The sequence below is a fragment of the Bradyrhizobium sp. KB893862 SZCCT0404 genome (assembly GCF_018130885.1).
GTDB lineage: Bacteria > Pseudomonadota > Alphaproteobacteria > Rhizobiales > Xanthobacteraceae > Bradyrhizobium > Bradyrhizobium stylosanthis.
This window is the reverse complement of the sequence record NZ_JAFCLT010000006.1, coordinates 461,374-563,847: the sequence shown is the minus strand read 5'-3', so window position 1 is coordinate 563,847 and position 102,474 is coordinate 461,374. Positions and strand designations below refer to the sequence as shown.

91 protein-coding genes are annotated in these 102,474 nt (G+C 65.4%); 29 read left to right on the top strand and 62 right to left on the bottom strand.

Annotation, left to right across the window (positions count from 1 at the left end):
- Positions 1–2,698, top strand: a 2,698-nt coding sequence (locus JQ617_RS25610; RefSeq protein WP_502754894.1) for a beta strand repeat-containing protein, incomplete at its 5' end; no start/stop codon positions are given.
- A 59-nt stretch (positions 2,699–2,757) separates the two neighbouring features.
- Here the strand turns inward: JQ617_RS25610 and JQ617_RS25605 are convergent.
- The 4 genes from JQ617_RS25605 to JQ617_RS25590 form a co-directional block, all read right to left on the bottom strand.
- A complete protein-coding gene (locus JQ617_RS25605; protein WP_249157478.1) occupies positions 2,758–3,774 on the bottom strand; it encodes a transglutaminase-like cysteine peptidase in 1,017 nt (338 codons plus the stop codon).
- Between the two features lie 325 nt (positions 3,775–4,099).
- Positions 4,100–5,347, bottom strand: a complete 1,248-nt coding sequence (locus JQ617_RS25600; RefSeq protein WP_212028699.1) for an HlyD family type I secretion periplasmic adaptor subunit — start codon at positions 5,345–5,347, stop codon at positions 4,100–4,102.
- Positions 5,337–7,565 (bottom strand): type I secretion system permease/ATPase, encoded by a 2,229-nt coding sequence (locus tag JQ617_RS25595; RefSeq protein ID WP_349630651.1) that lies wholly within the window; start codon positions 7,563–7,565, stop codon positions 5,337–5,339. The genes JQ617_RS25600 and JQ617_RS25595 overlap by 11 nt, the downstream gene beginning before the upstream one ends.
- Before the next feature lie 274 nt (positions 7,566–7,839).
- Positions 7,840–9,537 (bottom strand): TolC family outer membrane protein, encoded by a 1,698-nt coding sequence (locus tag JQ617_RS25590; protein ID WP_212028697.1) that lies wholly within the window; start codon positions 9,535–9,537, stop codon positions 7,840–7,842.
- Between the two features lie 748 nt (positions 9,538–10,285).
- On the opposite strand from JQ617_RS25590, the gene JQ617_RS25585 reads away from it, so the two are divergent.
- A complete protein-coding gene (locus JQ617_RS25585; RefSeq protein ID WP_212028696.1) occupies positions 10,286–10,447 on the top strand; it encodes a hypothetical protein in 162 nt (53 codons plus the stop codon).
- Positions 10,448–10,462: 15 nt separating this feature from the next.
- Here JQ617_RS25585 and JQ617_RS25580 read toward each other — a convergent pair whose 3' ends face one another.
- Both JQ617_RS25580 and JQ617_RS25575 read right to left on the bottom strand, forming a co-directional pair.
- Complete coding sequence (locus JQ617_RS25580) at positions 10,463–10,696, bottom strand: hypothetical protein (RefSeq protein ID WP_063694586.1); 234 nt, start codon at positions 10,694–10,696, stop codon at positions 10,463–10,465.
- 50 nt (positions 10,697–10,746) lie between these two features.
- On the bottom strand, positions 10,747–11,124 hold the full coding sequence (locus JQ617_RS25575) for a hypothetical protein (RefSeq protein WP_212028695.1): 378 nt from the start codon (positions 11,122–11,124) through the stop codon (positions 10,747–10,749).
- Between the two features lie 450 nt (positions 11,125–11,574).
- Here JQ617_RS25575 and JQ617_RS25570 point away from each other — a divergent pair, with 450 nt between their 5' ends.
- Together JQ617_RS25570 and JQ617_RS25565 are read left to right on the top strand one after the other, a co-directional pair.
- On the top strand, positions 11,575–11,973 hold the full coding sequence (locus tag JQ617_RS25570) for a hypothetical protein (protein WP_212028694.1): 399 nt from the start codon (positions 11,575–11,577) through the stop codon (positions 11,971–11,973).
- Positions 11,974–11,998: 25 nt separating this feature from the next.
- Positions 11,999–12,262, top strand: coding sequence for a hypothetical protein (locus tag JQ617_RS25565; RefSeq protein ID WP_145662675.1), 264 nt, complete (start codon positions 11,999–12,001; stop codon positions 12,260–12,262).
- A gap of 94 nt (positions 12,263–12,356) precedes the next feature.
- Here JQ617_RS25565 and JQ617_RS25560 read toward each other — a convergent pair whose 3' ends face one another.
- The 11 genes from JQ617_RS25560 to JQ617_RS25510 form a co-directional block, all read right to left on the bottom strand.
- Positions 12,357–12,644, bottom strand: a complete 288-nt coding sequence (locus tag JQ617_RS25560; protein WP_212028693.1) for a YciI family protein — start codon at positions 12,642–12,644, stop codon at positions 12,357–12,359.
- Between the two features lie 80 nt (positions 12,645–12,724).
- Positions 12,725–13,699, bottom strand: coding sequence for a sugar ABC transporter substrate-binding protein (locus JQ617_RS25555; RefSeq protein ID WP_063694582.1), 975 nt, complete (start codon positions 13,697–13,699; stop codon positions 12,725–12,727).
- A 43-nt stretch (positions 13,700–13,742) separates the two neighbouring features.
- Complete coding sequence (locus JQ617_RS25550) at positions 13,743–14,720, bottom strand: ABC transporter permease (protein WP_212028692.1); 978 nt, start codon at positions 14,718–14,720, stop codon at positions 13,743–13,745.
- Positions 14,717–15,667 carry an ABC transporter permease gene (locus JQ617_RS25545; RefSeq protein ID WP_212028691.1) on the bottom strand — a complete coding sequence of 317 codons (951 nt, stop codon included), beginning with the start codon at positions 15,665–15,667 and terminating at the stop codon, positions 14,717–14,719. Before JQ617_RS25545 ends, JQ617_RS25550 begins: the two co-directional genes overlap by 4 nt.
- On the bottom strand, positions 15,660–17,183 hold the full coding sequence (locus JQ617_RS25540; RefSeq protein ID WP_212028690.1) for a sugar ABC transporter ATP-binding protein: 1,524 nt from the start codon (positions 17,181–17,183) through the stop codon (positions 15,660–15,662). The genes JQ617_RS25545 and JQ617_RS25540 overlap by 8 nt, the downstream gene beginning before the upstream one ends.
- Complete coding sequence (locus JQ617_RS25535; protein ID WP_212028689.1) at positions 17,180–18,574, bottom strand: FAD-linked oxidase C-terminal domain-containing protein; 1,395 nt, start codon at positions 18,572–18,574, stop codon at positions 17,180–17,182. Before JQ617_RS25535 ends, JQ617_RS25540 begins: the two co-directional genes overlap by 4 nt.
- A 60-nt stretch (positions 18,575–18,634) precedes the next feature.
- The gene (locus JQ617_RS25530; RefSeq protein ID WP_212028688.1) at positions 18,635–19,519 is read right to left on the bottom strand and encodes an intradiol ring-cleavage dioxygenase; all 885 of its coding nucleotides are present in this window, start codon (positions 19,517–19,519) and stop codon (positions 18,635–18,637) included.
- Positions 19,520–19,533: 14 nt separating this feature from the next.
- A complete protein-coding gene (locus JQ617_RS25525) occupies positions 19,534–20,436 on the bottom strand; it encodes an NAD(P)-dependent oxidoreductase (RefSeq protein WP_212028687.1) in 903 nt (300 codons plus the stop codon).
- Positions 20,437–20,457: 21 nt separating this feature from the next.
- On the bottom strand, positions 20,458–21,822 hold the full coding sequence (locus tag JQ617_RS25520; protein ID WP_212028686.1) for an amidohydrolase family protein: 1,365 nt from the start codon (positions 21,820–21,822) through the stop codon (positions 20,458–20,460).
- Positions 21,823–21,826: 4 nt separating this feature from the next.
- Positions 21,827–22,906, bottom strand: a complete 1,080-nt coding sequence (locus JQ617_RS25515) for a maleylacetate reductase (RefSeq protein ID WP_212028685.1) — start codon at positions 22,904–22,906, stop codon at positions 21,827–21,829.
- On the bottom strand, positions 22,903–23,226 hold the full coding sequence (locus JQ617_RS25510) for a Dabb family protein (protein WP_212028684.1): 324 nt from the start codon (positions 23,224–23,226) through the stop codon (positions 22,903–22,905). The genes JQ617_RS25515 and JQ617_RS25510 overlap by 4 nt, the downstream gene beginning before the upstream one ends.
- Positions 23,227–23,333: 107 nt before the next feature.
- Between JQ617_RS25510 and JQ617_RS25505 the strand changes: the two genes are divergently transcribed.
- The 10 genes from JQ617_RS25505 (at position 23,334) to mdlC (ending at position 36,381) form a co-directional block, all read left to right on the top strand.
- Positions 23,334–24,257, top strand: a complete 924-nt coding sequence (locus JQ617_RS25505) for a LysR family transcriptional regulator (RefSeq protein ID WP_212028683.1) — start codon at positions 23,334–23,336, stop codon at positions 24,255–24,257.
- A 13-nt stretch (positions 24,258–24,270) separates the two neighbouring features.
- Positions 24,271–25,716: a xylulokinase gene (xylB, locus tag JQ617_RS25500; protein ID WP_212028682.1), complete on the top strand. Its 1,446-nt coding sequence runs from the start codon at positions 24,271–24,273 to the stop codon at positions 25,714–25,716.
- 130 nt (positions 25,717–25,846) lie between these two features.
- Positions 25,847–27,370: a sugar ABC transporter ATP-binding protein gene (locus JQ617_RS25495; protein ID WP_212028681.1), complete on the top strand. Its 1,524-nt coding sequence runs from the start codon at positions 25,847–25,849 to the stop codon at positions 27,368–27,370.
- Complete coding sequence (locus JQ617_RS25490) at positions 27,363–28,403, top strand: ABC transporter permease subunit (protein ID WP_212028680.1); 1,041 nt, start codon at positions 27,363–27,365, stop codon at positions 28,401–28,403. Before JQ617_RS25495 ends, JQ617_RS25490 begins: the two co-directional genes overlap by 8 nt.
- 107 nt (positions 28,404–28,510) lie before the next feature.
- Complete coding sequence (locus JQ617_RS25485) at positions 28,511–29,458, top strand: ABC transporter substrate-binding protein (protein WP_212028679.1); 948 nt, start codon at positions 28,511–28,513, stop codon at positions 29,456–29,458.
- A 170-nt stretch (positions 29,459–29,628) separates the two neighbouring features.
- Positions 29,629–30,096: a MarR family winged helix-turn-helix transcriptional regulator gene (locus JQ617_RS25480; RefSeq protein ID WP_212028678.1), complete on the top strand. Its 468-nt coding sequence runs from the start codon at positions 29,629–29,631 to the stop codon at positions 30,094–30,096.
- Positions 30,097–30,142: 46 nt separating this feature from the next.
- The gene (locus tag JQ617_RS25475; protein WP_212028677.1) at positions 30,143–31,852 is read left to right on the top strand and encodes an FAD-dependent oxidoreductase; all 1,710 of its coding nucleotides are present in this window, start codon (positions 30,143–30,145) and stop codon (positions 31,850–31,852) included.
- 72 nt (positions 31,853–31,924) lie between these two features.
- Positions 31,925–33,247 (top strand): MFS transporter, encoded by a 1,323-nt coding sequence (locus JQ617_RS25470; protein WP_212028676.1) that lies wholly within the window; start codon positions 31,925–31,927, stop codon positions 33,245–33,247.
- Positions 33,248–33,281: 34 nt separating this feature from the next.
- Complete coding sequence (locus tag JQ617_RS25465) at positions 33,282–34,730, top strand: aldehyde dehydrogenase (protein WP_212028675.1); 1,449 nt, start codon at positions 33,282–33,284, stop codon at positions 34,728–34,730.
- A gap of 37 nt (positions 34,731–34,767) precedes the next feature.
- Positions 34,768–36,381, top strand: coding sequence for a benzoylformate decarboxylase (mdlC, locus tag JQ617_RS25460; RefSeq protein WP_212028674.1), 1,614 nt, complete (start codon positions 34,768–34,770; stop codon positions 36,379–36,381).
- A gap of 24 nt (positions 36,382–36,405) precedes the next feature.
- On the opposite strand, the gene JQ617_RS25455 is transcribed toward mdlC, so the two are convergent.
- From JQ617_RS25455 to dctP, 5 genes are read right to left on the bottom strand one after another with little or no spacing between them, the layout of a single operon-like run.
- Positions 36,406–37,929 carry a malonate--CoA ligase gene (locus JQ617_RS25455; protein WP_212028673.1) on the bottom strand — a complete coding sequence of 508 codons (1,524 nt, stop codon included), beginning with the start codon at positions 37,927–37,929 and terminating at the stop codon, positions 36,406–36,408.
- Complete coding sequence (locus tag JQ617_RS25450; protein ID WP_212028672.1) at positions 37,926–39,335, bottom strand: malonyl-CoA decarboxylase; 1,410 nt, start codon at positions 39,333–39,335, stop codon at positions 37,926–37,928. Before JQ617_RS25450 ends, JQ617_RS25455 begins: the two co-directional genes overlap by 4 nt.
- 17 nt (positions 39,336–39,352) lie before the next feature.
- Complete coding sequence (locus tag JQ617_RS25445) at positions 39,353–40,708, bottom strand: TRAP transporter large permease (RefSeq protein ID WP_212028671.1); 1,356 nt, start codon at positions 40,706–40,708, stop codon at positions 39,353–39,355.
- Positions 40,705–41,262, bottom strand: a complete 558-nt coding sequence (locus JQ617_RS25440) for a TRAP transporter small permease (RefSeq protein WP_502754893.1) — start codon at positions 41,260–41,262, stop codon at positions 40,705–40,707. Before JQ617_RS25440 ends, JQ617_RS25445 begins: the two co-directional genes overlap by 4 nt.
- A complete protein-coding gene (gene dctP, locus JQ617_RS25435) occupies positions 41,259–42,278 on the bottom strand; it encodes a TRAP transporter substrate-binding protein DctP (protein ID WP_212028670.1) in 1,020 nt (339 codons plus the stop codon). Before dctP ends, JQ617_RS25440 begins: the two co-directional genes overlap by 4 nt.
- A 123-nt stretch (positions 42,279–42,401) precedes the next feature.
- On the opposite strand from dctP, the gene JQ617_RS25430 reads away from it, so the two are divergent.
- Positions 42,402–43,085 (top strand): GntR family transcriptional regulator, encoded by a 684-nt coding sequence (locus JQ617_RS25430; RefSeq protein WP_212028669.1) that lies wholly within the window; start codon positions 42,402–42,404, stop codon positions 43,083–43,085.
- Positions 43,086–43,131: 46 nt separating this feature from the next.
- Here JQ617_RS25430 and JQ617_RS25425 read toward each other — a convergent pair whose 3' ends face one another.
- The 11 genes from JQ617_RS25425 to JQ617_RS40475 form a co-directional block, all read right to left on the bottom strand.
- Positions 43,132–46,260, bottom strand: a complete 3,129-nt coding sequence (locus JQ617_RS25425) for an efflux RND transporter permease subunit (protein ID WP_212028668.1) — start codon at positions 46,258–46,260, stop codon at positions 43,132–43,134.
- Entirely contained in the window at positions 46,257–47,495 is a 1,239-nt protein-coding gene (locus JQ617_RS25420; RefSeq protein ID WP_212028667.1) for an efflux RND transporter periplasmic adaptor subunit, read from the bottom strand. The genes JQ617_RS25425 and JQ617_RS25420 overlap by 4 nt, the downstream gene beginning before the upstream one ends.
- 67 nt (positions 47,496–47,562) lie before the next feature.
- Complete coding sequence (locus JQ617_RS25415) at positions 47,563–47,805, bottom strand: hypothetical protein (RefSeq protein WP_212028666.1); 243 nt, start codon at positions 47,803–47,805, stop codon at positions 47,563–47,565.
- 28 nt (positions 47,806–47,833) lie between these two features.
- Entirely contained in the window at positions 47,834–48,151 is a 318-nt protein-coding gene (locus JQ617_RS25410) for a twin-arginine translocation signal domain-containing protein (RefSeq protein ID WP_212028665.1), read from the bottom strand.
- Between the two features lie 17 nt (positions 48,152–48,168).
- Entirely contained in the window at positions 48,169–48,726 is a 558-nt protein-coding gene (locus JQ617_RS25405) for an HdeD family acid-resistance protein (RefSeq protein ID WP_212028664.1), read from the bottom strand.
- Between the two features lie 148 nt (positions 48,727–48,874).
- Complete coding sequence (locus JQ617_RS25400; RefSeq protein ID WP_212028663.1) at positions 48,875–49,360, bottom strand: DUF992 domain-containing protein; 486 nt, start codon at positions 49,358–49,360, stop codon at positions 48,875–48,877.
- A gap of 1 nt (position 49,361) precedes the next feature.
- Positions 49,362–49,958 carry a hypothetical protein gene (locus tag JQ617_RS25395; RefSeq protein ID WP_212028662.1) on the bottom strand — a complete coding sequence of 199 codons (597 nt, stop codon included), beginning with the start codon at positions 49,956–49,958 and terminating at the stop codon, positions 49,362–49,364.
- Complete coding sequence (locus JQ617_RS25390; RefSeq protein WP_212028661.1) at positions 49,955–51,085, bottom strand: AI-2E family transporter; 1,131 nt, start codon at positions 51,083–51,085, stop codon at positions 49,955–49,957. The genes JQ617_RS25395 and JQ617_RS25390 overlap by 4 nt, the downstream gene beginning before the upstream one ends.
- Positions 51,086–51,126: 41 nt before the next feature.
- Positions 51,127–51,366, bottom strand: a complete 240-nt coding sequence (locus JQ617_RS25385; protein ID WP_212028660.1) for a hypothetical protein — start codon at positions 51,364–51,366, stop codon at positions 51,127–51,129.
- 30 nt (positions 51,367–51,396) lie between these two features.
- Positions 51,397–52,836, bottom strand: a complete 1,440-nt coding sequence (locus JQ617_RS25380; protein WP_212028659.1) for a basic amino acid/polyamine antiporter — start codon at positions 52,834–52,836, stop codon at positions 51,397–51,399.
- 164 nt (positions 52,837–53,000) lie between these two features.
- The gene (locus tag JQ617_RS40475; protein WP_063694556.1) at positions 53,001–53,189 is read right to left on the bottom strand and encodes a DUF6894 family protein; all 189 of its coding nucleotides are present in this window, start codon (positions 53,187–53,189) and stop codon (positions 53,001–53,003) included.
- A gap of 243 nt (positions 53,190–53,432) precedes the next feature.
- Here JQ617_RS40475 and JQ617_RS25370 point away from each other — a divergent pair, with 243 nt between their 5' ends.
- Positions 53,433–54,143, top strand: a complete 711-nt coding sequence (locus tag JQ617_RS25370; RefSeq protein ID WP_212028737.1) for a Bax inhibitor-1/YccA family protein — start codon at positions 53,433–53,435, stop codon at positions 54,141–54,143.
- Positions 54,144–54,161: 18 nt separating this feature from the next.
- On the opposite strand, the gene JQ617_RS25365 is transcribed toward JQ617_RS25370, so the two are convergent.
- Entirely contained in the window at positions 54,162–54,665 is a 504-nt protein-coding gene (locus JQ617_RS25365; RefSeq protein ID WP_063694554.1) for a DUF1269 domain-containing protein, read from the bottom strand.
- Between the two features lie 214 nt (positions 54,666–54,879).
- Entirely contained in the window at positions 54,880–55,086 is a 207-nt protein-coding gene (locus JQ617_RS25360) for a DUF3551 domain-containing protein (protein ID WP_212028658.1), read from the bottom strand.
- A gap of 292 nt (positions 55,087–55,378) precedes the next feature.
- Here JQ617_RS25360 and JQ617_RS25355 point away from each other — a divergent pair, with 292 nt between their 5' ends.
- From JQ617_RS25355 to JQ617_RS25315, 9 genes are all read left to right on the top strand, one after another.
- Positions 55,379–56,470: an efflux RND transporter periplasmic adaptor subunit gene (locus JQ617_RS25355; protein ID WP_212028657.1), complete on the top strand. Its 1,092-nt coding sequence runs from the start codon at positions 55,379–55,381 to the stop codon at positions 56,468–56,470.
- Positions 56,467–59,529, top strand: coding sequence for an efflux RND transporter permease subunit (locus JQ617_RS25350; protein ID WP_212028656.1), 3,063 nt, complete (start codon positions 56,467–56,469; stop codon positions 59,527–59,529). The genes JQ617_RS25355 and JQ617_RS25350 overlap by 4 nt, the downstream gene beginning before the upstream one ends.
- Before the next feature lie 143 nt (positions 59,530–59,672).
- A complete protein-coding gene (locus tag JQ617_RS25345) occupies positions 59,673–61,106 on the top strand; it encodes a basic amino acid/polyamine antiporter (RefSeq protein ID WP_212028655.1) in 1,434 nt (477 codons plus the stop codon).
- 27 nt (positions 61,107–61,133) lie between these two features.
- A complete protein-coding gene (gene arcA / locus JQ617_RS25340) occupies positions 61,134–62,396 on the top strand; it encodes an arginine deiminase (protein WP_212028654.1) in 1,263 nt (420 codons plus the stop codon).
- A gap of 131 nt (positions 62,397–62,527) precedes the next feature.
- Entirely contained in the window at positions 62,528–63,349 is an 822-nt protein-coding gene (locus tag JQ617_RS25335; protein WP_212028653.1) for an outer membrane beta-barrel protein, read from the top strand.
- A 29-nt stretch (positions 63,350–63,378) separates the two neighbouring features.
- Positions 63,379–63,621 (top strand): hypothetical protein, encoded by a 243-nt coding sequence (locus tag JQ617_RS25330; protein ID WP_212028652.1) that lies wholly within the window; start codon positions 63,379–63,381, stop codon positions 63,619–63,621.
- Positions 63,622–63,933: 312 nt separating this feature from the next.
- A complete protein-coding gene (locus JQ617_RS25325; RefSeq protein WP_349630649.1) occupies positions 63,934–65,148 on the top strand; it encodes a sensor histidine kinase in 1,215 nt (404 codons plus the stop codon).
- Positions 65,149–65,205: 57 nt separating this feature from the next.
- Positions 65,206–65,835: a response regulator gene (locus JQ617_RS25320; RefSeq protein ID WP_063694549.1), complete on the top strand. Its 630-nt coding sequence runs from the start codon at positions 65,206–65,208 to the stop codon at positions 65,833–65,835.
- A gap of 155 nt (positions 65,836–65,990) precedes the next feature.
- Positions 65,991–66,626, top strand: a complete 636-nt coding sequence (locus JQ617_RS25315) for a response regulator (RefSeq protein ID WP_212028651.1) — start codon at positions 65,991–65,993, stop codon at positions 66,624–66,626.
- Positions 66,627–66,636: 10 nt separating this feature from the next.
- On the opposite strand, the gene JQ617_RS25310 is transcribed toward JQ617_RS25315, so the two are convergent.
- From JQ617_RS25310 to JQ617_RS25295, 4 genes are read right to left on the bottom strand one after another with little or no spacing between them, the layout of a single operon-like run.
- Entirely contained in the window at positions 66,637–67,254 is a 618-nt protein-coding gene (locus JQ617_RS25310) for a HupE/UreJ family protein (protein WP_212028650.1), read from the bottom strand.
- Positions 67,251–67,856, bottom strand: coding sequence for a HupE/UreJ family protein (locus tag JQ617_RS25305; RefSeq protein ID WP_212028649.1), 606 nt, complete (start codon positions 67,854–67,856; stop codon positions 67,251–67,253). The genes JQ617_RS25310 and JQ617_RS25305 overlap by 4 nt, the downstream gene beginning before the upstream one ends.
- Before the next feature lie 17 nt (positions 67,857–67,873).
- Positions 67,874–68,866 (bottom strand): HupE/UreJ family protein, encoded by a 993-nt coding sequence (locus JQ617_RS25300; RefSeq protein ID WP_212028648.1) that lies wholly within the window; start codon positions 68,864–68,866, stop codon positions 67,874–67,876.
- Positions 68,863–69,744, bottom strand: a complete 882-nt coding sequence (locus JQ617_RS25295; protein ID WP_212028647.1) for a peptidylprolyl isomerase — start codon at positions 69,742–69,744, stop codon at positions 68,863–68,865. Before JQ617_RS25295 ends, JQ617_RS25300 begins: the two co-directional genes overlap by 4 nt.
- Positions 69,745–70,047: 303 nt before the next feature.
- Between JQ617_RS25295 and JQ617_RS25290 the strand changes: the two genes are divergently transcribed.
- The 3 genes from JQ617_RS25290 to JQ617_RS25280 all read left to right on the top strand — a co-directional run bounded on the left by JQ617_RS25290 (position 70,048) and on the right by JQ617_RS25280 (position 73,231).
- Positions 70,048–72,078 (top strand): hypothetical protein, encoded by a 2,031-nt coding sequence (locus JQ617_RS25290; protein WP_212028646.1) that lies wholly within the window; start codon positions 70,048–70,050, stop codon positions 72,076–72,078.
- A gap of 86 nt (positions 72,079–72,164) precedes the next feature.
- Positions 72,165–72,506, top strand: a complete 342-nt coding sequence (locus JQ617_RS25285) for a hypothetical protein (protein WP_212028645.1) — start codon at positions 72,165–72,167, stop codon at positions 72,504–72,506.
- A 101-nt stretch (positions 72,507–72,607) separates the two neighbouring features.
- Complete coding sequence (locus tag JQ617_RS25280) at positions 72,608–73,231, top strand: putative 2OG-Fe(II) oxygenase (protein WP_145662590.1); 624 nt, start codon at positions 72,608–72,610, stop codon at positions 73,229–73,231.
- A 14-nt stretch (positions 73,232–73,245) separates the two neighbouring features.
- On the opposite strand, the gene JQ617_RS25275 is transcribed toward JQ617_RS25280, so the two are convergent.
- Together JQ617_RS25275 and JQ617_RS25270 are read right to left on the bottom strand one after the other, a co-directional pair.
- Complete coding sequence (locus tag JQ617_RS25275; protein ID WP_502754896.1) at positions 73,246–75,795, bottom strand: spermidine synthase; 2,550 nt, start codon at positions 75,793–75,795, stop codon at positions 73,246–73,248.
- A 252-nt stretch (positions 75,796–76,047) separates the two neighbouring features.
- Positions 76,048–78,225 (bottom strand): TonB-dependent receptor, encoded by a 2,178-nt coding sequence (locus JQ617_RS25270; protein WP_212028734.1) that lies wholly within the window; start codon positions 78,223–78,225, stop codon positions 76,048–76,050.
- A gap of 329 nt (positions 78,226–78,554) precedes the next feature.
- Between JQ617_RS25270 and JQ617_RS25265 the strand changes: the two genes are divergently transcribed.
- The gene (locus JQ617_RS25265) at positions 78,555–79,214 is read left to right on the top strand and encodes a hypothetical protein (RefSeq protein ID WP_212028644.1); all 660 of its coding nucleotides are present in this window, start codon (positions 78,555–78,557) and stop codon (positions 79,212–79,214) included.
- A 171-nt stretch (positions 79,215–79,385) separates the two neighbouring features.
- Here JQ617_RS25265 and JQ617_RS25260 read toward each other — a convergent pair whose 3' ends face one another.
- The 21 genes from JQ617_RS25260 to JQ617_RS25160 form a co-directional block, all read right to left on the bottom strand.
- Complete coding sequence (locus tag JQ617_RS25260) at positions 79,386–80,012, bottom strand: FMN-dependent NADH-azoreductase (RefSeq protein WP_212028643.1); 627 nt, start codon at positions 80,010–80,012, stop codon at positions 79,386–79,388.
- A 3-nt stretch (positions 80,013–80,015) separates the two neighbouring features.
- Positions 80,016–81,590: an isochorismatase family protein gene (locus JQ617_RS25255; protein ID WP_212028642.1), complete on the bottom strand. Its 1,575-nt coding sequence runs from the start codon at positions 81,588–81,590 to the stop codon at positions 80,016–80,018.
- A 20-nt stretch (positions 81,591–81,610) separates the two neighbouring features.
- Positions 81,611–82,459 (bottom strand): MBL fold metallo-hydrolase, encoded by an 849-nt coding sequence (locus tag JQ617_RS25250; protein WP_063694536.1) that lies wholly within the window; start codon positions 82,457–82,459, stop codon positions 81,611–81,613.
- Between the two features lie 31 nt (positions 82,460–82,490).
- Entirely contained in the window at positions 82,491–83,375 is an 885-nt protein-coding gene (locus JQ617_RS25245) for an amidohydrolase family protein (RefSeq protein ID WP_212028641.1), read from the bottom strand.
- The gene (locus tag JQ617_RS25240) at positions 83,372–84,493 is read right to left on the bottom strand and encodes a vWA domain-containing protein (protein WP_212028640.1); all 1,122 of its coding nucleotides are present in this window, start codon (positions 84,491–84,493) and stop codon (positions 83,372–83,374) included. The genes JQ617_RS25245 and JQ617_RS25240 overlap by 4 nt, the downstream gene beginning before the upstream one ends.
- Complete coding sequence (locus JQ617_RS25235) at positions 84,490–85,371, bottom strand: AAA family ATPase (protein WP_063694533.1); 882 nt, start codon at positions 85,369–85,371, stop codon at positions 84,490–84,492. Before JQ617_RS25235 ends, JQ617_RS25240 begins: the two co-directional genes overlap by 4 nt.
- Positions 85,372–85,381: 10 nt before the next feature.
- Positions 85,382–86,404 carry a xanthine dehydrogenase family protein molybdopterin-binding subunit gene (locus tag JQ617_RS25230; RefSeq protein ID WP_063694532.1) on the bottom strand — a complete coding sequence of 341 codons (1,023 nt, stop codon included), beginning with the start codon at positions 86,402–86,404 and terminating at the stop codon, positions 85,382–85,384.
- A gap of 1 nt (position 86,405) precedes the next feature.
- Positions 86,406–88,001: a xanthine dehydrogenase family protein molybdopterin-binding subunit gene (locus JQ617_RS25225; RefSeq protein ID WP_212028639.1), complete on the bottom strand. Its 1,596-nt coding sequence runs from the start codon at positions 87,999–88,001 to the stop codon at positions 86,406–86,408.
- Between the two features lie 12 nt (positions 88,002–88,013).
- The gene (locus JQ617_RS25220; protein WP_212028638.1) at positions 88,014–88,490 is read right to left on the bottom strand and encodes a (2Fe-2S)-binding protein; all 477 of its coding nucleotides are present in this window, start codon (positions 88,488–88,490) and stop codon (positions 88,014–88,016) included.
- A gap of 6 nt (positions 88,491–88,496) precedes the next feature.
- A complete protein-coding gene (locus JQ617_RS25215; protein ID WP_212028637.1) occupies positions 88,497–89,315 on the bottom strand; it encodes an FAD binding domain-containing protein in 819 nt (272 codons plus the stop codon).
- Complete coding sequence (locus JQ617_RS25210; protein WP_212028636.1) at positions 89,316–89,759, bottom strand: SRPBCC family protein; 444 nt, start codon at positions 89,757–89,759, stop codon at positions 89,316–89,318. It lies immediately after the preceding gene.
- Positions 89,760–89,761: 2 nt separating this feature from the next.
- Positions 89,762–90,199: an SRPBCC family protein gene (locus JQ617_RS25205; RefSeq protein WP_212028635.1), complete on the bottom strand. Its 438-nt coding sequence runs from the start codon at positions 90,197–90,199 to the stop codon at positions 89,762–89,764.
- A gap of 10 nt (positions 90,200–90,209) precedes the next feature.
- Complete coding sequence (locus JQ617_RS25200) at positions 90,210–93,107, bottom strand: flotillin family protein (RefSeq protein ID WP_212028634.1); 2,898 nt, start codon at positions 93,105–93,107, stop codon at positions 90,210–90,212.
- Between the two features lie 26 nt (positions 93,108–93,133).
- Positions 93,134–93,967 carry a phosphoenolpyruvate hydrolase family protein gene (locus JQ617_RS25195; protein WP_212028633.1) on the bottom strand — a complete coding sequence of 278 codons (834 nt, stop codon included), beginning with the start codon at positions 93,965–93,967 and terminating at the stop codon, positions 93,134–93,136.
- Positions 93,968–93,970: 3 nt separating this feature from the next.
- A complete protein-coding gene (locus JQ617_RS25190) occupies positions 93,971–96,181 on the bottom strand; it encodes an ABC transporter permease (protein ID WP_212028632.1) in 2,211 nt (736 codons plus the stop codon).
- Positions 96,174–96,956 carry an ABC transporter ATP-binding protein gene (locus JQ617_RS25185; RefSeq protein WP_025035423.1) on the bottom strand — a complete coding sequence of 261 codons (783 nt, stop codon included), beginning with the start codon at positions 96,954–96,956 and terminating at the stop codon, positions 96,174–96,176. Before JQ617_RS25185 ends, JQ617_RS25190 begins: the two co-directional genes overlap by 8 nt.
- A complete protein-coding gene (locus JQ617_RS25180) occupies positions 96,949–98,031 on the bottom strand; it encodes a branched-chain amino acid ABC transporter permease (protein ID WP_212028631.1) in 1,083 nt (360 codons plus the stop codon). Before JQ617_RS25180 ends, JQ617_RS25185 begins: the two co-directional genes overlap by 8 nt.
- A 1-nt stretch (position 98,032) precedes the next feature.
- Positions 98,033–99,043, bottom strand: coding sequence for a branched-chain amino acid ABC transporter permease (locus tag JQ617_RS25175; RefSeq protein WP_212028630.1), 1,011 nt, complete (start codon positions 99,041–99,043; stop codon positions 98,033–98,035).
- A 193-nt stretch (positions 99,044–99,236) separates the two neighbouring features.
- Entirely contained in the window at positions 99,237–100,064 is an 828-nt protein-coding gene (locus JQ617_RS25170) for an AraC family transcriptional regulator (RefSeq protein ID WP_212028629.1), read from the bottom strand.
- 117 nt (positions 100,065–100,181) lie between these two features.
- A complete protein-coding gene (locus JQ617_RS25165) occupies positions 100,182–101,432 on the bottom strand; it encodes an ABC transporter substrate-binding protein (RefSeq protein WP_212028628.1) in 1,251 nt (416 codons plus the stop codon).
- Between the two features lie 267 nt (positions 101,433–101,699).
- Entirely contained in the window at positions 101,700–102,458 is a 759-nt protein-coding gene (locus JQ617_RS25160; protein ID WP_212028627.1) for an SDR family NAD(P)-dependent oxidoreductase, read from the bottom strand.
- Positions 102,459–102,474: the final 16 nt, after the last annotated feature.

Sequence of the window (102,474 nt, the reverse complement as noted above, 5' to 3'; positions counted from 1 at the left end):
GCCGAATGCCGGCACGGTGACGGCGGCAACGGTTCTGGACGACGAGGCGCAGACGCTGTTCGTCGGCAACGACGTGCCTGCGGACGGTGTTGCGAACGTGAAGGTCGCGACGGGTGCCGCCGGTACCCTGTTCGCGGTGGGCGCCGACGGTCTGCAGTCGATCAGCTTCACCAACCCGGTCGGGCTGAAGGCGATCTACAAGGACGCCAACGGGCTCGGGGCCCAGGAGACGCTGACCTATGCGACCACGGTGGTCGCGGGCCACACCATCCTGACGGCGACGGGTGCGACCTCGAGCAACGTGGTGTTCAAGCTCGACGTGGCGCCTGACGGCTCCTACACGTTCACGGTGTCTGAGCCGCTGGTGCATCCGACCAGCAGCACGACGGAGGAGAACCTCGGCGTCACGGTCGGCTTCACGGTGAAGGACGGCGACGGCGACACGGCGACGGGCTCGCTGACGGTGAACGTCAACGACGACACGCCGAATGCCGGCACGGTGACGGCGGCAACGGTTCTGGACGACGAGGCGCAGACGCTGTTCGTCGGCAACGACGTGCCTGCGGACGGTGTTGCGAACGTGAAGGTCGCGACGGGTGCCGCCGGTACCCTGTTCGCGGTGGGCGCCGACGGTCTGCAGTCGATCAGCTTCACCAACCCGGTCGGGCTGAAGGCGATCTACAAGGACGCCAACGGGCTCGGGGCCCAGGAGACGCTGACCTATGCGACCACGGTGGTCGCGGGCCACACCATCCTGACGGCGACGGGTGCGACCTCGAGCAACGTGGTGTTCAAGCTCGACGTGGCGCCTGACGGCTCCTACACGTTCACGGTGTCCGAGCCGCTGGTGCATCCGACCAGCAGCACGACGGAGGAGAACCTCGGCGTCACGGTCGGCTTCACGGTGACGGATGGCGACGGCGACACGGCGACGGGCTCGCTGACGGTGAACGTCAACGACGACACGCCGTCGATTGGTGCCATCCAAGACGCGATTGCACCTTTCAGCAACAACACGCAGATTAACGGTACATGGCAGCCGCAGTTCGGCGCCGATGGCCCGAATGCAATCGCTCCCATTTCAGTCTCTATGGGGGCGAACCCGAGTGGCCTTACTTATGTCATCACGGATACGAATACGGCGGTGTCAGGCCACGAGCTCTTCAAGGTTGACGTGAAGAGTGGGACAACGACGCTGTACTCCTTCTATGAGTACACCGACTACAATTCCGCCACGAAAAGCGGGGAGATGTTTGCATTCACGGACCTTGCGCATACGAAGCAGTTCTTTGAACTGACTGTAGGCATCGATGGAACCTACAACTTCCATGTGGATACAAACACTCTGCAGCAAACGACGACTTTCAGTTTCGTTTCGCAGTTGCCGAACGGCGGCAACGGCGATTATCTGACGATCGTCAACGGCACCGGAACATTCCTCAGCGGCAACGATCCCGCCACGGTGCCTGCCGGCACCGTCCTTATTGACGGATGGAACAGCGGCAGCACGAGTCCAAACTCTCACGTCTTGCACAAGAACAACCCGGGCTTGGGCATTGACAACGGCAACCTGGACTCCGGCGAAACAGTCATGTTCAGGTTCGGTGATTTGCAAACCGGGGTGACTGTCGGCATCGGCAAGGGGAACAACTCGACGAACGAACATTTTCTGGTCACCGTCTGGGACGCGACTCATACCAATTCGGTCACCTGGGACTTGGTGCAGGCAGACGGCACGGCGGTTATTGTCGACCAGGCGCACTGGGGCGCTACCGGAACTGTATCCGGCGCGCTTTTCTCGACCTTCAGCGAGGTCGACGTCACGAATATCGCCAGCGGGGCTGCTGTCCCGGACCAAGACGACAAGGTCGTGCTGACGACTCTTTCGTATGGACAAAATACAACGATTGCCAGCACCACTCTGAACTTCGCGATCAGCATCACTGATGGTGACGGCGATACGTTCGCAAGCACTGACAATCTGACAGTGTCTCTGATCGGTACTAACGCCAGCCTGACAGGTACGGCCGCGCCCGAAGTAATCGCCGCGAGTGCCGCGAATGATACGATCACCGGCGGAACGGGACCAGGAGATACCGTTGACTACAGCAACGCGACCTCCGGGGTGACGGTCAACCTGACCGCAGAAACCGACACCGTTGCCGCCGCGGTGGGTGGTGGTGCCTCAGGTGACACCATCAAGGGCATCGAAAATGTCTTTGGATCGTCATTTGCGGATACTTTGACGGCTCAATCTTCCGGCAGTGTCCTCTATGCGGGCGCAGGTAGCGGAGCCGGCACGGATGTCTTGAATGGCGGCGCTGGCAATGACACTCTCGTTGCTGGCCTGGCAGGAACTGACACCATGTCGGGCGGCGCCGGCAATGACACGTTCGTGTTACACGGCAATGGCGGCGCCAATGTAACGATCTCAGACTTCAGTTTGGGCGATTCGATCGTCGTCGACGTTGCAAACCTGAACCTGACTATCAATACGGCCCAGGCTGTTACCTTCAACGCGGATGTGTCCGGTGCAAACGATCAGACGCACGACAGCGCGTTCGCAGGGTCCAACTTCTTCTTCAACAAGACCACCAATGAACTGTTTTATTCCGCCGACAACACAGCCGCTCACGCGGTCGATCTTGCCCATATCAGCACGGGCATACCAGCAGCGAACGCCGTTCACGTGGCGTAAGCGGCAGTAACGCATGACAAAACCGCCGGCGGGGACTCCGCCGGCGGTTTTTCTTCGCCTCAGAGAACCAGCGTCAGCGTGCTCAGCGAGCCGCCGCCACCTGCCTCCGCGGGCTCCGAGCCCGCCCATTCCGCGCCCGCCGCTGCCGGCGCGGCTTCGGCCGTAAGCGGCGCAGCCTTCGCATAAGGCTTGGCGAACAGATGCACGCCGTCGTGATTGATCGCGAAGAGCGGGGCGAAGTTGAGCTCGCCGTTGTCCTCCCGCAGGCCCGCCCAGCGGTTGTCCAGGACCAGCCAGCGGCCGTCGAGCCGGGCGGCGAGCACCGCGTGGTCCTGCCGGACCGTACGGTCGCGGACGAGGAGAAGGCGCATGTCGGCGTCCGGGAAACCCGCCTGGCGCAATGCGGCGTATTTGGCGATCGCATAGTCTTCGCAATCGCCTTTGCCGGTCGCAAAGCTCGCCAGCGGCGAACTCCAGCGGTCGAGCTCCCGATGCTGGACGAGATCGCTGACATAGCGGATCGCGGTATTCACGCCGAGATTGACTTCCTCGAGCTGAGCTCGCCCGGACTTGGCCTTGACGGCGCCGACGAGCCTGAGGAACTGCGCGGCGTGAGGCGGGCAGCTCGCAGGGGCGGATCCGCAGCGCTCGAGCACGGACTGCTCCTTGACGAGGTCTGCCTCGACGGCCCGCCATTTGCGCCAGATATCGTTGTCGGGCGCCCGGAATGCGAAGAGACCGAAGGGTTCATTGCCGAGCGGCGGCACGACGGCCGGAGAGACGGGCTCAGGCGCGGCATCCGTGGCGGTGGAGGAGGGCGGCGTCAGCGCTGCCAGACGCACGGCATTCGGCCCGCGTCCGCGCTCGCGGTCCAGCTTCGCCAGCACGGCGTTTATCGTGAAGAACGTCGCGGGAGCCTGGATGGTATCTGCTCCGGCCGGCGCGATCTCGGCCGGATCAGCCGGGCCGAGATCGGACGCAAACGCGACCGAGGTCGTAGCACCGGTGAGCGAAACCAGCATGGCTGCCGCAAACGTCAGAATGCCCTGCCGTCGCTGTGCAAAACGCGACTTCATTGACCGTCCCCATATTTCGGGACGTCGCCGGCGTCTTTGCGCGCCTGATCGTCATCCCGACCTGTTTATCGGGAGCCAGCGTGCGCGTGGGCGCGCTTAAGTCGGGTTAAAACAGGGGAGGCGTGGCCGGGAATGAGACGGTGCGATGAACCGCGGCTCTCCGGCGATGCTAAAGCTTGCGATCGCGCATTAAGGAGGCATTAAGCAAGCCGGGCGGGGCAGATCCAAAGCATGATCCGGACAAGCGCGAAGCGGCCTTCCGGCCAGATCATGCTCGGACGACAAGCCAAAGCGCGATGACGAGACGTCCCAGTCTGGTCCCGCTTCAGTGCTCGCGCAGCGCCTCATCCCGCAGGGTACGAGCCGGCTTCATGATGTAATCCAGAACGCTCTTCTTGCCGGTCAGGATCTCGACCGTCGTGATCATGCCCGGGATGATCGGAAGCGGGGTCTCCTCCGTACCGAGATGGTTCTTGTCGGTTCGAACCATCACGCGATAGTAGGTCTCCGGTCGCTGCGCGGCCTCGCCCTTGTCGTCGAGGATCGTGTCGGCGCTGATCCGCTCGACCTTGCCGGCGAGATGGCCGTAGACGGAGGAGTCGTAGGCGGAGATCTTGACGACGGCATCCTGGCCCGGGCGGATGAAGGCGATGTCCTGCGGCCTTATCTTGCCTTCGACCAGCAACGAATCGTCGAGCGGTACGATGTCCATGAGGTTCGCGCCGGGCTGAACGACGGCGCCGATCGTCGTGACGTTCAGCTTGTTGACGATGCCGCGAACCGGCGATCGCAGATCCGTCCTGCGCACCCTGTCCTGGGCGGACTTGATGTTCTCGTCCAGGACTGCAAGGTCGGCCCGCGCCTTGGCGAGGTCTTCGTCCGCCGCCGCCCGGAAGGTCGAAATCGTGGTCGCGATCTTCGCCTTGGCTTCGGCGATCTGCCCCTTGGCCTCTGCGGATTGACGCTCCAGACGAAGCATTTCGATCTCGGGAACGACCTTCTGATCGTAGAGCTTGCGGGTCAAAGCGAGCTCGCGATCGAGCAGGGCGGATGTCTGGGTCAGCCTGACGATCTGCTGATTGAGGACGTCGACGTCCTGCGAAACCTTGAGGGCGCGGGTCTTGAAGACGCTGCGTTCCGTTGCCACGGCGGCGGGAGCGACCACATCGATCTGGTCGGGAAAGACGATCTCGCTGCGGCCCCTGGCTTCGGCGTCGAGCCGCGCGAAGCGCGCGGCCATCGAGGCGCGGCGCTCCCGTATCTCGCCAAATTCGGAAGCGAATTTGGTATCGTCGATCCGCATCAGGGATTGCCCCTGCTGGACCACCGCTCCCTCCTGGACGAGGATGTCGCCGACGATCCCGCCTTCAAGGGATTGGACGACCTGAATCTGCCGCGAGGGGACGACCTTGCCGTTTCCGCGCTTGACCTCTTCGAGCACGGCGAAATGAGCCCAGATCAGGAATGTAGAGAGCAGGGCGAAGAACGCCCACAGCAGCATCCGGGAGGTCCGCGGCGTTCTCAATCGGACGGCCGCGCGAATATCATTGGCGTAAGCGAAATCAGCTGACATTGGACTTCTGCGCCGGCTGGACTTGTTGAACCACTCGGGGATTGACGGCAGGCTCGGCCGACTGAGCCTTGCCTTGCAACAGGCTCAAGACGTGATCGCGCGGCCCGTCGGCCACCAGCCGGCCGTTGTCGAACAGCAGCAGCCGATCGACCATGGTCAGCAGAGAGAGACGATGCGTGGAGATGACGATCGTCATCTGCGCATCGTCGAGCTTCTTCAGCCGCTCGAGGAACTCGGCCTCGCTGCGGACGTCGAAATGGGCGGTCGGCTCGTCCAGAAACAGGATCCGCGGCTTGCGGATCAAGACGCGCGCGAGGCCGATGGCTTGCTTCTGACCGCCCGAGAGGCTGCGTCCGCCCTCCGCGATGGGCATGTCGTAGCCCATAGGGTGGCCTGCGATGAAGCTCTCGACGCCGGCAAGGCGCGAGGCCGCGAGCACTTCCTCGTCGGTCGCCGCCGGATAGCCCAGGGTGATGTTGTCGCGCAGCTTGCCGAAGAACAGATCGGTGTCCTGCATGGCAAAGCCGATGCCGGCGCGCAGATCCGCGGGATCATATTGGCGAGAGTCGACGCTATCGACCAGGATGCGGCCATCCTGTGCCTCGTAGAAGGAGAGCAACAGGCGCCCGACGGTCGTCTTTCCCGAACCCACCCGACCGATGATGCCGACGCGCTCACCGCTCTGAATCTTGAAGGTGACCTTGTCCAGCGCCTTCCCAGGCGCATTGGGATAGGTGAAGGAGACATTTTCGAAGCTGATGGTGCCTTGTTCGATCTTCCTGGCGACATAGGTCCGTTCTGGCGAACGTTCCCGCTCCAGCGTCATGATCCGATCGATGGACTTGAGCGCCGAGAAGGTCTGAGTGCCGCGGGTGATCACGGACGCGATGCCCGCAATCGGCGCCAGAACCCGGCCGGCGAGCATATTGGCCGCGACCAGGGCGCCGACCGTCAGGGTGCCGTTCTGGATCAGAAAGACGCCGATTATGATCATCAGCAGGCTGGTCAACATCTGCACCGAGTTTGCCGCAGTCAGCGCCAGGGACGACCAGAAGTGTACGGCTTCGCCGGACCGGGCCGTCGCTGCAACCGAGCGCTCCCAGGCCGTCTGCATTCTTGCTTCACCGCCCGACGCGCGCACGGTTTCGAGGCCGGCGAGCGATTCCACCAGCACGCCATGACGCGCGGCCGACTCGGCTTGCAGTCGCTTCATCGCCCGGTTGAGCGGACGTTGCAGCAGGAAGCCAATTCCGATCATGACGGGCAGCATCAGGAGCGGCACCCAGGCGAGGGGGCCGGCGACCACGAAGAGAACGGCGACAAACAGCACGGCAAACAGCAGATCGGTCGCCGAGACCACGCTCCCGGAGGTGAAGAATTCGCGAACCGAATCGAAATCGCGAAGCTGGTTGGCGAGGATGCCGACCGACGTCGGTCGCTGCGCCATCTTCACGGACATGACGTGTTCGAAGATGTTGGCGGCAAGGACGACATCGATCGTCTTGCCCGTCACGTCGATCATCTTGCTCCTGACCATCCGCAGGACCAGATCAAAGACGATGGCGAGACCCATGCCGATCGAGAGAGCGACGAGTGAAGGGATGGCTCCGTTCGGAATGACCCGATCATAGACGCTCATCGTGAAGAGCGGCATGGCAAGGGCGAGAATGTTGATGAGCAGCGCCGCCAGCGCGATGTGGCCGTAGTTGCGCCAATGCGCCCTTACGACGGACCAGAACCAGTGTTGCCGCGGCAGACTGCCGGCGGCAACGGCTCGCGGGTCCAACTCGGCAGCGGCCCGGACGAAAAATGCGTAACCGGTATATCCCGCGGCGATCGCATCGAGGGTCAGCATCTGCGGCACATACGGCCGGTTGCTGGGGTCGATCACCTTGGCGGTACGCTTGGCCTCGTCGATGCTCAGCAGCACCAGCGTCGTTCCGTTCTTCATGATCAGCACGGCCGGAAGAACGAGAGGCGGGATGTCCAGCAGCTTGCGTTGGGTGGCTTCGGTCTCGAGGCCCGCGCGGCGCGCTGCGCGTTCGTAGAGCGAAACCGTCAGGCGCCCGTCGAGGATTGGCAAGCCGCCGAGCAAGCCGTCGCGTGTGACGGCTCTGCCGTGATGTCCGGCCAGGAAGATGAGCGAGTCCAGCAGCGGATCGCCTTGCTGCGCTTCGACTCTCTCGGCCCGGGCCGATACCGCGGGCCCCTCGCCGATGTTGTCCGGGCGTGCACTTTGGGCGGCCGAAGCCGTCTTTGTTCGACGAAACAACAAGCTGGTATGCCTTAAATGAAAAGCGATGACGCGAACTTTGCAAAGTCGTCGAAAGACTACGACAAATTGCCAGTTAATTCATTTAGTCATTTGGGCCGTCGAGATTAACGATTAACAATGGAGCGTCCGCAAGGCTATCCGTGCATTATCGGGGGTAGGCTGAAATCAAAAAGCCCGCACAAGTGCGGGCTTTTCGTTCGTCATCCGGTCGATGTTACTATTTTGTAATTGGCGAGAATGCGGTCAGCAGCCAATGGGGTTTCTCGGCCGCGGCATATGAGCTGCGCTGGCTGGTCGAGCTATCGAGCACGATCGGCCCGCCGGCGCCTTCGCGCTGCGCAAACCAAGCCGACACGCCGGCAACCTTGGCGGACCCAGCCTCAGGCTCCCCGGACCAGCGATCGCCGAATGCCGACGTGGCAGGCCCGGTCGCAGCGTAGGACAGCCGAACCGGCGCGGCCGTCGGTGCCGGTACCGCAACCCGCACCGGCTCCGAGCCGGTCTGCGGCAGGGTCCAGCGGATGGTCGGCACTTTGTAATCCGGCAGGCCGAACAGGTTGAGATCGGTCGGAGCTGCGTCGACAGGCGGAGGGGCCTTCAGATATTCGATCAGGGTTCCCGTCGCGGCGAGCAGCTGATAGTCCGCAAACACCACGACCGCCCGCGCCGAGGTCAGCGAAACCTGGGCGTTGAAGAACTGGTTCTGGGCATTCAGGAGGTCGATGAGTGAGCGCTGGCCGAGCTCATACTCCTTCTGGAAGGCGGCGATGGTCTTCCGGGCCGCCTCCAGCTCGCTGGTCAGCGCTGTAATGCGGGTCTGCGTGACCGTACGGGCGTTCCAGGCCTTGTCGATCGACTCATAGGCATCCCGCTGCAGGCGGGCGTGCCGTGCCGTCGCTTCCGTGAACCGTTCGGCCTTTTCCGAGCGATTCCAGGCGTCCTGGCCGCCGCGGAAGATGTCCCAGGACATCACCACCTTGCCGCTGTAGTCCTCATGGGTGACGGCGGGCGAGCCAGCGGCCGCAACATAGGGGAAGGAGTTGTCGTAATGCGTCGCCCGGCCTTCGAGATAGAATTTCGGGGCAAACAGGCCATCCGTGGACTTGAAGGCGTGCTTGGCGGCATCGACATCGGACTGGGCGGCGTTGATCGTGGAGTTGAACCGCAGCGTCACCGCGAGCGCTTCATCGCGGCTTGCCGGGAGCCCCCGCAACGTGCCCGGGAAGCGCACATTGTAAGGCTCTATGCCGACGACCTTGCGGTACTTCGCCCGTGCATCCTCGAGGCTGCGGCGAAATTCGGCCAGGGCCGCGCGAGCACTTTCGACGCGCTCCCTCGACTGCTCGAGGTCGCCTTCGCCGGCCCGGCCGCCCGAAAAGCGGGAGTTCACGTTCGAGAAGATCTTCTCGTGATTGGCGACGTTCTGCTGGGCCAGGGTCACCATGCGCATATAGCGCACGACGTCGATATAGGCCTCGGCAGCATCAAGGGCGATAAGCTCGGTTCGCTCCTTGACGCGCGCGGCAGCGGCGTTCACCCGCGCATTCTGGCGCCACACCTCGTGAATGGAGGTGAATCCATCAAACAGAAGCTGCCGGACAACGACCGATTCCTGGCTGCCGTTGCGCCACGGCCCGGATCCCGTCGTCGGCACCGCAATGCTCGGCGCAATAAAGCCGGGCGATTGGTCGAACTTCTCAGGCCCATAGCTGGCGTCGATACGCACTTGCGGTAACAGCGTACTCTGAGTCTGGCGGAGCTCGCTCTCGGTTGCCCGGCGGTTGGCTGAGGCCTCACCCACTCCCGGGTTGGTCTGCATCGCCTGACGCAAGGCATCGTTGATGGAAAACTGTTCAGCTCTCGCGGGGGCGACCGCCAAGATGATGGTTGCTAAGGCTAAATGCGCCGGCTTCATGGTCCCCACCATAAAAGTCTTTTAACAAATATTATCGCTCGGGAAGAATTAGCAAACTGCTACGGTCCCACCTATGACATTTCAGTCACAGCTTGCAGCAATCGATCCGACGTCCCTTGCGTGCGCAACACCGGATTCAGCCTAATTGGCGTAGCCAATTACCTCACTAGGGCTCGCTGCGTTGCACAAACTGTGCGTGTATTTTGTGCGTTAGCAATCTGATTTTGCTAGTTAATCCCGGCACCGCTGTGCTGCAACGTGGCGGTCGCTCAAGGCGTCGAGTTCATACGGGCGGGTCGGGGGAAAGGCAGGAGGAGGAAGCTTTGCCGCAGGGTGAATCGTTCCCTGCACATCCGCGGCGGAGAGCCCAAGGATGGACAGGGGACGTTCGGCCTTCGTCGATTCGGATACCGGGCGCCGGAACCGGGCTGACACGTCGGTCCGCGACCGGCTTGCCCCGATCGTCGGGCCCGGCGCTCCACCTGCCCCGGGAGCGGTCGGCGGCGGGGCATGGCCGACGCTCGTCCGGCGAACCGTCCAGGCCGAAGGCCGGGCCACTCTGACGAGGCCTCGGGCAAGCCCGCCTCCGGAATTAAAGAAGCCGCATTCGAGTTAATGACGGTTGGGCCAGGCAACGACCCGACGCAAACCTTGCTTAAGTTCTCAGACACATAGTGGATGCCTTTCAGTTTGAGATTGAAGGGCATCAATTGTGAATCAAGATCTTCGAACCGAGCTCGAAGGCCTCATGGAGGATATCCAGAAGCGCCAACGGCATATTGAGGACAGGGCTTTTCTCATCGACATCCTCGAGCGGGAGGGACACACCACGCTCGAGGAGCAGGCGCGCTCAGATTCGAGCGCAAGCAGCTGGCGTATCAAATGGAGCGGCAGACGAGCCTGCTTCTGAAGGCACGGAACTGAGCTAGCGCCAGTCATTGTCGGGCAATGTGCCCGGCGGAGGCTTGAGCTGCTCGAGCCCCTCGTCGATCGCCTTGATGTCTTCCTCCATCCGCTCGATGGCCCGGATCGGATCGATGCCGGATACGGTCCGGAGTTGCTCGAGCAGCCGGCGACGATGCTCCCGCAGCTCTTCGAGCCCCCGCCGGTCCTTCAATGCCACATGAGAGGCAACGATCAATTCGATGGATGATGGCAATGCAATACCCGTCGATCAAATGCGTCGATTAAAGCGCTCATTATAGAGTTTTATGTGAGCGTGAAAAGATCGTCGGCGTCCGCACTTTGACGGAGGGGCTCTGCTAGCCCAGCGATTCCTTGCGCTAATCCCCGAATATGAATCGCGAGCCGTCGCGTGCGTTCTTTACGCCCGGCATTACGCGCATTAACTTCGTCCCATATTTTGAATGTTTCACCTGCGTCGATATCAAGAAAAGCCATCCGCCAGGGCAATTGCAGACGATGTGCGATCGTTGCTCGGTCTTCGACCGGAAGATTCAAAGGTTCAAGGAACTCGTTGTTCAGCTGTCGGATTTCGATGACGGCCTGGTCGAGCGGATCATGTGGAAGATTGCCAAGCTGCGGAGCATGAAGGCCGCGCTTCACCCCGAAGACGGATAGCTGCATTCTTCCTTTATGATCATGCTCGGATAGCTGGCCGCTTGGCGTTCGGTCCGAAGCACGAAGATTCCAACAGCGCCGCCCGCTTGAAATCACAATGCGGACGGCGCTGCTCCAGCCCCGGGAGGGTGATGCAAAATCCCGGTTTTTCGAGTCTGCGGTTTTCGCCGGCCTGGGTCAAACCAAAGTGCAGAATTGGTGAATCGGGCCGAATGTAGTCCCTGGGCTCCTCATGGCATCGACCGTTCGGTTGATATTTCGGGAAAAAATAGAAGAAAGGCCTCATCTTAATGGTGATGAGCGCAGGCCTTCGAGCGAAATTCTGCCGAATTCCGATAGATTAATCGGGCGGCTATCGCACGGGTTCATGCTCCCGGCGCCCGCGAGGGACTTGGCAAGATCGGGAAAAATAGGCAATATCCAATTTTTCAGATTGCCCAATTTTTGGGATTGCCAATGCCAGCTTATCTCGTCCGCTCAATTGACAGTCATGAGATCGTCGGCCTTTTGTTCGCCGATCACCCCAAAAGTCTCGCCCGCTCAGTTCAGGAATGGACGGAGCGGGACGATTGCGAATACGTCGAATTGCCGGCCGGCGGCCTGGTATGGGCGGGGTCGGCGGTTCGAGTGCCTATGAGTACAGGCATCGAGAGAAGCACCGACTGGACCATCCCCGAATTGCCTTTCGCGACCGCGACGCTGTCCGAAACCTGGCTCGATGTGCTCTACGGCTACAAGCCTGAACTTCGCTGGACGAAGTTCAGAGCCAGGAAAGGGGCGCAATCAACGTCGGCCGAACTTCCGCAGCCGATGCATTCGGCTCAGGTCATTCCCCTACGAAGACCGCATGCCTAGCCAAAGCCAAGCGAGGAGACGGGTCATGACTGCAGAGAAGCTGCGGAGCCACGTCACCTACTTGAGCGAGCTGGTGCCGGACTCCGAGGGGCGCGATGTCTTCGTGGGCCTCACTTACTGGGAAACCATCTGGCTGATCGATTATCGGGAGCGCCGCGCGCGTCGTGAGCCGGGATGGAGCCGGGATCAAGCGGCTGCCCGCGAACTGGCTGCGAGGCACGATACGGCACACTTCGAGATCGTGACTGCACAGGCGGAACTGCGTTTCGACAACCCGACCATCCACTAGCCGGTTTGTGACGGCGAGTTGGCCGGCGACGGGGCAAGACGCCCTCGAAGGCGGTTGAGACGCCTTCTCAAGAATAGTCAGCTCGTGCGAAATCCTAACCCTGGCGGCGCAGGAAGCCCGTGATCGTGACCCTTTCCCAGATGCCGGCCGCGGCAAACGGATCGGCCTTGTTGAAGGCCTCGACTTCGGCGCGACCGGGCGCCTCGATCAGGAACAGGCTGCCGATCATTGTGGCGCCGTCGTCGGAGACGAGCGGCCCCGACATCACGATCTTGACGCCGAAGCGCGAGGTATCGCTCAGGAAGGACTTGTGGGCGTCGTAATTGGCGAGCCGGGTCGGCAGCGCGCCGGTGCGGTCGACGGCGTGAATGGCGAACAGCATGGTGGTCTCCGCTTCTTGGTTTCTTCTTGGCTTCGTTCTTGGGACGGCCGCGAGCGCGGCCGTCCGTGTTCGTCGTGTCCCTATTTGGCGCCGAGCTTGCCGGCGTCCTCGAAGGTCGGGCAGGTGCGCTGCTCCAGCGGCACGTCGAACGGCTGATAGTTGTCCTTGGTGATGACGGTCGGCTTCAGCACGATCTCGCTGATGACAGGCTGGTTGCGCAAGGAGCGGATCGCCATCATGGTGCCGAGGCAGCCCTGGGCAAATCCGTTGTAATCGCCGCTGGCGAGCAGCTTGCCGGACTTGATGGCGTCGATCGCCTCCTTGGTGCCGTTGATGCCGATCACCTGCGCCTTGCGGTTGGCGCCGTCGAGTGCCTCGATCGCGCCGACGGCCATGGCGTCGTTGGCGGCGAGCACGCCGTCGATCTGCGAATTCGACTGCATCAGGTTTTCCATCACCTGAAGCGCCTGCAGCCGCTGGTAGTTGCCGGGCTGCGAGGCCAGCAGCTTGGCGCCGGGCGTTTCCTTCAGCGCGTCGTTGAAGCCGCGCACGCGGTCGACGTTGGTCAGCGAACCCTTGACGCCCTCGATGATGACGATGTTGCCTTTGCCGCCCAGCGTCTTGAGCAGGAAGCGCGCGGTCTCCAGCCCCAGGCTGTAATCGTCGGCGCCGACGAAGGAGAGGAATTTGCCGCCGGCGGAGCGGTCGGTGATGTTGACGACGGGGATCTTGGCTTCGTTGATCTTCTCGACTCCAGGCACCATCGCCTTGTAGTCGACTGGCGTGAAGACGATCGCGCTCGGCTTCTTCACCACGACGTCCTCGATCTGGCTGAGCTGCTCGGGGATCGAGTCCGGCTTGGTCGGGATGTATTGCAGCGTTTTCGCGTTCAGCGCCTTCGCCATGTTGTCGGCGCCGACCCGCACCGTCTGGAAGAACGGGTTGGTCTGGTTCTTGGTGAAGACGGCGATGGTCTCGCCGTCGGCACGCACTTCGGTGGTGAACGCAGCCGCCATCAGCAGCGGCAGCGCCAGATAACCCAGCTTCTTCTTCATATTGCCTCCATCCCTCATTTTGCTTGTTGGACTTCTTGAGAACTCATTGCGCGCGGCGGCGGGTCTTCATGTCGAGCCAGACCGCGAGAATGACGATGATGCCTGTCACCAGCGGCTGCCAGTTGGCACTGACCGACAGCAGATTCATGCCGTTCAGCACCAGCGTCAGGATCAGCGCGCCGATGAAAGTGCCGAACACGGTGCCGACGCCGCCGAACAGCGACGTGCCGCCGATCAGCACGGCCGCAATCGCGGGCAGGGTCAAGCTTTCGCCGATGTCGGCCTCGGCCGAATTGAGCCGCGACAGGAAGATGATCGAGGCGAGCCCCGCCATGGTGCCGGACACCGTGTAGACCAGCAGCAGGCGCTTCGCGACCGGAATGCCCGAGAGCCGCGCCGCGACCGGGTTGGCGCCGATCGCATAGATCTCCTGGCCCCAGATCGTGCGCTGGGCGAACAGTGTCCCGATGCCGAGGAACACCAGCAGCAGGTAGACCGGGATGGGCAGGCCGAAAAGATAACCGCTGCCGATCTGGCGGAAGCCCGCGGGGAAGCCGTGCAGCGTCTCGCCCGCCATGTACCAGTAGGTGAGGCCGTTCAGCACCCAGAGCATGCCGTAGGTGGCGATGAAGGAGGGGATGCGCAGCGCCGTGACCATGACGCCGTTGAGCAGGCCGACGATGCCGCCGCAGGCAAGGCCGGTGAGGATGCCGAGCGCCGGCGAGCCGGTCTTGTGGATGATGGTACCGGCGATACAGGCCGACAGCGCGACGTTGGCGCCGACGGAGAGATCAAGGCCCGCGGTGAGCACCACCAGGGTCAAGCCTGAGGCGATGAAGAAGGTCAGGCTCGCCTGCCGGAGCACGTTGAGGATGTTGCCGAGGCTGAGGAAGGAATCGCTGAGCACGGCGAGCACCGCGCAGATCAGGAGTGCTGCGAGCAGGCGGTAAAACACCTGGATCGCATCCTGCGACAGGAACGAGCGGGGCGGCGCCATGACGTCCTTGCTGATATCGGTCATGCGCGGCTCCTGAGGCCGTCGAGGAACAGGGCAACGATGACGAGGACGCCAACGCTTGCGACCTGCACCGATGAGGGCAGCGAGATCAGGTTCAGCCCGTTGCGCAGCACACCCACAGAGAGGACGCCGAGCAGCGTGCCGAGCAGCCAGCCATTGCCGCGCTCGAACGAGGTGCCGCCGACGGCGACGGCGGCGATGGCATCGAACTCGAGGCCGAGGCCGGCGGTCGGGTGGCCGGAGTTCATCCGTGCGGTCATCAAAAGGCCCGCGATGCCGGCCATGGCGCCACCCAGCGCGTAGACCGCGATCAGCAGCTTGTTCGGCGAGAGACCGGCATAGCGCAGTGCCTCGCGATTGCCGCCGAGGGCGAAGATGTAAGTGCCGAAGCGGGTGTGATAGAGCAGGCCGTGGAAGGCCGCGTAGGTCACGAGCGCCATCACGATCGGCACGGGAATACCGAGCACCGTCGCCGAATACATGTCGCGGACGCTGTGGGGGATGCCGACCACGCTCTGGCCGTCGCTGACGATCAGCGAGAGGCCCTGCGCCATGCCGAGCGTGCCCAGCGTTGCGACGAAGGGCGGAATGCCGAGGATCGCGACCAGCCAGCCGTTGGCGATGCCGAAGGCCGCGCCGACGAGGAGCCCGGCACCGAGGCCCAGCAGCATCGAGTGGGTCGCGAGCGAGACGATGGCGACGCACAGCGAGGTCAGCGTCAGCACCGCGCCCATCGAGAGATCCAGCCCCTCCGTCATGATGATCAGGGTCATCGGCAGCGCCAGCATGGTCAGGATGGTGGACTGCACCAGCACGTTGGAGAGGTTGGCGACCGACAGGAAGCCGGGCGCGATCGCGCTGAACAGCGCGATCAGCAACACCAGCACGATGGCAACGCCGGGAATGCGCTGCAGTGGATTGGGCTCCGAGACGACCGCGGCTTCACGCATGATGCATCCCCAGTCGCACGATGTTCTCCTCGGTCAGTTCGTTGCGGGTCAGGTGTCCGGCGATACGGCCCTCGCGCATGACATAGGCGCGGTCACAGACATGGCAGATCTCGACCTGCTCGGACGAGATCATCAGAGCCGCCGCGCCTTCCGCGACGAGCCGGTCGATCAGGGCAAAGATCTCCGACTTGGCGCCGATGTCGATGCCGCGCGTCGGCTCGTCGAAGATGAACAGTTTCGAGCCGGCGGCTAGCCATTTGCCGATCACGACCTTCTGCTGGTTGCCGCCCGAAAGCAGGCCGACGGTCTGCCGTGCACTGGGCGTTGCAATGCGCAGCTGGCGAATGAGTGCATCGGAGGTCCGCTGCGCGCTGCGTTGGTCGAACAGCCCGCTGGGGAACAGCTTTCGCAGCGCGGATACCACGAGATTGTCGCTGACCGATCGCAGCAGCGCGAGGCCTTCGCTCTTGCGGCTCTCGGGGATCAGCGCGATGCCGCGGCGGGCGGCGAGATCAGGCTCGCCCGAGATGGTCTTGCCGTCGAAGATGATTTCGCCCGAGGTCACGGGATCGGCGCCGAAGATGGCGCGGGCGACCTCGCTGCGGCCGGAGCCGACGAGGCCGCACAGCCCGACGATCTCGCCCCGGCGCACCTCGATGTTGATGTCGGAGATGCCGGTCGATGCGGAGAGGCCCTTGACCTCGAGCAGCAGCTCGCCGGGCTTGTCGGCAAAATTGCGCGGATAGGTCATGTCGACGTTGCGGCCGACCATCATGCGGACGAGCTGGTCCGGCGTGACGTCGGCGGGTTTGACGCCGTCGATGCGGCGGCCATCGCGCAGCACGGTGATGCGGTCGCCGAGCGCGAATACCTCGGCCATGCGGTGCGAGATATAGACGATCGACACGCCGTCAGCCTTCAGCCGCGCGATCAGCGCGAACAGCAGTTCGGTCTCGCGGTCGGACAGCGCCGCGGTCGGCTCGTCCATGACGAGGATGCGGGCGTTCTGGCTGATCGCCTTGGCAATCTCGACCATCTGCTGCTGTGCGACGCCCAGTCTGTCGACGATGGTGGAGGGATCGATGTCGAAGCCGATCGTATCGAGCACGCGTTTCGCGTCCGCCAGAATCTTGCGACGGTCGATGGTGCCGGGGATGCGGCCCTTCGGCTCGCGGCCGAGGTAGATGTTCTGGGCGATGTCGAGATGGGGGACGAGCGAGAACTCCTGGAAGATCACGGCAATGCCGAGCTTCTGCGCATCTGCGGTGGAGGAGATCGCGACCTTGTTGCCTTGATGGTAGAACTCGCCGGCGTCGGCCCGGTAGGCGCCGCACAGCACCTTCATCAGGCTCGATTTGCCTGCGCCGTTCTCCCCGAGCAGCATGTGGACTTCGCCGGGGTAGACGGCAAAGGACACGTCATCCAGCGCCTTGACGCCGGGAAACTCCTTGCTGATGCCGCGCAGCTCCAGCAGCGGGACAGGCGAGGTGACTTCGATCGGGAGCGCGTCGCTCATTCCCTGGCTCCGCCTGAAAAGATCTTCCCGGGATTCATCAATCCATCAGGATCGAGCGCGATCTTGATCTGCCGCATCACGTCGACGGCCTCACCGAGCTCGTCGGTGAGATAATCGATCTTGCCGAGCCCGATGCCGTGCTCGCCGGTGCAGGTGCCGTCCATGGCGATGGCGCGGGCGACCATGCGGGCCTGCAGCGCCTTGGCGCCTTCGGTCTCCTCCGGCTTGGTGGGGTCAATCAGGATCAGCATGTGGAAATTGCCGTCGCCGACATGGCCGACGATGGGCGCGGTGAAGCCGTGCTCGTCGGCATCGCGGCGGGTCTCGGTCAGGCATTCCGCCAGCCGCGAGATCGGCACGCAGACGTCGGTGATGACCGCGCGCGCGCCGGGGCGTAGGCCGAGGCCCGCATAGAGCGTGTTGTCGCGGGCGTGCCAGAGCCGGCTGCGGTCTTCCGGTGCCTTGGCCCAGGCAAAACCATGACCGCCATGGTCGGCCGCGATGGCTTGCGCTGCCTCGGCCTGCTCGGCGACGGAGGATTCGGAGCCATGGAATTCGAAGAACAGGGTGGGCGCCTCGCGGTAGCCCAGCTTGGCGTAGGCATTGATGCCGCGCATCATGACGTCGTCGAGCAGCTCGATGCGAGCCACGGGGATCGCAGACTGGATCACGGAGATCGCGGTGTCGACGGCGTCGTGCAGCGTATCGAAGCTGCAGACCGCGGCCGAGATCGCCTGCGGCACGGGGTGCACTTTCAGCGTGACCTCGGTGATGACGCCGAGCGTGCCTTCCGCGCCGACGAACATGCGTGTCAAATCGTAGCCCGCGGCCGACTTCCGGGCGCGCTTTGCGGTGCGGATGATGCGGCCGTCGGCCAGCACCACCTCCAGCGCCATGACATTGTCCTTCATGGTGCCGTAGCGCACCGCCATGGTGCCGGAGGCGCGGGTGGAGGTCATGCCGCCGATCGAGGCGTCCGCACCGGGATCGATCGGAAAGAAAAGTCCGGTATTGCGCAGCTCCGCATTGAGCTGCTTGCGCGTGATGCCGGGCTGCACCACGACATCCATGTCGCTGTCGTGCACCGCCAGCACCTTGTTCATGCGTGCGAAGTCGAAGCAGACGCCGCCCGCGACCGCCGCGGCATTGCCTTCGAGCGAGGTTCCGGCGCCGAACGGGACGATCGGCATGCCCGCGCCCGCGCACAGCTTCACGATGTCGGCCACTTCCTGCGTCGTCTCGGGAAAGACGACGATATCGGGCGGCAGGCTCCGATAGTGCGACTCGCTCTGCCCATGCTGATCGAGCACACCGCGCGCAACGCTCGCGCGCGGGCCGATCATGCCGGTGAGGCGATCGGCCAAAATGCTCGTGCTGACCCGCGGTCCCATCCTTGCTCCCTGTCTACCCCGATCGCGGACTCTTGCCGGTCCGCTGCGTTGTCGTCCGGCTTAGGCGGCCCTTGCGCTGCTCGCAACCTGCTTCAGGCCGAAATCGTAGTTGAGATGAAAATACTCGTTCTCGACCATGCGACCATCCGGCGCACGGCCGGCGGGATGCCTGGTGAATTCGCGGATCAGGCTGTCCTTGACGCCGAACACCACGTCGCTGTCGAGATATTTGTCGCCGGCGACGAACACATGCGTCACCAATTGCTCGAAGCCGGGCGCGGAGATCATGAAGTGGACATGTGCGGGACGCCAGGGATGGCGTCCTTGTGCCTCCAGCATGTCGCCGACCGGGCCGTCATGCGGAATGGGGTAGGCGGCGGGCTTGATCGACCAGAAATGGAAGCGGCCGTTGGCGTCGGTATGGAAGCGCGCGCGCATCGCAAGGTTCCCGATCTCGTCGAGCTGCTGCACGTCGTAATAGCCGTCATCGTCGGAATGCCAGACGTCGACGATGGCGCCGGCCAGCGGCTTGCCGTCCACGGTCGAGACTGAGCCGGTGACCAGCATCGGGTCGCCTTCCATCGGGCCGGAGATATCGGCGCCGCTGTCCTTCTCCGGCGCGGCCTGCACGAAGAACGGGCCGAGCACCGTGGTCTCGGTCGCGCCCTCCGGCACCGGATGGTTGATGGCGTCGACCAGCATGGAGACGCCGAGCGTGTCCGACAACAGGATGAACTCCTGGCGCTTGTCGTCGCACATGTGCCCGGTGCGGGTCAGGAAATCGATGCCGTACTCCCATTCCTTCTGCGTCGGCCGCACCTCGCGGACGAAGGCGTGAAGGTGCCGCACCAGCGCCTCGCTGACTTGCTTGATGCGCGGATCGCTCGCACCCGCGATCCGCTCCAGCACCGCATCCGTGATCGTGTTCTCGTTGAAGTTACGCATGTGCATCTCCGCGATCAGAGTTTCGGTTCGTCGAGCCCGGACAACCGTTCCAGGTGCTTGACGGTCGCGATGAAGTCGGTGTCGCCGTCGCCCTGGGCGACCAGCGAGCCATAGGTCTCGCGCACTTGGGCTGCGAGCTGCAGCGGCACGCCGACGGCATGGCCGGCACCCAGGATGAGATCGAGGTCCTTGGCCATCTGCTTGCAGGAGAAGGTGGACTCGAAATCTCGTGCCCGCAGCGGCGCCGTCTTGTACTTCACCATCGGCGATGCCACCGCGCTGTCGTCGAGCACCTTCAAGATGTCCTGCCAGGCGATGCCGCCCTTGCGCGCCAGCGCCAGGCTCTCCGCCATCATCGCCGCCGACACCGCGATCATGAGATTGACCGAGAGCTTTGCGTAGCGGGCTTCTTCACTGGGCCCGAGATAGGTCTGCGCACGCGTGAAGGCGGCAAACAGCGGCTTTGCGCTCTCGAAGGCATCCTTTGGCCCCGAGACGAAGCAAGTCAGCGCGCCGGTGTGGACGATGCTGGCATTGCCGGAGACCGGTGAACGCAGATAGGCAACGCCGCGTGCCTGTGCGGCGGCCGCAACCTCCGTGGAAGCCTCGACGCTCACGGTGCTGGTTTCGATCAAGGCAGATCCGGCGGCCATCGCCGCGATCAGGCCGGCGGGGCCAAGCAGCGCGCCGCGCAAGGCGGCATCATCGGGCAGGGAGGTCACGACCGTGGTCTTGCCGCTCACGGCTTCGGCGGGCGAGGCGGCGATCGCAATGCCCTGAGCGCGCGCTTCGCCGATGCGCGCTGCGCTCTGGTCGAACGCCGTGACCGCATAGCCGGCCTTGGCGACGAGCACCGACATCGGCAGGCCCATCTTGCCGATCCCGACAAAAGCGATGCTTTTCGAAGCGTCTGTCATTGTTCTTGTCCGTTGACGCCGTCAGGCGGCGTGCCCCTGTCGTTCGATGTCCTGCACCAGCCGCCGGCCGGATTGGCTCAGCAGCTCTTTCTTCGTCTCCAGTCCTTCGACCAGGAGCTTGCCATTCCGCTTCTTCCAGGCTCCGCCGATCATGACGGCCTCGATATTGGCAAGGCTCGTCTGCATCACGACGGTCGCAACGGGGTCGTGGACCGGATGGAGATTGAGATCGGAGGCGTTGACGATGACGAGGTCGGCGAGCTTGCCCGGCGTGAGCGAGCCGATCTGGTGCTCGCGGCCGAGCATGCGGACGCCTTCGGTCGTGATCCAGCGCAGCGCCTCGCGCACGGGAATCGTGGTCGTCGCCGGAATGGTGCCGCTGGCTTTGCGCGACTCCGCATTGTCGAGCGCCCGCTGCATCGACAGCGCGACGCGCGCAGCAGAGAATAGATCGCCGGCCAGCACGGATTCCAGATCGATGCCGATGGTCGGCCGCACGCCGCGCTTGAGTAGCCGTCCGGTAATCGGAAAGCCGTGGCCCTGGATCATCTCGTTCTCGGGCGTGACCGAGAAGGACACGCCGAGATCGACCATGCGATCGAGCAGATCATCAGGCAGGTCGTTGCCATGGACGATGTTGATGCCGGCGCCGACGAGTCCTGCCTCGAGCAGCTTCTCCCAGCCTCCGGGCGTCTTGGCCGGACCGCCGCCCTGATGCATCGATGCGATCAGCTTGAGTTCGCGTGCCAGTCGGAAATCATGCATGGCGACGTCGAGCGTCGAATAATGCGGACCGAGGATCGCAAGACCGAGCGTGACGAGCCCGTCGCGGTCGGCGAGGGGACCTGCGAGCAGCCGTTCAACCTCGCGGCGCGGATGCGGCACTTCCGAGAAATGCGGCTCGCCCGGCTTCGGCTCCGGCTTTGGCGAGCCATGGAAGAACGCCGCGCGGATGCCGCTCTCGATCAGTCCGCGCACGGCGGCGTCGGTGTGATCGGGCGTCGGGTTGTTGTGGCACCAGTCGACCAGCGTGGTGACGCCGTGATTGATCTGGTTGAGCGCACCGACAAGCGTCGCGATATGAATGTCCTCGGGCCGGAACACGGTTGCGAGCCCGGCATGCATGCGGCGGAAATATTCCAGCAGCGTCCAGTTCGCGGCAAAGCCGCGCAAGCCCGTCTGCCACGTGTGCATATGCGCGTTGATCAGGCCGGGGATGACGATGCGGCCTTTGCCGTCGACGATCTCCGTGTCGGCCGCAACGTCGATCGATGGCCGCACATCGGCAATGCGGCTACCCTCGACCAGCACGTCGCCGGTCGCGAGGTCGCCGATCGCGTCATCCATGCTGATGACGGTGGCCGATTTGATCAGCGTGCGGCGCATCGCTTCACGCCGCCGCTTTGACGGCGCCGGGCGGCTCGCCGGCCCAGGCGCGCGCGATCAGGTCGCGGATGGCATCGCGCTCCAGCGGGCGCGGGTTCCAGTAAGCGTTGGTGACGGCGAGGTCGGCGGCCTTGTCGATGCCGCTCTCGGGCATGCCGATGTCGCGCAGCGCCAGCTTCGCCCCGAGCCGCTTGGCGAGGTCATAGAGACCCTGCGATGCGTCGTCTGAGTCGATCGCACGCGAGATGCGCGCCATCGCCTCGGGCACTGCCGGCGCATTGTAGGCCAGCGCATGCGAAAGCACGATCGTGTGGGTCTCCGCGTGCGGGAGATCAAAGGTGCCGCCGAGCGTGTGGCAGAGCTTGTGATGCAGCGCCATGCCGACGGTGCCGAGACAAACGCCGCACAGCCACGCGCCATAGAGCGCTTCGGTGCGGGCCTCGCGGTCGTCGCTCTTGGCCGCGATGGCGGGCAGGGCGCGGGCGAGCGCGCGGATGCCTTCTTCGGCCATCAGCGAGGTCACGGGATTGGTGTCGCGCGCATAGAGCGCCTCGACGGCGTGGGCGATGGCGTTGATGCCTGATGTCGCAGCCAGGCCCGCCGGCAGCGTCAGGGTCAGGTCGACATCGTAGATCACGGTCTCCGGCAATATCGCCGCGTCGCGCACCGTGGTCTTGAGCCCATTCTCGGTCTGGCCGACGATCGGCGTCATCTCCGAGCCGGCATAGGTGGTGGGGATGCAGAGCTGGTTGACCCCGGTGCGCAAGGCCAGCGCCTTGCCGAGGCCTGTGGTCGAGCCGCCGCCGAGTGAGACGACGCAGTCGGCCTCGCATGCCTTCATCGCGGCTAGCGCGCGCTCGGTGACGTCGACCGGCGTATGCATGGTCGCGCCCGGAAAGATGCCGGCATAAAGCGGGCCGAGCGCGGCGCCCAGGCTCTTGCCCTGCGCCTCCTGCTGCGGCGTCGTCAGCACCAGCGCGCGCTTGCCGCCGAGCCGTTCGACCTCGGCCTTTGCGCTCGCCAGGGTTCCGCTGCCGAACACGACGCGGCAGGGCAGGTTTTCAAAGGTGAACGAACCGATCATGCGCCGGTCTCTTTGATGGGATAATCGACCTGGAAGCGTCCGATCCGCAAGTCGCCAAGCGCCTCGCGCACGCGCAAATGTTCGGGGTGATTGGCGTAGGCGGCGAGCGCGGCCTGGCTGGTGAATTCGGAGAACAGCACCACGTCGCAGGCGTAATCCACCGCGCTGACGTCCATGCCGACCTCGATATGGGTCAGGCCGTCGATCCGGCCCTTGAGGCCCTCGAACAGGGTCTTGACCTTGACCCGGGCGGCCGAGCGCTCCTCGGGGGTCTCCCCGCGCAGCCGCCACATCACGATGTGCCTGATCGGGCCCGACATTTCCTGATTTCCTCGCCTGCCATTGTGCTTTGTTGGCGCCATTTTGCCTTGCAGAAATCGGAAATAAAGGTCAAACTTTGTAAGTCTCTTTTCCTCATTTCGCAAAAATGGACCGGCTGCTCCAACTCGAAGTCTTCTCCAAAACCGCCGAGCTCGGCAGCCTGTCCAAGGCCGCCGAAATCCTGCGGATGTCGAACGCGGCTGCCAGCCGCCATCTCAGCGCGCTGGAGGAGCGGCTTGCGGTCCGCCTGATCGAGCGCAACACGCGCCGGCAATGGCTGACCGAGGCAGGGCAGGAGTTGTTGCAGCGCTGCAGCACGCTGTTGAACGAGCTCGCCGAAGCCGAGGACGCCGTCTCCGATCGTGCGCTGTCGCCGAAGGGCATGCTGCGCGTGACGTCATCGCTGTCCTTCGCGATGATCTATCTCGCGCCGATGCTGCCGGCCTTCCGCGCGCTCTATCCTGATCTCAGCGTGCAGATCATCAGTGCCAACCGCTATCTGGATTTCATCGAGGCCGGCATCGACGTGGCGATCCGCACGCGCGAGCACGAGCCGGATTCCAACATCATCGTCCGCCGCATCGGCCAGATGCATCGCGTGCTCGCGGCGGCTCCCTCGTATCTGGAGAAGCACGGCCGGCCGGAGCATCCCGCCGATCTCGCCCGCCACAACATGCTGATCTACAACCTTGCCAACGATCCCTATTCGCTGCGGCTGAGCAAGGGCAGCGCGACGCAGACCGTCCGGATCGCGCCGACGCTCGACAGCAATGACGGCCAGATCATCTGCGGCGCGGCGCGCGCAGGGCTCGGCATCCTGATCCAGCCGCTTTACATCGTGCAGGGCGACATCGCGGCCGGCCGGCTGGTGCCCGTCCTGAGCGACTGGGAGCTGCCGCTGCTCACCATGAACATCGCCTATCAAAACCGCGTCAGGCTGCCCGCCAAGATCAGGGTCTTTTCCGACTTCCTGGTCACCCATATTCGCGAGCATTCGGAGCCGGGGATATGGATCGACGCGGCGAAGTGAGCGGGAGACAATCATGTATCTCGGCATCGATCTCGGCACCTCCGCGGTCAAGACCGTTCTCGTCGACGATGCCCAGCGCGTGATTGCCAGCGAGAGCCGGCCGCTCGCGACCGTCTCGCCGCAACCAGGTTATTACGAGCAGGACCCCGCGCAGTGGATCGATGCGGCCTTTGCCACGCTGGATGCCCTGAAGGCGTCGCATGGAAAAAAGCTGGCGGCGGTCGAAGGCATCGGACTGTCCGGCCAGATGCATGGCGCCACGCTGCTCGATGCGAGCTCGAGACCCTTGCGGCCCTGCATCCTCTGGAACGACGGACGCTCCGCCGCCGAGTGCCGTATCCTTGAGCAGCGCTGGCCCGCCCTGCGCGCGACCACGGGCAACAAGGCGATGCCGGGATTCACCGCGCCGAAGCTGCTCTGGGTCGCGACGCACGAACCGGATGTATTCGCAGCGACCAAACTCGTTCTGCTTCCAAAAGCCTATCTGCGCCTCGTCCTATCGGGCGAAGTCGTCGAAGATGTCTCGGATGCATCGGGATCGCTGTGGCTCGACGTTGCCCGCCGCGACTGGTCGGACGCAGCTTTGGCCGCGACCGGACTGTCGCGCGATCACATGCCGCGCCTGGTCGAGGGATGCGCGCCTGCAACAACGCTGCGCAGTGAGCTCGTGCGGCGCTGGGGCATGGCCAAACCGCCGATCATCGCCGGCGGTGCCGGTGACAATCCGGCGGGTGCCATCGGCATTGGTGCGATCCGGCCGGGAACCGCGTTCGTATCACTGGGAACCTCGGGTGCCCTGTTGGCGCCGACCGACAGGATTGCCGCCAACCCCGATCGCGTCGTGCACACGTTCTGTCATGCCATTCCCGGCATGTGGATCCAGGCCGGCGCGATCCTGTCGGCCGCCTCGTGCCTCGCCTGGGCCGCGCGCCTGTTCGGCGCCACCGAGGCCGAGCTGCTGGCGCCGCTGGGGTCGCGCCCGCGAGCGCCGTCTCCTGTGAGCTTCCTGCCTTATCTCGCCGGTGAACGGACGCCGCACGACGATCCCGTCGTGCGCGGCATGCTCGACGGTCTGAGTCATGGCACCGATCGCGCGGCGATCGTGCAGGCGGTGCTCGAGGGCGTTGCCTTTGCGCTGGCCGATTGCCGCGATGTGCTCGCGGACGCCGGCATCGCGATTGCGGAGGCCGACGTCATCGGCGGTGGTTCGCGGTCTCCGTTCTGGCTCTCGGTGCTGGCCAACGTATTGAGTGTTCCGGTTCACCGTTTTGCCGGTGGCGAAACCGGCGCGGCATTCGGTGCGGCGAGATTGGGGCGGCTTGCTGTCACGGGCGAGGCGATCCCCGCAATTTGCACGCGGCCGCAGCGCGTCGAGACGTTTGAACCCGACGCAGAACTGGTCGATGCGTATGCCGAGCGGCTTCCCGCCTGGCGCGAACTGTATCGGCGGCGCCACTAGCCTCGCCTTGATGCTGCATTCCCGTCTGTTCGGTATTGCCCTGGCTTGCGGCGTTTTGTTTAATGCGTGAGCCGCGCTGACAAACCGATTGAGACGCGGGTGGGGAACGCATTGTGCGCCGGGAGGCACGATGAACGATCCGATCCTTGAGATGCGCGGGGTCTCGAAGACCTTCTTCGGCATCAAGGCGCTGCGTACGGTCGATCTCACCGTCTATGCCGGCGAAATCCATGCCCTGATGGGCGAGAACGGCGCCGGCAAATCGACGCTGATGAAGATCCTGTCCGGCGCCTACCGGCCCGATCCCGGCGGCGAGATCCGCATCGAAGGACATCCGGTGCGGATCGAAGGCCCGCTCGGCGGCCGTGCGGCGGGCATCTCGATCATCTATCAGGAGCTTTCGTTGGCTCCCAATCTCAGTGTTGCCGAGAACATCTATCTGGGGCGTGAGATCTCGCGGGCCGGCTTGCTGGCGCGCAGCGCGATGCGCGAGGGCGTCGGCCCGATCCTGAAGCGGCTGGGAGCGGACTTCCTGCCATCGACGCTGGTGGCGCACCTGTCCATGGGCCAGCGGCAGCTGGTCGAGATCGCGCGGGCGCTGCATGCGAGATCAAAGATCCTGATCATGGACGAGCCGACCACCTCGCTGTCGGCCGCCGAAAGCGAACGGCTGTTCGCCCTGATCCGCCAGCTGCGCTCCGAGGGGCTTGCCATCATCTATATCTCGCATCGCATGGACGAGGTCTATGCGCTCGGCGACCGCGTCACCGTGCTGCGCGACGGACGGCTGGTCGGCTCGCTCGATAAGCCCGACATCCGCGCCGATACCATCGTCCGGCTGATGGTGGGGCGCGACGTCTCTTCCTTCTACAAGAAGGATCACGATCCCGACGCGGGACGCGGGCACCCGGTGCTCGCGGCGATCGACATGGCCGACGGTCACCGCGTCAAGGGCTGCTCGCTCACCGTGCATGCGGGCGAGGTGGTCGGGCTCGCCGGGCTGATCGGCGCGGGCCGCACCGAGCTTGCGCATCTCATCATCGGCGCGGCGACGAAAACCTCGGGCCGGCTCGAACTCGAGGGACGTCCGATCGACATTCGCACCCCCGGCGCGGCGCTCGAGGCCGGTATCGCCTATCTGACCGAGGACAGGAAGGCGCTCGGCCTGTTCCTCGACATGTCGTGTCTGGACAACATCAATCTTGCGGTGCTCGGGCGCGATGCCAAGCTCGGCTGGGTCCTGGATCGCGACAAGGGTCGCGAGCGCGCCGACCGGGCCTTCGCAGGCCTCAGCATCCGCGCCGCCAATGTCGGCGTTCCCGCCGGCGGTCTGTCCGGCGGCAACCAGCAGAAGGTGCTGCTGTCGCGGCTGCTTGCCATTGCGCCGAAGGTCCTCATCCTCGACGAGCCGACGCGCGGGGTCGACGTCGGTGCCAAATCCGAGATCTATTCGATCATCGACAATCTGGCCAAGGTCGGCACTGCGATCCTGGTCATCTCCTCCGATCTGCCCGAGATCATCGGCATCTGCGACCGCGTCATCGTGATGCGCGCCGGGCACATCGCCGGCGAGGTCGCACGCGGGCCGCATTCGCCGCTGACGCAGGAAGACATCATGGCGCTTGCCACGGGGATGGAGCATCTGGATGCCTGACAATGGTGCCTCGCAGGCCAAGCCCGCGCCCTCGACGACCAACGGCGCGGCTGCGGAGACCAAGCGCCAGCGGGTGAGGATGCTGATCAGCGCGCTCGGCATGCTGCCGGTGCTGCTGATCCTGTGCGTCGGCTTTCATTTTCTCTCCGAGGGCCGCTTCTTCACCGGACAGAATCTCGGCATCGTGCTGCAGCAGGCCGCGGTGAACACCGTGCTCGCCGCAGGCATGACCTTTGTTATCCTCACCGGCGGCATCGACCTCTCGGTCGGCTCGATCCTGGCGGCCTCGGCGATGGCCGGCCTGACGCTCTCCAAGCTGCCGGAGCTCGGGATGCTGTGGCTGCCGGCCTCCGTCCTGACCGGCCTTGGCTTCGGCATCGTCAACGGCGCGCTGATCGCGCTGCTGCGCCTGCCGCCCTTCATCGTCACGCTCGGCTCGCTCACCGCCGTGCGCGGCCTCGCGCGGCTGCTCGGCGCCGACACCACCGTGTTCAATCCGTCCATTCCCTATGCCTTCATCGGCAACGGCTCGCTGACGCTCATTCCGGGCGTCGCGTCGATCCCGTGGCTCTCGGTGATCGCCTTGCTCGTCATCTTCGTCTCGTGGCTGGTGCTGCGCCGGACCGTGCTCGGCGTGCACATCTATGCGGTGGGCGGCAATGAGAGCGCGGCGAGGCTCGCCGGCATCAAGGTCTGGGCCGTGCTGATCTTCGTGTACGGCATCTCCGGGCTCTTCGCCGGGCTCGGCGGCGCCATGCAGGCGGCGCGGCTCTATGCCGCCAACGGCCTGCAGCTCGGCCAGTCCTACGAGCTCGATGCCATCACCGCCGTGATCCTCGGCGGCACCTCGTTCGTCGGTGGCATCGGCTCGATCTGGGGCACGCTGATCGGCGCGTTGATCATCGCGGTGCTCTCGAACGGCCTGATCCTGATCGGTGTCTCCGACATCTGGCAATATGTGATCAAGGGTCTCGTGATCATCGGCGCCGTGGCGCTGGATCGCTACCGGCTGCAAGGCTCCGCCAGAACGTGAAGGCTCCGCCAGAACGTGAAGGTTCGGTCAGGACGTGAGGATACGAGATTCCGTTGCGGCAACTGGTCTGCCGTGCCGGGGATGAAGACAGACCAGGGAGGAAGCCAATGTTGAAGACGATCACGCTCGCCGGCGCCGCGACGGCGCTTGCCCTCAGCGCCGCGCCATGCTTCGCCAAGGAGCTCAAGTCGATCGGCGTCTCGCTGGGATCGATGGGCAACCCGTTCTTTGTCGCGCTGTCGAAGGGCGCCGAGTTCGAGGCGAAGAAGACCAATTCCAACGTGAAGATCACGACGGTCGGCTTCGAATACGATCTCGGCAAGCAGGTCACACAGATCGACAATTTCATCGCCGCCGGCGTCGACCTGATCCTGCTCAACCCCGGCGATCCCAAGGCGATCGGGCCGGCGATCAAGAAGGCGCAGGCCGCCGGCATCGTGGTCGTCGCGGTCGACACCGCGGCTGAAGGCGCCGACGCCACCGTGACCACGAACAACGTGCAGGCCGGCGAGATCTCCTGCCAGTACATCGTCGACAAGCTGGGAGGGAAGGGCGACGTTGTCATCGAGAACGGGCCGCAGGTCTCCGCCGTGATCGACCGCGTCGTCGGCTGCAAGAACGTTCTCTCGAAGAATCCCGGCATCAAGGTGCTGTCCAGCGACCAGGACGGCAAGGGCTCGCGCGAGGGCGGCCTGACCGTGGCGCAGGGTTATCTGACCCGCTTCCCCAAGATCGACGCCATCTTCGCGATCAACGATCCTCAGGCGATCGGCACCGACCTTGCCGCGCGCCAGCAGAACCGCACGGGCATCATCATCACGGCGGTCGATGGCGCACCCGACATCGAGGCCGCGCTGAAAGATCCGCAGTCGCCGCAGATCCAGGCGTCCGCTTCGCAGGATCCGTTCTTCATGGCGCGGCGCGCGGTGCAAGTCGGCGTCGGCATTCTCAACGGCCAGAAGCCGGCCTCCACCGTCGAGCTCCTGCCGTCCAAGCTCGTGACCAGAGACAACATCGCCGAGTACAAGGGCTGGACGTCGGATCGGTCCCAGTAAGCCTCCCTCGTCGGTATCGCTGGAAACCCGGATGTCGGGCGGTGTCTTGATCCACACCGCCCGTAGTCCCATAGCGCCGTTACATGCGGCGATCGGCTCTCCGAGCGCGCAAGGCCGTCTGTTGTGCTAGCTTCGCGAACTCTCGACGGGTCGAATCGGAAACACATCTCGTGAAAGCCAGAACATCGGGTACCGCGTGGCGGCATGCCAATATCGGCCGCCTGCTCAACAATGCCGTGCGGCGCTTCGAAGGCCGCGTGCTTGAGCTGATGAGCGAGCGGGGCCACGACGAGACGCGCATCGCCCATGTCAGCCTGACCCGCAATCTCGACGTCGAGGGGACGCGGCTCACCGAGCTCGCCCGCCGGGCCTCCATGAGCAAGCAGGCGATGGGCGAGCTGGTCGATCAATGCGCCGAGCTCGGCCTCGTCGATCGCATCGCCGATCCGACCGACCGGCGCGCGCGCATCGTGATGTTCACGCCGGCTGGGCGCAAATGGCTCGATGCGTTTCGCGACGCGGTCGATATCGCCGAGCAGGAGATGCGGGCCGAACTCGGCAAGGCCACGATGGACGCGATCCTGAAAGGGCTCGCGGTCTATGGCGAGCGGTTCGATACGCTCGAGGATGTCGATTAGTCAGGCTACTTGACGATATCGTCAGGCTACCTTACCATGCAGGATAATGCTGGTAGGGAGAAGCGTCTTGGAAACACGTCTGACGGCCTCGGTGCTCATCGTGGGCGGGGGGCCCTGCGGGCTGATGCTGGCCAACGAACTCGGCCGGCGCGGCGTGTCCGCGATCCTGGTCGACGAGAAGCCCGGCACCGCATTCAATCCGCAGGCCAACGCGACGCAGGCGCGTTCGATGGAGCATTATCGGCGGCTGGGTTTTGCCGACGAGATCAGGCGCGAAGGCCTGCCCGCGGACTATCCGACCGACGTTGCCTACTTCACCCGCTATTCCGGTTACGAGCTGGCGCGCTTTGCCTTGCCGTCGTCCTCACGCGCGGGCGAACTGATCAAGGGCATGTCGGGCTCCTGGAGTGCGGCGGAGCTGCCGCATCGCGTCTCGCAGAAATATGTCGAGGCGGTGCTGCGCCGCCACGCCGAACGGCTTCCCGGCATCAAGCTGAACTATGGCCACAGGCTGATCGGTTACGTCGAGAAGGACGACGGCATCGTTGGCGAGATCGAATGTCTCGATGACGGCAGCCGCTTCCAGGTGAGGGCCGACTTTCTGGTCGGCGCCGACGGGCCGCGCTCCATGGTCCGGCAATCGCTCGGCATCGCCTATGGCGGCGAGACCGGGACGCAGCGTGATTTCATGGGCGGCCGCATGCTGGCCGTCTATCTCCGCGCCCCGGAGTTTTACGCGAGCATCCCGCACGCCAGGGCGTGGATGTACAATTGCTTCAACGGTGACCGCCGCGCTTTCATGGCCTCGGTGAACGGCCGCGATGAATTCGCGTTTCACACGCAGCTTCGGCCGGGCGAGGACGAGAGCGCGATCACGACCAACGAGGCCAGGGCCGCATTCCAGCGTGCTTGCGGCGCAGCCATCGAATGCGAGGTGCTGTCGTTCCTGACCTGGACCGCAGGTCACGCGCTGGTCGCGAACGGGATGCAGCGGGGCAGGGTGTTCCTCGGCGGCGACGCCGCGCATCTGTTCACGCCGACCGGCGGGCTCGGCTACAACACCGCGATCGAGGACGCGGTCAATCTCGGCTGGAAGCTCGCCAGCGTCGTCAAGGGCACGAGCCCGGCGACGCTGCTCGACAGCTACGAGATCGAGCGTCGTCCGGTGGCGCTCCGCAACACCGACTATGCGCGCCGCTTTGCGGACTCGCTCGGACTCTTCGCGCCGGCGCCTGACCTCGAGGACGCCTCGGACGAGGGCGGTGAGGCGCGGCGGATCGCGGGCGTCTATCTCGAACAGCATGCCCGCGCCGAGTTCAACATCCCGGGCGTCACCTTCGGCGGACGTTACGACGGCTCGCCGATCATCGTCTCCGATGGCAGCCAGCCTCCGCCCGATGCCGCGAACGTCTATGTCCCGAGCGCCTGTCCCGGCGGCCGCGCGCCGCATGCGTGGCTGGATGACGGCGTGTCCTTGTACGATTTGTTCGGGTTCGAATGGACGCTGCTCCGGTTCGGCGAGATCGCCCCGACGCAAGCTGCGGTCGCTGACGCCATCCGCACGCTCGGGATCGATTTGAAGCTCGTGACGCTGCCGCAATCCTTGCGCGATCTCTACGAGGCGGACCTCGCGCTGATACGTCCCGATCAGATCGTGGCCTGGCGCGGTGCCGCCTCGCAGGCCGGAACGATCGGGCGCGTCCTTGCCTGCGCGCTCGGCCGTGATGCGAGCGATGCGGCGCGACTGGCGAGCTGATCGAGCTCCGCCGCATGCGGCCCGCGGCCATACGCCAATAACAAGACGACAATGACACCGGAGGAGGACAACGTGACGACTGGAGCATTCGAGGACTACGACGATCATGCCGCCGCCCTCAGCGCCGGGCAGACGGCGAGCAGCCGCCGGCGCATCCTGATCGCGGGCACCATCGGCACCGCGATCGAATGGTACGACTTCTTCATCTACGGCCTGATCGCGCCGCTGGTGTTCGACCAGCTGTTCTTTCCGAAGTTCGACCAGCTCACGGCGAGCATTGCGGTGTTCGCGACGTTCGCCGTCGGCTTCCTTGCGCGTCCACTCGGCGGACTGGTGTTCGGCCATTTCGGCGATCGCTTGGGGCGCAAATCGGTCCTGCTGTGCACATTGCTGCTGATGGGACTTGCGACCATGTCGATCGGCCTGTTGCCGACCTACGCCAGTGCGGGCGTGTTCGCGACCATCGCGCTGGTTGTGCTCCGTTTCCTCCAGGGCTTCGCGCTCGGCGGCGAATCCACCGCGGCGATCCTCATGGCGATCGAGAGCGCCCCCGGCCACCGGCGCGGCTTCTCGGCGGCGGTGATCCAGGCGGCAGGGCCCGTCGGCGTCGTGCTCGCCTCGTTCGCGGCGCTCGCGATCTCGCGCCTGCCGGAGGCGGATCTGCTCTCCTGGGGCTGGCGCGTTCCGTTCCTGATCAGCGCGGTGCTCGTCGCACTTGGCGTCTACATGCGCTGGCGCATCGAGGAGACCGCGACGTTCCGTGAGGCCGGCGAGTCCGATGCGGTGCCGGCCGTCGAGGCGGTGAGGGGACACTGGCGGCCGATCCTCATCGTGTTCTTCGCCGAGATGGCGCAGACCTCCTATTTCTACCTGACCGCCATCTTCACCATCTCCTTCGCGACGCGCCAGCTCGGTGTCCAGAAGGACGTGATCACGCAGGCCGTGCTGTTCGCCAATCTCGTCGGGCTCGTGGCCATGCCGCTGATCGGCGCCTGGTCCGACCGGATCGGACGCAAGCGCCTGTTCCTGGCGGGCGTCGTGCTCGCGGCCGCCTCGATGTTCGCGTTCTACGGCGTGGTGGCGAGCCGCGACACGCTGCTGATCATGGGTGCAGTGATCCTCGCTGCGGGCGTCATCCATCCGCTGATGTTCGGCACCGAAGGGAGCTATTTCCCGGAGCTGTTTCCGACCCGCATCCGCTTTACCGGGGTGTCGATCGGCAAGCAGCTTGGGACGGTGCTCGGCGGCGGCATCGCGCCGCTCGTCGCCACCAGCCTGTTTGCGCAGACGGGCTCCACCTACGCGATCACGGGATACTACGTCGCGCTCGCATTCGCGGCGATGATCGCGCTTGGCTTTGCGCACGAAACCGGAAAATCGCGGCTGCTCGGCTAGGCCCGGCGCCATCACCAATATCAGGGAGGTTCTAATGGACGTCAGTCTTCTCATCAACGGCCGGGATCAGGCCGCTTCCGGCGGCAAGGCGTTCGAGCGGCGCAATCCGCTGTCGCAGGAGGTCGCAAGCCGCGCGGCCGCGGCGACCGTGTCCGATGCCGATGCCGCTGTGGCGGCGGCCTCCGCTGCGTTGCCGTCATGGTCGGCGCTCGGCCCGAACGCGAGGCGCGCGCTGCTGCTGAAGGCGGCCGATGTGCTCGATGCCAAGCGCGACGCTTTCATCAAGATCATGATGGCGGAGATCGGCACGACCGAGGTCTGGTCGGCCTTCAACGTCAAGCTTGCATCCGGCATGCTGCGCGAGGCAGCGTCGCTGACCACGCAGATCGCGGGCGAGGTGATCCCGTCCGACAAGCCGGGCTGCATCGCGATGTCTGTGCGACAGCCGGCCGGCGTGTGCCTTGGTATCGCGCCGTGGAATGCGCCGATCATTCTAGGCATTCGCGCCGTCGCGACGCCGCTCGCCTGCGGCAACACGGTCGTGCTGAAGGCCTCCGAGATCTGCCCGGGGACGCACCGCCTGGTCGGCGAGGTCTTCAGGGATGCCGGCTTTCCGCCCGGCGTCGTCAACGTCGTCACCAATGCGCCCGCCGATGCGCCTGCACTGGTCGAGCGGCTCATCGCCAATCCCGCCGTGCGGCGGATCAACTTCACCGGTTCGACGCGGGTCGGCCGCGTCATCGCCGAGCTCGCCGGACGCCACCTCAAGCCGGTGCTGCTCGAGCTCGGCGGCAAGGCACCGCTGGTTGTGCTGGACGATGCCGACCTGGATGCCGCCGTCGCCGCCGTGGCGTTCGGCGCCTTCATCAATCAGGGCCAGGTCTGCATGTCGACCGAGCGCGTGATCGTCGACGAGGCGGTGGCTGCGTCCTTTGTCGAGAAGCTTGCGAAGAAGGCAAGCGCGCTCCCGGCTGGCGACCCGCGCTCTGGCCCGGTCGTGGTCGGCTCGATGATCGACGAAGCTCCCGCGATGCACGTCGTTGCACTGATCGACGACGCCATCGCCAAGGGAGCGGTCAAGCTTGCGGGCGGCGCACGAACCGGCACGGTCGTGCCGGCCACTGTGCTCGACCGCGTCGCGCCAGGCATGCGCATCTACGCGGAGGAGAGCTTTGGTCCCGTCGTCTCGGTGATCCACGCCAACGGCGTTGACGAGGCCGTGCGGCTCGCCAACGACACCGAGTACGGCCTCTCGGCCGCCGTGTTCGGCCGCGACGTCGCCCGTGCACTGACGGTGGCCCAGCGGATCGAAAGCGGTATCTGCCATGTCAACGGACCGACCGTGCACGACGAAGCGCAGATGCCGTTCGGCGGCATGAAGGGATCGGGCTATGGCCGCTTCGGCGGTCAGGCCGGCATCGCGGAATTCACCGATCTGCGCTGGATCACCATCGAGACGCAACCACAGCACTATCCGTTCTGATTGCGCTCACGGCGAAGCACCCTGGGAATAACGACCAATGAACTCAGAAGTCCTCACGGTTCGGGAAGCGACCCTCGGTGTGCTTCGCTCCTTCGGCGTCGATCGCGTCTTCGGCAACCCCGGCTCGACTGAGCTTGCCTTTCTCGGCGACTGGCCCAATGACATCGACTATGTGCTCGGCTTGCAGGAAGGCTGCGTCGTCGGCATGGCGGATGGCTATGCGCAGGCGACCGGGCGTCCGTCCTTCGTCAATCTGCACTCCGCTGCGGGGCTCGGCCACGCCCTCGGCAACCTCTTCACGGCGTTTCGCAACAAGACACCGATGGTTGTCACCGCGGGGCAGCAGGCGCGCAGCCTGCTGCGGATGCGGCCTTATCTCTTCGCCGAGGATGCCGAGCAGTTTCCCAAGCCCTACGTGAAATGGAGCGCGGAGCCCGCGCGGCCTGAGGACGTGCCCGCGGCGATCGCGCAGGCCTTTCTCACCGCCATGCAGCATCCGCGCGGCCCGACCTTCGTGTCGGTGCCGTCGGACGATTGGGCGCGGCCGGCATCGGCTGTCCCGCTCCGCCGTATCGCCACGGAGTTCGCGCCGGATCCGGCCGCGGTCGATCAGCTCGCCGCAGCGATCGGCGCAGCGAAAAGGCCGGCCTTCGTGGTCGGCCCTCAGGTTGATCGCAGCGGAAGCGTGAATGACATGGTTGCTGTTGCCGAGCGCGCGAAGGCCGCGGTGTGGGCAAGCCCGATGTCGAGCCGGTCGAGCTTCCCGGAACGGCATCCGCAATTTGCCGGTTTCCTGCCGGCTGCGCCGGCCGCGTTCGCGCGCGCCTTGCGAGGCGCCGACCTGGTCGTCGTGGTCGGAGCGCCGGTGTTCACCTTTCACGTCGAAGGTCAATGCGACCTCCTGGAAGACGGAACCCCGGTCTGGCAGATCACGGATGATCCGACCGAGGCGGCGTCCGCGGCTGTCGGTGACACCATCATCAGCACGCTTCCCAAGGCGCTCGGCGCGCTCCTGTCGGTGTTGCCGGACGTCGCGCATCGTGACGTACCGGCGGCACGTCCACGGCTCGCCGTTCCCGCTGCGAGCAGCCCCATTCCTCCGGCCTATGCGCTCAGCCGGTTATCGGAGCTGATGCCACAGGATGCGATCGTGGTGGAGGAGGCGCCGTCGCATCGCCCGGCAATCCAGCAGTTCATGCCGATGCGCGGCGCGGACAGTTTCTACACCATGGCGAGCGGCGGGCTTGGCTACAGCCTGCCGGCCTCGGTCGGCGTCGCGCTGGCGCGGCCGGGGCACCGGATCGTATGTTTGATCGGCGACGGATCGGCGATGTACTGCATCCAGGCGATCTGGACCGCCGCGCAGCGCAAGCTCCCCATCACCTTCGTCGTCATGAACAATTCCGGCTATGGCGCGATGCGCGCCTTCAGCCGGATCATGCAGGCCCACCGCCCGCCGGGCATCGAGCTGCCCGGCCTCGATTTCGTCGCTCTCGCCACCGGTCTCGGTTGTCCGGGCAGGCGGGTCACGGAGGTCGAAGATCTCGACCGCATCCTCGGCGAAGCGCTGGCGTCGAACGGGCCGTCACTGGTCGATATCGCTGTCGATGCAGCCGTCTCGGACCTTTTTGCAGCCGCGCCGCGTCAATGACACGGGGCGCGAATGGCCGCCGATCTAGCCGGCCTTCGCCGAGTAGACATCGGCAAAACGCTCCCGCAGCAGATTCTTCTGCACCTTGCCCATCGTATTGCGCGGCAGTTCATCGACAAAGATGACGCGCTTGGGCTGCTTGAACTTGGCCAATCGTCCCGAAAGCGCCTCCAGAATGGAGCGTTCGTCTACGGCGGAGCCATTCGAGCGGACGACGGCGGCAGTTACGCCTTCACCGAAGTCGGCGTGAGGCACGCCGACGACGGCACTCTCGGAGACGCCGGGAATGGCGTCGATCTCCGTCTCGATCTCCTTCGGGTAGACGTTGAAGCCTCCGGTGATGATGAGGTCCTTGCCGCGGCCGACGATGTACAGGCAGCCACGCGCATCGCGCTTGCCGAGGTCGCCCGTGATGAAGAAGCCGTCGGGGCGGAATTCGGCCGCGGTCTTGTCGGGCATGTTCCAGTAGCCGGCGAACACGTTCGGGCCCTTCACCTCGATCATGCCGACCTCGTCGGTGGACAGGATGGCGCCGCTCTCGGGATCGGCGATGCGGATCTCGACGGCGGGCAGGGGATGCCCCACCGAGCCTGGAATGCGCGGACCGTCATAGGGATTTGAGGCGATCATGCCGGTCTCGGTCATGCCGTAGCGCTCGAGGATCTCGTGACCCGTCCTGTCTTTCCAGTCGCGATGGGTTTCCGCGAGCAAGGGTGCCGAACCGGCAACGAACAGTCTCATGTTCGCGGTCGTGATCTTGCTCAAATTCGCGCTCTGCAGCAGCCTGACATAGAAGGTGGGGACGCCCATCAGCACCGTCGCCCGGTCCATGGCGGCCAGGATGCGTTCGCCGTCGAACTTCTGCATGAACAGCATGCGTGCGCGTGCCGCGAATGTCACGTTGCCGGCCACGAACAGCCCGTGGATGTGATAGATCGGCAGGGCGTGGATCAGGATGTCGCGGTGCGAGTAGCGCCATTGCTCGACCAGGGTCAGTGCGTTCGAGACGAGATTGCCGTGCGTCAGCATGGCCCCCTTCGAGCGGCCGGTCGTCCCTGACGTGTAGAGGATGGCGGCGAGATCGTCCTTCGCGCGCGGCACGGTATCGAAATCCGCTGCAAGACCCGCTGCGGCGTCGATGAGCGAGCCATGGCCCTGCTCATCGAGCGTTTCGACGCGTCCGCCGGCCTTCGCGGCAATCGCGCGCAGGTCGGCTTCGTCCCTTGGATCGCACACGATCAATGTCGGCTGCGCGTCGCGGATGAAGTACTCGGTTTCTGCCGCTGTATAGGCGGTATTCAGCGGCAGATAGGCTGCACCGGAGCGAAGCGTCGCAAGATAGAGGGCGAGGGCTTCGACAGACTTCTCGACCTTGGCCGCAACCCGGTGGTTCGGACCGATGCCGCTGCCGGCAAGTAAATTCGCAAACCTTCCGCTGAGGGCGGCAAGGTCGGCATAGCTCAGTGTCGCGCCGTTGTCCTTCTCGATGCAGATCGACTGGTCGGAAGCCGCACCGGCAAGCAGGCGGTCGTACAGATTCCAGGTCATGACAAGATCTTCCGTTGCGAGTTGGTGGGAGGACTGGGAACGAGGTCGCGCGATGACAATTTCGCGCGGAGCGCCTTCTTGACCTTGTCGGACGCTACGACGGTGCCGTGTTCGGCAAAGGCTTCGTGGTTCGCCTCGATATGCTCGAGCGCGTAGAGATAGTTCACCATGAGCCCGTAGGATTGCTTCATGCCCTTGGCGGAGCCATCGCCGAGGAAGTTCAGCCGTTCGAGGCGCGCGCCGTTGCCGAGATGGAAGCGGGCGACCGGGTCGACCGGCTTGCCGGACGGCAGCTTCGCCTTGAGGAAGTAATAGGCGGCGAGCGCGGTGACGGCATCCTTCGCCTGCGCGATGTCGCCGCCGTTGTCGAGCGCGGCGATCGCGCCGCTTGTGTCCTCGTCGATCGCGGCGGAGGCCTCGGTCTTGAGCTCGCGCCTGACCCAGCCGGCAAAGCCGGGAACGGGCGACAGCGTGACGAAGGTCTTCAGGTTCGGCAGCTCGCGGGCGAGATCCTGCACCACCTGCTTGATCAGGAAATTGCCGAAGGAGACGCCGGCAAGTCCCTTTTGCGTGTTCGAGATCGAATAGAACACGGCCGTCGTCGCCTCGCGCGCCGCGATCGCCTGGCGCGATTTGTCCAGCAGCGGGCCGATCGCGCCGGGAATCTCCCGGGTGAGCGCGACCTCGACGAAGATCAGCGGCTCGTCGACCAGCTGCGGATGAAAGAACGCGTAACAGCGGCGATCCGGCGGCTCGAGCCGGTTGCGTAAGTCGTCCCAGTCCTGGATGGCGTGGACCGCTTCATACCTGATGATCTTCTCCAGGATGTTCGCCGAGGTCGTCCAGTCGATCGGCCGCAGCACCAGAAAGCCGCGGTTGAACCAGGACGAGAACAGATGGACGAAATCGTCGTCGACCGCCTGGAACTCGGGATGCTCGCGCAGCAGCGAGAGCAGCACCTCCCGCATCCGCACCAGCGAGGCCGTTCCGCCGGGCGCGAGGTTGAGGCGTCGGATCAACTCCTGCCGGCGCGGCTCCGCGGCGGCATGGAGTGCTTCGAGCTTGGACCCGTCGCCGCCCTCCTTGCGCTGGTAGGCGGCGATCGCGAGCTCGATCGCGCGGCGGTCGGGCCCGAACCGGTCGGCGAGCGAGGCGAGGAATTTCAGCCGCCCCGGCTCGGCCGCCTGCTCGAAGGCCGCCAGCAGCGATTGCGCGATCGCGACGCCGGAGGCTTCGCCGCGCCGGGACAGCAGCGCTTCGCCGAGAAGCGCGAGATCGCGATTCTCGCCCGCCTCGCGATCCGGCTTCATGCCGAGAACCGCGCGGCCGCGTTGCGTCAGCGTGTCGATCAGCCCTGCCAGGAATTCCGGTGCGGCAATGCGTCCGGATCGGATGTCGTTCAGCATGGGGCGTGGCTCCTCGATTATCGCGATGGCGGACCCATCACGAGGTTGGGCAGGAAGGTCGAGATCGACGGGACAAGGCACAGCAGGACGACCGCGAATGCCATCAGCACGACGAAAGGCAGCGTTCCCCAGATCACGTCCCGCAGCGGGATGTCGGGTGCGATGTTCCTGATGACGAAGATGTTGAGGCCGACCGGCGGATGGATGAGGCCCATCTCCATCACGATCGTCATCACCACGCCGAACCAGATCAGGTCGAAGCCGGCGTCCTTGAGCGGCGGCAGGATGATCGGTGCCGTCATCAGGATGATCGAGACCGGCGGCAGGAAGAAGCCGAGCACGACCACCAGCACCAGGATCGCCCCCAGCAGCACCCATCGCGACAGCTGCATCGCGACGATCGCCTGCGCCGCCGCCTGGCTGATGTGGAGATAGCTCATCACGTAGGAGTAGAGCAGCGACATGCCGATGATCAGCATCAGCATGGTCGATTCCTTCAGCGTCGATTCCAGGATCGGACCGAGATCCCGCGGCCGCCACACGCCGTAGATCGAGGCGATCAGGACCAGCGCCAGGATGCCGCCGAGCCCGGCGGTCTCCGACGGCGTCGCGTAGCCGCCATAGAGCGCGATCATGACGCCGCTGAGCAGCACAACGAAGGGCATGACGCGCGGCAGCGCGCCGAACCGCATCGCCATGGTGAAGCGCTCGTTCGACAGGATCGGGTGCTGCGCCGGATCAGCGGCATAGGCGCGTTGCGCCGCGGCGTATTCGGCCTTGAACCTCAGCACCGCGTAGGTCGCAAACAGCAGCACCAGGAGCAGGCCCGGCCCGATGCCGGCGAGGAACAGGCGTCCGAGCGATTGCTCCGCCGCGACCGCGTACAGGATCATGGTGATCGAGGGCGGCAGCAGGATGCCGAGCGTGCCGCCGGCGGCGATCACGCCGGCGGCGAAGCCGCCGGAATAACCGCGCTTGCGCATCTCGGGAATGCCGGCCGAGCCGATCGCCGAGCAGGTGGCCGGAGACGATCCGGCCATCGCGGCGAACAGCGCGCAGGCGAACACGTTGGCGATGCCGAGTCCGCCGGGGATGCGGCCCATCCAGACATGCAGCGCGCTGTAGAGATCCTGTCCTGCCTTCGATTTGCCGATCGCGGCCCCCTTCAGGATGAAGAGCGGGATCGCCAGCAGCGTGATCGAGGCCATCTCCTCGTAGACGTTCTGCGTCACCGTATCCAGCGATGCGGCGGGCATGAAGAAATACATGAAGATGACGGCGACCGCGCCGAGCGCCAGCGCGATCGGCATGCCCGAAGCCATGACGGCGAGGGTCGCACCACCATACATCAGTCCGACGGCAAGCGTGCTCATTTGCTCCTCCATGCATCGAGGCTCGCGGCGAGCTGGAGCGCGATCTGCAGCGTCATCAGCGTCATGCCCAGCGACATCATGCTGTAGGGAATCCACAGCGGCGGGGCCCAGGTCGATCCGGACACCTGTCCGTCGACCCATGCTTCGTGGAACAGCGTCCAGGATTTCCAGGCGAAGAAGCAGCAGAACAGCAGGCTCGCCGCGTCGACCACGAGCATGCGGATCGCATTGCCGCGCTTTGACAGATAGCCGGTGAGGGCCTCGATGCCGATATGGCCGCGTCCGGACTGCACGAACGCGGTCGACAGGAACGTGGCGCCGACCAGCAGGAACACCGCGGCCTCGTCCTGCCAATAGGTTGCCGCGTTGAAGAAATAGCGCGCGGCCACGCTGTAGCTCAGGATCGAGCTCGCGACGATGAGCGCGATCGAGCAGAGCACGACGATCGCCCTGTTGAGCAGGGTCATCGCGCGAGCGATCCGTCCCACCGGGGAGCCGGGCCGCGCCGCCGTCATGACGGGGGAGTGGCCGAGGTCGACACCGTGCGCGCTCATGAGCCGGCCTCCACGGCGAGCTTGATCAGGCGGGCGCAGTTCTCGTTCTTGTTGGCGTAGTCCTTCCAGGCCGTGTCGCGCGCAAGCTCGCGCCACGCCTGAACCGTCTTGTCGTCGAGATCGTGCACCGTCGCGCCGGCGGCCTGGTAGACCTTGGCGACGCGGACGTCGTCCTCCACCGCCGCTGCGCGGCCGAACGCTTCGAGCTCGGCGCCGACCGAGACGATGACGTCGCGCTCCTCGCTCGAAAGCCGCTCGAACACCGCCTTCGACATCACGAGCGGATCGAGCATGAACCAGTAGCTCTTCGCTCGCCCGGTCGTCAGATGCTTGGCGAGCTCTTCCAGGCGGAAGGAGGTCAGGCTGGTGGACGAGGTGAGGGCGGCATCGCACGCGCCGGTCTGCATCGCCGCATAGAGTTCGTTGGAGGGCAGCGACAGCACCGAGGCGCCGGCCGCCTGCAGCACGAGATCCATCTCGCGCGAGCCGCCGCGGATCTTCATGCCCTTGGCATCGCCGACCTCGACCAGTGGACGCGAGCGGCTGGCGACGCCGCCGGCCTGCCAGATCCAGGTGATGATGACGAGGCCCTTGGCGGCGAGGAATTTGCTGAACTCCTGGCCGATCGGCTTGTTCTTCCAGCCGAGGCCTTCGTCGTAACCGGTGACGAGACCCGGCATCAGGCCGATGTTGAGTTCGGGAAGATCGCCGCCGGCGTAGGAGATCGGAATGAGGCTCATGTCGAGCGCGCCTTTGCGCATCGCCGAAACCTGCGCGTTCGTCTTCATCAGCGACGAGCCCGGATAGATCTCGGCGGTCATCGCGCCTTTGCTGCGCTCCTGGATCAGCGCCGCGAAGCGCCGGCAAAGCCGGTCGCGGAAATCGCCCTCGGTCGCGGTGCCTCCCGGAAACTGGTGCGAGATCTTCAGGGCCGTGGCCGCGCGCGCCTCTCCGAACCGGAGCAGCGCCGGGGCTGCGATTCCCAGGGCCAGGACTTGGCGTCGTGACATTCTCATTCCATACCTCCCGTTGCCTGATTGCATTTTTTAATTCTAATATTGCATACAATTCATATATGAACTGCATGCTGTATGTTTTGTCAAGCATGTGGTATGGAATCTTGGGATCAGGTGTATACGATGAGCCAGGCCTTCAGACTGAAGCAGTCGATCGAAGACGCTGTGATTGCAGGGGAATTCCTGCCGGGCGATCGCCTGGACGAGGCCTCGCTCGCTGAGCGATTCGGGGTGTCGCGGACCCCCATTCGGGAGGCGCTGCTTCAGCTCGGCGCCGAAGGCTTCATCGATGTCCGCCCCCGCCGGGGCGCGATCGTCAGCGTCCCGTCACCGACCCGGCTGTTCGAGATGTTCGAGACCATGGCCGAGATCGAGAGCGCGTGCGGACGGCTGGCCGCGCGCCGGCTGACGCCGGACAATGACGCGGCGATGGAGACGGCGCACCGTGCCTGCGAGATCGCCGCGCGCGAAGGCGACAGCGAGCAGTACTACGCCGACAACCGCAATTTTCACGAAGCGATCTATCGCGCCAGCCGCAACAGCTTCCTCGCCGATCAGGCCTTCGCCCTGCACAAGCGCCTGAGCGCATATCGCCGCATCCAGCTTCGGGCGCGCAATCGTCTCCTGCAATCGCTCCAGGAGCACGCCGGGGTTCTCGAAGCGATCCGCGCCGGTGACGAGCAACTCGCCGCGACGCGGCTTCACGACCACGTTCTGGTGCAAGGCGAGCGGTTCTCGGACATGGTGCTCGGCCTTTCGGCAAGCGGCCGCGCAACGACTGCCGGAACCAGGAGCGGGACGAAATAGGCGCCCGCCTGCGCCTTGCGGCAACACCACGAAGTGCCCAGCGCCGTCATGGCCGACGGCTTGGTTTGAAAGCCGACTTTGCGCGCTCGCGCAGGCGCTGGAAAATCACGTAGAGCATCGGCACCAGGAAAATTCCGATCGTGCTTGCGGCCAGCATGCCGGCGAAGACGGCCGTGCCCACCGCCCTTCGGCTGAGTGCAGCGGCTCCGGTCGCGATGACAAGCGGCACGAGGCCGAGGATGAAGGCGACCGACGTCATCATGACGGCGCGAAATCGCATATGGGCGCCCTGCACAGCGGCCTCGTCGAGCGCCACGCCCGCCTCGCGCTGCTCCTTTGCGAATTCGACGATCAGGATGCCGTTCTTCGCGGCGAGGGCGATCAGCACCACCAATCCGATCTGGCCGTAGAGATCGAGATTGAGGCGCGCGATCTTGATGCCGAGATAGGATCCGAGCACGCCGACGACCACCGACAGCAGCACCGGGATCGGGATGACCATGCTTTCATAGAGTGCGACCAGGAACAGATAGGCGAACAACACCGCGAGCATGAGCACGATGCCGGTTTGGCCTGCCGCCGCCTGTTCCTGATAGGCGGTGCCGGTCCAGGCGAAGCCGTAGCCCGCAGGCAGCACGTTCTCCGAGATCTCGGCCATAGCAGCCAGCGCAGTGCCCGAGGAGACGCCGGGGGCCGGGCTTCCGTTCACCGTCACCGAGCGATAATTGTTGTAACGGGTGATGACTTGCGGCCCTGTCACGATCTTGAGCCCGGCCAGTGAGCGCAAAGGCACCATCTGCCCGCCATTGTTGCGCACGTAGATCCGCCAGATATCCGAAGTGTCGCTCCGGTCGAACGCCTCGCCCTGCAGGTTGACCTGCCAGGTCCGGCCGAACAGATTGAAGTTGTTGACGTAGATGCCGCCAAGCGTCGCCTGCAGGGCGGTGAAGACATCGCTGACGGTGACGCCGAGCGCCTGAGCCTTGCGGCGGTCGACATCGAGATAGAGCGAGGGGTTGGTCGCGGTGAACGTAGAGAATACCCGCGCAAGCCGCGGGTCGGCGTTGGCGGCGCCGATCAGCGCGTTCGTGACGCTTGAGATCGCGGCCGGGCTCTGTCCCTCCAATGCCTGCAATTGATATTCGAATCCGCCGCCGGTGGAGAGCCCGATGATCGGCGGCAGGTTGAACGGCAGCACGTTAGCCTGGCGAATCTGCGCACCGGCTGCGAACATTTTGGCGATCAGCGCCTGCGCCGAATCCGCCGCCGCTTTGCGATCGGCGAAAGGCTTCAGCCGCGACACCACCAGCGCGCTGTTCGGCTCGGAGGCGCCGTCGAGCAGGGAAAACCCGATCACTGCAAGCACGTGATCGACGGCCGGCATCTGCTTCAGGACGTCCTCGACCTGCCGAGTGACCTCGCTGGTGCGCGCCACCGAGGCGCCGTCGGGCAGTTGCACCGAGGTGAAGAAGGCGCCCTGGTCTTCCTCGGGCAGGAATCCCGTCGGGGTCACGAGCGACAGGCCGAATATCCCGCCGGCAAACACGGCGACCAGCAGGAGCGACAGGGAGGCCCTGCGCACGAGGTGGCGGACGCCGCCGCTGTAGCGATCGCGCAGCCAGTCGATGCCGCCGAGCACGCGGCCCATGATGCCGCGGCGCGGGCCGCCGTGGCGCAGCAGCAGCGCGCACAGGGCCGGCGACAACGTCAGGGCATTCAGGGCCGAGATCGTCATCGCGGCGCTGATCGTGACCGCGAACTGGCGGAACAGCGTGCCGGAGATGCCGGGGATGAATGCGATCGGCACGAACACTGAGAGCAGCACCAGCGTGATCGCGAAGATCGGCGCCGTGATCTGGCTCATGGCCTTCTTGCTGGCCTCGGCCGGCGACAGATCGGGCTCCTCCGCCATCACGCGTTCGACGTTCTCGACCACGACGATGGCGTCGTCCACGACGATGCCGATGGCGAGCACCATCGCGAGCAGGGACACCGTGTTGGCGGAATAGCCGAACACCAGCAGGACGGCGAAGGTCCCGATCAGGCTCACGGGCACGGCGATGGCTGGAATGGCCGTGGCGCGGATGTTTCCGAGGAACAGGTAGACCACGATCACGACCAGGACGAAGGCCTCGCCCAGTGTCGTCAGCACCTCGGCGATCGTATCGCGAACGAAGCTCGTGGAATCGTATTGCACGAGATGGCTGAGCCCAGGCGGAAACCGGGTGGACAGCCGCTGCATCGTCTGGGCGACAGCGCGCGCGGTGGTCACCGCATTGGCGCCGGGCGCGAGATAGATCGCGATCGGGACCGCGGCGCGCCCGTCGATCCGCGCTTCGCTGTCGAGATTCTGCGCGCCGATCTCGACGCGGGCAACGTCCTTCACCAGCAGGGACGACCCGTTCGGATTGGCGCGCAGCACGATGTTGGCGAACTGATCGACGCTGGCGAGCCGGCCCAGCGTCTGCACATTGAACTGGAATTGCTGGTCGTCGCTGATCGGCCGCGCGCCGATGCGGCCGACGGGCGCCTGCACGCTTTGCGTCCGGATCGCTGCGATCACATCCGACGGCGTCAGATTGAGACTGGTCAGCCGCTGCGTATCGAACCAGATCCGCATCGAATAGTTCATCCTGGCGAACAGATTGGCCTGGCCGACCCCCGGTGTGCTCGCGATCGCATCGAGCACGTTGATGATGGCGTAGTTGGTGATGAAGAGCGGGTCCTGTTTGCCGTCGGCGCTGTAGAGCACCAGGAATTGCAGGATCGAGGAGGATCGCTTCTGCACCGTGACGCCCTGTTGCTGCACCTCCGTCGGCAATTGCGACAAGGCGCTCTGCACACGGTTGTTGACGTTGACGGTGTTGATGTCCGGATTGGTGCCGAGCGCGAACGACACCGTCAGCGTGTAGCTGCCGTCATTGCCGCTGGTCGATTTCATGTAGAGCGCGCGGTCGACGCCGATCACCTGCGCCTCCAGCGGCTGGGCGACGCTGCTTTCCACGACCTCGGCGGAAGCGCCGGGGAAGTTGGCGGCGACGGTGACCTGCGGCGGCACGATGTCCGGGAACTGCGCCACGGGAATCTGCTTGAGCGCGAGCGCGCCGGCGATGACGATGACCAGGGCGATCACCATCGAGAGCCGCGGCCGGTCGACGAAAATCCCTGATATCATGGACTGCCGCCCGGACGCACCGGAGGAGCCGCGCCGGCGTCCTTTGGCGGAGCCGTCTCGCCGGCCGAGCCCTTCATGCTCGATAGGATCAAGGAGCTTGCCGGCTCCGGCGCGACGGTCTGGCCGACACGGACCCGCTGCAGTCCTTCGGCGATCACCTTGTCGCCGGCCGTCAGCCCGCTGATGACGGCGGCAATCGTCGGCGTCGATTGACCGAGCTGGATGCGCCGCTGCTCGGCCTTGTTGTCGGCGCCGACGGCGAGGACATAGTCGCCGCGCTGGTCGGACAGCACCGCCGCGCGCGGAATCGCCAGCACCTCGACCGGCTGCACGCCTTCGAGCACGACGGTGACGAATTCGCCGTCGGTCAGCTCGTGAACGGTGACGCCTGCCGCTGAAGGAGCGTGCAGGATCGGGTTGGCGATGTCGCCGCGAACGATGATCGTATCGGTGTTCTGCGCGATGCTGTTGTCGACGAAGTTCAGCTTGCCGGACTGGCCGTACATGCGCCCGTCGGGCAGCCGCAACCGGATCGCCACGGCTTCGAGGCCGCCTTGCGGACCGTAGCGCTCGCGCAGCTCCAGTCCCTGACGCAGCGGCACCGGAAAGGTGACGTACATCGGGTCCTGGCTGACGATGGTGGTCAGCACGCCCGAGCTCGGCCCGACGATGTTGCCTTCGGTCACGGCCGTGCGCCCGATCTTGCCGCCGATGGGCGCGCTGATGGTGGTGTAGTCGAGGTTGATTTGCGAGGCCCGCATCTGCGCCTGGGCGGCTTGAACCTGGGCCTCCAGACTGCGCTGGGCCGCGATCGCGGCGTCGTAGGTTGACTGCTGTCCAGCGGGGCCGCCGAGCAGGGTGCGTGCGCGTTCGGTCGTCAGCCTGGCGTTCTCGAGCGTGGCCTGCAGCTGTGCCACCTCGGCCTGCTTGGCTGCAACGTCGGCCTCGAACGGTCCGCGCTCGAGCCGGTAGAGCAGGTCGCCCTTCTTGATCTCGGCGCCTTCGGTGAACACGCGCTGGTCCAGAAACGCAGTGACGCGGGCGGCGATGTTGACCCGGTCGATCGCCTCGATCCGGCCGAGGAATTCGCTGCTCTCGGTGATCGGCCGCCGCGTCGCCTCGACGACGCCGACCGCAGGTGCGGGCGGAGCCGGCTGCGTCCATGCGGGCCCGGCCATCAGCCCGGCCATCAGGCTTGCTGCCGGCAATCTGATGAGGACGTCGGCAAGGGTCATGGATCGCTCCTTGCTCCCGGAGTCCGGAACTGCCGGCGTCAATGCAGTCGAGATCGCGCCGATCGCGCTACTTCCGCGCAGTGTCGTTGCTGCGCGGGGGCTCGTCGTAGCCTTTGCGTTGGCTGTAGAACATCAGCGCGATCAGGCCGCAGCCCGACACCAGCATGAGAACCGCAGCGACGGCCAGGATGACGTTGCCGTAGACCGGCATCCCCGGTGTCGATCGCCAGACCGACACGCAAAACCAGGTTGCGCCGACCAGAAGCGCGGCCAGCACGGCGGCAAGTATCCACTGGTTCCCGTTGCGCACGTTTCCCTCCGTCACCTTGAGAGACGTCCTACCTCCAGCGCCATCCGCAATGGCGGCGACCGCGATGCCACCAGCAGACCCAGCGGCGGCGGCGGCGTGGCGGTGGCGGCGGGCGACCCCAGCCGGGCGAGCCCCAGCCTGGGCCGCTGCCCCAACCAGGACCGGGTCCCGGTCCCCATTGCGCCGGCATCACTGGCGCCGGGGAGGCGCCGGCGCGACCGGGATCGGGATCGACCGGCATCGCTTCCGCGACGCTGATGAGGCGCGCTCCGGCGGTGCCGAGCGCGGCGGCTGCAATGGCACTCGTTGCGAAGCCGAGGAAAGCGCGGCGGCTGGCAGCTTCCATTTTGTTGTTCTCCTCTGTCACGCGGTCTTTCGCGCCGATTGCAGGGCATAGAGCAGCCAAGCGAGGCCATGCGAGATCAGGTCGACGCCGAGCAGGAAGCCGAGCGCCCACACGCTGATGTCGGGGAAGCCGAACAGGATGAGCACCCCGGCAATGGTGCCGATGATGCCCGAGATCAGCATCATCCAGCCGTTCTGGCGCCAGTAGGCGAAACTCAGCACGCAGCGGATGACGCCCGATGCGAACAGCACCGCGCCGAGGAAATAGGTCAGGATCAGCGCGCCGGAGGCCGGCTGGGTGAGCAGTATCAGGCCGAAGGCCAGGTAGAGCGCACCGAGAACGATCCGCCACAGGAAGCTGCCCCATTCCTTGATCCAGAACGCGTGTGCGATCTCGAACCCGCCGGCAGCGATCGCCGTGAGCCCGATGAACTTGACGCTGATGATGGTGGCGAAGGCGAGATCGCCGAGCGCGAGGAATCCGGCGGCGATCAGGACGACGCCGAGCAGTGCGCAAGCCCACAGCGGTGGGGTGCCCAGGGCGTTCAAGGTCCCACGGCTGTCATACACGGTCATGCGATCCTCCCGGGTGGTCGAAGCTCGATCGATCCTGCGGAGGATCGTAACGTCGGGCACCCCCAGTCGACATCGGACGAAACCCTGAACGGCGGGGCGGGAATGTGCTCATCCTCCGCGGCGCACAGTCGCGGACGCCAGATGCGCATCACAGCTGGCCGCGCGGTCCCAGCGTCAGATGCGACACTCCCGCCGCAAGATTGAGCCCGATCGAGCGCTCCACCGATATCGGCTGCAGCATGATGCTCCGCCGCGAGCCGCCGATCAGGACGTTGGCGCCGAGCCCGGGTCCCAATGCAAGGTTGCCGCTGGCGCCGACATAGCTGCCACGCAGCGTGCCGGGACCAACCCGCGAGTTCCGCGCGAAAACGGCCCACGACAACGTGCCGGCGCTGGTGACGCCGATATCAAGGCCGACGCGCTTGATCCGTCCTTCGTAGACGTACTGCCGGTGCGAGCGCAGCTTCGTGAATACGCAGCGCATCGCCTGTGTCGAGCCGAGCACAAGTCCCACGCGCGGCTCCGAGAAGCACAATAGCCTGCCGACCCTGAATCCCTCGGCGCGCGCCGACGAGGTGATCACACAGAGAACCGCCAATGCGCCGGCGGCAGCAAGAGATCGCAATGCACGCATTTCAACCCTCCGCCTGTTTGTCGATGTCGCTGGAGCTGCGTGAAGGCTGCTGGTCCTGGCGCAGCCAGAAGGAGATGGCGAGGCCGATCAGCAAGACGGCCCCGAGCAGGAAGAACAGGATGGACTGCTTCAGCCAGGATATCGCGGGCACCGCCGCGCCCATCGCAAGGCCGAGAAAGGCGATCTGCAGGGACAAGAGGCTCACGCCCGCGAGGAACGTGCCGAGCGCAAGCAATGTCAGCAGGACGAGGCCGGTCGCGGGCGTCGGAAGCATCTGCTGGACGCCCGACACGAGCATGATGTTCATCGTGACGAGCACGGCGATCCAGTGCAGGGCTTGGGTCCAGACCAGCCGGATCTGACTCTCCCTGCCTTCGGTCTCCGGCCATTTGGTGACGACGCAGACCACGCCGATGGCGAGCGCCAGGAATTCCCAATAGCCGGTCAAAGGCTGGTGCGAGACGTTGGTGTAGGCGACGCCGGCGATGGCAAGCAGCAGCGCCACGATATAGGGCAGCTGTTGCCACAGAAATTGCGTCGCCCGCGAGCGGCTCAAAGGCTCGGGGGCATCACTGTGCTGCGCGTCGATCCCGCTCATTGCTGCTCACCCGCGATTGTTGCCGCCTCGATGTGGTCGCCGAGATAGTCCTCGACATAGAACCGCATGATCGCGACGCGGCCGATGGCGACCAGCGGCATGGCGACCGCGATGCCCATGATGCCGAACAGCGCGCCGAGGAGGACGATGGCGACGAGCGTCCATGCCGGAGGGGTCTCGACGGCGTGGCGCTGGATCAACGGGCCGATCACGTAGCCCTCGATCGACTGGATGATCGTGTAGATGACCACCGCCCATATCAGCAGGGATGCGCCGAGCGGCATCGCGACCAGCGCGATCGGGAGCGCGGCGACGATCGGCCCGAGATAGGGAATGAAATTCGACAGGCCGGCCTGAAGCCCGAGCACGAAGGGGCCGGGCAGGCCGATGAGATAGAGCGCGATCCACACCAGGATCGTCATCAGGATGATGCGGATCAGCTGGCCGACGAACCACAGCCGCATGACGTTGCCCATCTCGTCCATCACGCTGCGTGCACGGGCGCGGTAGGATTGCCTGACCAGAACGACGACGCTGTCGCGGTAGGTGGTGGGGTCGAAGGCGAAGAGCACACCGAGGAAGAGGATCACGAGCACGGCGGTCAGAAGGCTCGATGCACCGCCCAGCAGGAAGTGGGCGTGGCTGAGGAACCGGCCCTGATCGGCGAACAGCCATTGTGCGAAGTCGCGGCCCCATTCGGGCCCCAGCAGATCGACGCCATACGATAGCAAATGGTTCTGGAGGACGTCGACCTGTGCATCCATGACCTTCAGCAGTGAACGTGTCTGCTCCGGCAGCTTGCCAGCGCCCCAGATCAGTCCGAAGCCGGACAGGGCCGTCAGCAGCAGGACGACCAGCGTCAGACGCCAGGTGCGGCTGAGGGGAAGGACCGGAGCCAGCGCGCGCGCCAGCGCATCCAGAAACGCGGCGAACAGCACGCCGGCGAACAGGATCAACAGGCTGGAGACCGTTTGCCATACCAGGAAGAGGGCGACGCCCGCGGCAAGCAGCGCGAGGCCCGTCGCCAGCAGGCCCCGCGTCCGCGCGACATCTCCCGGCCGCGTCGCAGCGGCGTCCTGCAGAACGAACTCGTGCAGCCGATCTGGTCCCATCCTGGTTTCGTTCATCGCGCGATCCGTTGCCAGATGAAGCGATCCTTCCGCGGCCGTCAGGTCCGAACGCGGCGGCTGCCATAATGGGGATGCTGGCCGCCGCGATGGCGCCAGTAGCGGTGCTTTGTCGGATTGGTATTGGTGTTGGGCGCAGCATCCTTTGCTGCGGCCGCCGCGGGCTCTTTCGCTGCCGTGGCGCCGCCGTCCTTTGGTTGCGCGACGGCGAGGGGTGCCGACGCGGCGACGGCCAAGAGCCCGCCGAGAACCAGGGCCCAACGCGCGGTGTGACTATTCATGTTCGCCTCCATGCGGACAGGTACAACGGCTCAGATCGTGATGGCTCCGACAGCCAGCGCACAGATCCCGGCGCCTGCGGCGAGTGCGATCGCCGCGAACAGGACGGCTTCGATCCTGCTAAAGACGACTTCCTTGCGTTCGCGCTTGGCGATCAGGAACAGCAATGTTCCGGGTGCGTAGAGGATCGAGGACAGCAGGAGGAATTTCAGGCCTCCCGCATAGATCATGGCGACCGCATAGATCGTCGCGATGCCGGCGCGAATTCCGTCGGTGGTGCGCATCTGCGGACCACGATCATAGGTCTCGCCGGTCGATGCGAGCTTGAGGCCGTAAGCCGCGACCAGGAAGTACGGCACCAGCGTCATTGCGCTCGTCATCTTCAGGGCGAGCGTGAAGGCGTATTCTGCGAAAAAGCTGACCAGCAGGAACGCCTGGATGACGCAATTGGTGAGCCAGAGCGCGCCGGCCGGAGCCTTGTGCGCGTTCTCGCGGGCCAGAAAGGAGGGCATCGTCCGGTGGATCGCCGCCGAATGCAGGATTTCGGCCGCAAGCAGCGACCAGGACAGATAGTTGCCGAGGACGGAGATCAACAGCGCCAGGCTGATGAAGACGCCGCCCCAGCGTCCCACCATCGATTCCATCACGCCGGCCATCGAGGGCGTCGGAAGATCCGCCAGCGCGCTTTGCGGCAGCACGCCGTAGGACAGCAGCGTCACGAGGACGAGCAGGCAGAGTACGACCAAAAAGCCGGCCACCGTTGCGAAACCGATGTCGGCGCGGCGCCGGGCATAGCGGGAATAGACGCTCGCACCCTCGATGCCGACAAAGACGAAGACGGTCAGTAGCATCGTGGAGCGAACCTGGCTTACGATCTGCCGGGCGTCCGGTTGCTCAGTTCCCCAGAAATTACGCGACAGCTGCTCGCGATCCAGCAGCATTGCGGCGACCGCAATGAACAGCAGGATCGGGATGACCTTTGCGTAGGTCGCGACCGTATTGAGGGCAGCCGCACCTTTGACGCCGCGCAGCACCAGAAAGTGCACGCTCCAGAGCAGCAGCGAGGCGGAGGCAATCGCGACCGGTGTCGTGCCATCGCCGAAGATGGGAAAGAACAGGCCAAGGGTGCCCTTGATGAGGATGAGACACGCGACGTCGGCAAGGCAGCAGCCGATCCAATAGCCGGAGGCCGACGCGAAGCCGACATAGTCGCCAAACCCGGCCTTGGCATAAGCATAGATGCCCGCATTGAGCTCGGGCTTGCGCTGGGCCAGCGACTGGAACACGAGCGCCAGCATCAGCATGCCGGTTCCGGCGATGATCCAGGCGATGATGGCGCCAAATGCGCCGGTGGCGCGTCCGAACGCGGCCGGCAGGGCGAAGATGCCGGATCCGACCATCGACCCCACCACAAGCGCGATCAACGCGTTGCGCGAGAACGTCTGATCGACCTCGTTTGACCCGACCGCCATGACGGAAGATGGCCCTCCAGTCCGGGATGAGGCGGCCGCATCCAGCGGCCGTTCCGGAACGAGGACCTTAGAAGTGTGCGCCGGGGGCGCCCATCAGGGATTCTCTGTAGGAGGCGAGGGCCGGAAATCAGCAGACGGCGTCGGCTCGCGGCGCCCTCAAGCGCTCAAACGCGGGCGGCGGCCGGCCGTCCCGCAATGAGCACGACGCTGCCGCGGAAGAACTCGCCGCCCTTGGCGAGCTCGTCGGCGAGATACCGTGCATGCCGCATGGCCGCTTCCTGATCGGCGCACTCGCATCCGATCCCATCGGGAGAGAATCCGTATTTGTCCGCGATGTGAAAGAAGAAGCGCATGCTTCTCGATTAGGCCTGCGCCGGCCGGCGTCCAAGTGACAAAGGTGTAAGGGGCCTAGTCCAAAGGACTTAGAGGCCGAGGAGCGCCGCCGGCCTTGCAGCCCCGTAATGTGCTTAGCCGTTCCCTGGCGTTGGGCGGGACAGGGTGGTTTTCACCGGCAGCTCTCGGGTGATTGTCCGATGCCGGTCCGGAAGGCTGCGGGTTAGCGTGGCCTTGCTCGGCGAGCTCAAAGGAGGCCAATGATGTCCCAATTTGATCAGAATCCGGCAGCCGCGCAGACAGCCGGCGGCGCGATAGCGGCGGATGCCGGACTGCATGATTACATGCTCCGCATTTACGGCCATATGGCTGCAGGCGTTGGAGTGACTGCGGTCGTCGCCTGGCTCACCTACGAGCTCACCGGGCCTGCACTGCTGCAGAGCCCGCTGATGTGGGTCTTCATCCTGGCACCGCTGGCGCTGGTGTTCTTCATCGGCTCGCGCATCAACACGCTCTCGGTATCGACGGCACGGGCCCTGTTCTTCGTCTATGCAGCCCTGGTCGGCGTATCGCTTTCGACGCTGCTGCACATCTATACCAGCTCGTCGATCGCCCGCGTCTTCTTCGTCGCGGCCGCCAGCTTCGGCGCGCTCAGCCTGTTCGGCTATACGACCAGGCGCGACCTGTCCGGGTTCGGCACCTTCCTGTTCATGGGGCTGATTGGAATCATCATCGCGAGCCTGGTCAACCTGTTCCTGGCGTCGAGCACGCTCGACTGGATGATCTCGATCATCGGCGTCGGCGTGTTTGCCGGGCTGACGGCCTACGACACGCAGCGGATCAAGGCGATGTACGACGGCGCCGATGATCACACCTCCGCCGGCCGGAAGTCGGTCATCGCGGCGCTGTCGCTCTATCTCAACTTCATCAACCTGTTCATGATGATGCTGCGCCTTGCAGGCGGCAGGCGTTGAGACGGGAAGGACGGCGGCTCAAGCCGCCGTCTGCTCCACGGTGCTGGCGAGAGCGTCGCGCAGCACTTTTTCCTTGGTCTCGTCGAGGGACGTCTTGAGCACGACGCCGCCGGCGTCCTTGATCTCCTTGATGACCTTGTCCGCCGTCATGTGCTTGATCAGGACGAACAGGGCCGCGTTGCCGGGCTGCAGGCTCGAGGATAGGCTCTTCATGAAGGAGTCGTCGATGCCGAAATCCGAGAGCGCGCCGCCGAGCGCGCCCGAGGCCGCGCCCACCGCGACTCCGAGGATCGGATTGAGGAAGAGGACACCGATGAGAAGGCCCCAGAAGCTTCCGGTCATCGCGCCCATGGCGGTGGTGTTGACGAGCTGATTGAGCTTGATGCCGCCCGAATCCGTTTTCACGGCGATCACGGCGTCGCTGAGGGTGATCAGATACTCCTTCTGCAGCTTGAGCAGTCGCTGACGCACTTCCTCGGCTTTCGCTTCGGACGGATAGACGATCGCGACGAGATCGGACATGGAGACCTCCCGTTGGGTGGAAGAACCGGAACCCTGCGGTGAGGGTAGCGCGCAAGCGTCACCCCCGGGATCGGATGAAACCCTGGGGCCCGGTGGATGGATGTCCTGATGGGGTGGGGCAGGTGCGGTGCGTGTTTCGGACGTGGGGCGGCGCGCGACGATGAAATCGTTCCGCGCCGCCCGACCGTTCACGGCGCTGGGCATGCATGCTTCGCTAGCGCCGGCGATTCTGGACGCAAGTGCCGTGCCGGCCGCTGACCGATGCACGGCATTGGTCGCGGGTCTCGTACATGCAGTTGAGCATTCCCTTGATCTTCGAGCACCACGCCAGGTCCTGCGCCTGCGCATGTCCCGGCGTTGCCGAGCCCACGACGCTCAGCGCGATGAACACTGCGCCCGCCAGTAAGCCAAGCTTTCTCATGTCGATCCTCCACTATCGTTGCGTGAATCTTCGGGGCATCGCTTGGCCGCCCCGCCGTCTAGCCTGCCGTCACGGCGATGGCACGCATCGCCATGACTGCTGCGGACCTTTATGCGCGCTTCACAAGGTTCTCGGTATTGGGTGAATGCCTGACGGAGCGGACGGAATCTTCCAAGCCATCGTCGCCATCCCGATCACGATCACATCCGCGATGCCTCGGTAGATTTACCGATGGAAGCGGGATGGTTCCGCGGCAAGATCGTATTGCTTCGAATTGTGCGGTGATCAGGTCATGCCGACACGGCTGTCCGGTAATAAGATGCTTCTGGCAGGTACGGCTGCGCTGCTTCTGGCCGCCTGCGAACGCGAAGCGGCAGAGAATGTCGCGCCGGCGCCGCGTCCGGTCCGCACCGCCACGATCGAGAAGCGAGAGCTGCTGACACCGTTCACGTTCACTGGACGCATCGAGGCAGAGGACGAGGTCAGCGCGGCGTTCCGGATTGGCGGGCGGCTGCTCGCGAACGACGCGAAGCTTGGAGATCGCGTTCAGGCCGGGCAGCTTCTGGCACAGCTTGAATCGCAGAACGAACTGAATGCGCTGCGTCAGGCACAGGCCGCGCTTGCAGCCGCGCAGGGCCAGCTCACGCAGGCCCGTAATCATTTCGAGCGGCAGCAGACGTTGCTTGCACAGGGATGGACCACGCGCGCCAACTTCGAGGCGGCAACGCAGGCGCAGCAGACTGCCCGATCGCAGGTGGATGCGGCCGAAGCACAGCTGAGCGCCGCACATGATCAGGTCGGCTTTACCGAGCTGCGCGCCGATGCGCCGGGAAAGATCACCGACACCGGGCCGGCCGCCGGCGAGGTTGTCCAGGCCGGGCAGACCATCGTGCGGATCGCGCGGCAGGATGGCCGTGACGCGGTGTTCGACGTGCCCGCGCAATTGGTGAGGGCTGCGCCTGCCGATCTGCAGGTCAAGGTCAGCCTGACTGACGATCCGGCGGCGACGGCGACGGGGCGCATCCGCCAGATTGCCGCCCAGGCCAACGCGGTCACGCGCACTTTCGAGGTCAAGGTAGGCCTTACGGATCCGCCGCCGGCAATGCGGCTCGGTGCGACCGTGGTCGGGCGCGCCGAGGTGAGCGCCGGACCGATGATCGACGTTCCCGCGACCGCGCTGATCAGGATGAATCAACAGCCGGCCGTCTGGATCCTGGATCCGTCGACCAGCACGGTTTCGGTGCGGAATGTCGATGTGCTGCGGTTCGATCCGTCGCAGGTGATCATCTCCCAGGGACTGGACATCGGCGAGATCGTCGTCACCGCGGGCGTCCAGTCTCTTCATCCAGGGCAGAAGGTGCGCGTGCTCGGGTCGGAGCAATGACCGGATTCAACCTCTCGAAATGGGCCCTCGAGCGCCGTTCGCTCGTCGTCTATCTCATGCTCGTGGCCGTGGTCGCGGGCGTGCTGTCGTATGTCCGGCTGGGCCGCAACGAGGATCCTTCCTTCACGATCAGGACCATGGTCGTGAAGGCCGCCTGGCCGGGAGCCAGCGCCGATGAGACGATGAAGCAGGTGACGGAACGCCTCGAGCGCCAATTGCAGGAGACGCCGCATCTCGACTTCCTGCGCAGCTTCACCCGGCCGGGGCTCGCCACGATTTTCGTGAATTTGAAGGGAAGCGCCCACGGGAGAGCTGTGTCCGATACCTGGTATCAGGTGCGGAAGATGATCGGCGATATTCGCCATACGCTGCCGGCTGGCGTCGTCGGCCCGTTCTTCGATGATGATTTCGGTGACACCTTCGGGATTGTCTACGGCTTCACCAGCGATGGCTTCAGCCAGCGCGAGCTGCGCGATCGGGTGGAGGCGATCCGCTCGCAGCTCCTGGGCGTGCCTGACGTCGCCAAGGTCGAAATTGTGGGTGCGCAGGATGAGGTGATCTTCATCGAGTTCTCCAAGCGGGAGCTGGCAAATCTGGGCGTCGACCGCGCAGCCCTGGTCGCAGCGCTGGGGGCGCAAAATGCCATCATGCCGGCCGGGACGATCCAGACCGGGACGGAGCGCATCTCGCTGCGGATATCGGGAAGCTTCCGGTCGGAGCGGGACATTGCCGGCATCAACTTCGCCGCCGGCGGCCGCATGCTGCGCCTGAGCGATCTCGCCACGGTGCGGCGCGGCTTTGCCGATCCACCGCAGCCGCTGTTCCGGATCAATGGCCATCCGGCGATCGGCCTCGCCATCTCCATGCGCGACGGCGGCGACATCCTGGCGCTCGGCAGGAACGTCAAGGCGGCGATGGCACGGATCACGGCCGATCTGCCGATCGGGATCGAGCCCAGCCTTGTGGCGGACCAGGCCGTCGTGGTCGACAAGGCGGTCGGCGAGTTCATGACTTCACTGCTGCAGGCCGTCGCGATCATTCTCGTCGTGAGCTTCGTCAGCCTCGGCGTTCGTCCAGGCTTCATCATTGCGCTGGCCATCCCGCTCACGCTCGCGATCGTGTTCCCGGCCATGGAGGTTCTCCGCATCGACATGCAGCGGATATCGCTCGGCGCGCTGATCATCGCGCTCGCGCTGCTGGTTGATGACGCGATGACGACGACGGATGCGACGCTGAGCCGATTGGCGCTGGGCGACAGCAAGGCTGCGGCTGCCAGTTACGCCTTCCGGACCCACGCTCTTGCCATGCTCGCCGGGACGCTGGTGACGATCGCCGGCTTCATTCCGGTCGGCTTCGCCGCCAGTGCCGCCAGCGAATACACCTTTTCGCTGTTCGTGGTGATTGCGATCGCACTGCTGGCCTCCTGGTTCGTCGCCGTCATCTTCGCGCCGCTGCTCGGCGCCACAATTCTGGTTCCGCCCAAGCCGGGCGCGGCGGTAGCCGGGCTGGCTTTCCGATGGTATCGGAGCCTGCTGGTGTCCGCGCTACGGGCCAAATGGCTCACGCTCGGCGGCACGGCCGCGCTGTTCGCCGCCTCCGTGCTCGCGCTTCCGCTCATTCCACAACAGTTCTTTCCATCGTCCGATCGGCCGGAGCTGCTCGTCGATGTCAGCCTGCCGCAAAATGCCTCGATCCATGCCAGTGAGGCGGCGGCCAAGCGGCTGGACAAGGTTCTGGCGGGTGATCCCGATGTCGGGCATTGGAGCACCTATGTTGGACGCGGCGCGATCCGGTTCTATCTGCCGCTCAGCGTCGAGCTGCCGAACGATTTCTTCACGCAGGCCGTCGTCGTGGCCAGGGACATTCATGCGCGCCAACGCCTCCATGCCAAGCTGGAGCGATTCCTGGCGGAGCAGTTTCCGAACGCCGTCTCTTCGGTGTCGCCGCTCGGCCTCGGACCTCCGGTCGGATGGCCGCTGCAATATCGGGTCAGCGGCCCCGACGCCGAACGGGTGCGCGACATCGCACTCGAGGTCGCCCGGATCGTCGCTTCCGATGCCCGGGCAAAGAGCGCGAATTTCGACTGGATGGAGCCCGACCGTCAGGTGCGCATCCGCGTCAATCAGGATGAGGCGCGCCTTCTCGGTTTGAGTTCGCAGGCGATCGCCACCGTCCTGAACACGGTGATATCGGGCATGCCGGTCACGCAGGTGCGGGACGACATCTACCTCGTCAACGTGGTGGTGCGCGCAACGGACGAACAGCGTGTCTCGCTGGCGAGCCTGCGTACGCTGCAGGTGCCGGTGGCGGGCGGGCAGAGCGTTCCGTTGAGCCAGTTTGCATCCTTCGAGTACGACCAGGAGTTTCCGCTGATCTGGCGGCGCGATCGCGTTCCCACGCTGACGGTGCGAGCCGCCATCACCGATGGAACGCTGCCCGAGGCGGTCGTCAACGAGCTGGCGCCGGTCATCGCCAAGCTGAGGGCGGGATTGCCGCGCGGCTACGATGTCGTGGTTGGCGGCACGGTGGAGGAAAGCCGGTCATCGCAGGCGTCGGTCATGGCGGTCTTGCCGATGATGCTGCTGGTGATGTTCACGGTGCTCATGGTGCAGTTGCAGAGCTTCTCCCGGTTGCTGATGGTCGTCAGCGTTGCCCCGCTCGGTCTGATCGGCGTCGTCGCGGCGTTGCTGCTTTCGGGGCAGCCGCTCGGCTTCGTCGCCATTCTCGGCGTCCTGGCGCTGCTCGGCATGATCAGCAAGAACGCGGTCATCCTCATCGGTCAGATCGAGGCGGAGCGTGCGCAAGGGAAGGGGCCCTGGCAGGCCGCAGTGGATGCAAGCAGTTCGCGCTTCCGCCCCATCATGCTGACCGCCGTCTCCACCGTGCTCGGCCTGATTCCGATCGCGCCGACCGTGTTCTGGGGGCCGATGGCCTTTGCGGTCATGGGCGGCCTGCTCGTTGCGACTGTTCTGACGCTGATCTACCTGCCGACACTGTATGTGGCCTGGTTCGGCGGCAAGGAGCCGGCCGCAGCGCGCGACCCGGCGGCCGCAGCGTGAGCGCGCCGCACGGCGAGGGTAATCCTGCACCCTGACTAGGTAATCACCCGATAGGCCCATGCCGGGTCCGCGGCGCATCATCGCTCCCGGTACGAGCGGACCGGCCGGGGCGCAGGTCGGGACTGTCGCTTCGGAGCCTTCACATGACGGCGACGCCATCGATCCAGAAGCTTTCGCTGTTTGCCCTGACCGCCATGGTCGTCGGCTCCATGGTCGGCTCGGGCATCTTCTCGCTGCCGCGGACATTCGGCATCGCGACCGGCCCGTTCGGTGCGATCCTCGCCTGGTGCATCGCCGGCGGCGGCATGTACACGCTGGCGCGCGTGTTTCAGTCGCTCGCCGAGCGAAAGCCCGAGCTCGATGCCGGTGTTTACGCCTATGCTAAGGCGGGCTTCGGGGACTATCCCGGCTTCCTGTCCGCGCTTGGCTACTGGACCGGCAGTTGCATCGGCAACGTGTCCTACTGGGTCCTGATCAAGTCGACCCTGGGCGCCTTCTTCCCGGTGTTTGGTGACGGCAATACGGTGATCGCCATCATCGTCGCTTCCGTCGGAATCTGGTTTTTCCATTTCCTGATCCTGCGCGGCGTGCAGCAGGCGGCTGCGATCAACACCGTCGTCACCATCGCCAAGATCGTTCCGATCCTAGTCTTCATCGTCATCCTGATCTTCGCTTTCAAGGCGGACCTGTTCCGCGTCAATTTCTGGGGCGGCGAAGGCATGCCGGACAAGGGACTGTTTGAGCAGATCCGCGCGACCATGCTGGTGACGGTGTTCGTGTTCCTCGGGATCGAGGGCGCAAGCGTCTACTCCCGCTATGCCAGGGAGCGGTCAGACGTAGGTGCCGCGACGATCATGGGGTTTGTGGTCGTGACGAGCCTGATGGTGCTGGTCACCATGCTGCCTTACGCGGTGTTACAGCGGGCCGAAATTGCCGACATGCGGCAACCCTCGATGGCCACGGTTCTGGAAGCCGTGGTGGGGCATTGGGGCGCCGTCTTTGTCAGCGTCGGTCTCATGGTGTCGGTGCTCGGGGCTTATCTTGCCTGGTCACTGATCTGCACTGAAGTGCTGTCCGCCGCCGGCCGGACCAGGGACATGCCGGCCCTGTTCGGCACCGAGAATGAGAACAAGGTTCCGGCGGCCGCGCTGTGGCTCACCAACATCGTCGTCCAGCTCTTCGTCATCAGCACTTACTGGTCCAGGGATGCCTTCTCATTGATGCTCAACCTGACGAGCGTCATGAATCTGATCCCGTTTTTCCTGGTAGCCGCCTTCGGGCTCCGGTTGGTCACGCGGGGTGAGACCTATGAGAAGAACCCGGCGGCGCGCAGGCGAGACCTGATCTTCACCGGGATAGCCGTCGTCTACACGCTCTTCCTGATCTATGCGGCGGGCATGAAATACCTGCTGCTGTCGGCGATCCTCTATGCGCCCGGCACAGCACTCTATTTGTGGGCTCGGCTCGAACAGAAGGCGAAGGTCTTTACGCCGGTCGAGTGGGGCATTTTCGCGGTGGTCGCGATCGGCGCGGTGATCGGCATTCATGGCCTGGCGACCGGCTACATCACGATCTGAGCGGAGCATTTTCCGGAGGTAAAGCTCATGACCAATCAGGCGTCGGACTCTGGGATTTCCTTCGGCGTTCATTCGGAGGTCGGCAAGCTGCGCAAGGTGATGGTCTGCTCGCCGGGCCGCGCCCATCAACGCCTCACGCCCACGAACCGCGACTCGTTGCTGTTCGACGACGTCCTCTGGGTCGACAATGCCAAGCGCGACCATTTCGATTTCGTCCAGAAGATGCGCGACCGCGGTATCGAAGTGGTCGAGATGCACAATCTTCTCGCTGAGACCGTCGCCATCCCGGAGGCGAGGACATGGATTCTCGACAATCAGATCGTGCCCAATCAGGTCGGCCTTGGTCTGATCGAAGAGCTGCGCGACTACCTGGAAGGACTCAAGCCACGCGAGCTGGCGGAGACCCTGATCGGCGGGCTGTCGACCCATGATTTTCCGGAAGCCCACGGCGGCGAGATGCTGAAGTTGATCCGGGAAGCTGCCGGGATGACCGAATACCTGCTGCCGCCGCTGCCCAACACATTGTACACGCGCGATACGACCTGCTGGATCTACGGCGGCGTCACGATCAATTCACTGTTCTGGCCGGCGCGCCACGAGGAGCCAATCCTTGCGGCCGCGATCTACAAGTTCCACCCGGACTTTGCCGGGAAGGTCAACGTCTGGTGGGGTGATCCGACGCTGGACCATGGCCTGGCGACGTTCGAGGGTGGCGACGTGATGCCGATCGGCAAGGGCAACGTCCTGATCGGGATGAGCGAGCGGACGTCGAGACAGGCCATCAGTCAGGTCGCCGCGGCCTTGTTCGCGAAGAAGGCGGCCAGTCGGGTGATCGTGGCCGCCATGCCGAAGCTCAGGGCGGCCATGCATCTCGATACAATTTTCACCTTCGCCGACCGGGATTGCGTGCTGATCTATCCCGATATCGTCAACAACATTTCCGCATTCTCCTACCGTCCGGCCGACAATTCCGCCGGTATCGAGCTGCGCAAGGACGAGGGCCCATTCGTGGACGTCGTGGCGGAATCGCTGGGGCTCAAGAAGCTCCGCGTCGTCGAAACCGGCGGCGGCGCCTATATGCGCGAGCGCACCCAATGGGACAGTGGTGCCAACCTCGTCTGCGCCTCTCCCGGAGTGGTGTTCGCCTATGACCGCAACACCTATGCCAATACGCTGCTGCGCAAGCAGGGGATCGAGGTCATCACCATCGTTGGCGCGGAGCTCGGACGTGGCCGTGGTGGTGGCCACTGCATGACTTGCCCGATCATAAGGGACGCGGTCGACTATTAGGGTCGCAGCCTTTTACGAAAGGCTGATCGGTCGTATCAACTCAGGATTTAAAACTCAAACATTAACACGCCACAATCACGGCACAGCCTAGGCGAGTACCCGATGTACACGGAAGCCATCGGAGGAAAGCCATGCGGGGATCAGGAATTCTTCTGCCGATCGTTGGTCTGCTCGGCGCGGGTCCCGCAGGCGCGGCTGATCTTGACCTGACCGAGTTCAAGGCGAGCACGGCCGCTGTGCCATACATCTCCGCCCCGGCCTGGAGTGTGGTCGGTTCCATCTCGCCGACCTTCACCGACAATGCCCTGTTCACCCGCGACAACCGCAAGTCGGACATCTACTACGAGCCGGACGTGAGCGTCAGGCTCGACGGGAATCTGACCAATGATCTGTCCTACCGGCTTTATGCGCGCACCCAGTACGAAGCATTCTCGCGAGAGAAGGACAGCAATTTTGCCGTGGCGCGCGTGGGCGCGCGCCTGACCGAGAACTGGGACGGCTGGCGCTTCTCGGCTATTTACGAGAATCGCTACGATTTCGACGGCATCTACCGCGACCTCGCCTTCACGTCGCACGACGTGATGGGGTCCGTGGCGCGCGACTTCCGCGCCGGTAACGCGACGTTCTCGCCGCTGCTGCTCCTGACCTACCGGTTCTCCGATCTTGCGGAAGCGCGCCGCTGGCGTTTCGACGCCGTGCTCGGCATCGAGGTCAAGCTCGATCCGAGATGGTCGATCGTGAGCACGCCGCTGTTCGAAGCCTACTGGTTTACCGACGGGCTCAACTCGGGCCGTCGGGATCAGCTCTATTCGGCGGACGTGGGCCTGAGGTACAATTTCGCAAGCAACGTGTCGCTGACCACCACGGTGCTTTACGAGGCGCGCACGTCGAATGTTCCATTGCGGCGATACAGGGATGTCCGAATCGGCCCCCGCCTGGACTTTGCTTTCTGAGAGGTGCCTGAACGATGCGCGTGAGTTGCTTGTCGTTGTTGATTGGTCTGCTCGTCGGCACGGTGGCCGCATCGGATGCCGCTGCCGATCCACGCGATGCGGTGGATAGAAGCCAGCGCCTCGATACCGATGCGCTCCGCGACGATGCCGCGACGAACCGTCTGACGCAGCCCTCCCATCCCCTGCAGATCGCGCCGCCGGCCCCGACCGCTCCAAAGGCGAAGAAGGAAGGGAAGCGGAAGTCGGGCGCGGCCGGCAGTAGCATCAGGTAGCCTTGCGCAAGGCAGGCGCCTCGCGAAATCAGGAACCCGCAGTTTTTAGCTTTGTTCTGCCGGATAGGAGCGCAGCGCCGGGGGACGGCGTGGCACAAACTGCATAGTCGTGCGCCGCGCGAAGGCCGTCACGAATCCGAGATTTTAGTTTCTCTGGAATGCTACCTGTTGGTGTATGCCCGCGTCGGGGTATATAGTGGATAGGCCGCATGGTGCACGTCTTCCAGGCTGGGTGGTTTGTGTTGCGCCAGCGGACGAGACGGAGGGCTCCGATACTGTCTTCAATATCGGGAGCTCGCCGAGGAAGAGTGGGTGCGTACCGTGAAACTACACAGCTTCCCCCGCAGTGAGTCGCGTCGAAACAATCCAGCAGACTGGCTGCAAATAGCGTCGGAAGAATCGATCGGATCGCTCTTTTGGACGTGTTCGGCCGATCTTCTCTTTGCGGTGCGACCGTCCCTTCAAGGATGCTTCGCGTACGAGGCGATCAATCCGGAGTTCGAATCCTATCTCGGTCTGTCGTCGGAAGATGTCCGCGAACTGGATGTCTTCGAGTGCATGAACGCCGGTGATGCCAGATCGATCTGCGAGGCGTTTCGCGCGTGCCTTGCGGAAGGGACGGAGATCAGGATCCGGCACCGGCTCTCCCTCGGCGGCACGCCCCGGAATATGGAAACGACCGTGGTGCCGGTCGTGGATCCCGCGCTCGGCAATGTGGTCCGCCTGATCGGCAGTCACCGCGCAGCACGGAATGGCGGCCTCGATGGCGCCCCCCATCGCGGCGATGGGCTCGACGTCGATGTCGGCCTGGTTTCGATTCAGGAGGGCATTCAGCAACGGATCGCGTCGGATCTCCACGATTCGACCTGTCAGCATCTGATCGCCGCCAGTCTCGGCCTGATGCGGATCCGGAACAGCCTCGAGGAGACGGCCGCGGGCGCGAGGCTTTGCGACGAGATCGACGGCTCGATCAACGAGGCCCTGCGCGAGATCCGCGCCTTCGCCTATCTGTTGCATCCCCGGAATCTGGCCGGCGAGGGATTGAAGGCCACCATTGCGCGCTACGCGGAAGGATTTGCCGCGCGCACGTCGCTGCTTGTCGGCGTCGATATCGTGCCGGATGTCGACCGGCTTCCCTACGAGACCAAGCGCACCTTGCTGCGTGTGGTGCAGGAAGCGCTGACAAACGTCTTTCGTCACGCCAAGGCGACGGAGGTCACCATCACCATCGACATCGTCGATGACCGCTTCCATCTGACGGTCAGCGACAACGGACGCGGTCTGCCCGCTGGCCGCGGCAGGTATGGCGCGCCGGGATCGATCGGCGTCGGCATCCCCGCGATGCGGGCACGGCTGCACGAGATCGGGGGCACGCTCGAGATCCAATCCAACCGGGCCATCCCGCAGCCGGGCACGGTCCTGTGCGCCATGTTCCCGCATCATCTTGCAACGAGCGGAGATAATCGTCGAAGAGCCACGAGAGGTGCGAAGGTCCGCACCAGCACGCGATCGACAAAAGAACACTAGGCGGCCGCAGTCACGACCCTGCGCGAACCGCCGTGAGGACGTCTGGAGTGCCCTGCCATGAAGCGAATTCTGATTGCCGACGACCACGAGGCGGTGCGGGCCGGCTTGCGCGCGGTGATCGAGCAGCGCGCCGACTGGGAGGTCGTGGCGGAGGTGAACGATGGCGGGAAGGCGGTGGCCGCCGCGATCGAAAGCCGGCCGCATGTCGCGATCGTCGACTTCTCGATGCCGCGCATGACGGGCGTCGAGGTGGCGCGGCGGATCAGGGAATACCCGCTGCAGACCGAGGTCCTGATCTTCACGGTGCACAATTCCAGCCTGCTCGCACAGCAGGCCTTCGAGGCGGGGGCGCGTGCGTTCCTGGTCAAGTCGGACGCGAGCAAGCTGCTGCTTGCGGCGGTCGAGTCGCTGCTGCTTCACCGGCCGTTCTGCACCCGGAGCTGCCTGACGGAACTCGATCGCCGGCCGCGCGCCGATGGCGAGCGCCACCATGAGCTCACGGCACGCGAGCAATTGGTGGTGAAGCTGGTTTCGGAAGGCTACAGCAACAAGGGCATCAGCGCGATCCTCAACCTCAGCGTCAAGACGACCGAAGCCCACCGCGCGGCCGCGATGCGCAAGCTGGAGGTGAACTCGACGGCGGGGCTGGTCCGCTACGCGGTCAGGTCCGGGCTGGTCGAGGCTTGAGGCGGGCTGCGCGGCCTCGGTACGTTTCCCGGCCCATCTCAGGGTTTTGTGGGATAAACGTTCCGGCTGCGGTCCGTATGATCGTTCCACTTTGCTGCCGGTCTGTCGGTGGTGCCCTGACGAGGGCAGCCGGACCGGCAAACGGGAACCGCGCCGTGAAACGCATCTTGATTGCGGATGATCATGAAGTCGTGCGGTCCGGGCTGCGCGCGATCGTCGAGACGCACTCGAGCTGGATCGTGAGCGGAGAAGCGAACAACGGCGAGCAGGCGGTGGCGCTGGCGCTCGAAACCCGGCCGGACGTCATCATCGTCGACTATTCCATGCCTGTCATGAACGGGCTGGAGGTCAGCCGTCGCCTCAAGTCGCTCGACGTCGGCGCCGAAGTCCTGATCCTGACGATGCACGAGAGCGAGGAACTGCTGACCGAGGCCATTCTGGCCGGCGTGCGCGGCTTCCTGTTCAAGTCCGATGCCCGCAAGCATCTGATGTCCGCCATCGAAGCCCTGCTCGACGGCCGGCCCTATTTCACCAGCGTCCTGTTGGAGCGGCTGCTTCACGACTACCGGACCAACAAGCAGAACCGGTCCGACATGCTGTTGACCTCGCGCGAGCAAAGCGTGGTTCAGCTGATCGCGGAGGGGCATACCAACAGGTCGATCAGCGAGATCCTGAAACTGAGCGTGAAGACCGTCGAAACCCACCGCGCCTCGGCGATGCGCAAGCTCAGGATGTCGTCGACCGCCGAACTGGTGCGCTACGCGATCCGCAAGAAACTGGTTGCGCCCTGAGGACAGGCGTTCACGACGCCAGCGCAAGGCTTCCCATCATCAGACCGATCGCTGCGATCCAGCCGCCGAGGGCGCGAACGGCGATGGCCCGCCAGGATGTCGAGCTGTCGGCCGCCGTCCGTCTGAAGGCCGCGGTGAGCGCCATCGTCAACGTGATGGCGGCGTAGCCGACGCAGGCAAGGCCTGCCGCAAACAGCACTCGGTCCGTTTCGGGCGCAAGGTCGGCGCCGTTCGCCGCGCCCCTGATCACGGCGACCACGAAGGCCATCGCGCACAGCAGCACGGTCGGCACCTGCGCCGCCGCGGCGAGCAGCATGCCGAGCGCGAGCATCATGGCCGCGTCGGCAAGCTGCGTGGACACCGCGCCGAACACATGCCCGAGCAGCAGGCCGGCCAGCAGCCCCAGCGGGAACACGGGGATGAGCCAGCGCCCCTTGGCGCCTCCGAGCGTGCCGGCCAGCACGCCGGTCGCGGTCCAGAGCACGACATCCCCAAGATCGGTGAGCGGGTGCACGACCCCCATGTAGAAATCGCCGAGGCGGGCCGCGACGATGTGGGCCTCGGCGGCGTTTACGCCGGCGATCAGCATCAAGGCTGCGATCGCGGCGCGCAATAGATTCGGCTTCATGCGAAGGCTCCGACGCCCTGGGCGAGGAAATAGCAGCCGATCGCCGCGATGCCGGCGCCGAGTCCCTGGATGAGGCGCTCGCCGGCGGGCCAGCGCGTCAGCGTGCCGATCACGATGCCGCACAGGTGCAACAGGCCGGTGGCGGTGACGAAGCCGACGCCATAGGCCAGCGCGTTCGCCGCGCGCGGCAGCTCGGCGCCGTGCGCATGCCCGTGAAAGATCGCGAACACCGCGACCACGACGGCGGCCGCGGCAAAGGGCAGGCGCAGCCGGGCGGCAACGGCTAGTCCCAGGATCACGGCGGAGGCGGCGATCATCACTTCCGGGAAAGGAAGCGGAACATGCAGCACGCCCAAGACGCCGCCGATCGCCATGACGAGCGGGAAGGTGATTGGCAGGATCCAGATCGCGGGCGCGCCGAGCTGCGCGCCCCAGATTCCGACCGCCACCATCGCGATCAAATGGTCGATGCCCGTGACCGGGTGCAGGAGGCCGCTGACGAGGCCGCCTGCCACGCCGGCCTGCTCATGCGCGAGCGCCGGCTGCATCAGCGCGAGCGAAACGATCGCGGTGGTGAGGGGGAGGGGAAGTCGGAAAGACATTGTGCTCAAACTCTCGCTCAGATCACGGCGAACACGCGCGCCAGGCGGCCGAAGAACCAGAACATCGACACCGACCCGATGAGATAGGCCGGAAGCGCCTCGCCCCAGCGCGGCACGACGGCATCGAGCCGGCGGTGCGCCCAGATCAGGGCGAGCACCAGCAACACGAAGGCGAGCTGTCCGATCTCGACACCGATGTTGAAGAACAGCAGCGCTGCCGGAAGCAGGCGGCGTTCCAGCCCAAGTCCGGCCAGCGCGCTCGCAAAGCCGATGCCGTGCACGAGGCCAAAGCTGAACGCGACGATCCACGGATAGCGGGCGGTGAGCCCGATCTCGCCGCGCTGCTGCTTCACGATCTCCACGCCGACGAAGGCGATGCTGAGCGCGATGCAGGCATTGAGCGGGCGTTCCGGCACGCCGATCAGGCCGAAGGCGGCCGCGGCCAGCGAAGCGCTGTGCCCGATCGTGAAGGCCGTGATCGTCTTCACCAGGCGCCAGCCGCCGCCGACGATCCAGATCAGGCCCAGCACGAACAGCAGGTGGTCGGCGCCGAGCAGGATGTGGTCGATGCCGTAGTTCACATAGGTCCTGGCCAGCTCGAGCCAGACCTCGAGCGTCGGCGCGCCGGTGCCGAGAACGGAGACGACCGGATTGGCCGTCGAAATGGTGTAGCTGCGCGGCTCGCCCTCGATCGGGACGACCTTGATCAGGACGACCGACATGTTGGAGCCGAGATTGGTGATGGTGATCGGACCCACCAGCCCCTTGGTGCCGCAATTCATCTCCGGCAGGCGGAGGAAACAATGCGGCGGCACGCGCAGGTCGACGCGCGATGCGCCGATCGACGGCTCGATGCTCCAGCGCCCGACGAAGGCGCCGGGCCGGACCTCGCGGAATTCGAGCACGCCCATCGCGGCTTCATGCGCGCTGACGGCCGGCGGCCGCACCAGCACGGCCAGCGCCAGCGTGACGGCCAGCAGCGCCAATCGCAGATAACGGATTGCGCTCACGGCTCGTACCGCACTTGATAGGACGCCTTGAGCCGCTTGACCGCTTCCCAGGCCAGCTTGCGGGTCTCATCCGTATGCCAGATCCGGGCAGCCTCATCCCGAACCTTGTCGAGGCTGGCGAGATCTCCGGGGCGCCGGGAATCCAGCCGGGCGACGTGCCAGCCGTCCTTGGATTGCAGCAGCTTCCATTCCCCTTCCGGCATCGCCAACAGCTGGTCACGGAAAGTCTCGCCGAAGGCCGGGGCAAGGCTCTCGACCGGCCGGGCGAGAATCGCGCGCGTCAGATGCTGCAGCTCCTCGGATTCGCGCTGCTGGACAATGTCGTCGAGCCGCTGCTGCGCCGTTGCCTGATCGGTGGGCGGGGTGATGTAGAAGGACACGCGCTCCGGCTCGTCGAAGCGGGCGTGATTTTCCGCAAACCAGGCCTTGAGCTGCTCGTCGGTCGGACGGGGGACGCGGATCTGGTCGAAGATCAGCAATTGCATCTTGAAGGCGATCCGGTCGCGGATGGTCTCGTCGCCGCGGTCGACGCCAAGCGCCTTGCCTTCGCGGTACAGGATCTCGCTCGCGACCCAGCTGTCGATCATCTTCTGGAGCTGTTCGCTCGACGGGGCGCGTTCCTTGTCCTCGTCGAAATTGTCGATGAAGGACTGGCGCAGCACCTTGGTGACCGCAATGACCTTTTCGTCCTTGGCCGGCGGATGCAGCACGGCATCGGCGCCGAAGATGATCGCTCCGAGCAGGGTGAAGTGCAGCAAGGGTTCGCGCGAGAGCCGCACGAGCATTGAGACAAAGGAGCGCGACGGCGTTGCCGCGCCATGCGCGGCATCGGCGCCCGAATCCGAACCTCCCGCATGCGATGTCGGAAAGGACTGCATTTCAACTGGTGTTGCCGGCATTGACATATGGTTGTCACAAATCTCGCAGCATGCGCCGCCGCTGAATGCGGCAGAGCATTTCAACTGTCACTTTCGTGCGGCGCGGATATGCAACGGACAAACGCCGGAGGCAAGATGCCTTGCGGAAATTCCCGACCTGCGTTCGCCAAACACAAATCCTTCACGAAGTTGTATCGGAACTCTGGTCATGATCGCGCCGCGCAGGGAGTCGCTCACGTCGCTGAGTTCGAATTCCCGGATTTTCTGTTGTTCGCGATATCTGACTTGAATGAGGGGAGATAGATGTTTCCATCTGGCAAGACGATCCTGTTGACCGCCGCATCGGCATCATTGGCGCTGACTCAGAGCGCGACGGCCGAGGAGTTCGGCCGCGGCGAGCGCCGCGGCAACCCCTATGTTGCCGGTGACATGCACAATCACAACACGTGCACGGACGGTTCGGTCGCAGCCGGCTACACGATCGACCGCGCGGTCGGGCGGGGCACCGCGTCGGCGGGCGGCAACAATTTCGATCTCGACTGGTTCACCCTCGGCAACCATGGCGGTTCCGGCAATCGCGACTGCCGCTTCAGCGACACCAGCGCCAATCTTCCCGGACAGACCACGACGACCTGGAGCCAGACGCTCGGCCAGACCATCGACGGGATCACCATCTCCAGCCTGAAGGGTACCCCGAACGGCTCCGGCACCGGCGCCCAGATGTGGCGCTGGCAGTCGATCCGCGAGGTCGAGTATCCGACCATCGTCAATCGCTCGGCGCAGTACGACAAGGTGCTGATCGAAGGTCTCGAGTGGATCGCGCCCGGCCACGAGCACGTCGATGTCGCCGTCATCACCGGACAGCGCCCGATGCACCGGCGGAAGCCCGGCAACGCGGACAAGATGGCGGAATTCGAATACCGCTTCGACCGCGCCGACACCGACGCGATCGGCCCCACCATCGACGCCGGCGGCAACCAGCTCTGGCCCGGTAAGGACAACGTCAATAACACCGGCACTGCGGGCCACCAGAAGGCGCTGACGGGCGTCAAGTGGCTGCAGGCGAACTATCCGCTGCAATCCTACCTCATCCCGACCCACACCGAACGCCAGGGTCCGTTCAGCGCGACCGCCAACAAGGGCTACAACATCGAGCACTTCCGCGACTTCAACAACGCGGGCCCGACGGTTGCGTTCGGCATCGAATCGCCCGGCCACTTCGCCGAAGGCGGTGCCAATGGCGGCTCCGGCTCCTATACCTCCGGCGCAGTCGGCGGCGGCACCTACGGCATGAGCGGCATCTACACCGCGAAGGTCGGCGGCCTCTGGGACGGTCTGCTCGGCGAGGGCCGCAACTTCTTCATGTATGTGAGTTCGGACTGGCACAGCCGCGGCGCCGGCGGTGCACGCGACTCCTTCACCACGGCCGACTTCATTCCCGGCGAGTACACCAAGCTCTATGTTCCGAATGCCGGCCGGTTCTCGTCGCAGCACGTCGTCGACGGCATGCGTTCGGGCAACTCGTACTCGGTCAACGCCGACCTGATCGGTCCGGACATGGTGTTCCGTGCCAAGACGCGCGGCGACGACTGGAAGACCATGGGTGAAACCCTGGTGGTGCGGCCCGGCGAGAAGATCACCGTCGAGATGCAGCTGACCGTGCCGCGGGAGAACAACGCTCCGTACAGCTTCAACAATCCGCTGCTGGTGCCGGTGGGCATCAAGCAGCCGCTCAACAAGCCGTCGCTCGACCACGTCGACCTGATCACCGGTCAGATCACCGGCGTCGTTGCGCCCGACGCGCCCAACTACGCGGTGGCGAATGCCGCGGGCACGGCCGGCGCGTCGATCGTGTACAATCCCTCGGCGACCATTGCCCGCCAGATCCCCGCGACGCAGATGCATCGCGAGCATCGGGGTGATCGTGACGGCGTGCGGCTGACGTTCACGACGACGTTTACCGCAGGCACCAAGCCGTTCTACATCCGTGCGCGTGGAACCAACATTCCGAACGGCACCCCGAACGTGTCGGACACGGCCGGCAATCCGCTGCTGGACGCCAACAACGCGCAGGTCAGCTGCACCGATCCGGCGTGCCCGACGCATCTGGAGACGGTGAACGGCGCCAAGAAGGTGACCCACGACGTTCAGGCCTATTCGAACGTCTGGTTCTATGCCAACCCGATCTTCGTCCGGCCGGAAGGCTCGCCGAAGCTCCTGGTCGAGACCAACGCCGAGCTGGCGCGCCGGCTCGGTCAGCGGGCTGACAACGACCACGATCATGATCACCACGATCATGACGACCACGACGATCATCATCACGACCACCACTGACGTGATGTGAGGCCATCCGGCGGGACGCAGCCTTGCGGCCCGCCGTACTCGTTTTAAGGCGGGCTTCGCGGCCCGGAACGGTTGACATGCATCTGTTTCGTATCGTCATCTGCACATTCGGCCTGCTCGCCGGCCTTGGCTGCGCCATGGCCAGCCCCGGCGCGGCCGCGCCTGCCTCGGAGGAGCCGACGCAGGAGGATTGCAACGTCGCGGTCGCGGAAGCGCGCGCCTTGGCGGCGGCCCTGCCGTCCGATCATCTTTCGCGCTATTTCGCCGAACGGCACCTGCATCAGGCGCTGGTCGAAGCAGGCAACGGCGAGTTCGACGAATGCGTCGACATGGCCGCGCGTGCTTCGGACGAGGTGCGCGAACGGCGCCATGAGCTGCTGCCGGGCGAGAAGCTGAAAGTGCTCGGCGCGCACGAATAGCCGGATTGGAGAATTCTCCAGATCCTGCGCGCTGTCATCGCGGTGTCATCTTAGCCCGGGCATTGTCTGCCCGCGTTTCAAGAACAGGGTGACGTTGCGACATGGACCAGATCGAGCCGCTTTTCCCGATTCCATTGCTGCGCTCGCCCGGGCTGCTGCCGCCCGCGTTGAACGAAGCCGCCGTGGCTGCGATCCGGGATACAAGGGTCGAGGGCAATCTGCGTTCGGGCCAGCTCTTCCACACCGAGGTTGCCGATCCCCGCGACAACGAGCTGTTCCGTGAGATCGCCGAGCTTGCCGTCCCCAAGCTTGTCGATTTCGGTGTCCTGCTGTTCGGCGAAAAGCTGCGCTGGACCGTCAAGGAGATGTGGACCAACATGCTCGAGACCGGCGGAAACCAGACGCTGCATTCCCATGCCAATAGCTTCGTCTCCGGCATCATCTATCTGACGCCCTCGCATCCGGCGTGCAAGACGGTCTTCGTGCGGCCGCCCGGCGGCTTCGACTTCTCCTTCCGCCACCACACGCGTGAAGCTGCGATCGGCCCCTTCAACGCGGGCAAATATGCCCTGCCGGAGGCCGAGCCCGGCGATCTCGTGCTGTTTCCCAGCTACCTCTACCATGAGGTGCCGCGGAACCAGGGTGGGCAGAGGATCACGATCGCCTTCAACGCGATCCCCGATCATCTCGACTGCTGGGGCTATCGCATCAATTTCGCGCCGTAGATCCTCGGCGCGGATCACTCGTTCCGCAAGCCGAACTCGCGCAGCAGCAGCTCGCGCGCCTCGGGCCTTGAGGGTATGGCCTCGTTGATCCTGCGCAGCAGGCGCGCGGCTGCCGCGCGGTCCGAGCCGAGCAGGGATCTCGCCATGCCCATCAGCGGCCCGTAGGCCGGATCGAATTCGGGGCTCAGGCGAAGCGCATCGATGAGACCCGGCGAGGCGGCTTCAATCAGAGCGGCGCCGCGCGGATCGCCGGGCAGCGACGCGCCGGCCTCGAGGAAGCGGTTGCGCGCACGCCAATAGGCGTCGAGGCGCGCGGCGAGCGCGTCGCGCCCGCCGACGCCGGCCAGCAGTTCGTTCGCATCCGGTTCAATCTCCTTCGTGACGGCAAGCAGGAGCGACCAGGGGGCTGCCCGGAGCGCATGAACATTCCGCCGCGCATCGAACGTCACGAACGGATAATCATCCGTGTTGCGCGGGCCTTCGCCGGCAAAGGCGGCGAGGGCGCGCGGACCTCCGACATACTGGCCGAGCAGGTCGATGGGTGAGTCGAACCCGAGGGGCCGTACCGCCTTTGCGGTCGCGGGGTCGTGCAGCCGCGCGCCCAGCGCGTCGATATCGAGATGGCCGCCGTCGCGCGTTCCGATCAGTGCAAGCATCGGGGTGCGGACGCTGTAGTGATTGAGCCAGGCCGCGCCGTCGGGATAGATTTCGAGAAAGCCGCGGATGATGGCGCGCAGTGAGGGCATGTCGAGCTGGTAGAGCGGCAGCCATTGGCAAAAGATACCGCCAGGCGCCAGCCTGCGTTTCACGGCCTGGAAATGTTCCACCGTATAGAGCGCGCCGCTGCCGTCGAGCGCGGGGTGAAACAGGTCGGCGATGATCACGTCGTGCTGGCCGGTATCCGCCGCGACGTAGCGGCGGGCATCCGCGACGGTCAGGCGCGGCACTGACACCGCATGCGGATCGACGAACCAGGACAGCAAGTCCACCACTTCCCGCGAGAGTTCGACGCCGTGAACACTGACGCCGGGCATCTGAGTTCCGCCAATCATGGTGGCGCCGGTGCCGATGCCCAGGAACAGGGCGCGGTGCGGCGCTCCGTGAAGCAACAGCGGGAGCATTGCCTGCCGATAGTCGGATCGCGTCGAGCTGGTCCCGCCCATGCGGAAATGCCCGTTGACCTCGAGATAGCGCGTGCCTGCTGCGTCGTCGACGACACTCGCGGTCGCCATCGGTCCTTCACGAACCGCAAGCAGCGCGCCACCCGCCGGCACTCGCGTCAACGACGGCGTCGGATGCAGCCACAGCACGAGTGCGCAGGTCGCGGGTGCAGCGGACCACAGCAACGCCGATCGGCTGGGCGGCAAAAGCAGCAGATAGCCCGCTGCAACGGCAAGCAGCGCCGTCCAGGCACCAAGGGCCGGGATCAGGAATTGTGCCGCCACCAGCGGTGCGATGCAGGCGCCGAGACTGTTGATGCCGACCGCCGATCCGACCGAGCCGCGCTGATCGCTCACCCGCTGCGCCAGCAGGCCGAACAGCGCGCCCATTGCGGTTGCGGGGACGAGGAAGAGGGCGATCGCCACGGCCAATTCGCCGAACACGTCCGCGCCCGCTGCGATCTCGACCAGCCGACCGGCAAAGGGTGCAAGCACGGCGGTCGTGATGCAGGCGAGTGCGGCTCCGGCGAGCAGGCCGCGCAGATTGCCATCGTTGGCATCGCGGCCGGTCCGCTGCCAGAGCAAGCCACCGGCGGCAGTGCCGAGCAAATACGCAGCCAGCAACCCTGCAAAGGTGTAGACGGTATCCTCCATCACCTGCGCGGCAAGCCGGACCACGAGGACCTCGAAGGTGATTCCGAGCAGTCCCGTGGCGAACAGGGTGATCGTGAGCCGCAGGTCGCGAAGTCGTTCGGGCCGCTTCTGTTCGAGATCGGCCTTGCCGGCTGCGGGTCCAAGCGCAAACGTTGCCAGGGCACAGAACGCGTTGACGCCGGCAAGGCAGAGCAATGTTCCCGAAAATCCGAGCGCCGGGATCAGGAGGAATGTTGAGGCGAGCGTGCCGGCCAGAGCTCCGGCCGTGTTCGCCCCATACACGCCTGCCGTGACGCGCGCCTCGCCGCGCGCATGACGCATCATCCGCTCCAGCGCGGCGAGGGTTCCGCCCATCGCCATCGTTGCCGGGAGCAGCACCAGCGTCGGCAGCGCCAGGCTTCCGGCCCACAGCAGGACCGGCGATGGTTCGGTGCCGAGCAGAGGCGGCAAGGCCCGCGCGGCCGCCGGCAGCAGCCAGACGCTGGTCAGGCCCCAAACCGCGATGACGGCTTCAAGAATCGCATAGACGTGCCATGGCGATGCCGATCGGCGGATCAGCCCGTCGAGCGCGAACGCGCCGAGGGCCAGACCGCCGAAAAATCCGGCGATGACGCCGAGCACCGCCATCATCTCGGTGCCCAGCGCAAGGCTCAGCTGCCGCGTCCACACGATCTCGTAGCCGAGGCCTGCAAAGCCCGACGCCGTCACGATGGGAACGAGCGCCCAGGAGCGCGCAAACGGTCCACCCATCGCGGTGGTCTCGTCCTGCTGCGCCGTACGCGCGAACCGCTCAGCCGAGGCGATCATGGTGATGTCCGGCTCAGATTGCATTCCCCTCACTCCTGCCTCGAACGCGACCGCTGGGCGGTCGGAGCCGGGGTCTTGCGTCAGCCGAACTCGTGCTCTCGGTTCATCAAAGCATCCGCTCTATGTCAGATTTTTTGGAGATTTATGACGGTCGATGGCGCTTATGCATCGACGCAGCCCGCAAGCTCGCCGCGATCAGAATTTCGCCGCGACCGTCAGCCGGACCGCAAGCGGCTCGGCCGGATGGACGTGACGATCCGCGACACCCTCGATGGGCTCGCCCGGCAGCCGCGACAGGTAATAGTACTCGATCTGGTTGGTCTGGGTGTTGAAGAGGTTGAGTACGTCGAGTTGCACCCGAACGCCGTTGTCGAACCTGTAGCCGGCACGTGCATTGAAGATCAGCGACGACTGCGAGCGGACGCTGTTGTCCTCGATCAGGGGACGTGGACCGAAATAACGCGCCTTCAGCGCACCAAACCAGCCGGTGTCGCCACCGAGCGTGATCGCGCTGCTGGCCACCCACGCCGGTGCGCCAGGGATGCGTGACCCGGCAGGGTCGAAATCGGTGAAGCGTGCGTGGGTCTGGGCGACGTCGAGATCGACCATCAACCACGGCAGCGGCTTGTACTGGTTCGTCCACTCGATGCCGACGCGGCGGCTCGGCCGGCTCGGCTCGGTGGTGCCGGCGTCCCCGACAAACAGCAGCTCCGAGTCGAAGTCGAGGACAAAGACCGCGAGCGAGCTGGTGAGGCCCTCGATCGGCTTGGTGCGGATGCCGAGCTCGGCGCCGCGCGAGCGCACCAGCAGCGGCACGCGCTCGAGCGGCGTCACCTTGTCGTTGGGATCGACGGTGATCGTTGCGCCGCGGATGTCATTGCTGTGCAGGCCGTAGCCGGCATTGGCATAGAACTCGGTCCTGTACCAGGGGCCGAGTACGAGGCCGGCCTTAGGGCTCGCCATCGACGCCTGTGCATTGCCCGAATTCTGCGGCGTGTCGCTGAACACGTGTCCGGCAAAGACATCTTCGCGAATGCCGGCGCTGGTGCGCAGCCAGTCGGTCCAGCGCGTGGTCGTGTCGGTCCAGAGGCCGACATTGCCCTCCTGCACGCGGTCGTCGCGCACCGTCGAGAGCCAACTGCGCTGCTCGGTCTTGAACAGGCCGACATGAATATCGTCATAGCGGCTCTGCACGCCGACGCGGGTTTGCGATTCGAGGCCGGCAAAGCGCCAGTCGAACGCATGCCGTGCATCGACGCCACCGAAGCTGCGGCGGTCGAGCTGGCTGAACTGGTCGCCATTGACGGGGTTGTCGAGGAAGTAGGTGAAATCGTTGAAGAGCCGCAGGTCCGAGCGCACGACGTAGGCGCGGACATTGGTTTGTCCGTACTCGCTCGACTGTGCCCAGCTGCCGGACAGGCTGAACCGGCTGGAGGTGCCGCCGTCGGTGGGATTGAGCGTGCCGAGCCGATCGATCAGCCCCTGGTCGATCGCGCGCTGGGCAACCTGGTCGGTGGAATTCCAGCCATTGGAATAGGCCATCGCCGTCAGGGTCAGGCCGTCGGTCGCCGTGCCCTGATTGTAGCGCAGCACGCCGTTCAGCTTGCGGATGTCGTCCGGCACTTGCCACGGGCCATCATATTTGGTGGCCTCGAACGCCGTCAGCAGCGTGCCGGCGCCGACGGCGTTCGACGTTGCCGCCAGGGCGCGGCCGTAGCCGAAGCTGCCGAAGGTCAGCTCCGCGATGTTGTGCGGCAGCTTGTTGACATAGTCGATGGCCACGGCGCCGGCGGATGCGAAATCGCCCTGGTCGGCGAAATACGGTCCCTTGCGCACATCGATCGACTGGATCAGCTCGGGGATCAGGAAATTGATGTCGGCGTAGCCTTGCCCATGGCCGTGGGTCGGCATGTTGACGGGCATGCCGTCGACGCTAATCGCGAGATCAGTGCCGTGATCGAGGTTGAAGCCGCGCAGGAAGTATTGATTGGCTTTGCCCTCGCCGGAGTGCTGCGTGACGATCAGGCCGGGCACCGCCTCCAGCGCTTCACCGGGCCGGGAGAACGGGACGGCATTGACCTCCTTGCCGCTGATGCGGACGGCGCTGGCGGAAGTGGGCTGCAGAGCGGACGAGCCGGCGGGCGCAGCACCAGCCGCGCCGCCGCCCTCGGTCGAATTGTCCGTGCGGGCGGCGGTCGGATGACTGCGTATGCCCCCATTTTTCGGCGGCTTCTTGCGGGCGAGCCGTTTCGGATGCTGTTCCACCTCGGCTGCCACGGTGACCGGCGGAAGTTCGGCGGCCGCGACCGCGCTGCGCTCCTGGGCCGTAGCCGGCAAAGCGCATAGGGCTGACGATGCCGCGGCCGAAAACATCCGCAACAAGGACCCACGCACCGCCACGCCTCCGCACCCCAACCATTCCAGCAGCGCCACGCTCTAGCAGGCGAGTATGACGATGTAGCAACAATGTCATACTGGGGCAGGCAGCGGGTGTCGAGGTGCGGCATGACGCAGCCGCAACAGGCAGGGGAAACATCGGGGGAAGTGACGGATGTTTCGCACGAGTGTCACATCGGCGGCCGATAAGCCTTGCTCCTCTCGGTGCTCAGTGCTGGCGAGCCGCTCGCCCTGCCTCTGCTGGCCGCCGGCCTCCTGGACTGAGATTCTTGCACGTTGCTTCCGACAGGCCGATGACTGGGACCATGAGAGGGCACAAGGCGGCGCGGCGGATTTCGGTGGGGTTCGCGCTCGTTCTGGCGCCTCTGCTCGACGCTTTCGCCGCGACCTCCGCGCTACCGGCGGATTTTTCCGATGTCGACGTCCCCGGCTTCACCGGGCCGACGTCCAGCCTCGGGGACTCTCCCGTGGCGTTGGCGCCGGTCGCGTCCGCGGCTCCGTCGCGCTCTCCGGTCAGTCGGGAGGCGATGCGCGGCAATCCGCTCTGGGCCGTCCCGCTTACGGCCCTGTCGGACACGAACGAGCGGCCGATCTTCTCGGCCTCGCGGCGGCCGCCGTCGCCCCCTGCGATGTCGGGGCCTGTCGCGAACGTGCCGGCGCCGCCGCCCGGACCTCCGCCCGCCGAACTGCGGCTCGTGCTGGTCGGAACCGTCGTCGGCGGCGATCAGAGCGTCGGCATTTTCGTCGACGAGACCAGCAAGGCCACGCTGCGCCTGAAGCTCGACGGCGACTACCAGGGCTGGCGGCTCAGCTCGGTGCACCAGCGCGAGGTGACGATGGTGCACGGTGAGCTGACCGAGACGCTGACATTCCCGAAATCGGGCGGAGCCATGCCCGCGACGGGATCGGCCGTTGCGGAAAGCGCGGTGCAGCGCGGCAGCTCGCACACCGCGCAGTATGACTGAACGCGCCCATTCCAGCCGACGGCTGCCGCATGTTTTGCCCGACGTGTCAAACGCCCCCGTGTGCGTGTGCAAGCCGTTGATTCCGCTGTCATCGCCTACTGTGCATGGGGTTGTTTTCGAAGTTTTGTTTTGAAGCTCCCGGCCGTCTCGATTGGCGGCACACGCGCCGGTTCAGAAGGCCGCGCCCATGGCCGCAAGGCGCTGATGGGTTCTTTCACGGGCAGCCTCGATCGGTTGCTGCGGTCCCGTGGTCGGCCCGATCGGCACGAAGCGGACATCGTTGATGCCGATGAAGCGCAGGATTTCGCGCAGATAGGGCGTTGCCATGTCGATGCGGCCGCGGTTCATGCCGGTGGCGAAGTCGCTGCCGCTGGCGAGGATGACCAGCGTCGGCCGGTCCTTCAGCAGCGGGAAATAGCCTTGCGACGGATCGAACCGGAAGGTGAGCCCGGGCTGGACGATGATGTCGAACCACTGCTTGAGCTTGTAGGGAATGCCGAAGTTCCACATCGGCGTCGAGATCAGCACGCGGTCGGCGAGCGAGAAGCGCATGGCCATGCGCTCGGCCTCCGCAAAGCTGTCGCGCTGCGCCTCGGTGAAGGCCTGGGCCTTCATGCGCGCGTATTTGGCCTCGACGATGGGGCCGGTGAACTCCGGCATCCGCTCGCGCCAGATGTCGACGACATCGATGTCCCAATCCGGCCGGGCCTCGCGGAAGCGATCAAGGAAGACGCGCGCGCCGGCCGTCGACCAAGACTCGGCGCGGGGCGAGCAGGACAGATGCAGAAGCTTTGCCACAGCTCATCCCAGCGCTCTGATGACGGCATCGGCCCTGGTCACGACCGCGACGTTCTGCATGGCAAAATTGATCGAGGCGTTGTGCCAGTCGGCATTCATGGTCGAGCAGCAGTCTTCGGGCACGATCATGAAATAGCCCTTGTCGGCCCCGGTGCGCGCGGTGTGCTCGACCGACATGTTGGTCCAGGCGCCGGTGTTGATGATCATGTCGCTGCCGGTTGCCTTCAGGATCGTCTCCAGCCGCGTGCCTTCCCAGGCGCTCATCCGCATCTTCTCGACGACGAAGTCGCCGGGCCGCGGCTCCAGGCCCGAGACCGGTGCCGCGCCCCAGCTGCCACGGACCATCGCCTTGCTGTCGACGAGGCCTTCGAACAGCGGTGCGTTCAGTGTGACACCGGGCGCGCCGGGCTCGACCACGAACCAGACATGGATGATGGCGACGCCCCGCGCGCGGGCTGCCTCCGCGAGGCGCCGGACGTTCTCGACGACATGTTGCTGCTTCGCATGACCTGGCGCGCCCGACTCCGCGAACGCGCCGCCGTCCATGATGACGTCGTTCTGGAGATCCTGGATGATCATGGCGCAGCGCTGCGGATCGAGCCGCATCTCGCCCTCGGCGAGAACAGGCGAGGCCGGTGACGAACTCGGACCCGCTCCGCCGCCGGCGCGCCGGCCGCTCATATAGGGCTCGTGACGCGGACCGACCTTGGTCGGGATCGCGTACACCGAATGCGTCGAGGTGAGATAGAGTGTGCGGAAATCCGGCCCGCCCCAAGCGAGGTTGGCGACCAGCTCCGGCACGCGCACCTTGCCGAGCAGCTCGCCGCGCGGCGAATAGACCCAGACGCCGCCGGGCGCGGTGACCCAGACATTGCCGTGCTGATCGCACTTCATGCCGTCAGGCAGGCCCGGCTCCAGCTCGGACTTGATGCCGCTCGCAAACACCCGCGCGTTGGACAGCGTGCCGTCGCTGTTGACGTCGAACACCCGGATCACAGCCTGCACGGTGTCGTTGACATAGAGCAGCTTCTCGTCCGGCGAGAAGCACAGCCCGTTCGGCTGATCGAACAGGTGTCGCTCGACCACGAGCCGCGGCTCGCCGCCGGGCACGACGCGGTAGACGCCCTGGAAGCCGAGCTGGCGCGGCCGCTCGACACCGTAGACCGGCATCCGCCCGTACCAGGGGTCGGAGAAATAGATCGCGCCGGAAGAGTGCACGCAGACGTCGTTCGGGCTATTGAGCTCCTGGCCGCCGAAATGCGAGGCGAGCACCTCGCGCCGTCCGTCCGGGCGTTCGCGGACCAGCGACGAGGTCGCGTGCTCGCAGACGATCAGGTTGAGCTCGGCATCATAGGTCATGCCGTTGCATTTGTTCGATGGGCGCTTGACCTCGACCACGCCGCGCCGCGCATCCCAGCGCCGGCGCACGTCGCCCGGCATGTCCGAGAACAGCAGGTAGTGATCGACCGGATGCCAGATCGGCCCTTCCGTGAAGTCGAAGCCGGTGCCGATCTGTGCGACCGGCGCGTAAGGGTCGATCAGGTTCTCGAATTCGCTTCGCAGCGTGACGTGCGTCATCGGTCTATCCCAAGATCATCTCAGGCCGGGAACCAGTTGCGCTGGGGCAGGGACTGCACGATCGGTCCGGGGACCTGGTCGTGCAGGCGCCCCACGACATTGCCGCCTTCGATCTTGGCGGGCCGGTCGTGGACCGGAAGCAGGTAGCGCGAATTGCTGAGGAGCTTCTTGATCGCGGCCTTTTCCGCACGCTTGCTGGTGCCGTGATTGCCGGTGGTGCGCGGCTCCCAATCGTGGATCTCGTGGAAGGGCGTGACGATCTGATCGTTGAAGTCGTAGATCACGTCGCCGCAGATGGTCGCGATGCCGTCGGCGGTGTGGACGATGATGTTCATCGATCCCTCGGTGTGGGCGTTGGCGGCATCGCAATAGACGCCGGGCATCAGCTCGATCGGGCCGGTGATCTCGAGGTCGAGGAAGCGCAGCGCGCTCTTGGTGTGCAGGCGGTCGATCAGGTGCTTGATGTCGGGCGCCGGATATTGCGGATGCATCAGGCCGGAGACGGAATATTCGAGCTCCTTGCGATTGACGACGACGGTCGTGTTCATCGGGAACAGGTCGTCCTTGCCGGCATGGTCGATGTGCAGATGGGTGTGGCAGACGAAGCGGACGTCGCCCATGCGCACGCCATGGCGCGCGAGCTGGTTCTCGATCATGTGCTCGTGGTATTGCAGCCCCCGCATGCCCAGCGTCTCCATGATCTGGTTGGAGCGGTAGCCGGTGTCGACCACGACAGGGTAGGGACCGCCGAGGATCAGGAAGCCGAGCGTGAGGACGCGGCGGGTGCGGCCGCAGTCGCGGCCGAGCACCAGGAAGCTCGATTCCAGCTCGATATCGCCATAGTCCAGAATCTTGATCTCCAGCGCCATTCTTTGCCCTCCCTGTGTCGTTTCCTGTCTGTCAAAGCCGGTAGACGCGTGTCGCCGTGGTCCTGAAGATCGCGTCCTGCTGCTCCGCACTGAACGGTGCGGCGGCGGCGCGAAAGGCATCGACGAGCTCGCGATAGCTGGTCCACAATTTCTCGATCGGAAAATTGGAGCCGAACAGGCAGCGCTCGGCGCCGAAGATCGCCACCGTGTCGGTGAGCACGGCGGCGATATGCGCGGGATCGTTGCGGTGGATGAAGGTGCCGAGCCCGGACAGCTTCGAGACCACGTTCGGACAGGTCGCGAGCCGCGCCATCCCGGCGCGCCAGGCCGCGCGGCCGGCCGGTGAAAGATCTTCGAGCATGCCGGCATGCTGGAGGATGAACGTCACCTTGGGACAGGACTCCGCGAGCTGCGCGGCATCCGGCATCTGCGGCGTGAAGACCTGCAGGTCGAAGCTCCAGCCGTAATCGGCCAGGTGTGCGACGTTGCGGCGGATCACGGGATCAGCGCAGAGGTCCGGACGCGCTGCGAAGCGGTACAGCGGGTTCTCATGCCAGTGCAGCTGCATACGGACGCCACGTACCAGCGGATGGCGTTTGAGGCGATCGAGCTGCGGACGCACGTCGTCGGCCGCGAAATTGGCGTACGCGACGATGGCGTGCGGCCAGCCATATTCCTCCGCGGTGCGCTGTACCCAGGCTGCTTCCTCCTCGAAGTGCTCGGGCGCCCAATTGGTCTGCACGTAGACGGAGCGGGTGACACCGGTGCCCTTGAGATCGCCGAGATACTCCTCGATCGGATAGTCACGCCGGATCGGCTCGTACGGTCCGAAGATGCGCGGCTGCATGGGGCCGGTCAGCCAGGGCAGGTCGGCCTGCCGCCAGATGTGGTGATGGCCGTCGACAATACCGTTCACGCAGCTCTCCTTCGTCCCAGTGCCAGCACATGGGCGACGATCGAGGCGCTCGACCCGCCGTCCACGAGATCGTCGACGAAGCGTTCGATCGCGACGAGCGCTTCCGTCTGCGGGCGGAAGCCCGGTCCGGCCGCGAGCGGCGTCAGCCAGCTCAGGCGCCAGGCTCGCCGCGACAATTTCGACGCGGCGTCGCGCAGCGCGTCGGGTTCGCCGCGCTCGAGCCCGTCGGACACGACGACCACGGCGGCGCCGCGGGCATAGCCGCCGAACCGCGGGACTGCGAGGAACGCCTGCAGCGCGTCGCCGATGCGGGTGCCGCCGTCCCAGTCGCTGACCAGATGCGCCGCCGCGTTCAGTGCCTGCTCGCGCCGCTTCAGCCGCAGCGCGCGGGTCACACGGGTGAGCCGCGTGCCGAAGGTGAAGACTTCGACATTGGGGGCGGCCTGCACCAGCGCATGCGCAAGCTTCATGTTCTCCTCGGTACGGCTCTTCATCGAGCCGGAGACGTCGATCAGCAGCAGGATCTTGCGCGGCCGTTGGCGCCGCTTCATGTGGCCGAGCCGCAAAATCTCTCCGTCGCTGCGGACGGAGTCACGTAGAGTACGGCGGAGATCGGCGAAGGGACCGCGGCGCGCGCGCATGCGCCGGTGCCCGCGCCGCCGCGGCAGGCGCCGCGGGGCCTCGCGTGCCAGGCGACGCAGCGCATCGGTCGTGGAGAGCCGGGCGAAGCGGCGCTCGACCAGCGCTTCGGTGCGCGTTGCAGTCAGGCCGGATTCGTTGGCGTCATCGGAGAGCAGTGGCTCCTCGTCGCCGCGGCCTTCCTCCTGGAGACGGACGGTCTCGTCGTCCTCGCCCTCGTCGGCGTGCTCGATGGCCTCGCTGCCGCGGAAATGAAGATCGAACAGGCGGTCGAAGGTGGCGCGGCGTTCGGGCGGTGGGGCGAGGGTGGCTAGCGCCGCCTGCCTGATATCCCTGAGGTCGCGCGGGCCGAGCAGGTCGATCGCGGCCAGGAACGCGGTGGTCTGTTCCGGCGCGACCGCAAAGCCGTTGACGCGCAGGAGTGCGACGAAGGAGACGAAGATCCGCGCAGCACGCGGGAGCTGCAGCTCGGCACTCATGCGGTTGCCTCCGCCAGCATGGCATCGAGGCGCGGCGCGATGAAGTGCAGGTCCTCCTCGTCCTTCAGCGCTACGCCGATGGACCGCTTGAAGGCATCAGGCCAGCGCGCGCCGCCCTTGTTGAGCAGCGTCGCGGCCTCGGCCCAATCGACGGCCTCGGCGATGCCGGGCGCCTTGCTCAGCGGCTCGCGTCTCAGCTTCTCGACGGCCGCGACGACGGCGCGGGCCGTGGCTTCAGCGACGCTGGAGGCGCGCATCATGATGATGCGTGCTTCCCGCTCCGCGGTGGGATAGTCGATCCAGTGATAGACGCAGCGGCGCCGCAGCGCCTCGTGCAGATCGCGCGTGCGGTTCGAGGTGAGCACGACGACGGGACGCTCGGCGGCGCGCACCGTGCCGCGTTCGGGGATGGAGATCTGGAAGTCGGAGAGGAATTCGAGCAGGAACGCCTCGAACTCCTGATCGGCGCGGTCGATCTCGTCGATCAGCAGGACGGTGGAGTCAGGCGCGCGCAGCGCCGCCAGCATCGGTCGCTCGATCAGGAAGGTCTCGCCGTAGATGTCGATGCTGTCGTCGCCGGCCTGGCGGATCGCGAGCATCTGGCGCGGGTAGTTCCATTCGTAGAGTGCCGCGGACGCGTCGATGCCTTCGTAGCATTGCAGGCGGATCAATTGCCGGCCGAGCACGGCGGCGATGGCCTTGGCCGCTTCGGTCTTGCCGACGCCCGGCGCGCCTTCCAGCAGCAGCGGCTTGCCGAGGGCGAGGCCGAGATAGGCAGCCGTCGCGAGCCCTTCGTCGGCGAGGTAATAGGCGGCCCGCAGCGCCTTCTCCAGCGCCTCCGGACTGTCGATGCCGACGATGTTGCTGCGAACGGCCACGGCGTCTCCTTTAGCGCCGCGCCTGCGGCCGTGCACCGCCCTGGCTCTTGATCGCCCGCAGCACCTTTTCCGGCGTGATCGGCAGATCGTCGATGCGCACGCCGACGGCGTTGAAGATCGCGTTCGCCACGGCCGGCAGCACCGGATTGGCGCACATCTCGCCGGGGCCCTTGGCGCCGAACGGACCGTCGGGAGCGGGGCGTTCCAGCACGGCGATATCGTGCGGGCAGATGTCGCCGGGACCGGGCATCAGATATTCGACGAAGTCGCGGGGACCGTGAATCGGCTCGGGATAGTACGGCTCCGGCGTCTCGTAGAGCGCGTGGCTGACGCCCATCCAGGCGCCGCCGACAAGCTGCTGCTCGACCAGGCGCGGGTTGAGGGCGCGGCCGAGCTCATAGGCGGAATCCATCCGGACCATCGCGACTTCGCCGGTCTCGTCGTCGACCTCGACCTCGGCGACGAGGCAGGCATGCGCGTAGCATGTCGCCGGCGACATCTCGCCGGTCTCAGGATCGACGTCGGACAACGGCACGAGGAAGATGCCGCGGCCGGAGATGGTCTTGCCCTGCTTGAACTGCGCCGCGATGGCGACGTCCTTGGTCGAGATCGAGCGGTGCGGCGCGCCCTTGACGTGGATGTTGCCGCGGCCGTCGGTTTCGAGATCGGCGGCGTTGACTTCCAGCTCCTCGGCCGCGGCTTCCATCATCACGCCGCGTGCCTCGCGGGCCGCGGCCATCACGGCGTTGCCGACGCGGTGGGTGCCGCGGGAGGCGAACGAGCCCATGCAGTGCGGTCCGGTGTCGGAGTCTGCCGTGTCGACATAAACGTCCTCGACCGGCACGCCCAAGGTCTCCGCGCAGATCTGCCGCGTCACCGACTTCATGCCCTGGCCGAGGTCGATCGATGACAGCGCCACCGTGAACTTGCCGCTCGGATTGGAATGCACCAGCGCCTGGCTCGGATCACCCCCGAGATTCATGCCGATGGGATAGTTGATCGACGCCATGCCGCGTCCGCGATGCCTGGTCATCTCAGCGTCTCCTTGTTCCGAACACGGACGAGAAGCGGGTCGCCCCGTGCGATGGGGCAGCCGGGCGGGGCGGCGGCGGAGGCGGTGCGGGTGGAGGCGGATCGCGCGGAGGTTCGCGGGTCACGGTCGGCGGAAGCCTGTCATAGCTGGTGCGCTGCTGCGTTGGCGTCACAGGCCTCCCGCGCGAAGAATCCGTCGGCGTCGCGGGGATCGCGGCGCGGCCGCCGCCGCCGTCCTTGCGGGAGGAGGCACGCTTGAACTCCTCGCGGATCGGCCATTTCGCCTTCTCGGCTGCAACCTGCACGCATTCGATCAGCGCGGTGTTCTTGGCTTCGCGCCGGTGCGCCTTCATGTCGCCGTCGCGATAGGCGTTGAGGATGCGGAACTCCATCGGGTCCATGCCGACGAGGTTGGCCAGCTTGTCCATCTGGCATTCGATCGCAAAATCCATCGCAGTGACGCCGAAGCCGCGCATGGCGGTGGCCGGCGTGCGATTGGTGAAGACGCAGTAGACGTCGCCATAGACGTTCGGGATGGTGTAGGGGCCCGGAAGATGCGCGGCGCATTTCACGGCGGCATAGCTCGACAGCCGCGTATAGGCCCCGCTGTCGAAATAGGCGCGAATCTTGCGCGCGACGATGCGGCCGTCGCGCATCACGCCGTCCTTGATGTAGATGCGCTCGGCGCCGCGGGGCGGGCCGTATTGCATCTCCTCCTCGCGCCCGAACACGTAGCGCACGGGCCGCCCGGTCAGCATCGCGCCGAGAATGGCGAGCGGCTCGGTCAGTGTGTCCACCTTCCCGCCGAAACCGCCGCCGACGGTGCCGCCGATGAAGTGGAAGGTGTTGGAGGGCACGTCCAGGATCTTGGCGCAGGTGTCGACCGAGAAGAACAGCGCCTGGGTCGAGGTGTAGACGACGTAGCGGCCGTTGGTGTCGGGCGCTGCGATCGCGCCGTTGGTCTCGGTCGGTGCGTGCTCGATCGGGGACATCTGGTAGCGCTGCTCGAGCACATGATCGGCGGTCGCGAGCGCCGCATCGGCATCGCCAAAGCGCAGGCGCTGGTGGTCGTAGGTCTCGTGATAGGTGAAGGTGTTCTTGGGATAGGTCTCGTTGACCACGGGGGCGCCCGGCTTCAGCGCGTCCTCGACGTCGAACACGGTCGGCAGCGGCTCGTAGTCGACTTTGACCTTTGCGATCGCTTCGAAGGCCTCGCGCTCGCTGTCGGCGACGATGGCGAGGATCGGCTCGCCCTTGTAGCGGACCTTGTCGACTGCGAGCGAGGGCTCGTCGTCCTTGCCGAAGTTGATCAGGCTCAGCAGCGTGTTGAGATTGCGCGGTACGTCAGCGCCGCGGATGATGCGCCGTACGCCCGAGGAGCGTTCGGCCTCGGTGGTGTCGATGCGGCGGAGCCTTGCATGCGCATGCGTCGAGCGCACGACCTTCAGATGCAGCATGCCCTGAAGCTTGTGATCGTTGAAATAGCTGGACGTGCCGGTGACATGGCCGAGCATGTCCTGGCGCTGAGTGCCCTTGCCGATCTCCTTCAGATTGTCGTCGCGCTCGTCGGCAAAAATGTCCTTGCGCAGTTCCAGCATGGTCGCGTTCCCTTACGCGCTGACCCGGCCGCCGGCGGCGGCGAGGATGGCATTGATGATGGGCTCGTAGCCGGTGCAGCGGCAGATGTTGCCGGAGATCGCCTCGATGACCTCGTCGCGGCTCGGCGTAGGATTGCGGTCGAGCAGGGCCTTCGCGGCCATCAGCATGCCCGGCGTGCAATAGCCGCATTGGGCGGCGAAATGGTCGGCGAAGGCGCGTTGCAGCGGATGCAGGTTGGGGCCCTGCTTCATGCCGTCGAGCGTCTCGACCGAGCGGCCTGCGACCGTTTCGGCGAGCGTCAGGCAGGAAAGGTGCAGCTCACCATCCACCAAGACGCTGCAGGTGCCGCAGCCGCCTTGGCCGCAGCCGAATTTCGGCGTCATATCGCCGATCAGCTCGCGCAGAGCGACCAGCAGATTGGTGCCGCCGTCGACGAAGATCGCGACGTCGCGGCCGTTGTGGCGGAACTGAAGCGGAATTTTCGACATGGCGCTCTATTCCTGTCCCGACAGCAGACGCCGCAAATGCACGCCGACAATCTCGCGGCGATACCAGGCGCTGCCCAGTGCGTTGTCGGACGGTGATGTTCCCTCGCTCGCCGCGGACGCGGCGGCCGCGATGGTCGCGGCATCCAGCGAGCGCCCCTCCAGCGCCCGTTCGGCTGCCCTGGCGCGGATCTGCGTCGGGGCCATCGAACCCAGCGCGATCCGCGCGCCCGCAATCCGTCCGCCGCTGACCGGCAGATGCGCCGCGAGCGTGATGACCGCGCCGCCCTTCGGCTTGATGCGGGCGATCTTGCGATAGCGGAAGGCCTCGCTGCTGGCCGGCCGGGTGCAGGACACCGACAGAACCAGCGTGCCGGCCTGCCGGTCGCGCGCCTGCAAAAACTCCTCGATCGGGATGTCGCGGCTGCCGAAGCCGCCTTGCACCGCGACGGTGGCGTCGAGCGCGAGCAGCGCCACGGTGAAATCGCCGTAGGGACTCGGCGCAAACAGATTGCCGCCGATGGTCCCCATATTGCGTACGGCGGGGCCACCGATCGAGCGGGCAGGGCCGTGCAGGAAGGCGAGATCGCGTTCGGCGAGCACGCGCGCAAAGGTGACGCCGGCGCCCAGCGTCACGCGTGGCCCGGACGCGTCTATCCGGATCAGCGCCTGGTCCTGCGCGCGGACAACGGTCGAGATCGAGACGTCGCCCTCGTTCAGCGCCCGCATCACCAGCGTGCCGCCGCCGAGATAGCGCGCGCTGCGGTCCGAGGACAACGCCCCGGCCGCCTCGCTGGCGCTCGTAAAGGTCTTCACTGTCACGGCCATCTAGGCGGCCTCCTTCAGATGCCGGCGGATCGCTTCGAACCCGGCCTGGTAAATGTCTTCGGCGACCATGTGGGTGATGCGGTCCCTGTCTTCGGATCGTGTCGTGAACCGCGACTCCCAATGCCAGAAGGTTCGGTCGCCGTCGGTGACCGGCAGCAGCCGGACATGGGCGACGTAGTTGAACATCGGGATCGGCGTATCGAGCAGGCAATAGCTGAAGGTCTGTTCGAGGTCGGACAGCGCCAGCAACTGCTCGCGCAGCTCGGAGCCGTCCTTGAGCTTGAACCGCCTGACACAGCCGATCTTGTCGGCGGATTGCGCGCGTTCGATCGCGGAGGTCGCAACCGCGGGATGCCAATGATCGTGTCCGTTGAAATCGCGCAGCACGTTCCACACCGCCTCGGTCGGCGCGTCCAGGATCGTGCTCTTGACGACATGCGGCACGGCTAGCCTCCAAACACGCGCTTCAACGCATCGAAGCCACCCTGGAATACGCCGCCGCCGATATTGCCGACGAGCTCGGTCTCCCGCTCCGGCGGACAGTCGAATTCCGCGGTCCATTCCATGAAGGTCTGGTCGCCGTCGGTGACTGGCGTGAGCCTGAGGGTCGCGACGTAGTTCTCGACGCCCATCGGCGATTCCAGGATCGCGTAAGTGCAGAACATGTCGTAGTCGGAGAGCCCCAAGAGCTTCTCGCGGATGCGGTCGCCGTTGCGCAGGCGAAAATCTCGCACACAACCGATCTTGTCCGAGGGTTCGCCACCCTCGATCCGGCTTTCGGCGATGGCCGGGTGCCAGTTCGGCAGGCCGTTGAAATCGCGCACCCGCGCCCAGACCCGATCGTTGCGGGCGTTGACGACGGTGGAGACGTAGACGCGGGCCATGGTTCAGACCTCAGCTCTTCTTCCGCGGGCCGCGCTCGGCCGGCGGCTCGCCACCTTCCGAGGGCGGGGCGGCAGGCTTGTCGCCACCGCCGCTCTTGCGCGCGGAGTCCTTGATGCCCTGCATGTCGCGAGCCTCGCGGATCAGGCCGGGCATCTTGGCGAGGCTGCCGCCTTCGACGCCGATGTCCGACAGGATGGAGTCGATCAGGGGTGCTTGGACGCGGTAGCGCAGGGCGGAGTCGATCACCTCGTCTGTGGCACTGCGGCCGCCGTTGCCGCCGCCATGTCCGTTGCCGTTGAGGCCGTCGACCTGGAGGATGCGGATGCCCTCGATCTTCTCCATCGGCTTGACGCTCTCGCGCACGATGCCCTCGATGCGGTCGAGCAGCTTGCGGCGGAACAGCGAGTAGCGTGCCTGATCCGTCAGCACGTTCTCCGCCTCGTTGAGCATGCGCTGCGCCTCCGCCTCGACCGCGGCGCGCACGCGCTCGGCCTCGGCCGCGATCCGGGTCTCCTCGGCCTGTTTCTCGGCCAGCAGGACCTCGACGGTCTTGCGGCGCTTGGCGATCTCGCTCTCGCGCGCGGTGACGACACGCTCGGCGGCTTCGGTCGCACGTATCCGTGCTTCCTCGGCGGCGGCGCGGGCGGCCGACTCCTCCAGCGACTTCTGATGGATCGCGATCGCCTTCTCCATCAGCACTGTCTCAACGTCCTTCTCGCGATTGACCTCGAGCTTACGCAACTCGCGCTCGCGGCCGATGCGGGCTTCGTCGAGACCGCGGTCGGAGGCGATCCGGGCGCGCTCGACTTCCTCGCGTGAGGCGATCTCGGCTTCCTGCAAGGATTGCACACGGGCGACCTCGAGCTGCTCGATGGCTCGGCGACGCTCGATGCGGGCGGCCTCCAGTGCCTGCTCGCGCGACACGTCGGTCGTCTCGACCTCCTTGCGCGCGACGATCTCGGCCTGCTTGACCTGGCGATCGGCGTCGATGCGTTCGGAGCGCTTGGTGGAGAGGGCGATGACGCGGTCCTCGTCCGCGATCTCGACGGCCTTCTTCTGCTCGATGTTAAGCACTTCCCGCTTCTTCGAGGAGTTGATGCGCTCGGCTTCGAGCGCCAGATCGACCGTGATGCGCTGGCGCTCGACAGCGTCGCGCCGTTTCAATTCGGCCGTTTCCAGAACGCCGGTCCGCTCGATCTCGAGCGCCTTGGTTTCCCGGTCGGCCTGGATGCGCTCGGCCGCAACCGCCTTCTCCTGGGCGATGCGAGCCGCCTCGATCGCCTCGCGCGAGGCGATGTCGGCTTCCTCGACGGCACGGTTGCGGGCGATCTCCAGCGAGCGGACGCGCTCCTCCTGCGCGATGCGGGAGGCTTCCGTTGCCTCACGCGCCGTGATGCCGGCGACGTCCAGCGTCTGGTTGCGCTCAATTTCGAGCTGCCGGGTGTTCTGTTCGGCGGCAATGCGCTCTGCGGCCAGCGTCCGCTCGCGGGCGATGCGGGCGGCCTCGACCGCGCGCTGCGCCTCGATCTCGGCCTCCTGGATGGTGCGGACCTGCTGGATCTCCAGCGCGCGGGTGCGCTCGTCCGAGGAGATGCGCTCGACATTGACCGTCATGGTCTGGGCGATGCGAGCCTTCTCGGTCGCTTCGCGCGCGGCAATCTCGGCTTCGTCTACGGCGCGGGTGCGCTCGATCTCGCGACGCCTGGTCTCCTCCTCGTTGGCGATACGGGCGTCGGTGACGACCCGGTCCTGCTGGATGCGGGCCTTCTCGATCGCTTCGCGGGCGGCAATCTCGGCTTCCTCCACCGTGCGCATGCGCTCGATCTCGCGCTGGCGCACCTCGCGTTCGCTGGCAATACGTGTGGTATCGATCGAGCGCTGGTTCGCGATCCGGGTCTTCTCGATCTCCTCGCGCGCCAGCAGCTCCTTCTCCTCGATGGTGCGGGTGCGCTCGATCTCCTTCTGGCGGGTTTCGCGTTCGGAGGCGATGCGGGCTTCCGCAATGGCCTGGTCGTTGGCGATGCGGGCGCGCTCAATGGCTTCGCGCGCCGAGATCTGCGCCTGTTCGGCCTCCGTTTCGCGCAGGGCCCGTTCTCGGGCGACTTCGGTGCGCTGAAGCGCACGGCGCATCTCGATGTCGCGCTCCTGTTCCAGGCGCGCGGTCTCGCTCTCCCGCTCGATCTCGAGTGCCTGCCGCTCGGCCTCCAGATTGCGGGAGCGGATCTTGATCATCGAGTCCTGCTCGATGTCGTTGCGCACCTTCCGCTTCGCCTCGATGTCCTCCATCAGGCGGGTGAGGCCTTCGGCGTCGAACCGGTTCGACGGATTGAAGAATTCGAGGTCGGTCTGGTCGAGATCGGTGATCGCGACCGATTCCAGCTCAAGGCCGTTTTGGGCGAGCGCCTCGGCCGCGTTGGTCTTCACCCGCGCGACATAGTCGCCGCGACGCTCGTGCATCTCTTCCATCGTCATCTCGGAGGCGACCGAACGGATCGCGGAGATGAATTTGCCGGCGAGGAGGGCGTGGAGCTGCCCCGGTTCCATGGTGCGGCGGCCCAGCGTTGCGGCCGCGATAGAGACGGCTTCGCGGGTCGGCTGCACGCGGACATAGAAGTCGGCCTCGATGTCGACCCGCATACGGTCGCGGGTGATCACGGCGTCCTGCCTCGACCGCACGATACCCATCGGCAGCACGTTCATGTTGACCGGCGTGTAGTCGTGGATGAACGGCAGCACGAAGGCGCCACCGTTGATCACCACGCGCTCGCCCAGGAAGCCGGTCCGGACGAACGAGGTCTCCTTGGAGGAGCGGTGGTAGAGCCAGTTCACGATGTAGACACCGACCACGATCACGATGATCGCGACGATCAGCCAGAGGATCAATTCACCGACCAGCATCCCTGACATCTTTCCCTCCCTCGACCTATCCGGCGTTATCGCGCGCCGATCGCCTTGAATTGACGGACCTGCTCCGTCAGCGCCCGCTCGACGGGCAGCCGCTCCATCGAGGAGGCGCCGTAGAAGCCGTGGCAATGACGGGTGTTCTTCATGATGAAATCGGCATCGGCGGGATCCGCGATCGGGCCGCCATGGGCCAGCACCAGGATGTCCGGATTGACGCTGAGCGCTGCCGTGGCCCAGGTGTCGATCCGCGCGGGGCAGTCCTTGAGCTTGAGGGCAGTTTGCGCGCCGATCGTGCCGCCGGTCGTCAGGCCCATGTGGCAAACGATGATGTCGGCGCCGGCGATCGCCATCGCGGCGGCCTCCTTCTCGCTGAAGACGTAGGGCGTGGTCAGCATGTCCTTGTCGTGCGCCTTCGCGATCATGTCGATCTCGAGCGCATAGGACATGCCGGTCTCTTCGAGATTGGCGCGGAAGGTGCCGTCGATCAGGCCGACTGTCGGAAAATTCTGGACGCCGGCGAAACCAAGGGCCTTCAGCTGGTCGAGGAAGACGTCCATGTCGCGGAACGGATCGGTGCCGTTGACGCCCGCAAGCACCGGGGTCTGGCCGACCACCGGCAGCACCTCGCTCGCCATTTCGAGAACGATGGCGTTGGCATCGCCGTAGGCCATCAGGCCTGCGAGCGAGCCGCGCCCGGCCATGCGATAGCGCCCGGAATTGTAGATGACGATGAGATCGACGCCGCCGGCTTCCTCGCACTTGGCCGACAGGCCGGTGCCGGCACCGCCGCCGACGATCGGCTCACCGCGCCTTGCCATGTCGCGGAACTTCTTCAGGAGGGCAGCGCGTTCAAACCTGGCCATCGGTCACCTCGCTAGTCTCCGCCGTGTGCCGGCGCGGCCGAACAGCGTTCGGAACGCGCCGACGATCGCGGCGGCGAAGTCGGGATCGTTGATGTTCTTAGAGATGCGAATGAGCTGGCGGTTGCCGGTCTGGCGCACATCGCGCTCCAGGGCTCGGAACAGCGCCGTGTCCGCGTCCGGATCCCAGAACGGTTGGCCGCGTGCATCGAGCGCGGAGACGCCGCCCTCGGGCAGGAAGAAGCGCACGGGGCCATCCATCTGGTTGAGGCGTTCGGCGATCCAGCGGCCCATACGCTCGTTCTCCTCGACCGTCGTCCGCATCAAGGTCACCTGCGGATTGTGGACGTGGAATTTGCGGCCGCGGTAGCGCTCGGGAATAGTGTCGGGCGCGCCGAAATTGACCATGTCGAGCGCGCCGACCGATCCGACATAAGGCAGGCGGCTGCGGATGATGGCGCCGAGGCGATCTTCGGTCGCCGGGAACACGCCGCCCATCAGCAGGTCGCAGATCTCGGTCGTGGTGAGGTCGATAATTCCGGCGAGCTGGCCGGACTCGACGAGCTTCTCCATCGAGCGGCCGCCGACGCCGGTGGCGTGGAAGACCAGGCATTCGAAATCGTCGCGCAGCTCGGCTGCTATCTTCTGCACCGCGGGAGTCGTGACGCCGAACATGGTGATGCCGACCGACGGCAGGCCGCCGGTCTGGCGGGCCGTTGCGGCGCTTTCATCGAGCCGCGCCTTGACCATGCCGGCGATCGCATTGGCGCCATTGGCCAGCACGGCGCGCGAGATCGTGTTCAGCCCCTGCACGTCGGTGACCGAGTACATCATGGTGATGTCGGACGGGCCGACATAAGGGCCGACGTCGCCCGAGGCGACCGAGGAGATGATCAGCTTGGGCAGGCCGACGGCAAGCGTGCGCATACCCGGCGCGACCAGGGACGCCGCGCCCGAGCCGCCGGCCGAGATCACGCCGGCAACGTTGCCCTGTCGTCGCAGCCAGTTGGCGAAGGCATCGGCCATCGCGGTCACGGCCGCGCCGCGGTCGGGGCCGAACACAGCCGCGCCGCCGCGGCCGTGATTGAGCGCGATCTCCTGCGCGGAGACATCGCAGCTGGAATGCTTCCCGCTGGTCGAGACGTCCACCAGCCGGGTGCGAAGGCCGGCTGCCGCGATGATGTCGCGAATGAAGCGCAGCTCCTGGCCCTTGGTATCGAGCGTCCCGACGACCAGGACGACAGGCGGGCCCGCCGTCTGCGTAAGGGCGGGCTCGCGCCTGCGCCGCGTCGTCTCCTCCAGCCGCGTGACCTCCGTCGAGCGCGTGCGGGCCGCCGCCTCGATGCGGGCGATCGGCACTGGTTGCGACCATCGCGTCGGCAGCACGGGGTTCGAGACGTAGATGCGGACCGGTCCATCGCGGCGCGGCGCGGGCGCCGGCTTTGCTTCGGAGCCGGACGCGGGGATATCGACATCGGGTTCGAGCTCGGCATGAAGTCCGACGCCGAGCAGGCGTTGCTGCAGATCGCGGTCGGCGGCGAGGCGGCCGGAGTCGATGATGCGGTTGATGCGGCCGTTCACCATGATCGCGACGTTGCGCGAGATCGCGGTGGCAACGCCGATGTTCTGCTCGATCACGAGCACGGCCATGTCGCCGTCCTCGCCGAGCCGCAGCAGCATCTCCTCGACCTGCGCGACGATGACGGGCGCAAGGCCTTCGGTCGGCTCGTCCATGATCAACAGGTGCGGATTGGTGAGCAGCGCACGCGAGATCGCCAGCATCTGCTGCTCGCCGCCGGAGAGCTGACCGCCGCCATGGCCCTTGCGTTCGGCGAGGCGCGGGAAGGTGTCGTAGATGCGCTCGACGGTCCACGCGCCGGAGCGCATCCCGCCGGCAAGCTGCAAATGCTCGTCGACGCTGAGCGAGCGCCAGAGGCGGCGTCCCTGCGGCACATAGCCGACGCCGAGCCGCGCGATCTGGGCCGGCGGCCGCCGCGTGACATCCTCACCGCGCACGCGGATCGATCCGCCGCTCACGCCGACCAGCCCCATGATCGCCTTGCACAGCGTGGTCTTGCCCATGCCGTTGCGGCCGACGACGGAGAACACGCCGCTTTCCAGCGTGAGATCGACGCCTTGCAGCGCGTGCGAGTGGCCATAGTAGACGTCGAGGCCGCGGACCTCGAGCGCGGCGGGTGAGCGGCGGGCCTCACTCATGGCCGCCTCCGAGGTAGAGCTCCTGCACCTCGGGATCGGACTGGATCTCCTGCGGCAGGCCTTCCTTGAAGATGCGTCCGTTGTGCATCATCGTGACGCTCTCGACGACGCGCAGCGCCACGTCCATGTCGTGCTCGATGATGATGTAGCCGATATGGGCGGGCAGGGAGGTCAGGATCTCGATCAGCTCGGCCCGTTCGGTCGGCGACAGGCCGGCGGCGGGCTCGTCGAACAGGACGAAGCGCGGGGCGCCGGCGAGCGCGAGCGCGATCTCGAGCTGGCGCTGCTGGCCGTGCGCGAGCTCGGCGACGCGCTGGTCCTTCACGGCGGACAGATGCACGGCCTGCACGAGATTGTCCGCGGCATGCATCAGCGCGTCGTTCTGCCCCGGGCGCAGGAACGAGAAGCGCCCGCGCGAGACGCCGCGGCAGGCGAGATAGACGTTGTCCTGCACGGTGAGGCCCGGAAACAGTGCCGATATCTGGTAGGTCCGGCGCAAGCCCCGGCGGATGCGTTCATAGGGCGGGAAGTGGGTGACGTCCTCGCCGAAGAAGCGGATGGTGCCGGAGGAGGGCGGGAAGTCACCGGTGATGCAGTTGAAGAGTGTGGTCTTGCCGGCGCCGTTGGAGCCGAGCACGGCGCGCCGCTCCCCGGGCCGCACGGTGATCGTGACGTCCGTCAGCGCCGCCAGCGCGCCGAACAACCGCGTCACGCCGCGCAGCTCGAGCGCGGCACCGGCGCCGACGGCGGAGAGGCGCTGGGCGACGCTATCCATGGCGGCGCCCTCCGCGAGAGTGGCCGTCGTCGCGGCGTTGACGCTGGCGCCAGCGCTGCCACAGGCCGATGACGCCGTCCGACGACCAGAACACGATGGCGAGGAAACCGAGCCCGATCAGCAGGCGGAAGCGGTTGCCGTCGAGCCCGAGCCTGACCAGGAAGTCGAGCGCGAAGGTACGCAGCAGCACGAAGATCAGGGCGCCGATGAAAGGGCCGATCGGCCGCGTGATGCCGCCGACCACGGCGATGATCAGCACGTCGATGCAGGCGCCGACGCTGACCGAGCCCGGTGAGATCTGGCGGTAGTTCCAGACCTGGAGCACGCCGGCGAGCGCGGCGATGAAGGACGCGAAGGCATAGGCGGCGACGCGATGGGCGTTGACGTTGAAGCCGAGCGCCGCCATGCGCCGCGGATTGTCGCGCACGCCCTGGAGCGCGAGGCCGAAGGGCGCGCGCGAGAGATATTCGACCGCGAAATAACAGAGTGCTGCGACCGCGAGCACCACGTAGTAGAAGGGGATGTCGGCGCGCCAGTTGACGCCCCAGAAATGGGGCGTCGCCACGGTGTTGATGCCGGTGTGACCGTTGAAGATCGCCCAGTTCTGGTTGGTGAAATAGTAGAAGGCTGCGCCGATCGCGAGCGTGATCATGATGGTGTAGATGCCCTCGGTGCGCACCGCGAGCGCACCGCCAAGCGTGCCGAAGGCGGTCGCCAGCGCGAGCGCCATGGGAACGGCGAGCCACCACGGCCAGCCCAGGCTGATATTGGCGTTGCCGCTCACGCCGAACACGGCGACCATGTAGGCCGAGAAGCCCGCGATGGTGAGCTGCATCAGGCTGACCATGCCGCCATAGCCGGCGAGGAACATCAGGCTCAGCGCCATGATGCCGAGGATCATCGTGGTCGCAAAGATCTCGATCAGGAAGAAGCCGTTGGCGATCAGCGGCATGATCAGGAGAATGGCCGCAATGACCCAGGCGGAGGGATTGTTGAGCTCCGGCCATGTCCGCGCCGGGCGCTGCGCTCCGGCGGCGGGATGAACGGCAACGCGGGCATCGTGGGCCAGCGACATCTCAGCGCCTCGCCAGCAGGCCTTGCGGCCGGATCGCCAGCACCAGCACCATGATCAGGAAGGTCACGACGATGGCGTAGGTTGGGATGTAGACCGAGCCGAGCTGCTCGGCGAGGCCGATGATCAGCGCGCCGAGCGCCGCACCGGGGATCGAGCCCATGCCGCCGACGATCACCACCACGAGGGAGGCCAGCAGGAAGCGGATGTCCTCGCCCGGCGACAACGACTGGAAGGTGCCGCCGACCACGCCGGCGATGCCGGCAAGGCCGGCGCCGAACGCGAACACCAGCACGAAGACGAGCTGGATGCGCACGCCGGTCGCGGCGAGAATGTCGCGATCATCGACGCCGGCGCGGATGATCATGCCGATCCGGGTGCGATTGAGCGCGAGCCACATCGCAACGCCGATGATCACGGACGCAGCGAAGATCACGAGCCGCACCATCGGATATCTGAGATAGACCGGCTCGCCCGAGGACTTCACCGCCGTGATCAGCGGCAGGTCCACGGGCCCGATCAGCCAGCTCGGGGTCTGGATCTGGTAGAAATCGCCGCCGCAGGCCCACAGCATGAGATCGGCAAACACGATCGACAGGCCGATCGTCACCATGGTCTGCCTGAGGTCCTGCCCCTCCATGCGGCGGAACACGATTACCTGCAGCAGCACGCCGACGAGGGCGGTCAGGATAAAGGCGACGATGAAGCTGAGCAGCCAGGAGCCGGTCGCCGAGCTGATGGCATAGCCGACATAGCCGCCGAACAGATAGAGCGAGCCGTGCGCGAGGTTGACGTTGCGCATCAGACCGAAGATCAACGTGAAACCGCTGGCGACGAGGAAGTAGAGGCCCCCGAGCGTGACGCCGTTGAAGACGGCGTTGAGAAAGACGCGCTTGCGGCCGATCGCCTCTTCGAGACCGGGCGGCCAGACCGCGAAGACGAGCCAGAGCAGGACGGCAATGGCGATGATCGTGATCAGCGCCCATGCGGGATGGCGTTCGACAAATCGGCTCATGTGCGCCGTCCGCTGGTTCGGGCGACACGCCGAAAGTTCATCGAATGCAGGTCGGACAGCCCAGCAGTGGCTGCAGGCCTTGCCATGGACGTGCGCTCCCGTCGGTCGCGATCATCTTTGGGATCGCGTTGGGCCACATCCTAGCCGGGCGGCGAGAGCGACGTTTGATCGTGAGTATCTTTTCGTGCAGCGCTCAGGCGCGCAAAACCTTGGCCGCGCGACGATAATCGGTCGGGGCCATCCCGACATTGGCGGCGAAGAAACGGGTGAAACCGCTCTGCGAGGTGAAGCCGAGATCGAAGCCGATGTCGGCGATCGGCGTCTCGCTGGCCACCAGCGCTTCGAGCGCCTGTTCCATGATCAGCGTGTTGAGATAGAGGTTCGGCGTGACGCCAGTCTGGACGCGGAACAGCCGGTAGAAGTGCGGCCGCGACAGGCCGGACTCGCGGGCGATCGTGTCGAGCTCGATCTCCGCGCCGGGGCTTTCCGTCATCATCTTGATGCATTTGCGCACGCGAAAATCGGTGACGGAGCCGCTGGCCCGCGGATCGCGCGCGATCTCGGCCTGCTGCCAGCTTTCGTCGTAGCAGATGTCGATCAGCCGCCTTAGCTCGGAATCGAGACTGGAGAGCGATGGTGCGCCGCACACGAGGGCGGCAGTGCGCCGGATGTGCTTGTCGAGCGCCGGCGTGCGTCTGAACTGGGTCCGGCCGAACCGCATGCGCTCGGTGCCGGAGGCATCGGGCGCAAACCATTCGGCGTTGACGTAGAGCACGAAGAAGATGGCACCGCCGTCAAGATCACTCGGCAGGAAGTTGTGCGGCTCCCAGGGATTGACGGCGACGACGGACGTCTCGGTGAGATCGTAGTGTCCGTCGGAGACATCGATGCATGCGGGCATGCCGCCGACATGGAAGATCAAATGACCTTCGCGATGAGCGTGGATATTGAAAGGGCGGTTCAACTGATAAACCGTCGCCCGGCCAAAGCGGCCGTGGAAGACGGCGAGCGCCCGGCTCATGCCTTCCCTCCCGAATGTTCTTCTTTTCAGCCAGCGTTCAACAACGCCGCCGAGATTGCAAGAGCGGAGAGCGACCGCGTCAGCGAGTCGCTCCCCGACGTCTTGTCGCGTGATGCGTCAGTACTTCTTACATTCCGGCACGGTGCGGCTCGGCAATCCGATCTTCGAGAACACCGCCGGATCATAGCCGAGCGTCTGGTTGACGTTCGGGATCACCTTCACGACCTTGCTGAACAGCGCGCCCTTGCCGTCATCGACGACCTCGGTGACGAAGTTGGTGCCGATCGCCTGGCGGTTGGAGTCGAGCTTGATCTTGCCGTTCGGCGCGTCGAGCTCGATCTTCGCCAGTGCTTCTCTGAACTTTCCCTGGTTGTTGGAGAGGTCGCCGTTGACCTGACGCAGCGCGAGGATCAGCGCCATGGTCGAGCCGTAGTAGTTGGTGGCCAGCAGCGACGGGCTCGGGAAGCGCTTGTTGGGCGGGAAGGCGTCCTGATAGGCCTTCACGAATTTCTGCCAGCCTGGATCCTCCCAGGTGTCGGCCTGGCCGCTTGCCGCGATGGTGCCGATCAGCGCATTCTTGGCGTTGCCCTTTGACGACAGGATGGTCTGGTCGATCATGATGGAACCGCCCATCAGATGCGCCTTGCCGCCGGCCTGCTGATACTGGTTGAGGAAGTTGACGGCGTCCGCGCCGCCAAGGCCGAGATAGATCGCGTCGACATCGTCGGGCAAGGCGGCGATCACCGAGGCGAAGTCCTTGGTGCCGAGCGGCACCCATTGCCGGTTGGTCACCTGTCCGCCGGCGCCGCAGAATTCGAGCACCAGCCCAAACACCTGGGTGTAGATGAAGGAATAGTCTTCGCCGACGGTCGCGATCTTGCGATACTTTTTTTCGTCATAGGCATATTTGCCGAGGCCGACCTGCCACTGCGCGCCGTCCATGTTGTAGCGGAAGAAGTTCGGGGCAGGATCGACATAGGTGGTTTCCTGGGCACCCGATGCCGCGTTGATGAAGGTCAGCTCCGGGTGGGTCTTGGCAAAATTCTTCACCGCGATGCCCTCGTCGCCGGAGAGCGGCGACAGCAGGATCTGCACCTTGTCCTGCTCGATCAGCTTGCGGACCGCGCGCACCGCGGAGTCCGGCGTCGCGTCGGTCGAGGCGACGATGAATTCGAGTTCCTTGTCGCCGATCTTCTTGCCCAGCACGTTGAGTGCCGTCTGGTGGCCGCGCATGCCGTCCTCGCCGAGCACCGTGTAGGTGCCTTCGAGGGTCGCGGTGACGCCCACCTTGATCTTTTCTTGGGCGATGGCCGCGCTTGATAGAAACAGGCTGCTCAGCGCGAGCAGTCCGATGCTGCATTTCGACATTGTGCTCCTCCCTGTGTCGTCGGTTTGTTGCCGGGCCGAATTGGCGCGGCGTCCGCGGCTCTCGAACGGTCCGCGGCTTTAGGGGGAAGCTAGCCGAAGTCGAATGCAGTGCACGCGCGGACGCCTCGTCCGGCTTGACGGGCAGTCTCATTTTTGAATGTTGCGGCGCGGACGGTTTCGCGGTGCAGCAGGCGAAAGACCAACGCTGCGGGAGGATTCAGCGGCATCCGGTTCGCATCCGGATGCGGCCATCATCCTCAATGCCTGTCACACCCATCCGCCATCGACGACGTAATGTTGCGCGGTGCAGGCGGAGGCCTCGTCGGAGGCGAGGAAGACGGTGAACTTTGCGACCTCGTCCGGCACCAGCTTCCGCTTCAGGCATTGCCGCTGCATCAGCTCGACCTCGCCCGCTGGCGTCACCCATTTCTCGAGCTGGCGCTCGGTCATGATCCAACCCGGTGCGATCGCGTTGACGCGGATATTGTAGGGGCCGTAATCGCGCGCGAGGGAACGTGTCAGACCGATCACACCCGACTTGCTGGCGGTGTAGGCGGCCATGCCGCCTTGTCCGGCGATCCACGATACCGAGCCGAAATTGATGATCGCGCCGGCATTCGCCGCCTTCATGTCCGGCAACACGGCTTGTGCGGCGAAGAACTGGTGCTTCAGGTTCACCGCGATGCGGTCGTCCCAATACTCCGGCGTCATCTCCTCGGTCTTGTGCCGTTCGTCATGTGCGGCATTGTTGACGAGGACGTCGATGGCGCCGTGCGCGCTGCGCGCTTGCGCAACGCCGGCACGCAGCGCAGCGATATCGGTCAGATCGACGCGCTGGAAATGCGCGCCGAGACCTTGATCCGACAATTCGCGTGCGAGGCGCCGGCCTTCGTCTTCCTTGATGTCGAAGAACACGACGTTGCTCTTTTGCTGCGCGAAGCGCCGCACGATCGCTGCGCCAATTCCCGATGCGCCACCGGTGACGAGAACGACCTTGCCGACAAGGTCAGAATAGATGGCGGCCATGAATACCTCTCGGCTT

Coding starts and splice junctions, on each gene's coding strand:
- JQ617_RS25605 (WP_249157478.1), bottom strand. CDS start 3,774: ATGAAGTCGCGTTTTGCACAGCGACGGCAGGGCATTCTGACGTTTGCG.
- JQ617_RS25600 (WP_212028699.1), bottom strand. CDS start 5,347: ATGTCAGCTGATTTCGCTTACGCCAATGATATTCGCGCGGCCGTCCGA.
- JQ617_RS25590 (WP_212028697.1), bottom strand. CDS start 9,537: ATGAAGCCGGCGCATTTAGCCTTAGCAACCATCATCTTGGCGGTCGCC.
- JQ617_RS25585 (WP_212028696.1), top strand. CDS start 10,286: ATGGAGGATATCCAGAAGCGCCAACGGCATATTGAGGACAGGGCTTTT.
- JQ617_RS25575 (WP_212028695.1), bottom strand. CDS start 11,124: ATGCAGCTATCCGTCTTCGGGGTGAAGCGCGGCCTTCATGCTCCGCAG.
- JQ617_RS25570 (WP_212028694.1), top strand. CDS start 11,575: ATGCCAGCTTATCTCGTCCGCTCAATTGACAGTCATGAGATCGTCGGC.
- JQ617_RS25565 (WP_145662675.1), top strand. CDS start 11,999: ATGACTGCAGAGAAGCTGCGGAGCCACGTCACCTACTTGAGCGAGCTG.
- JQ617_RS25560 (WP_212028693.1), bottom strand. CDS start 12,644: ATGCTGTTCGCCATTCACGCCGTCGACCGCACCGGCGCGCTGCCGACC.
- JQ617_RS25555 (WP_063694582.1), bottom strand. CDS start 13,699: ATGAAGAAGAAGCTGGGTTATCTGGCGCTGCCGCTGCTGATGGCGGCT.
- JQ617_RS25550 (WP_212028692.1), bottom strand. CDS start 14,720: ATGACCGATATCAGCAAGGACGTCATGGCGCCGCCCCGCTCGTTCCTG.
- JQ617_RS25545 (WP_212028691.1), bottom strand. CDS start 15,667: ATGCGTGAAGCCGCGGTCGTCTCGGAGCCCAATCCACTGCAGCGCATT.
- JQ617_RS25540 (WP_212028690.1), bottom strand. CDS start 17,183: ATGAGCGACGCGCTCCCGATCGAAGTCACCTCGCCTGTCCCGCTGCTG.
- JQ617_RS25535 (WP_212028689.1), bottom strand. CDS start 18,574: ATGGGACCGCGGGTCAGCACGAGCATTTTGGCCGATCGCCTCACCGGC.
- JQ617_RS25530 (WP_212028688.1), bottom strand. CDS start 19,519: ATGCGTAACTTCAACGAGAACACGATCACGGATGCGGTGCTGGAGCGG.
- JQ617_RS25525 (WP_212028687.1), bottom strand. CDS start 20,436: ATGACAGACGCTTCGAAAAGCATCGCTTTTGTCGGGATCGGCAAGATG.
- JQ617_RS25520 (WP_212028686.1), bottom strand. CDS start 21,822: ATGCGCCGCACGCTGATCAAATCGGCCACCGTCATCAGCATGGATGAC.
- JQ617_RS25515 (WP_212028685.1), bottom strand. CDS start 22,906: ATGATCGGTTCGTTCACCTTTGAAAACCTGCCCTGCCGCGTCGTGTTC.
- JQ617_RS25510 (WP_212028684.1), bottom strand. CDS start 23,226: ATGTCGGGCCCGATCAGGCACATCGTGATGTGGCGGCTGCGCGGGGAG.
- JQ617_RS25505 (WP_212028683.1), top strand. CDS start 23,334: ATGGACCGGCTGCTCCAACTCGAAGTCTTCTCCAAAACCGCCGAGCTC.
- xylB (WP_212028682.1), top strand. CDS start 24,271: ATGTATCTCGGCATCGATCTCGGCACCTCCGCGGTCAAGACCGTTCTC.
- JQ617_RS25495 (WP_212028681.1), top strand. CDS start 25,847: ATGAACGATCCGATCCTTGAGATGCGCGGGGTCTCGAAGACCTTCTTC.
- JQ617_RS25490 (WP_212028680.1), top strand. CDS start 27,363: ATGCCTGACAATGGTGCCTCGCAGGCCAAGCCCGCGCCCTCGACGACC.
- JQ617_RS25485 (WP_212028679.1), top strand. CDS start 28,511: ATGTTGAAGACGATCACGCTCGCCGGCGCCGCGACGGCGCTTGCCCTC.
- JQ617_RS25475 (WP_212028677.1), top strand. CDS start 30,143: ATGCTGGTAGGGAGAAGCGTCTTGGAAACACGTCTGACGGCCTCGGTG.
- JQ617_RS25465 (WP_212028675.1), top strand. CDS start 33,282: ATGGACGTCAGTCTTCTCATCAACGGCCGGGATCAGGCCGCTTCCGGC.
- mdlC (WP_212028674.1), top strand. CDS start 34,768: ATGAACTCAGAAGTCCTCACGGTTCGGGAAGCGACCCTCGGTGTGCTT.
- JQ617_RS25455 (WP_212028673.1), bottom strand. CDS start 37,929: ATGACCTGGAATCTGTACGACCGCCTGCTTGCCGGTGCGGCTTCCGAC.
- JQ617_RS25450 (WP_212028672.1), bottom strand. CDS start 39,335: ATGCTGAACGACATCCGATCCGGACGCATTGCCGCACCGGAATTCCTG.
- JQ617_RS25445 (WP_212028671.1), bottom strand. CDS start 40,708: ATGAGCACGCTTGCCGTCGGACTGATGTATGGTGGTGCGACCCTCGCC.
- JQ617_RS25440 (WP_502754893.1), bottom strand. CDS start 41,262: ATGAGCGCGCACGGTGTCGACCTCGGCCACTCCCCCGTCATGACGGCG.
- dctP (WP_212028670.1), bottom strand. CDS start 42,278: ATGAGAATGTCACGACGCCAAGTCCTGGCCCTGGGAATCGCAGCCCCG.
- JQ617_RS25430 (WP_212028669.1), top strand. CDS start 42,402: ATGAGCCAGGCCTTCAGACTGAAGCAGTCGATCGAAGACGCTGTGATT.
- JQ617_RS25425 (WP_212028668.1), bottom strand. CDS start 46,260: ATGATATCAGGGATTTTCGTCGACCGGCCGCGGCTCTCGATGGTGATC.
- JQ617_RS25420 (WP_212028667.1), bottom strand. CDS start 47,495: ATGACCCTTGCCGACGTCCTCATCAGATTGCCGGCAGCAAGCCTGATG.
- JQ617_RS25410 (WP_212028665.1), bottom strand. CDS start 48,151: ATGGAAGCTGCCAGCCGCCGCGCTTTCCTCGGCTTCGCAACGAGTGCC.
- JQ617_RS25405 (WP_212028664.1), bottom strand. CDS start 48,726: ATGACCGTGTATGACAGCCGTGGGACCTTGAACGCCCTGGGCACCCCA.
- JQ617_RS25400 (WP_212028663.1), bottom strand. CDS start 49,360: ATGCGTGCATTGCGATCTCTTGCTGCCGCCGGCGCATTGGCGGTTCTC.
- JQ617_RS25395 (WP_212028662.1), bottom strand. CDS start 49,958: ATGAGCGGGATCGACGCGCAGCACAGTGATGCCCCCGAGCCTTTGAGC.
- JQ617_RS25390 (WP_212028661.1), bottom strand. CDS start 51,085: ATGAACGAAACCAGGATGGGACCAGATCGGCTGCACGAGTTCGTTCTG.
- JQ617_RS25385 (WP_212028660.1), bottom strand. CDS start 51,366: ATGAATAGTCACACCGCGCGTTGGGCCCTGGTTCTCGGCGGGCTCTTG.
- JQ617_RS25380 (WP_212028659.1), bottom strand. CDS start 52,836: ATGGCGGTCGGGTCAAACGAGGTCGATCAGACGTTCTCGCGCAACGCG.
- JQ617_RS40475 (WP_063694556.1), bottom strand. CDS start 53,189: ATGCGCTTCTTCTTTCACATCGCGGACAAATACGGATTCTCTCCCGAT.
- JQ617_RS25370 (WP_212028737.1), top strand. CDS start 53,433: ATGTCCCAATTTGATCAGAATCCGGCAGCCGCGCAGACAGCCGGCGGC.
- JQ617_RS25365 (WP_063694554.1), bottom strand. CDS start 54,665: ATGTCCGATCTCGTCGCGATCGTCTATCCGTCCGAAGCGAAAGCCGAG.
- JQ617_RS25360 (WP_212028658.1), bottom strand. CDS start 55,086: ATGAGAAAGCTTGGCTTACTGGCGGGCGCAGTGTTCATCGCGCTGAGC.
- JQ617_RS25355 (WP_212028657.1), top strand. CDS start 55,379: ATGCCGACACGGCTGTCCGGTAATAAGATGCTTCTGGCAGGTACGGCT.
- JQ617_RS25350 (WP_212028656.1), top strand. CDS start 56,467: ATGACCGGATTCAACCTCTCGAAATGGGCCCTCGAGCGCCGTTCGCTC.
- JQ617_RS25345 (WP_212028655.1), top strand. CDS start 59,673: ATGACGGCGACGCCATCGATCCAGAAGCTTTCGCTGTTTGCCCTGACC.
- arcA (WP_212028654.1), top strand. CDS start 61,134: ATGACCAATCAGGCGTCGGACTCTGGGATTTCCTTCGGCGTTCATTCG.
- JQ617_RS25335 (WP_212028653.1), top strand. CDS start 62,528: ATGCGGGGATCAGGAATTCTTCTGCCGATCGTTGGTCTGCTCGGCGCG.
- JQ617_RS25320 (WP_063694549.1), top strand. CDS start 65,206: ATGAAGCGAATTCTGATTGCCGACGACCACGAGGCGGTGCGGGCCGGC.
- JQ617_RS25310 (WP_212028650.1), bottom strand. CDS start 67,254: ATGAAGCCGAATCTATTGCGCGCCGCGATCGCAGCCTTGATGCTGATC.
- JQ617_RS25305 (WP_212028649.1), bottom strand. CDS start 67,856: ATGTCTTTCCGACTTCCCCTCCCCCTCACCACCGCGATCGTTTCGCTC.
- JQ617_RS25295 (WP_212028647.1), bottom strand. CDS start 69,744: ATGCAGTCCTTTCCGACATCGCATGCGGGAGGTTCGGATTCGGGCGCC.
- JQ617_RS25290 (WP_212028646.1), top strand. CDS start 70,048: ATGTTTCCATCTGGCAAGACGATCCTGTTGACCGCCGCATCGGCATCA.
- JQ617_RS25285 (WP_212028645.1), top strand. CDS start 72,165: ATGCATCTGTTTCGTATCGTCATCTGCACATTCGGCCTGCTCGCCGGC.
- JQ617_RS25280 (WP_145662590.1), top strand. CDS start 72,608: ATGGACCAGATCGAGCCGCTTTTCCCGATTCCATTGCTGCGCTCGCCC.
- JQ617_RS25275 (WP_502754896.1), bottom strand. CDS start 75,795: ATGGGTGGACCGTTTGCGCGCTCCTGGGCGCTCGTTCCCATCGTGACG.
- JQ617_RS25270 (WP_212028734.1), bottom strand. CDS start 78,225: ATGTTTTCGGCCGCGGCATCGTCAGCCCTATGCGCTTTGCCGGCTACG.
- JQ617_RS25265 (WP_212028644.1), top strand. CDS start 78,555: ATGAGAGGGCACAAGGCGGCGCGGCGGATTTCGGTGGGGTTCGCGCTC.
- JQ617_RS25255 (WP_212028642.1), bottom strand. CDS start 81,590: ATGACGCACGTCACGCTGCGAAGCGAATTCGAGAACCTGATCGACCCT.
- JQ617_RS25250 (WP_063694536.1), bottom strand. CDS start 82,459: ATGGCGCTGGAGATCAAGATTCTGGACTATGGCGATATCGAGCTGGAA.
- JQ617_RS25240 (WP_212028640.1), bottom strand. CDS start 84,493: ATGAGTGCCGAGCTGCAGCTCCCGCGTGCTGCGCGGATCTTCGTCTCC.
- JQ617_RS25230 (WP_063694532.1), bottom strand. CDS start 86,404: ATGACCAGGCATCGCGGACGCGGCATGGCGTCGATCAACTATCCCATC.
- JQ617_RS25225 (WP_212028639.1), bottom strand. CDS start 88,001: ATGCTGGAACTGCGCAAGGACATTTTTGCCGACGAGCGCGACGACAAT.
- JQ617_RS25220 (WP_212028638.1), bottom strand. CDS start 88,490: ATGTCGAAAATTCCGCTTCAGTTCCGCCACAACGGCCGCGACGTCGCG.
- JQ617_RS25215 (WP_212028637.1), bottom strand. CDS start 89,315: ATGGCCGTGACAGTGAAGACCTTTACGAGCGCCAGCGAGGCGGCCGGG.
- JQ617_RS25205 (WP_212028635.1), bottom strand. CDS start 90,199: ATGGCCCGCGTCTACGTCTCCACCGTCGTCAACGCCCGCAACGATCGG.
- JQ617_RS25200 (WP_212028634.1), bottom strand. CDS start 93,107: ATGTCAGGGATGCTGGTCGGTGAATTGATCCTCTGGCTGATCGTCGCG.
- JQ617_RS25195 (WP_212028633.1), bottom strand. CDS start 93,967: ATGGCCAGGTTTGAACGCGCTGCCCTCCTGAAGAAGTTCCGCGACATG.
- JQ617_RS25190 (WP_212028632.1), bottom strand. CDS start 96,181: ATGAGTGAGGCCCGCCGCTCACCCGCCGCGCTCGAGGTCCGCGGCCTC.
- JQ617_RS25185 (WP_025035423.1), bottom strand. CDS start 96,956: ATGGATAGCGTCGCCCAGCGCCTCTCCGCCGTCGGCGCCGGTGCCGCG.
- JQ617_RS25180 (WP_212028631.1), bottom strand. CDS start 98,031: ATGTCGCTGGCCCACGATGCCCGCGTTGCCGTTCATCCCGCCGCCGGA.
- JQ617_RS25175 (WP_212028630.1), bottom strand. CDS start 99,043: ATGAGCCGATTTGTCGAACGCCATCCCGCATGGGCGCTGATCACGATC.
- JQ617_RS25170 (WP_212028629.1), bottom strand. CDS start 100,064: ATGAGCCGGGCGCTCGCCGTCTTCCACGGCCGCTTTGGCCGGGCGACG.
- JQ617_RS25165 (WP_212028628.1), bottom strand. CDS start 101,432: ATGTCGAAATGCAGCATCGGACTGCTCGCGCTGAGCAGCCTGTTTCTA.
- JQ617_RS25160 (WP_212028627.1), bottom strand. CDS start 102,458: ATGGCCGCCATCTATTCTGACCTTGTCGGCAAGGTCGTTCTCGTCACC.